102 protein-coding genes, 1 pseudogene and 2 riboswitches (1 of these 105 cut by a window edge) are annotated in these 112954 nt (G+C 64.3%); of the genes and pseudogenes, 53 read left to right on the forward strand and 50 right to left on the reverse strand.

Features of this window, described 5'->3' with window-relative positions; genetic code table 11:
• The first annotated feature begins 45 nt into the window (after window positions 1–45).
• From lon to cmoB, 6 genes are all read left to right on the forward strand, one after another.
• On the forward strand, window positions 46–2451 hold the full coding sequence (gene lon, locus PIN01S_RS14355) for an endopeptidase La (protein WP_084336367.1): 2406 nt from the start codon (window positions 46–48) through the stop codon (window positions 2449–2451).
• A gap of 259 nt (window positions 2452–2710) precedes the next feature.
• Complete coding sequence (locus tag PIN01S_RS14360) at window positions 2711–3112, forward strand: protease inhibitor I42 family protein (protein ID WP_084336368.1); 402 nt, start codon at window positions 2711–2713, stop codon at window positions 3110–3112.
• A 201-nt stretch (window positions 3113–3313) separates the two neighbouring features.
• Complete coding sequence (locus PIN01S_RS14365; protein WP_084336369.1) at window positions 3314–3946, forward strand: lysoplasmalogenase; 633 nt, start codon at window positions 3314–3316, stop codon at window positions 3944–3946.
• A gap of 78 nt (window positions 3947–4024) precedes the next feature.
• Window positions 4025–4597 (forward strand): hypothetical protein, encoded by a 573-nt coding sequence (locus PIN01S_RS14370; RefSeq protein ID WP_084336370.1) that lies wholly within the window; start codon window positions 4025–4027, stop codon window positions 4595–4597.
• Between the two features lie 99 nt (window positions 4598–4696).
• Window positions 4697–5440 (forward strand): carboxy-S-adenosyl-L-methionine synthase CmoA, encoded by a 744-nt coding sequence (gene cmoA / locus PIN01S_RS14375; protein WP_084336371.1) that lies wholly within the window; start codon window positions 4697–4699, stop codon window positions 5438–5440.
• On the forward strand, window positions 5437–6396 hold the full coding sequence (gene cmoB / locus PIN01S_RS14380) for a tRNA 5-methoxyuridine(34)/uridine 5-oxyacetic acid(34) synthase CmoB (RefSeq protein ID WP_084336372.1): 960 nt from the start codon (window positions 5437–5439) through the stop codon (window positions 6394–6396). Before cmoA ends, cmoB begins: the two co-directional genes overlap by 4 nt.
• A 135-nt stretch (window positions 6397–6531) precedes the next feature.
• Here the strand turns inward: cmoB and pdxJ are convergent, their stop codons facing one another.
• The 12 genes from pdxJ to rpoE all read right to left on the reverse strand — a co-directional run bounded on the left by pdxJ (window position 6532) and on the right by rpoE (window position 16994).
• Window positions 6532–7278, reverse strand: a complete 747-nt coding sequence (gene pdxJ, locus PIN01S_RS14385) for a pyridoxine 5'-phosphate synthase (RefSeq protein WP_084336373.1) — start codon at window positions 7276–7278, stop codon at window positions 6532–6534.
• Entirely contained in the window at window positions 7271–7960 is a 690-nt protein-coding gene (gene recO, locus PIN01S_RS14390) for a DNA repair protein RecO (protein ID WP_084336374.1), read from the reverse strand. The genes pdxJ and recO overlap by 8 nt, the downstream gene beginning before the upstream one ends.
• Window positions 7961–8003: 43 nt before the next feature.
• Window positions 8004–8912 (reverse strand): GTPase Era, encoded by a 909-nt coding sequence (gene era, locus PIN01S_RS14395; protein WP_084336375.1) that lies wholly within the window; start codon window positions 8910–8912, stop codon window positions 8004–8006.
• Entirely contained in the window at window positions 8905–9594 is a 690-nt protein-coding gene (gene rnc, locus PIN01S_RS14400) for a ribonuclease III (protein WP_084336376.1), read from the reverse strand. Before rnc ends, era begins: the two co-directional genes overlap by 8 nt.
• Window positions 9591–9968 (reverse strand): DUF4845 domain-containing protein, encoded by a 378-nt coding sequence (locus tag PIN01S_RS14405; protein WP_084336377.1) that lies wholly within the window; start codon window positions 9966–9968, stop codon window positions 9591–9593. Before PIN01S_RS14405 ends, rnc begins: the two co-directional genes overlap by 4 nt.
• A 101-nt stretch (window positions 9969–10069) precedes the next feature.
• On the reverse strand, window positions 10070–10924 hold the full coding sequence (lepB, locus tag PIN01S_RS14410) for a signal peptidase I (protein ID WP_084336378.1): 855 nt from the start codon (window positions 10922–10924) through the stop codon (window positions 10070–10072).
• Window positions 10925–10929: 5 nt separating this feature from the next.
• Window positions 10930–12729, reverse strand: a complete 1800-nt coding sequence (lepA, locus tag PIN01S_RS14415; protein WP_084336483.1) for a translation elongation factor 4 — start codon at window positions 12727–12729, stop codon at window positions 10930–10932.
• A gap of 208 nt (window positions 12730–12937) precedes the next feature.
• The gene (locus PIN01S_RS14420) at window positions 12938–14356 is read right to left on the reverse strand and encodes a DegQ family serine endoprotease (protein ID WP_084336379.1); all 1419 of its coding nucleotides are present in this window, start codon (window positions 14354–14356) and stop codon (window positions 12938–12940) included.
• A 38-nt stretch (window positions 14357–14394) separates the two neighbouring features.
• Complete coding sequence (locus tag PIN01S_RS14425) at window positions 14395–14850, reverse strand: SoxR reducing system RseC family protein (RefSeq protein ID WP_084336380.1); 456 nt, start codon at window positions 14848–14850, stop codon at window positions 14395–14397.
• Window positions 14847–15791 carry a MucB/RseB C-terminal domain-containing protein gene (locus tag PIN01S_RS14430; RefSeq protein ID WP_084336381.1) on the reverse strand — a complete coding sequence of 315 codons (945 nt, stop codon included), beginning with the start codon at window positions 15789–15791 and terminating at the stop codon, window positions 14847–14849. Before PIN01S_RS14430 ends, PIN01S_RS14425 begins: the two co-directional genes overlap by 4 nt.
• Before the next feature lie 5 nt (window positions 15792–15796).
• Window positions 15797–16381, reverse strand: coding sequence for a sigma-E factor negative regulatory protein (locus PIN01S_RS14435; protein ID WP_084336382.1), 585 nt, complete (start codon window positions 16379–16381; stop codon window positions 15797–15799).
• Between the two features lie 31 nt (window positions 16382–16412).
• Complete coding sequence (gene rpoE, locus PIN01S_RS14440) at window positions 16413–16994, reverse strand: RNA polymerase sigma factor RpoE/AlgU (RefSeq protein WP_084336383.1); 582 nt, start codon at window positions 16992–16994, stop codon at window positions 16413–16415.
• A 349-nt stretch (window positions 16995–17343) separates the two neighbouring features.
• Between rpoE and nadB the strand changes: the two genes are divergently transcribed.
• Window positions 17344–18960, forward strand: a complete 1617-nt coding sequence (gene nadB, locus PIN01S_RS14445) for an L-aspartate oxidase (protein ID WP_084336384.1) — start codon at window positions 17344–17346, stop codon at window positions 18958–18960.
• Here nadB and PIN01S_RS14450 read toward each other — a convergent pair.
• Both PIN01S_RS14450 and PIN01S_RS14455 read right to left on the reverse strand, forming a co-directional pair.
• Entirely contained in the window at window positions 18929–19381 is a 453-nt protein-coding gene (locus PIN01S_RS14450) for a protein YgfX (RefSeq protein WP_084336385.1), read from the reverse strand. The two genes, nadB and PIN01S_RS14450, sit on opposite strands and share 32 nt — an antisense overlap.
• Window positions 19365–19619: an FAD assembly factor SdhE gene (locus tag PIN01S_RS14455; protein ID WP_084336386.1), complete on the reverse strand. Its 255-nt coding sequence runs from the start codon at window positions 19617–19619 to the stop codon at window positions 19365–19367. Before PIN01S_RS14455 ends, PIN01S_RS14450 begins: the two co-directional genes overlap by 17 nt.
• Window positions 19620–19736: 117 nt before the next feature.
• Here PIN01S_RS14455 and ygfZ point away from each other — a divergent pair, with 117 nt between their 5' ends.
• The 3 genes from ygfZ to PIN01S_RS14470 all read left to right on the forward strand — a co-directional run bounded on the left by ygfZ (window position 19737) and on the right by PIN01S_RS14470 (window position 22489).
• Window positions 19737–20678 (forward strand): CAF17-like 4Fe-4S cluster assembly/insertion protein YgfZ, encoded by a 942-nt coding sequence (ygfZ, locus tag PIN01S_RS14460; protein WP_084336387.1) that lies wholly within the window; start codon window positions 19737–19739, stop codon window positions 20676–20678.
• Window positions 20679–20754: 76 nt separating this feature from the next.
• Window positions 20755–21591 (forward strand): HDOD domain-containing protein, encoded by an 837-nt coding sequence (locus tag PIN01S_RS14465; protein ID WP_084336388.1) that lies wholly within the window; start codon window positions 20755–20757, stop codon window positions 21589–21591.
• A 145-nt stretch (window positions 21592–21736) separates the two neighbouring features.
• Window positions 21737–22489, forward strand: a complete 753-nt coding sequence (locus tag PIN01S_RS14470) for a substrate-binding periplasmic protein (protein ID WP_084336389.1) — start codon at window positions 21737–21739, stop codon at window positions 22487–22489.
• Between the two features lie 10 nt (window positions 22490–22499).
• On the opposite strand, the gene tctE is transcribed toward PIN01S_RS14470, so the two are convergent.
• Window positions 22500–23891 carry a sensor histidine kinase gene (tctE, locus tag PIN01S_RS14475; protein ID WP_084336390.1) on the reverse strand — a complete coding sequence of 464 codons (1392 nt, stop codon included), beginning with the start codon at window positions 23889–23891 and terminating at the stop codon, window positions 22500–22502.
• Window positions 23884–24555 carry a response regulator gene (gene tctD, locus PIN01S_RS14480; RefSeq protein ID WP_084336391.1) on the reverse strand — a complete coding sequence of 224 codons (672 nt, stop codon included), beginning with the start codon at window positions 24553–24555 and terminating at the stop codon, window positions 23884–23886. Before tctD ends, tctE begins: the two co-directional genes overlap by 8 nt.
• A 226-nt stretch (window positions 24556–24781) precedes the next feature.
• On the opposite strand from tctD, the gene PIN01S_RS14485 reads away from it, so the two are divergent.
• The 6 genes from PIN01S_RS14485 (at window position 24782) to PIN01S_RS14510 (ending at window position 30946) form a co-directional block, all read left to right on the forward strand.
• A complete protein-coding gene (locus tag PIN01S_RS14485) occupies window positions 24782–26047 on the forward strand; it encodes an OprD family porin (RefSeq protein WP_084336392.1) in 1266 nt (421 codons plus the stop codon).
• 34 nt (window positions 26048–26081) lie between these two features.
• The gene (locus PIN01S_RS14490; RefSeq protein WP_084336393.1) at window positions 26082–27059 is read left to right on the forward strand and encodes a Bug family tripartite tricarboxylate transporter substrate binding protein; all 978 of its coding nucleotides are present in this window, start codon (window positions 26082–26084) and stop codon (window positions 27057–27059) included.
• Window positions 27060–27199: 140 nt separating this feature from the next.
• Window positions 27200–27643: a tripartite tricarboxylate transporter TctB family protein gene (locus PIN01S_RS14495; protein WP_084336394.1), complete on the forward strand. Its 444-nt coding sequence runs from the start codon at window positions 27200–27202 to the stop codon at window positions 27641–27643.
• Between the two features lies 1 nt (window position 27644).
• Window positions 27645–29156 carry a tripartite tricarboxylate transporter permease gene (locus PIN01S_RS14500; protein ID WP_084336395.1) on the forward strand — a complete coding sequence of 504 codons (1512 nt, stop codon included), beginning with the start codon at window positions 27645–27647 and terminating at the stop codon, window positions 29154–29156.
• A complete protein-coding gene (locus PIN01S_RS14505; protein ID WP_084336396.1) occupies window positions 29149–30177 on the forward strand; it encodes an AbrB family transcriptional regulator in 1029 nt (342 codons plus the stop codon). The genes PIN01S_RS14500 and PIN01S_RS14505 overlap by 8 nt, the downstream gene beginning before the upstream one ends.
• A 241-nt stretch (window positions 30178–30418) precedes the next feature.
• On the forward strand, window positions 30419–30946 hold the full coding sequence (locus PIN01S_RS14510; RefSeq protein ID WP_084336397.1) for a DUF4142 domain-containing protein: 528 nt from the start codon (window positions 30419–30421) through the stop codon (window positions 30944–30946).
• 39 nt (window positions 30947–30985) lie between these two features.
• Here the strand turns inward: PIN01S_RS14510 and ung are convergent, their stop codons facing one another.
• Window positions 30986–31684 (reverse strand): uracil-DNA glycosylase, encoded by a 699-nt coding sequence (gene ung / locus PIN01S_RS14515; protein ID WP_084336398.1) that lies wholly within the window; start codon window positions 31682–31684, stop codon window positions 30986–30988.
• A gap of 442 nt (window positions 31685–32126) precedes the next feature.
• On the opposite strand from ung, the gene PIN01S_RS14520 reads away from it, so the two are divergent.
• The 4 genes from PIN01S_RS14520 to PIN01S_RS14535 all read left to right on the forward strand — a co-directional run bounded on the left by PIN01S_RS14520 (window position 32127) and on the right by PIN01S_RS14535 (window position 37467).
• Window positions 32127–33497 carry a hypothetical protein gene (locus PIN01S_RS14520; protein ID WP_084336399.1) on the forward strand — a complete coding sequence of 457 codons (1371 nt, stop codon included), beginning with the start codon at window positions 32127–32129 and terminating at the stop codon, window positions 33495–33497.
• Window positions 33498–33507: 10 nt separating this feature from the next.
• Complete coding sequence (locus PIN01S_RS14525) at window positions 33508–35610, forward strand: LodA/GoxA family CTQ-dependent oxidase (RefSeq protein ID WP_084336400.1); 2103 nt, start codon at window positions 33508–33510, stop codon at window positions 35608–35610.
• The gene (locus PIN01S_RS14530) at window positions 35597–36727 is read left to right on the forward strand and encodes a tryptophan 7-halogenase (protein ID WP_084336401.1); all 1131 of its coding nucleotides are present in this window, start codon (window positions 35597–35599) and stop codon (window positions 36725–36727) included. Before PIN01S_RS14525 ends, PIN01S_RS14530 begins: the two co-directional genes overlap by 14 nt.
• 326 nt (window positions 36728–37053) lie before the next feature.
• Window positions 37054–37467 (forward strand): PaaI family thioesterase, encoded by a 414-nt coding sequence (locus PIN01S_RS14535; protein WP_084336402.1) that lies wholly within the window; start codon window positions 37054–37056, stop codon window positions 37465–37467.
• A gap of 8 nt (window positions 37468–37475) precedes the next feature.
• Here the strand turns inward: PIN01S_RS14535 and PIN01S_RS14540 are convergent, their stop codons facing one another.
• The 7 genes from PIN01S_RS14540 to PIN01S_RS14570 form a co-directional block, all read right to left on the reverse strand.
• Entirely contained in the window at window positions 37476–38399 is a 924-nt protein-coding gene (locus PIN01S_RS14540) for a DMT family transporter (RefSeq protein WP_084336403.1), read from the reverse strand.
• Between the two features lie 217 nt (window positions 38400–38616).
• The gene (locus tag PIN01S_RS14545) at window positions 38617–38958 is read right to left on the reverse strand and encodes an FKBP-type peptidyl-prolyl cis-trans isomerase (protein ID WP_084336404.1); all 342 of its coding nucleotides are present in this window, start codon (window positions 38956–38958) and stop codon (window positions 38617–38619) included.
• 80 nt (window positions 38959–39038) lie between these two features.
• Window positions 39039–39635 (reverse strand): cytochrome c3 family protein, encoded by a 597-nt coding sequence (locus PIN01S_RS14550; RefSeq protein WP_084336405.1) that lies wholly within the window; start codon window positions 39633–39635, stop codon window positions 39039–39041.
• 10 nt (window positions 39636–39645) lie between these two features.
• The gene (locus PIN01S_RS14555; protein ID WP_084336406.1) at window positions 39646–40170 is read right to left on the reverse strand and encodes a nitrate reductase cytochrome c-type subunit; all 525 of its coding nucleotides are present in this window, start codon (window positions 40168–40170) and stop codon (window positions 39646–39648) included.
• Between the two features lie 11 nt (window positions 40171–40181).
• Window positions 40182–42686: a nitrate reductase catalytic subunit NapA gene (gene napA / locus PIN01S_RS14560; protein ID WP_084336407.1), complete on the reverse strand. Its 2505-nt coding sequence runs from the start codon at window positions 42684–42686 to the stop codon at window positions 40182–40184.
• Window positions 42683–42943 carry a chaperone NapD gene (locus tag PIN01S_RS14565; RefSeq protein WP_084336408.1) on the reverse strand — a complete coding sequence of 87 codons (261 nt, stop codon included), beginning with the start codon at window positions 42941–42943 and terminating at the stop codon, window positions 42683–42685. The genes napA and PIN01S_RS14565 overlap by 4 nt, the downstream gene beginning before the upstream one ends.
• Before the next feature lie 40 nt (window positions 42944–42983).
• On the reverse strand, window positions 42984–43160 hold the full coding sequence (locus PIN01S_RS14570) for a periplasmic nitrate reductase, NapE protein (protein ID WP_084336409.1): 177 nt from the start codon (window positions 43158–43160) through the stop codon (window positions 42984–42986).
• Window positions 43161–43346: 186 nt separating this feature from the next.
• Here PIN01S_RS14570 and PIN01S_RS14575 point away from each other — a divergent pair, with 186 nt between their 5' ends.
• On the forward strand, window positions 43347–44975 hold the full coding sequence (locus PIN01S_RS14575) for a Na+/H+ antiporter (protein ID WP_084336410.1): 1629 nt from the start codon (window positions 43347–43349) through the stop codon (window positions 44973–44975).
• A gap of 4 nt (window positions 44976–44979) precedes the next feature.
• Here PIN01S_RS14575 and PIN01S_RS14580 read toward each other — a convergent pair whose 3' ends face one another.
• The 3 genes from PIN01S_RS14580 to PIN01S_RS14590 form a co-directional block, all read right to left on the reverse strand.
• On the reverse strand, window positions 44980–46899 hold the full coding sequence (locus tag PIN01S_RS14580; RefSeq protein WP_084336411.1) for a DEAD/DEAH box helicase: 1920 nt from the start codon (window positions 46897–46899) through the stop codon (window positions 44980–44982).
• Window positions 46900–47271: 372 nt separating this feature from the next.
• Window positions 47272–47688, reverse strand: a complete 417-nt coding sequence (locus PIN01S_RS14585) for an MAPEG family protein (RefSeq protein WP_084336412.1) — start codon at window positions 47686–47688, stop codon at window positions 47272–47274.
• 148 nt (window positions 47689–47836) lie between these two features.
• A complete protein-coding gene (locus PIN01S_RS14590; protein ID WP_084336413.1) occupies window positions 47837–48544 on the reverse strand; it encodes a lipoate--protein ligase family protein in 708 nt (235 codons plus the stop codon).
• A gap of 93 nt (window positions 48545–48637) precedes the next feature.
• On the opposite strand from PIN01S_RS14590, the gene PIN01S_RS14595 reads away from it, so the two are divergent.
• The 4 genes from PIN01S_RS14595 (at window position 48638) to PIN01S_RS14610 (ending at window position 51489) form a co-directional block, all read left to right on the forward strand.
• Complete coding sequence (locus PIN01S_RS14595; protein WP_425287685.1) at window positions 48638–49006, forward strand: cupin domain-containing protein; 369 nt, start codon at window positions 48638–48640, stop codon at window positions 49004–49006.
• An 80-nt stretch (window positions 49007–49086) separates the two neighbouring features.
• The gene (locus PIN01S_RS14600; protein ID WP_084336415.1) at window positions 49087–49539 is read left to right on the forward strand and encodes a hypothetical protein; all 453 of its coding nucleotides are present in this window, start codon (window positions 49087–49089) and stop codon (window positions 49537–49539) included.
• A gap of 374 nt (window positions 49540–49913) precedes the next feature.
• Window positions 49914–50618 (forward strand): glutathione S-transferase N-terminal domain-containing protein, encoded by a 705-nt coding sequence (locus PIN01S_RS14605; protein ID WP_084336416.1) that lies wholly within the window; start codon window positions 49914–49916, stop codon window positions 50616–50618.
• Window positions 50619–50754: 136 nt separating this feature from the next.
• A complete protein-coding gene (locus PIN01S_RS14610) occupies window positions 50755–51489 on the forward strand; it encodes a carbon-nitrogen hydrolase family protein (protein WP_084336417.1) in 735 nt (244 codons plus the stop codon).
• Here PIN01S_RS14610 and PIN01S_RS14615 read toward each other — a convergent pair.
• From PIN01S_RS14615 to PIN01S_RS14630, 3 genes and pseudogenes are all read right to left on the reverse strand, one after another.
• Window positions 51481–52986 (reverse strand): flavin-containing monooxygenase, encoded by a 1506-nt coding sequence (locus PIN01S_RS14615; RefSeq protein WP_084336418.1) that lies wholly within the window; start codon window positions 52984–52986, stop codon window positions 51481–51483. The two genes, PIN01S_RS14610 and PIN01S_RS14615, sit on opposite strands and share 9 nt — an antisense overlap.
• A gap of 333 nt (window positions 52987–53319) precedes the next feature.
• Window positions 53320–53505: pseudogene (locus tag PIN01S_RS14620) on the reverse strand (transposase); the annotation flags it as partial.
• A gap of 710 nt (window positions 53506–54215) precedes the next feature.
• The gene (locus PIN01S_RS14630; RefSeq protein ID WP_084336420.1) at window positions 54216–54503 is read right to left on the reverse strand and encodes a YciI family protein; all 288 of its coding nucleotides are present in this window, start codon (window positions 54501–54503) and stop codon (window positions 54216–54218) included.
• A 251-nt stretch (window positions 54504–54754) separates the two neighbouring features.
• On the opposite strand from PIN01S_RS14630, the gene PIN01S_RS14635 reads away from it, so the two are divergent.
• Window positions 54755–55324 carry an isochorismatase family protein gene (locus PIN01S_RS14635; RefSeq protein ID WP_169715833.1) on the forward strand — a complete coding sequence of 190 codons (570 nt, stop codon included), beginning with the start codon at window positions 54755–54757 and terminating at the stop codon, window positions 55322–55324.
• A 120-nt stretch (window positions 55325–55444) separates the two neighbouring features.
• On the opposite strand, the gene PIN01S_RS14640 is transcribed toward PIN01S_RS14635, so the two are convergent.
• From PIN01S_RS14640 to hmgA, 7 genes are all read right to left on the reverse strand, one after another.
• Entirely contained in the window at window positions 55445–56212 is a 768-nt protein-coding gene (locus PIN01S_RS14640; protein ID WP_084336422.1) for a 3-hydroxybutyrate dehydrogenase, read from the reverse strand.
• A gap of 96 nt (window positions 56213–56308) precedes the next feature.
• Window positions 56309–57574, reverse strand: a complete 1266-nt coding sequence (locus PIN01S_RS14645) for an OprD family porin (RefSeq protein WP_084336423.1) — start codon at window positions 57572–57574, stop codon at window positions 56309–56311.
• A 535-nt stretch (window positions 57575–58109) separates the two neighbouring features.
• Complete coding sequence (locus tag PIN01S_RS14650) at window positions 58110–59591, reverse strand: sigma-54 interaction domain-containing protein (RefSeq protein WP_084336424.1); 1482 nt, start codon at window positions 59589–59591, stop codon at window positions 58110–58112.
• 110 nt (window positions 59592–59701) lie between these two features.
• On the reverse strand, window positions 59702–61432 hold the full coding sequence (locus PIN01S_RS14655; RefSeq protein WP_084336425.1) for an extracellular catalytic domain type 1 short-chain-length polyhydroxyalkanoate depolymerase: 1731 nt from the start codon (window positions 61430–61432) through the stop codon (window positions 59702–59704).
• Between the two features lie 571 nt (window positions 61433–62003).
• Entirely contained in the window at window positions 62004–62567 is a 564-nt protein-coding gene (locus tag PIN01S_RS14660; protein ID WP_084336426.1) for a GNAT family N-acetyltransferase, read from the reverse strand.
• Between the two features lie 193 nt (window positions 62568–62760).
• Window positions 62761–64065 carry a fumarylacetoacetase gene (gene fahA / locus PIN01S_RS14665; RefSeq protein WP_084336427.1) on the reverse strand — a complete coding sequence of 435 codons (1305 nt, stop codon included), beginning with the start codon at window positions 64063–64065 and terminating at the stop codon, window positions 62761–62763.
• Between the two features lies 1 nt (window position 64066).
• Window positions 64067–65374 (reverse strand): homogentisate 1,2-dioxygenase, encoded by a 1308-nt coding sequence (hmgA, locus tag PIN01S_RS14670; RefSeq protein ID WP_084336428.1) that lies wholly within the window; start codon window positions 65372–65374, stop codon window positions 64067–64069.
• 105 nt (window positions 65375–65479) lie between these two features.
• Here hmgA and PIN01S_RS14675 point away from each other — a divergent pair, with 105 nt between their 5' ends.
• From PIN01S_RS14675 to bla, 4 genes are all read left to right on the forward strand, one after another.
• Entirely contained in the window at window positions 65480–66262 is a 783-nt protein-coding gene (locus PIN01S_RS14675) for an IclR family transcriptional regulator (protein WP_084336429.1), read from the forward strand.
• Between the two features lie 249 nt (window positions 66263–66511).
• Window positions 66512–67363 (forward strand): hypothetical protein, encoded by an 852-nt coding sequence (locus PIN01S_RS14680; protein WP_084336430.1) that lies wholly within the window; start codon window positions 66512–66514, stop codon window positions 67361–67363.
• A gap of 23 nt (window positions 67364–67386) precedes the next feature.
• Window positions 67387–68211 (forward strand): hypothetical protein, encoded by an 825-nt coding sequence (locus tag PIN01S_RS14685; RefSeq protein WP_084336431.1) that lies wholly within the window; start codon window positions 67387–67389, stop codon window positions 68209–68211.
• Between the two features lie 147 nt (window positions 68212–68358).
• Entirely contained in the window at window positions 68359–69243 is an 885-nt protein-coding gene (gene bla / locus PIN01S_RS14690) for a class A beta-lactamase (RefSeq protein ID WP_084336432.1), read from the forward strand.
• 94 nt (window positions 69244–69337) lie between these two features.
• Here bla and PIN01S_RS14695 read toward each other — a convergent pair whose 3' ends face one another.
• The 3 genes from PIN01S_RS14695 to ccoG all read right to left on the reverse strand — a co-directional run bounded on the left by PIN01S_RS14695 (window position 69338) and on the right by ccoG (window position 75343).
• The gene (locus PIN01S_RS14695; protein WP_212633092.1) at window positions 69338–71710 is read right to left on the reverse strand and encodes a discoidin domain-containing protein; all 2373 of its coding nucleotides are present in this window, start codon (window positions 71708–71710) and stop codon (window positions 69338–69340) included.
• 515 nt (window positions 71711–72225) lie between these two features.
• Window positions 72226–73635, reverse strand: a complete 1410-nt coding sequence (gene mapR / locus PIN01S_RS14700; RefSeq protein WP_084336434.1) for a GntR family transcriptional regulator MpaR — start codon at window positions 73633–73635, stop codon at window positions 72226–72228.
• 298 nt (window positions 73636–73933) lie between these two features.
• Window positions 73934–75343, reverse strand: a complete 1410-nt coding sequence (ccoG, locus tag PIN01S_RS14705) for a cytochrome c oxidase accessory protein CcoG (RefSeq protein WP_084336435.1) — start codon at window positions 75341–75343, stop codon at window positions 73934–73936.
• Between the two features lie 94 nt (window positions 75344–75437).
• On the opposite strand from ccoG, the gene PIN01S_RS26935 reads away from it, so the two are divergent.
• Both PIN01S_RS26935 and PIN01S_RS26405 read left to right on the forward strand, forming a co-directional pair.
• Window positions 75438–76367: a hypothetical protein gene (locus PIN01S_RS26935; RefSeq protein WP_212633093.1), complete on the forward strand. Its 930-nt coding sequence runs from the start codon at window positions 75438–75440 to the stop codon at window positions 76365–76367.
• A 1-nt stretch (window position 76368) separates the two neighbouring features.
• Entirely contained in the window at window positions 76369–76611 is a 243-nt protein-coding gene (locus PIN01S_RS26405; RefSeq protein WP_139198594.1) for a hypothetical protein, read from the forward strand.
• Between the two features lie 623 nt (window positions 76612–77234).
• Here PIN01S_RS26405 and PIN01S_RS14715 read toward each other — a convergent pair.
• Window positions 77235–78133 (reverse strand): IS5 family transposase gene (locus PIN01S_RS14715; RefSeq protein WP_244901451.1). Its coding sequence is split into 2 segments (ribosomal slippage): window positions 77235–77791 and window positions 77791–78133, totalling 900 coding nucleotides; the frame shifts between segments, so codons are not numbered across the junction.
• Window positions 78134–78691: 558 nt separating this feature from the next.
• Window positions 78692–79573 (reverse strand): AraC family transcriptional regulator, encoded by an 882-nt coding sequence (locus PIN01S_RS14720; protein WP_084336485.1) that lies wholly within the window; start codon window positions 79571–79573, stop codon window positions 78692–78694.
• 159 nt (window positions 79574–79732) lie between these two features.
• Here PIN01S_RS14720 and PIN01S_RS14725 point away from each other — a divergent pair, with 159 nt between their 5' ends.
• The 7 genes from PIN01S_RS14725 to mmsB all read left to right on the forward strand — a co-directional run bounded on the left by PIN01S_RS14725 (window position 79733) and on the right by mmsB (window position 87750).
• Complete coding sequence (locus PIN01S_RS14725; protein ID WP_084336436.1) at window positions 79733–81229, forward strand: CoA-acylating methylmalonate-semialdehyde dehydrogenase; 1497 nt, start codon at window positions 79733–79735, stop codon at window positions 81227–81229.
• A gap of 218 nt (window positions 81230–81447) precedes the next feature.
• The gene (locus PIN01S_RS14730) at window positions 81448–82698 is read left to right on the forward strand and encodes an ABC transporter substrate-binding protein (protein WP_084336437.1); all 1251 of its coding nucleotides are present in this window, start codon (window positions 81448–81450) and stop codon (window positions 82696–82698) included.
• A 6-nt stretch (window positions 82699–82704) separates the two neighbouring features.
• Window positions 82705–83868, forward strand: coding sequence for an isobutyryl-CoA dehydrogenase (locus tag PIN01S_RS14735; RefSeq protein WP_084336438.1), 1164 nt, complete (start codon window positions 82705–82707; stop codon window positions 83866–83868).
• Between the two features lie 94 nt (window positions 83869–83962).
• Window positions 83963–84781 (forward strand): enoyl-CoA hydratase, encoded by an 819-nt coding sequence (locus tag PIN01S_RS14740; protein WP_084336439.1) that lies wholly within the window; start codon window positions 83963–83965, stop codon window positions 84779–84781.
• Window positions 84782–84823: 42 nt separating this feature from the next.
• On the forward strand, window positions 84824–85927 hold the full coding sequence (dspII, locus tag PIN01S_RS14745) for an enoyl-CoA hydratase/isomerase DspII (protein ID WP_084336440.1): 1104 nt from the start codon (window positions 84824–84826) through the stop codon (window positions 85925–85927).
• A 38-nt stretch (window positions 85928–85965) separates the two neighbouring features.
• Complete coding sequence (locus PIN01S_RS14750; RefSeq protein WP_084336441.1) at window positions 85966–86805, forward strand: isocitrate lyase/PEP mutase family protein; 840 nt, start codon at window positions 85966–85968, stop codon at window positions 86803–86805.
• Window positions 86806–86859: 54 nt separating this feature from the next.
• Window positions 86860–87750 carry a 3-hydroxyisobutyrate dehydrogenase gene (gene mmsB, locus PIN01S_RS14755; protein WP_084336442.1) on the forward strand — a complete coding sequence of 297 codons (891 nt, stop codon included), beginning with the start codon at window positions 86860–86862 and terminating at the stop codon, window positions 87748–87750.
• A 69-nt stretch (window positions 87751–87819) separates the two neighbouring features.
• Here the strand turns inward: mmsB and PIN01S_RS26410 are convergent, their stop codons facing one another.
• From PIN01S_RS26410 to PIN01S_RS14775, 3 genes are all read right to left on the reverse strand, one after another.
• Window positions 87820–89076 carry a hypothetical protein gene (locus tag PIN01S_RS26410; RefSeq protein WP_139198639.1) on the reverse strand — a complete coding sequence of 419 codons (1257 nt, stop codon included), beginning with the start codon at window positions 89074–89076 and terminating at the stop codon, window positions 87820–87822.
• 31 nt (window positions 89077–89107) lie between these two features.
• Complete coding sequence (locus PIN01S_RS14770; RefSeq protein ID WP_084336445.1) at window positions 89108–89524, reverse strand: CesT family type III secretion system chaperone; 417 nt, start codon at window positions 89522–89524, stop codon at window positions 89108–89110.
• A gap of 123 nt (window positions 89525–89647) precedes the next feature.
• Window positions 89648–91435, reverse strand: coding sequence for an alkyl/aryl-sulfatase (locus PIN01S_RS14775; RefSeq protein ID WP_084336446.1), 1788 nt, complete (start codon window positions 91433–91435; stop codon window positions 89648–89650).
• A gap of 97 nt (window positions 91436–91532) precedes the next feature.
• On the opposite strand from PIN01S_RS14775, the gene PIN01S_RS14780 reads away from it, so the two are divergent.
• Window positions 91533–92447: a LysR family transcriptional regulator gene (locus PIN01S_RS14780; RefSeq protein WP_084336447.1), complete on the forward strand. Its 915-nt coding sequence runs from the start codon at window positions 91533–91535 to the stop codon at window positions 92445–92447.
• Between the two features lie 31 nt (window positions 92448–92478).
• Here PIN01S_RS14780 and PIN01S_RS14785 read toward each other — a convergent pair whose 3' ends face one another.
• From PIN01S_RS14785 to PIN01S_RS26765, 3 genes are all read right to left on the reverse strand, one after another.
• Window positions 92479–92832 (reverse strand): hypothetical protein, encoded by a 354-nt coding sequence (locus tag PIN01S_RS14785; protein WP_084336448.1) that lies wholly within the window; start codon window positions 92830–92832, stop codon window positions 92479–92481.
• A 122-nt stretch (window positions 92833–92954) separates the two neighbouring features.
• On the reverse strand, window positions 92955–93074 hold the full coding sequence (locus tag PIN01S_RS26760; protein WP_244506045.1) for a hypothetical protein: 120 nt from the start codon (window positions 93072–93074) through the stop codon (window positions 92955–92957).
• Window positions 93075–93109: 35 nt separating this feature from the next.
• Window positions 93110–93286, reverse strand: coding sequence for a hypothetical protein (locus PIN01S_RS26765; RefSeq protein WP_168190912.1), 177 nt, complete (start codon window positions 93284–93286; stop codon window positions 93110–93112).
• A gap of 340 nt (window positions 93287–93626) precedes the next feature.
• A riboswitch (guanidine-I (ykkC/yxkD leader) is annotated at window positions 93627–93727 on the forward strand.
• 56 nt (window positions 93728–93783) lie between these two features.
• Between PIN01S_RS26765 and PIN01S_RS14790 the strand changes: the two genes are divergently transcribed.
• The 13 genes from PIN01S_RS14790 (at window position 93784) to PIN01S_RS14850 (ending at window position 109507) form a co-directional block, all read left to right on the forward strand.
• A complete protein-coding gene (locus tag PIN01S_RS14790) occupies window positions 93784–94842 on the forward strand; it encodes a putative urea ABC transporter substrate-binding protein (RefSeq protein ID WP_084336449.1) in 1059 nt (352 codons plus the stop codon).
• A 225-nt stretch (window positions 94843–95067) separates the two neighbouring features.
• Window positions 95068–95170: riboswitch (guanidine-I (ykkC/yxkD leader) on the forward strand.
• A 69-nt stretch (window positions 95171–95239) separates the two neighbouring features.
• Window positions 95240–96307, forward strand: a complete 1068-nt coding sequence (locus tag PIN01S_RS14795; RefSeq protein ID WP_084336450.1) for a putative urea ABC transporter substrate-binding protein — start codon at window positions 95240–95242, stop codon at window positions 96305–96307.
• A gap of 71 nt (window positions 96308–96378) precedes the next feature.
• Complete coding sequence (locus PIN01S_RS14800; RefSeq protein ID WP_084336451.1) at window positions 96379–97194, forward strand: ABC transporter permease; 816 nt, start codon at window positions 96379–96381, stop codon at window positions 97192–97194.
• On the forward strand, window positions 97191–97991 hold the full coding sequence (locus tag PIN01S_RS14805) for an ABC transporter ATP-binding protein (RefSeq protein WP_084336452.1): 801 nt from the start codon (window positions 97191–97193) through the stop codon (window positions 97989–97991). Before PIN01S_RS14800 ends, PIN01S_RS14805 begins: the two co-directional genes overlap by 4 nt.
• A 2-nt stretch (window positions 97992–97993) precedes the next feature.
• On the forward strand, window positions 97994–98722 hold the full coding sequence (locus PIN01S_RS14810; protein WP_084336453.1) for an urea amidolyase associated protein UAAP1: 729 nt from the start codon (window positions 97994–97996) through the stop codon (window positions 98720–98722).
• 11 nt (window positions 98723–98733) lie between these two features.
• The gene (locus PIN01S_RS14815; protein ID WP_084336454.1) at window positions 98734–99369 is read left to right on the forward strand and encodes an urea amidolyase associated protein UAAP2; all 636 of its coding nucleotides are present in this window, start codon (window positions 98734–98736) and stop codon (window positions 99367–99369) included.
• Between the two features lie 153 nt (window positions 99370–99522).
• Complete coding sequence (uca, locus tag PIN01S_RS14820; protein ID WP_084336455.1) at window positions 99523–103131, forward strand: urea carboxylase; 3609 nt, start codon at window positions 99523–99525, stop codon at window positions 103129–103131.
• Between the two features lie 71 nt (window positions 103132–103202).
• On the forward strand, window positions 103203–105005 hold the full coding sequence (gene atzF, locus PIN01S_RS14825) for an allophanate hydrolase (RefSeq protein ID WP_084336456.1): 1803 nt from the start codon (window positions 103203–103205) through the stop codon (window positions 105003–105005).
• 325 nt (window positions 105006–105330) lie between these two features.
• On the forward strand, window positions 105331–106404 hold the full coding sequence (locus PIN01S_RS14830; protein WP_084336457.1) for a DUF2157 domain-containing protein: 1074 nt from the start codon (window positions 105331–105333) through the stop codon (window positions 106402–106404).
• Complete coding sequence (locus PIN01S_RS14835) at window positions 106401–107201, forward strand: DUF4824 family protein (protein WP_084336458.1); 801 nt, start codon at window positions 106401–106403, stop codon at window positions 107199–107201. Before PIN01S_RS14830 ends, PIN01S_RS14835 begins: the two co-directional genes overlap by 4 nt.
• A gap of 71 nt (window positions 107202–107272) precedes the next feature.
• On the forward strand, window positions 107273–107524 hold the full coding sequence (locus PIN01S_RS14840) for a cysteine-rich CWC family protein (protein ID WP_423814516.1): 252 nt from the start codon (window positions 107273–107275) through the stop codon (window positions 107522–107524).
• Window positions 107524–108216 carry a 16S rRNA pseudouridine(516) synthase gene (locus PIN01S_RS14845; protein WP_084336459.1) on the forward strand — a complete coding sequence of 231 codons (693 nt, stop codon included), beginning with the start codon at window positions 107524–107526 and terminating at the stop codon, window positions 108214–108216. The genes PIN01S_RS14840 and PIN01S_RS14845 overlap by 1 nt, the downstream gene beginning before the upstream one ends.
• Window positions 108217–108622: 406 nt before the next feature.
• Window positions 108623–109507 (forward strand): alpha/beta fold hydrolase, encoded by an 885-nt coding sequence (locus PIN01S_RS14850; protein WP_084336460.1) that lies wholly within the window; start codon window positions 108623–108625, stop codon window positions 109505–109507.
• A 67-nt stretch (window positions 109508–109574) separates the two neighbouring features.
• On the opposite strand, the gene PIN01S_RS14855 is transcribed toward PIN01S_RS14850, so the two are convergent.
• On the reverse strand, window positions 109575–111071 hold the full coding sequence (locus PIN01S_RS14855) for a TolC family protein (RefSeq protein WP_084336461.1): 1497 nt from the start codon (window positions 111069–111071) through the stop codon (window positions 109575–109577).
• A 44-nt stretch (window positions 111072–111115) separates the two neighbouring features.
• Window positions 111116–112954 carry the 3' portion of a DUF4347 domain-containing protein gene (locus tag PIN01S_RS14860; RefSeq protein ID WP_084336462.1) on the reverse strand. The gene runs 5301 nt beyond the window's last position, so 1839 of the gene's 7140 nt are visible here — the last part of the coding sequence; its start codon lies off the right edge, out of view — the gene reads right to left on this strand; the stop codon is at window positions 111116–111118.

The raw sequence follows: 112954 nt of genomic DNA on the forward strand, positions 1-112954 counted from the left end.
GGCATACCCCATCTACCCCTGTATCGCGAACGTACAGGGTGCCGCATGAACGACCACAACCCGAACATCGATCCAGACATCATCGAAGAACAGGCGGAGAAGCCCGGCAGCACTGGCCTCGCCCTGCCGGTCCAGTCGCTGCCCGACAAGCTCTACATCATGCCGATCCACAACCGGCCGTTCTTTCCAGCCCAGGTGCTGCCGGTGATCGTCAACCAGAACCTCTGGGACGAGACCCTGCAACGGGTCGCCAACACCGCCCATCACTGCCTGGCGCTGTTCTATGTCGAAAATCCCGCGCCGGATGCCGAAAACTTCGATCCGGACAGCCTGCCCGAGCACGGCACCGTGGTGCGCATCCACCACGCCAGCAAGGATGGCGAAAAACTCCAGTTCGTCGCCCAGGGCATCACCCGGGTGCGCATCCGCGGCTGGCTGAGCCGCAAGCCACCCTACTTGGTGGAAGTAGATTACCCGCAGGCCGCCGCCGACCCACGCGACGAAGTGAAGGCCTATGGCATGGCCCTGATCAACGCAATCAAGGAACTACTGCCGCTCAACCCGCTGTACAGCGAAGAGTTGAAGAACTACCTGAACCGCTTCAGCCCCAACGACCCGGCACCGCTGACCGATTTCGCCGCCGCCCTCACCACGGCACCGGGCCATGAATTGCAGGAAGTGCTGGACACCGTGCCGATCCTCAAGCGCATGGAGAAGGTCCTGCCGCTGCTGCGCAAGGAAGTCGAAGTCGGCCGCCTGCAGAAAGAGCTGTCCGCCGAGGTCAACCGCAAGATCGGCGAGCGCCAGCGCGAGTTCTTCCTCAAGGAGCAGTTGAAGATCATCCAGCAGGAGCTGGGCATCACCAAGGACGATCGCAGCGCCGACATCGATGAGTTCCGCGCCCGCCTGGAGGGCAAGACGGTGCCGCCGGCCGCGCAGAAACGCATCGACGAGGAACTGAACAAGCTGTCGATCCTCGAGACCGGCTCGCCGGAATACGCCGTTACCCGTAACTACCTGGACTGGGCCACCGCCCTGCCCTGGGGCATCTACGGCAAGGACAAGCTCGACCTCAGGCACGCCCGCAAGGTGCTCGACAAGCACCATGCCGGTCTGGACGACATCAAGAACCGTATCCTCGAATTCCTCGCCGTCGGCGCCTTCAAGGGCGAGATCGCCGGCTCCATCGTCCTGTTGGTCGGCCCGCCCGGCGTGGGCAAGACCAGCATCGGCAAGTCCATCGCCGAATCGCTGGGGCGCCCCTTCTACCGCTTCAGCGTCGGCGGCATGCGCGACGAGGCGGAGATCAAGGGCCATCGCCGCACCTATATTGGCGCCCTGCCGGGCAAGCTGGTGCAGGCCCTGAAGGAAGTCGAGGTGATGAACCCGGTGATCATGCTCGACGAAATCGACAAGCTCGGTGCCAGCTACCAGGGCGATCCGGCGTCCGCCTTGCTGGAGACCCTCGACCCCGAGCAGAACGTGGAATTCCTCGACCACTATCTCGACCTGCGCCTGGACCTGTCCAAAGTGTTGTTCGTCTGCACCGCCAACACCCTGGACTCGATCCCCGGGCCGCTGCTCGACCGCATGGAGGTGATCCGCCTCTCCGGCTATATCGCCGAAGAGAAGCTGGCCATCGCCAAACGCCACCTGTGGCCCAAGCAACTGGAAAAGGCCGGCGTGCCGAAACAGCGCCTGTCCATCAGCGACAGCGCCCTGAAACTGCTGATCGAAGGCTACGCCCGCGAGGCGGGCGTGCGGCAACTGGAGAAGCAACTCGGCAAAGTGGTCCGCAAGTCGGTGGTCAAGCTGCTGGACGACCCGGACAGCACGGTGAAGGTCGGTCCGAAGGACCTCGAGGACTACCTGGGCATGCCGGTGTTCCGCACCGAGCAAGTGATGTCCGGCGTGGGCGTCATCACCGGGCTGGCCTGGACCAGCATGGGCGGCGCCACCCTGCCGATCGAGGCCACGCGCATCCACACGCTGAACCGCGGCTTCAAGCTCACCGGCAAGCTCGGCGAGGTGATGAAGGAGTCGGCGGAAATCGCCTACAGCTACATCAGCTCGCACCTGAAGAAGTACAAGGGCGACCCGGCGTTCTTCGACCAGGCCTTCGTCCACCTGCACGTGCCGGAAGGCGCCACGCCCAAGGATGGCCCCAGCGCCGGCATCACCATGGCCAGCGCCCTGCTCTCCCTGGCGCGCAACCAGGCGCCGAAGAAGGGCGTGGCCATGACCGGCGAACTGACCCTGACCGGCCAGGTACTGCCGATCGGCGGAGTGCGTGAGAAGGTCATCGCCGCGCGCCGGCAGAAGATCTTCGAGCTGATCCTGCCGGAAGCCAACCGGGGCGACTTCGCCGAACTGCCGGACTACCTCAAGGAAGGCCTGACCGTGCACTTCGCCAAGCGCTATGCCGATGTGGCCAAGGTGTTGTTCCCGTAAGCCCCGCTTTTCGTAGGAGCCAGCTCTGCTGGCGATGCTTTTGTGTCGCCATCACCAGCAGAGCTGGCTCCTACAAGACGGGACCGGCTGCATTCGCCCAACCCATCCTCGCCGGGCGAATGAATTCGCCCCTACAGCAGACTGAGCTTTCGCTATGCCCCGACCGGGTTGGTTCTGCTCCTGAATTCGTCCACATGCCTTACAGCAAGCGACGACCCAGGTATGCTGGCGCTTTTCCGCCCACCGACAGGAGTTGGAAATGATCGCCCGCCAGCCGCGCCGGTTATTGCCTTTCGCGTTCGCCCTGCTCGCCGCCTGCGCCCAGCAGCCCACCAGCATTACCCTGCAGCAGAACCAGCAGAGCAAATGCCCATTGCGGATGCACCCGGGCCAGACCCTGGTACTGACTCTGCCGAGCAATCCGACCACCGGGTATCGGTGGGAAGTGAAAGACGCCGCGGCAAGCGTGTTGCGCAGCCTCGGCCCGGAGGTCTACAGCAATCCCGAGGATGCCGGCCTGGTCGGCAGCGCCGGCCTTTCCACCTGGCGCTTCCAGGCGACCCAGCCGGGCGACGGCCATCTGCTGCTGGTCTACAAACGGCCCTGGGAAGTGGGCGTGGCGCCGGCCGAGACCTTCGATTGCAAGGTGGCGGTCAAGTGACACCGCTATTCCATGCCAGCCGTCGGGGTACATAGTCCTGGCGGATGTCCGCATGGCTTGGCTCCGTCTGTCTGCCCGACCGCTCGAACAACTCCTCCGTCACAAAGCGGCGCGAAATGCCGCCAGCACTGGCATGTGTCGCCTTGGGTGAAATGGACCAGGCAGGCACAGTCGCGCAAAGCGTGGAAAAGGAGAGAACCGATGCGCTGGCTGATAATCGCGTTGCTCGCGGTATTGCTGTACCTGTACGGGGTAGCGACGGACGAACTGCCGGTCCGTCTGGCGAGCAAGCCGATACCGGTGATCGCCCTGCTGTTCTGGCTGCGCGGATTTCCAGCCAGTGCCTATCGCAACCGGATCGCCCTGGGCCTGGTCTTTTCCCTCGTCGGCGACGTCCTGCTGGCATGGCCGGCCGATCTGTTCGTCTTCGGTCTGGGTGCCTTTCTACTCGCTCACCTGGCCTATCTATCAGCCTACCTGAGCGACAGCCGCCGCCTCGCGCCGCTGGCACTGGCGTTCGCGGCATCGACGGCTGCCGGCATGTTCGGCGTGCTCACCTCGGCCGGCCTGGGGCCCCTGCTGGTTCCAGTAGCGCTCTACGCGCTGACCATCGGTGCCATGCTCTGGCGCGCCCTGGCCCGTATCGGCACAGCCGGCGTGCCGGTCCACTCCGCCCGGCTCGCGGCAGGCGGCGCCGCACTGTTCGTACTCTCCGACAGCCTCATCGGCATCGACCGCTTCGTCATGCCGTTCGAAGCCGCACCCTACGCCATCATCCTCAGTTATTGGGCCGGCCAATGGGCCATCGCCGCCTCGGCCGCCCGTCCCCGATGAGGTGGTGACAATCCGCCAGCAAGTCCTCGGCAAATGGGCTATAGAGAAGGAGGGCGACACTGACTCCAGGAGTACGCAATGGGCGGCTGTGTTGGTCGAGCAAGTGTGATCCTTGCCGTGATCTTGCTGACAGGATGCAGCAGTCTTCTACCCAGCGAGCGTGCGGAAACCCAATCGCCCTTCGCCGATTATCTGGATGCGGAAGGCCGCTTCGCCCAGGCGATTCCGGGCCGCACCACCCGGCCCGAGCTGTTCTCCCTGGGGTTCGATCCACTGATCCAGGGCAACGGCCGCATGCTGTCGTTCATCGACATCCGATTGATGTTCGTCCAGCCGAACATTCCCCTTGCCTACCTCCCGGACGGCCTGGTGCAGTGCCTTGAAGCCAAGGATCGCTGCATCGGCTATGCCTTCGAATTTTCCAAGAGCGACAGTCAGCGGGTGGGTAACTTCTGGGCGGACATTTTCAACTTCCGCAAGAAACGCGAGATCCAGGGCTGGGCGTTCCGCGCCGTGTTCGTCCTGGTGGACGACCGCCTGGTGCACAAGGTCAGCAGCGGCGAGCCGAACATCCGCCGCTACGAAGTGAAACGCAACCCGCTGGGGCCGGTGCAGGGCGCCGGGGAGTTCTTTTCCGATCAGTTGAAGTGAGCCGGACGGCAATACGCCGGACGGACGCGAAGGAGGGTTTGGTCCGTCGCCACTCTTGGCTAAAATGCCGGCCTTTTACGCCAACGCCCCGGAACCGCCGTGACCCAGGACCCCGATCGTCTTTTCGCGCAGCCCCTCGCCCAAGTGCGGGACTTCGTCTTCAACGAAGATGTGGTGCGCGTGTTCCCCGACATGATCAAGCGCTCGGTGCCGGGCTACCCGACCATCGTCGAGAACATCGGCGTGCTCGCCGGCCGTTTCGCCCAGCCACACAGCGTGCTCTACGACCTGGGCAGTTCGCTCGGCGCCGTTACCCAGGCGCTGCGCCGGCACGTGAAAGCCGAGGGCTGCCGGGTCGTCGCGGTGGACAACTCGACGGCCATGGTGGAGCGCTGCCGGGAGTACCTGCATGCCCAGGACTCGATGTTCCAGGAATTGCTGCCGGTCGACGTGATCGAGGCGGACATTCTCGCCCTCGATTTCCAGCCCACATCGCTGGTGGCGTTGAACTTCACCCTGCAATTCATCGATCCCGAGCGCCGGCTCGAATTGCTCGGCCGCATTCGCCAGGCCCTGCTCCCCGGTGGTGCGCTGATCCTGTCGGAAAAGCTGCGCTTCGCCGACGATGAGGAGCAGGCGCTGCTCACCGACCTGCATATCGACTTCAAGCGGGCCAACGGCTACAGCGAGCTGGAAATCGCCCAGAAGCGCAGCGCGCTGGAAAACGTCATGCGGCCCGACAGCCTCGAAGACCATCGCGACCGCCTGCTGGCGGCCGGTTTCCGCAAGGTGGTGCCCTGGTTCCAGTGTCTCAACTTCGCTTCGCTGATCGCCCTGCCATGATCGATCTCACCCCTCTCGTCCGCCGTCTCGCCGGCACTCCCCTGGCAGCCTGGGCCAATGGCCTGCAGGCGCAACTGGACGCCCGGATGGACATCGGGCACGGCGACCTGGAGCGCTGGCAGGGCGCCCTCGATGCTCTGCCGGATCTGAAACCCACCGATGTCGAACTGCGCGAGCGCTTTCGCCTCGATGCGCCCTGCGCGGATGCCACGCGTGCTCAGCTGAGAAAGGCCCTGCTCGGTCTTTCGCCTTGGCGCAAGGGGCCGTTCGATCTGTTCGGTGTGCACATCGACACCGAATGGCGGTCGGACTGGAAGTGGGCGCGGGTCGCCCCCCATCTAGACCTGCACGGCAAGCGCGTGCTCGATGTGGGCTGCGGCAACGGCTATTACCAGTGGCGCATGCTCGGTGCCGGTGCCGACAGCGTGATCGGGATCGACCCCAACTGGTTGTTCTTCTGCCAGTTCCAGGCCATCCAGCGCTACCTGCCGGACCTGCCGGCGTGGCACCTGCCCTTCGCCCTGGAAGACCTGCCGGAGCGCCTGGAAGGTTTCGATACGGTGTTTTCCATGGGCGTGCTCTACCACCGCCGCTCGCCCATCGAGCATCTGCTTGCACTCAAGGATTGCCTGGTCAGAGGCGGCGAACTGGTGCTCGAAACCCTGGTGATCGCCGGCGACGAGCAGAACGTGCTGGTCCCGGAAGACCGCTATGCCCAGATGCGCAACGTCTGGTTCCTGCCCTCGGTACCAGCGCTGGAGCGCTGGCTGCGTCGAGCTGGCTTTACCGATGTGCGCTGCGTCGATGTGAGCATTACCCGCGTCGAAGAACAGCGCAGCACCGAATGGATGCGCTTCCAGTCGCTACCCGACTTCCTCGACCCGCACGACCACTCCCGCACCATCGAGGGCCTGCCGGCGCCGATGCGCGCCGTGGTGCTGGCGCGCAAGCCGTAAGGATCACGGGGAGACCGGGCGAGCGATTCGTCGCCCAGACAAGATTGGGCGATGCCGCGCAGGGCAAATGAATTCGCCCTGCCTGTACGGCCCCTCGCCACACATTAAAGGGGGGCGGCTTTCAGGGAGCGGCTCTTAACCCCGCGCCGCTGCCGCGACGATCAATTGCTTCATCTCCACCACTGCCTGCTTGAACCCCACGAACAGCGCATGGGCGACGATGGCGTGGCCGATGTTCAGCTCATGGACACCGGCAATGGCCGCCACCGGCTCGACGTTGTGGTAGTGCAGGCCATGGCCGGCATTGACGATCAACCCATGCCCCAGGCCGAATGCCACGCCGTCGCGAATCCGCGCCAGCTCGCGGGCGGCCTCGGCGGGTGTCTGGGCATCGGCATAACGGCCCGTGTGCAGCTCGATGGCCGGTGCGCCGATGCGTCGCGCGGCCTCGATCTGCCGTTCTTCGGCGTCGATGAACAACGACACCTCGCAGCCCAGCTTGCTCAGTCGCTCCACCGCCGCACGGATGCGCTCTTCCTGGCCGGCAACGTCCAGGCCGCCTTCAGTGGTCAGTTCCTGGCGGGTTTCCGGCACCAGGCAGATGTGTTCGGGGCGGATGCTTTCGGCGAAGGCCAGCATCGGCTCGGTAACGCCCATCTCGAAATTCATGCGCGTCTGCAACATGTCCTTCATGACCCGGACGTCGCGCTCCTGGATATGCCGGCGATCCTCGCGCAAATGCAGGGTAATGCCATCGGCACCGGCTTCCTCGGCATCCAGGGCGGCCTTGACCGGGTCCGGGTAGCGCGTGCCGCGCGCCTGGCGCAGGGTGGCGACGTGATCGATGTTGACGCCGAGCAGGATGCGGTTGGCTTCAGTCACGGGGAGGCTCCTTGAGATTCATGAACAACTCGCGGCTGACCAGCGGTCGGCCGCCCAGGTGGGGGGCGAGTGCCTGGCGCATCAGCCGTTTGGCGGCTGCCAGGGCGCCGGGTACCGACCAGTCGGCCTCGGCCATGGCCAGCAGCTCTGCGCCGTGGAACAAGCCGGGCTGCAACTGGCTAACGGGTTCCAGGCCGGCATCCGGCTGCAGGCGATAGAGGCCCTCGGTAACGATAGGTTGGCCGGCGATATCCAGGTCCAGGGCGAAACCATAGCCCAGCTCGTCCAGCAGACGCCATTCGAACGCGCGCAGCAAGGGTTCCAGGGGGCGCCCTTCGGCCAAGGCCAGCAAGGTTGCGGCATAGTGCTCGAAGAACGCGGGATGCGGGACTTCGGCCGGCAACAGGCGGATCAATAGTTCGTTGAGATAAAGACCGCTGAACAACGCATCGCCGTTCAACCAATGGGCGATACCGCTGGCTTCCAGGCGGCTGGCGTTCTTCAGTTCGCCACGTCCGCTGAATTCGACCTCCAGCGGAACGAACGGTCGCGCCAAGCTACCCGCCTTGCCCCGCGCCGAACGCAGGACCGCCCGGAGCCGGCCCTGCGGTGTGAAGAAATCCACCAGCGCACTGCTCTCCCGGTACGGACGGCTGTGCAGGACGAAGGCGGATTGAGACATAGGAGGCGTTCAGCCAGTTTGGTGTCGGCTCGAGGCCGGAGGATCAAACGTCCAGGTAGCCGAGCGACCGCAGGGCGCGTTCGTCGTCCGACCAGCCGCCTTTCACTTTCACCCAAAGATTGAGCATGACCTTGGAATCGAACATGGTTTCCATGTCCTTGCGCGCATCCTGGCCAATCCGTTTGATGCGCTCACCCTTGTCGCCGATGATGATCTTCTTCTGCCCCTCGCGCTCGACGAGGATCAGCGCGTGGATGTGCAGGATGCGTCCTTCCTGCTTGAACTCTTCGATTTCCACGGTGATCTGGTAGGGCAATTCCGCCCCGAGCTGGCGCATGATCTTCTCGCGCACCAACTCAGCCGCGAGGAAACGGCTGGAGCGATCGGTGATCTGGTCTTCCGGGAAGAAGTGATCGCCCTCGGGCAAACGCTCGGCTACCAGGCGCTCCAGGGTGTCGAGGTTAATCCCCTGCTGGGCGGAGATCGGCACGATTTCCGCGTTGGGCAACTGCTGGGCCAGCCATTCCAGATGCGGCAGCAGCTCGGCCTTATCCTCGATGCGGTCGGTCTTGTTCACCGCGAGCAACACCGGGCACTGCACGTACTGCACCCGCTCGAGCACCATCTGGTCCTCGTCGGTCCAGCGGGTACGGTCGACCACGAAGACCACCACGTCGACGTCCTTCAACGCCGCCGAAGCGCTCTTGTTCATGTAGCGGTTCAGCGCTTTCTCGCTGTTCTTGTGCAGGCCGGGGGTATCCACGTAGATCGCCTGGACCGCCCCTTCGGTCTTGATGCCCAGCATGTTGTGCCGGGTGGTCTGCGGCTTGCGCGAGGTGATCGCCAGCTTCTGCCCGAGAATGTGGTTGAGCAAGGTCGACTTGCCCACGTTGGGGCGGCCGACAATGGCTACATAGCCACAGCGGGACATGTCTTCGTCGATCTCACTCATTACCGTTCTCCACGCCCAGGGCGATCAGGGCGGCGGCCGCCGCGACCTGTTCGGCGATACGGCGGCTGGCGCCCTGCCCCTGGGTCTTGTCATTCAAAAGGGTTACCTGGCACTCGACGAAGAACGTCCGGCAGTGCGGTTCTCCCTGGATATCCACCACCTCGTAGCGAGGCAGCTCGCAGGCACGCGACTGCAGGTATTCCTGTAGGCGTGTCTTCGGGTCTTTGTTGGTATCCACCAGCGTCAGGCCGTCCAGCTCGTTGGCGAGCCAGTCCAGCACCCGTTCGCGCGCCGCTTCCATGCCCGCATCCAGATAGATGGCACCGATCAGTGCCTCCAGCGCATCGGCAAGGATGGATTCGCGGCGGAAACCACCGCTCTTCAACTCGCCGGAGCCGAGCCGCAGGTATTCCCCCAGCTCGAACCCACGGGCCAGTTGCGCCAGCGTCTCGCCCTTGACCAAGCGCGCGCGCAGACGCGACAGCTGACCCTCGCGGGCCTGGGGAAAGCGGGCGAACAGGGCCTCGCCGGCAACGAAGTTGAGGATGGCATCACCGAGGAATTCCAGGCGCTCGTTATTGCGCCCGGCGAAGCTGCGATGGGTGAGAGCCAGGACCATCAGGTCCTGGTTCTTGAAACTATGACCGAGCTTGCGCTCGAGGCGGCCTAACGTTGAGCTCACGGCATGCGTAACCGAAATTCTTTGTCGAAGCGCACCACGAGATCGAGGTTCTCGATCAGCGGTTCGCGTTTTTCATATTTCAGATGAGCACGGAATTCGTTGTTTTCCATATTCACCTTCAATACTTTCTTCATGTCCAGGTCCCGGATACCGTTGACCTGCATGCCCTTGCTGACATGCTCGTAGAAGTCGCCCACGGTCTGGATATTCAAGGCCTTGTCGGTTTCGACCGAGGAAATGATCTTTTCCATCGACATATAGTCGAGATAATGCGGAATGATCTTGAACGCAGTACTGGCAAGGAATGCAACAACGGCCAGAACGACCAGCCACCCCAGTATCGACAGACCTTTCTGCGAACGCGCAAATGTCATGATTGACCCCAATGTCAGTGTTATTCGATCACCCGAACGGGCAAGGCAAGACTATATATAGCGGCCGGCGCTGTCTTGAACAGCGCCGCACAATTTGGGAATCAGTGAATCAACCCGACTCGCGAAAAGTTGGGCAGATTACGCAGTTTGGGATCGGGCCAGCTCATCCACACCGCAAAGGCTTTGCCGACGATGTTGCGGTCCGGCACCATCCCACGCAATTCCTTTGGAATCTTGGGATCGTTCCAGTAACGGCTGTCGTTGGAGTTGTCGCGGTTGTCGCCCATCATGAAATAGTGGCCTTCCGGCACCACCCACTCACGACCCGGTTCGATGCGATAGCGGCTCATTTCCTTGCGCACCAAGTGCTCCACCGCTCCGAGTTTCTCTTTGTACAGCACGGCACTGCCGAGCGTGCCCGGCTCTTCGCCGACAAGGCTTTCGGTGATCGGCTGTTCATTGATGAACAGGTGCTTGTCGCTGCTGTAGCGCACCACGTCACCCGGCAGGCCGACGACGCGCTTGATGTAATTGATGTTCGGGTCGCTGGGATAGCGGAACACCATCACATCGCCGCGCTGGGGGTTGTCCACCTCGATCACCTTGGTGTCCAGCACCGGCAGGCGGATGCCGTAGGCAAACTTGTTCACCAGGATGAAATCGCCCACTTCTAGGGTCGGTTTCATCGAGCCGGAGGGAATCTGGAACGGCTCGACCAGGAAGGAGCGCAGCACCAGGACGATGGCCAGCACCGGGAAGAAGGACTTGCCATACTCCACCAGCACCGGTTCCCGGCCGAGCTTTTCCAGCACCTCTTCGTCGGGTTCGCCGACGCGCCCCTGATAAGCGGCAATCGCAGCGCGCCGACGTGGAGCCAGCAGAACCAGATCCAGCAGTGCCAAGGCGCCGCATACCGCTACGGCGATGACCAACAACAGAGGGAAATTGATTGACATAGACCCTAGCTATCCACTTTGAGCACGGCGAGGAAGGCTTCCTGAGGAATCTCCACGCTACCGACCTGCTTCATCCGCTTCTTACCGGCCTTCTGCTTTTCCAGCAGCTTGCGCTTACGGCTGACGTCGCCGCCGTAGCACTTGGCCAATACGTTCTTCCTGAGCGCCTTGACCGTGGTCCGGGCGACGACCTGGCCGCCGATGGCCGCCTGGATCGCCACATCGAACATCTGCCGAGGGATCAGCTCCTTCATCTTCTCGGTCAACGAACGGCCCTTCTGGTGGGACCTGTCACGATGCACGATCAGGGCCAGGGCATCGACCTTGTCGCCGTTGATCAGCACGTCGAGCTTGACCAGGTTGGCCGCCTGGAAGCGATCGAAGCTGTAGTCCAGGGACGCATAGCCCCGGCTCACGGATTTCAGACGATCGAAGAAGTCCAGCACCACCTCGTTCATCGGCAGGTCATAGCTGACCTGGACCTGGCTGCTGAGGAACTGCATGTCGCGCTGCACGCCACGTTTTTCGATGCACAGGGTAATGACGTTGCCCAGATGCTCCTGGGGCACCAGGATATTCGCCCGCACGATCGGCTCACGCATCTCGGCGATGGACGCCAGGTCGGGCAGCTTCGAGGGGTTGTCGACGTAGACGGTATCGCCGTTCTTCAGCACGACCTCATAGACCACGGTCGGCGCGGTGGTAATCAGGTCCAGGTCGTATTCGCGCTCCAGGCGCTCCTGGATGATCTCCATGTGCAGCATGCCAAGGAAGCCGATGCGGAAGCCGAAGCCCAAGGCATCGGAGCTTTCCGGCTCGTATTGCAGGGCCGCATCGTTCAGCGTCAGCTTTTGCAGGGCCTCGCGGAAATCCTCGAAATCGTCGGAGCTGACCGGGAACAGGCCGGCATATACCTGCGGTTTAATCCTCTGGAAGCCCGGTAGCATGTCCACGTCGGGCGTGGTGGACAGGGTCAGGGTATCGCCCACCGGGGCGCCATGGATATCCTTGATGCCGGCGATGATGAACCCTACTTCACCGGCCTTCAGGTCCGCCGTCTCGGTATGCTTGGGCGTGAAGACGCCGACGCTGTCCACCTGATGCAATTTGCCGGTGGATTTCACCAGAATCTTGTCGCCTTTCTTCACCCGGCCATGTTTGACGCGTACCAGGGAGACCACGCCGAGGTAGTTGTCGAACCAGGAGTCGATGATCAGTGCCTGCAGCGGCGCTTCGATTTCACCTTCCGGCGCTGGAATCACCTGGATCAGGCGCTCCAGCACATCGGTCACGCCCATGCCGCTCTTGGCGCTACAGGGGACCGCGTCGGTCGCATCGATGCCGATGATGTGTTCGATTTCGTCCTTCACCCGCTCCGGCTCGGCCTGGGGCAGGTCCATCTTGTTCAGCACGGGCATGACTTCCAGGCCCTGCTCGATGGCGGTGTAGCAGTTGGCGACCGACTGGGCCTCGACGCCCTGGCCCGCATCCACCACCAGCAGCGCGCCTTCGCAGGCGGCCAGGGAGCGGCTGACTTCATAGGTGAAGTCGACATGGCCGGGCGTATCGATGAAGTTCAACTGGTAGGTCTTACCGTCCTGCGCCTTGTAGTGCAGGGTGACGCTATGGGCCTTGATGGTGATGCCGCGCTCGCGCTCCAGATCCATGGAATCGAGCACCTGGGCCTCCATCTCGCGATCGGCGAGGCCACCACAGATCTGGATGAAACGGTCCGCCAACGTCGACTTGCCGTGGTCGATATGGGCGATGATGGAGAAATTGCGGATATGACTCAGGTCACTCACGTGATCAACACTCAAAAAGGCCGCGGGCAGGCTGCCCACCGAAAATAGCCCGCGAGTGTACCCGATCGAGCGCCAGGGCGTCACGCCCAGGCGCCAGCCGGAGCCCATGAAAAGGGCGGTCACGCACAACCCCAACGAAAAACGCCGCACAGCATGCGTACGGCGTTTTTTGCGGGGCCGAGACTAGCGCCCTTTTCTCCCCTCGCGATTACTCGGACAGCTTGAACGTGATGAAGCTGGCACGCCCCTGCCGCAGCACGCGCATGGACACGGAGCGGTTCTTCGGCAGGTCCTGGGCGACCTTGGTGAACGTCTTGGCCGAATCGATGGCCTGGTTGTTCAGATGGGTGATGACATCCCCCGGACGCAAGCCGATCAAGGCTGCGGGCCCGCTTTCCAGTACTTCGCTGATCACCACACCGCCTTTCAGGTCGAGGGCCTTCTTCTGCTCGTCGGACAGCTCGGCCACCTTGACACCCAGACGGTTGCTGCTGCGCTCGGCACCCGGCACCTTGCCGACGGCGACCTCATCACCCTCTTCCGGCAACGCGCCGATGGTCAGTTGCAGCTTGCGGCGCTCGCCGTCACGCACCACTTCCAGATCGGCCTTGCTGCCCGGCTTGAGGCCACCCACCAGATGCGGCAGATCGGCGGACATGACGATCGGACGACCATTCAGGCTCAGGATGACATCGCCCACCTGGAGCCCGCCCTTGTCGGCCGGACCACCTTCCAGCACCTGAGCAACCAGCGCACCAGCCGGTTTTTCCAGACCGAAGGATTCAGCCAGGTCCTTGCTGACCTCCTGAATCACAACACCCAGCCAGCCACGGCTGACCTTGCCTTCGGACTTCAACTGGTTGGCCACGTCCATGGCGACGTCGATCGGAATGGCGAAAGACAAGCCCATGAAGCCGCCCGAGCGAGTGAAAATCTGCGAGTTGATGCCGACCACTTCACCGTCCAGATTGAACAGCGGACCGCCCGAGTTGCCCGGGTTGATCGCCACGTCGGTCTGGATGAACGGCACATAGCTCTCGTTCGGCAGGCTACGCCCCTTGGCGCTGACGATACCGGCGGTCACGGAGTGATCGAAGCCGAACGGCGAACCGATGGCCAGCACCCACTCACCGACCTTCAAGGCTTCGGAGTTGCCCAACTTGACCGTGGGCAACCCCTTGCCTTCGACTTTCAGCAAGGCCACGTCGGTACGCGGATCGGCACCGACCAGCTTGGCCTCCAGCTCGCTACGGTCGGACAGACGCACGATGATCTCGTCGGCATCGGCCACCACGTGGTTATTGGTCAGCACATAGCCATCGTCGGAAATGATGAAGCCGGAGCCGAGCGACTGCGCTTCACGCTGGCGGCCGCCCGGATTGCGCGGAACCTGCGGAATGCTGCGCTCGAAGAACTCACGGAAGATCGGCGGCAGCCCTTCGAGATCGGGAATCTGCGCACTGGCGGTGCTGGCCGGCAGCTTCTGCCGGGTACTGATGTTCACGACCGCGGGCGACGCTTCCTGGACCAGCTCGGTGAAATCCGGCAGATCGGCACGCGCCACCAGCGCCTGGCTCAGCATCAGTAACGCAGCCAGGACGGACAGACAGGATTTCCAACTAGGCATTGACATCACAACTCCCCTGCTCAAACAAGCTTGAAATCTCACCGCTGACCGGTAGCCCCGGCGAGCATGGCGCGCAGCACGACCGGCTGCAACGCGGGATCGTCCGCCGCCCGCCGGCTATGCCAGCGAACACCGAACCAGGTCAGGGCGAAACCGCCCAGCCCCGAAAAAATGACTAGAGGTTCGCCCAACGCCAGACGCTCGGCAAGTATCGCGGCCAGGAACAGCCCAAGCAGAGGGAGAAGGTAAATCAGAATGGAACCACGCAGCAGCAGCTCTTCACGAATGCCGATGACTACCGGGTCACCCACATCGAGCTGTAAATCGGAAAGGGCCCGGACGTATCCACGCCGGGCCCCCACTCCTAACTTTTCCATGATGCCTTGACCGCACCCGGCACTTGCCGAACAGGCGGTACAGGTACTCTTTCGCAAGGTCTCGACCCAGACGGCGCCGGGCTCTACTGCAATGACCCGCCCCTGCTCTTCGATCATGGTGTCGCCTGTGTCTCGCCGGAGCGCATGGACAAGGCTATTCGCTCAGCCGTACCGAGCGGAATCTCGCCAACCACCGTGACCATGATGTCACCGTCCGCCGTGCTCATGCGCCGTGAAACCGCGACGGTCGGCCCCAACTGGCTCCGTGCATCCTCGACTGCCGCACCATGCAAGGGTTCGAGGAATACCGAGAAGCGCGCCAGGCCATCGCCATACATCAAGTAGGCCACCGACTCCTTGGATACGGGGCTCGGCGTCTCCAGCGCGCTGGTCAGATTGAAACCGGGCGGCAACCACTCGGAGCGCCAGGCATTGGGAATATCCTTCGCGTCGGCGAGCTGTACCGATTTGCACTCAGCGCCGGGTTGCATCAACTCATCTGGCAGCTTCCCGGAGGTATCCAGGCGGGTGAACTGGAAGCGCTCCAGCAGCTGCCCCTTCTCGTTCAGCAACAGGGACTTCAAGGGCAACCCGGTTTCCCGGTCCAGATGCAGCTCGAATCCGTAGCGATGCTGATCACGGGGCAGGATCGCAAGGACGACGGCCGGTCGACCGGCCACACGCGATTCGCCGACGAGGCGCAGGTCATACCAGGCGGAAAGCTGCTTGGGATCGAGCTTGCGCACGGACCAGGCCTGGCCGTCGGCAACTTCGTCGACCAGGGTTCCGCTCACGCATTGAATCTTGCCGTTGACCCGCACCACTTCCTGCGCAGGGCCATCCAGTTGCTGCAAACGCTCGCGAACGTCGCCCTCTTCCGACCGATGCCAGATGCCATGGGTGGAAAAGCTGCCATTACGCTCGTAGACGAATGTGCCTTGAAAACTCTGTTGCTGTTCGGCCTCGGCTAGGCGAAGCAGCCAGTCCTTGGCATCCGCAGCGTGGGCCGGCAAAGCCAGCCAGCCCCCCAGAAAAAGAGAAATAGAAAAGGTGCGCATATTCCTCAGCGATTTTCCAGACTGGCTGCACGAGCATAGGGTAACGCACTTTCGGTTCCACCCATCGCAGCCTGCTGCGCGTGCTGGCGCAGATAGATCGGCAGACGCTGATCATGCCAGCTTGGCGCCGCCTTGGCATCCGATGCGCTACCCGAGGCCTGTTCGATACCTTGGCTGTAACCAGCCAGAACCGCAGGCCCCTGGACTTGCGGAGCCGAGATGACGGGCTGGGCGCCCTGCTGGGCCATCTGCACCCCGCCGGCGGCCTCGTCCTGATTGTAGAAACGTACCCCGGCAAGCACCGCCAGCGTCACCGACGCCGCTACGGCCACCCGAGCCAGACCACGCCAGCGAGGCGCCATCGGCGCAGGAATCTTCTCATCGGCCAAGGCCGCCGAAACCGCCGCAGCGATGTCAAGACGCGGTTCGATCAGTTCCTGATGCATCACCGCGCGGGCGATCTGGTAGCGAGACCAGGTTGCTCTCAGTTCGGGATCGCTACTGGCAGCCAGCACACGGTGCAGTTCCAGTTCATCCGCTTCGTTATCCATCACCGCGGACAGCGATTCCTGCAGGGGTTCACGATTCATGGCAGTTCCTCATTCGGCTATTGCCGCTGTCTCAGGCGTCCCGCAACAAGGGTTGCAGGGCTTTATCGATGACTTCCCGCGCACGGAATATGCGCGAGCGCACAGTGCCAACCGGACATTGCATGACGCTCGCAATGTCTTCGTAGCTCAATCCATCGAATTCGCGCAGCGTCAACGCCGTGCGCAAGTCCTCAGGCAGTTGCTGGATGGTTCGATGCACAGTGACCTCGATCTCATCCCGCAACAACGCCCCTTCCGGTGACTCGATATCCTTGAGAGCATGATCGCCCTCGTAGAACTCGGCATCCTCGGCCTTTACATCGTTATCCGGAGGACGTCGGCCACGTGCCACCAGATGATTCTTCGCCGTATTGATGGCGATGCGGTACAGCCAGGTATAGAAGGCACTGTCACCGCGAAAATTACCCAGGGCTCGGTAGGCCTTGATGAAGGCTTCTTGCGCGACATCCTGAGCTTCATGGGTGTCATGCACGAAACGTACGATCAATCCGAGGATCTTGTGCTGATACTTGAGCACCAGAAGATCGAAAGCTCGCGTGTCCCCGCGCTGAACCCGCTCAACCAACTGCTGATCCTGCTCTTGAGTTAGCATGTGCGCTCCTCGATTCGGGAGTGCTTTACCAACGAGTGGACCAGCCTACCAAGATAGACACGGGCGATGCACAAAAGTTCTCCCCTCCAAGCACGCTTTCCGCAAAAATTCAAATTACATCTTTACGAAATTGCGCAGCCTTTCACTCACCCAGCTGCGCGGATAATCTTTTTGCAGGGCCAGACAAGCATTTCGAGAACTGGCACTACATCTCTGCACTTATTCCCTATCCGTCTTAGGAACCCGAAAGACTAAGAAAGTTCCAGAGCTCCCCGGTCGGACATAAGCGCGCTATTGTGGCGCCGCCCCCACCTATATACTAGGGGCGCTTCATCAGCGGACCCGGACAATGAGCCAACACTTTCAGCACGACGTACTGGTGATCGGCAGCGGCGCTGCCGGCCTGACCCTCGCCCTTACCCTGCCCTCGCACCTGCGCATCGCCGTGCTGAGCAAAGGCGACCTGGCCAATGGCTCCACCTATTGGGCACAAGGCGGGGTGGCCGCCGTACTGGACGACACGGACACCGTCGAATCCCACGTCGAAGACACCCTGGTCGCCGGCGGCGGACTGTGCAAAGAAGAGGCGGTTCGCTTCACGGTAGAACACAGTCGAGAAGCCATCCAATGGCTCATCGAACAGGGCGTTCCCTTTACCCGGGATGAGAAGCACGGCGGCGAAGACAGCGGCTTCGAGTTTCACCTGACCCGCGAAGGCGGGCACAGCCACCGACGTATCATCCATGCCGCCGATGCCACCGGCGCGGCCATTTTCAATACGCTGCTGGCGCAGGCCCGGCAACGCTCGAACATCGAGCTGCTGGAACAGCACGTGGCAGTGGACCTGATCACCGAGCGCAAGCTCGGCCTGCCCGGGCAGCGCTGCCTCGGCGCGTATGTATTGAATCGCGGCACCGGCCAGGTCGATACCTACGCCGCCCGCTTCACCGCTCTCGCCTCCGGGGGCGCAGCCAAGGTCTACCTCTATACCAGCAACCCGGATGGGGCCTGCGGCGACGGTATCGCCATGGCCTGGCGGGCCGGCTGCCGGGTCGGCAACCTGGAGTTCAACCAGTTCCATCCCACCTGCCTGTATCACCCCCAGGCCAAGAGTTTCCTGGTCACCGAGGCACTGCGCGGCGAAGGTGCCTTGCTCAAGCTGCCCAACGGCGAGCGCTTCATGCCGCGCTTCGATCCACGCGCCGAGCTGGCGCCCCGAGACATCGTCGCACGCGCCATCGATCATGAAATGAAGCGCCTCGGTATCGACTGCGTTTATCTCGACATCAGCCACAAACCGGCGGACTTCATCACCGCGCATTTCCCCACCGTCTACGAGCGCTGCCTGGATTTCGGCATCGACATCACCCGCCAGCCGATTCCGGTGGTGCCGGCGGCCCACTACACCTGTGGCGGTGTGCTGGTCGACCAGCATGGACGCACCGACGTGCCCGGCCTCTATGCCATCGGCGAGACCAGCTTCACCGGCCTGCACGGCGCCAACCGCATGGCCAGCAACTCCCTGCTCGAATGCTTCGTGTACGCACGCTCGGCAGCGGCAGACATCGTCGGTCAGTTGGAGCAGGTGGCGATTCCCACTCACCTGCCGAGCTGGGATGCCAGCCAGGTGACCGACTCCGACGAGGACGTGATCATCGCCCACAACTGGGACGAGCTGCGGCGTTTCATGTGGGACTACGTCGGCATCGTCAGGACCAACAAGCGCCTGCAACGCGCGCAGCACCGCGTGCGCCTGCTGCTCAGCGAGATCGACGAGTTCTACAGCAACTACAAGGTGAGCCGGGACCTGATCGAACTACGCAACCTGGCGCTGGTCGCCGAACTGATGATTCGCTCGGCCATGCTCCGTCATGAAAGCCGGGGCCTGCATTACACCCTTGACTACCCGGAACAGTTGCCCGAAGCGCGCGACACTATCCTGGAGCCGCCCACCTACGCCGGCTGAACTTCAGCCGCACCCGTAACCGGCGATGCGCGTCCGCCGCCAGCGCGTCGCCGGGAATGCACAGGCCGCGCACGCGGCGCTCGCCGCTCAGGCGAAAACGCAATATCACCGCCAGAGGTAGCGCCAGGCTGTCCGGCCGAAGCTGGACACGCTGCCAGCCATCCCGAGCATTCCATAGCTGCCAGCCCTCGGCATCGTGCCGCAGCCCGCGAAAAGCGCGCGGATCGCGCAGCAATACATGCCGCGGCAGCACCCAGCCGGCATGCCCCAGGCAGGCCGCCACGCCAAGCAGGGCGGCCCAGAGCGGAATATCGGCAAGCAGGAATGCGCCCAATGCCAGCGTCAGGGCGATCAGATACAGCACCAGCAGGCGCCGCGAGGCCTGCCAGTGGCACTCGAAGAAATCACTTGGGTTGGACACGGTCCAGAATCATGCGGACCATCCGGCGCAGATCGGGGTCTTCCGGCTCGCCGCGCTGCATGAACCAGCCGAACATATCCTGATCCTCGCAGGCGAGCAGCTTGCGGTAGCGCGCCTGGTCCTCGGCATCGAGGTTCGGATAAACCTCCTTGACGAAGGGCACCAGCAATACATCGAGTTCCAGCATGCCGCGGCGGCTGTGCCAGAACAGTCGGTTCAGTTCGATATCGTCGGCCATGGGCGGCTCCTTGAAAGAGGGCGGCATTATACCGGGCCGGACGTTCACGGGCACCCGCTGACAAGTCGGGGCCCGGCGCCCTATGATGGGCCCCCAACTTTATTCCAGCGACTCTCAATGGCCGACTCCGCTTTTTTCTGCCCGTTGACCCACGAGGGCGTACTTGCCGTCCGCGGCCCCGACGCCAGCAAATTCCTCCAGGGTCAGCTGACCTGCAATCTCAACTACCTGAACGACGAACACGCCGGCCTCGGTGCCCGCTGCACGCCCAAGGGACGGATGCAGTCGAGCTTTCGCATCCTTGGCGAAGGCGACGGTTTCCTGCTCGCCATGGCGATGGAGCTGATCGAACCGCAGATGGCGGACCTGAAGAAGTACGCCGCGTTCTCCAAATCCACCCTGAGCGACGAAAGCGCGACCTGGGTCCGCTTCGGCCTTGCCGGTGGCGACGGCGCCCTGGTCAGCCTCGGCCTCGACCTGCCCCATGACAGCGATCGCGTCGTGCGGGCCAACGGCCTGATCGCCATTCGGCTGAGCGACGGCCGCGCCGAACTCTGGGTCCCGGCTGCCCAGGCCGACACCGTCCAGACGCGCCTGAGCGCGCAGTTGCCGAGCGCCGGGCTGGATGGCTGGCTGCTGGCCCAGGTGAGAGCCGGCATCGGTCAGGTGTTCGGACCGACCCGAGAGCTGTTCATCCCGCAAATGATCAATTTGCAGGCGCTGGGTGGCGTGAGCTTCAAGAAAGGCTGCTATACCGGTCAGGAGATCGTCGCCCGCATGCAGTACCTCGGCAAGCTCAAGCGTCGGCTCTACCGCCTGGAGTTGGAAAGCGGGACGCCTCCGGCCGCCGCGACCGAGCTGTTCTCCCCCGTCCACGGCAGTTCGGTGGGCGAGGTGGTGCTGGCCGCCCCGGCGGAAAGCGGTGTCGAGCTACTCGCCGTACTGCAGGAAGACGCGGCGAACGACGGTCGCGTGCATCTGGGCTCGCTGGAAGGCCCGGCCCTGCGCCTGCTGGAGCTTCCCTATGCGCTGGACCCGGACCGCGAGATCCAGCGCTGAAGCCGTTCGACCGGCAGCGACCGGACAACCGCAGACGCGGCCCATCATCGATAACGAGCAGTAGAAGAGAACCGAGATGAATACGCTTGTCGAGAAAGTCCAGAGGGAATTGATCCAGGCCATCGAGAACGATGACCTGGTCCTGCCGACGCTGCCGGAAGTCGCGCTGAAGGTCCGCGAAGCTGCGGAAGACCCGGACATCAGTATTTCCGCCTTGAGCAAGGTCATCGGCAACGACGCTGCGCTCACCGCGCGCATCATCAAGGTGGTGAACAGCCCGCTGCTGCGTACCGCCAAGGAAATCACCGACCTGCAGATGGCGATCAGCCGGCTCGGCATCAACTACACCTGCAACCTCGCCACCGGCCTGGCGATGGAGCAGATGTTCCAGGCCACGTCCGATGTCGTCGATCGCAAGATGCGCGAAGTCTGGAACAAGAGCACCGAGATCGCCGGTATCTGCCATGTGCTCTGCCGCCACTACACCCGCCTGATGCCGGACCAGGCGACCCTTGCCGGCCTGGTTCACCAGATCGGTATCCTGCCGATCCTCACCTACGCCGAGGAGCACAACGAGCTGCTCTCCGACTCGATCAGCCTCAACCACGTAATCGAAAAGATTCACCCAATCATCGGCGACAAGATTCTGCGCGCCTGGGAATTTCCCGAGCCGATCGCCATCGTTCCCAGCCAGTACCTGGATTTCGAACGCGACTCCGCGAAGGTCGACTACGTGGACATCGTCCAGGTCGCGACGCTGCAAAGCTACCTGGGCACCACCCATCCCTACACCCAACTGGATTGGGGCCGGATTCCCGCATTCGGCAAACTCGGTCTGGACCCGAACGTGGACATGCAGGCCGACGAAGACCTGTCCGCGGCGATGGAAGCGGCCATGAGTATGCTGCAGTAAGCAGCCTGGGTGGTTGGCGCGGAAGAACCTCGCCAGCCGCTATAGGTGCCCGCCGGAGGCAACCGAAGACTGCCGTCAGAACGATGGCAGTTATTTTCGAAACGGCACTAGACTCAAGACGTAGCACAGCCTCAGAAACCTGCCCATGCGCCTGCTCGTCCTGCTGTTCAGCCTATTGCTCGGCAGCCTCGCCGCTGCCGAGGAAATCTACCTGACCAACGGTGAGTGGCCGCCGTATACGGGTGAAAAGCTGCCCCATTACGGCGTGGCGTCGCGCATCGTCACCGAAGCGTTCGCGATTGAAGGCGTCAAGGTGCACTGGGAATTCTATCCCTGGGCGCGAGCCATGCGCCTGGCCAAATCCGGCCAGCGCCCCGGCACGGCAGCCTGGCTGAACAGCCCGGAACGCGAGCAGGCGTTCTTCATTAGCGATCCGCTGATCATGAGCGGCTATGTCCTGTTCCATCGCAAGGACGATCCCTTCAACTGGCAGACGATAGACGACCTGCGCGACCTGCGTATCGGTGCGGTCATCGGCTACGACTATGGCGTGCCCTTCGAGCAAGCCGAACGGGATAAGCGCCTGCAGGTAAAACGGGTCAACACCGATGAACAGGCCTTTCGCCTGCTGCTGGCCGGACGCATCGATATCCTGCCGGTGGATCGGCTCGTCGGCCTCGCACTGCTCCAACACTTCGACCGCGCGGACCGGGAGCGGCTTACCTACCATCGGCTCCCCCTGCGCAAAGACAACCTTCACCTGCTCCTGTCGCGCCAGATCGAGGGCAACGAAGAGTTGATGGAGCGCTTCAACCGGGGCCTGGCCGAACTGGAGCGCAGCGGCAAGCTCGAGCGCTACCGCCTCGAAGCCCAGCAACTACCCGGCTCGGCCCCCTGAAACGGCCCGTTCAGAGCGAATCCCCGGGAAACTCCACCCGCACCCGCAAGCCGCCGGACGCCCCCTCATGCAGGCTGATCGCCGCCAGGTGAGCCCGGCAGATTTCCCCGACGATGGCCAGCCCCAGCCCCGCACCACTACCCTGTTGCTTGCGCCGATAGAAGCGGGCAAAGACCTTCTCCCGATCCTCCGGCGGAATACCCGGCCCGTCGTCTTCCACCTCCAGCACACCGGGCGGCAGCACCCGAAGAATCACGTTGCCGCCCTCGGGCGTATGCGCCAGCGCGTTGTCCAGGAGATTGCACAGCAGCTCGTTGAGCAGCGTCGGCTCGCCCTTCAGCCAGACTGGCTGCTCGGCCTCCAGGGCCAGGGCGACACCCCGCTTGTAGGCCAGCGGCGCCATGGCCAGTCCCAACTCGCGGGCCAACTGGCTGAGATCGAGGCGCTCGGCACCGCCCTCGGCGATGGCTCGCGCGCCGCTCTCGATACGGGCCAGAGAGAGCAACTGGTTGGCTAGGTGGGTCAGTTTGTCGGTGTTTTCCGCCGCGCTCTCCAGAGTGCTGTACCAGACCGCCGGCTCCTTTTCGCGCAACCCCAGCTCGATGCGTGCCTTGAGCGCCGCCAAGGGCGTACGCAGCTCATGGGAGGCATCGGCGATGAATTGCGTCTGCCGCTCGAACTGGGCCCGCAGCCGTTCGGTGAAATGGTTCAGGGCCAGGACCAGGGGCTTCAGCTCGCGCTGCACACTGACCAACGGCAAGGGGCGCAGGTCGTCCGGCTGACGTTCTTCCACCGCCTCGCTGAGCCGCCCCAGGGGACGCAACGCGGCGCTCACCGCCAGCCAGACCAGCAGCAGCGCGCCGATCGCCAGCAAGCCGAGCCGCCACAGGGTGTCGGTCAATAACCCTCGGGCCATGCGCTCGCGCGCGCCCTGGGTCTCGGCCACGCGGATTTCCGCCATGCCGTTCAACTCGGGCTCGCTGATCGGTTGCAGCAGGCTGACCACCCGCACGCCCTGGCCCAGGTACTCGCCGTCGTAGAAACGTGCCAGCGCCGGATAGTCATCGGTCCGCCGCACCTTCGGCGAAGGCGCCGGCAGGTCCTCGTAGCCGGCCACCAACTCGCCCTTGAAGCCGTTCACCTGGTAATAGACGCGCCCGCCGCTGTCGTAGGCGAAGGCATCCAGGGCCACATAAGGCACGCTGACACCCAGGCGACCGCCCCGCGTCGTCAGGCGTTCGGCAATGGCTCGTGCCGACGCCAGCAAGGTGCGGTCGTAAGCCGTGTCGGCGGCAGCGCGACCGTTGATATAGGCGCTCCAGCCACTGACCGCGAGCAGTACCGCGAGCAACGCGGCAAGCCGCCGCAACAGCCGTCCGCGCAGGCTGGACGCTTCACTCACCCTGAGCCTCCAGCAGGTAGCCCAGGCCCCGGAAGGTAACGATGCGCACCCGGCTGCCTTCCAGCTTGCGGCGCAACCGGTGGACGTAGATTTCGATGGCGTCCGGGCTGGCTTCTTCGTCCAGACCGAAGACCTGCGAGGCGAGCTGCTCCTTGCTCATCACCCGGCCGGGCCGGGCGATCAGCGCGGCGAGCACTGCCTGCTCGCGCGAGGTCAGCGAAAGAATCTCGTCCTTGAGCAGGAAGCGCCGGGTATCCAGGTCGTACACCAGGTCGCCGCACCGCTGCTGCCGCTCGCCGCCGAGCAGGCTGCGGCGCAGCAGCGCCTTGACCCGCGCCTCCAGTTCGGAGAGTTCGAAAGGCTTGGCCAGGTAATCGTCCGCACCGAGGTTGAGGCCATGCACCCGGTCCTTCACCTCGCCGCGCGCGGTCAGCATCAGCACCGGCAGCGTCTTGCCGCGCTCGCGCAGACGCGCCAGCACCTGGAAACCGTCCAGCCGCGGCAACCCGATATCGAGGATCGCCAAAGCGTAGTCCTCGCTGGCCAGCGCCAGGTCGGCGGCTACCCCGTCATGCAGCACGTCCACTGTCCAGCCGGCGCCCTTGAGGGCCTGGGCCACGCTTTCCGCCAATTGCGGATGGTCTTCGACCAGCAGAATTCGCACCGCTACCTCCCACCACACCCCGGATCGAGGCGCGCAGTGTAGCGCCACCCGGCGCGCTGTGAATTGCCCCAAATGCCACCGCTCCCGGCGGCGGAAAAAACTGTCGCCCCTGAAAGCCTGGTGAAAGCTTGCCCGCCTAGGATCGCCTCAAGGTGGCTCGATCCACCTGCCTGAGCGGCCTTGCAGTGGTGCATGGCTGCGACAAAAACAATAACGGAGACCACAGATGTACGAAGCCTCACGCCAGGCCCTGCCGCCTGTCCGCCTGCTCTGCCTGGCCATCGCCGCCACCGGCGCCGCCCCCTTCGCCAACGCCGCCTTCATCGAAGACAGCAAGGCTACCCTGACCACGACCAACATCTACCTCAACCGCGATTTTCGTGAAGGCACCGGCCAGAACAAGCGCGAAGAATGGGGCCAGGGCTTCCTGCTCGACATCCAGTCCGGCTACACCGAAGGCACCGTCGGCTTCGGTCTCGATGCCCTGGGAATGCTCGGCGTGAAACTGGATTCGGGCGGCGGCCGCACCGGCACCGACCTGCTGCCGGTGCAGGATGACGGCGGCACCCCGGACGAGTTCAGCCGCCTGGGCCTGACCGCTAAGATGAAATTCTCCGAAACCGAGCTGCGCTACGGCTCCCATGTCCCCGAGCTGCCGGTGGTCAAGGCCAGCGACAGCCGCCTGCTGCCACAGGTGTTCGAAGGCGGCCTGCTGACCTCTTCGGAACTGGAAGGCTTCACCTTCACCGGCGGACGCCTGGACAAGGTGATCGACCGCGCCTCGACCAACTCCGAAGACCTGGTGCTGAACAGCAAGAACCGCCGTTTCGCCGGCGGCGTGACGGCCGATCACCTGGACCTGGCCGGCTTCGACTACCAGTTCGCTCCAGGCCTGACCGGCCGTTACTTCTTCGCCGATCTCGACGACGTCTACCGCCAGCACTTCTTCAATCTGCTGACCAGCCACAAGGTCGGCGCCGGCACCCTGAGCAGCGACCTGCGCCTGATGCTCAGCGACGACAGCGGCGCCGCCAACGCCGGCAAGGTCGATAACCGCGCGCTGAACGCCATGGTCACCTACGGCCTCGGCGCCCACAAATTCGGGCTCGGTTTCCAGGACATGAGCGGCGATACCGGCTATGCCTATATCGACGGCAGCGATCCGTACCTGGTCAACTTCGTGCAGATCAACGACTTCGCCAATGCCGACGAACGCTCCTGGCAGGCCCGCTACGACTACAACTTCGCCAGCGTCGGCGTACCCGGATTGACGTTCATGACCCGCTATGTCCGCGGCAGCGACGCCGAGATCGCCGGTTCGGACGATCGCGGCGGCGAATGGGAGCGCGACATCGAGCTGAAGTACGTGGTGCAGGACGGCCCGCTCAAGGACCTCTATGTACGCCTGCGCAATGCCAGCTTCCGTTCCGACTTCGCCCGCGACGCGGACGAGAACCGCATCATCGTCGGCTACAGCCTGCCGATCTGGTAACCACAACCACAATAAGAGTGCGAGGAATCAACTGATGAAAACCGCCTTTACCCGTGTCGCCCTCGCGGCGTCCTGCCTGATGTTCGCCGGCCAACTGCTCGCGGCCGAACCCAAGCGCCCCGAATGCATCGCCCCGGCCAAGCCGGGCGGCGGCTTCGACCTCACCTGCAAGCTGGCCCAGAGCGGCCTGAAGGACAGCGGCCTGCTCAAGGCTCCGATGCGCGTCACCTACATGCCCGGCGGTGTCGGTGCCGTGGCCTATAACGCCGTGGTCGCCCAGCGAGCCAAGGAGCCGGGTACCATCACCGCCTTCTCCAGTGGTTCCCTGCTGAACCTGGCGCAAGGCAAGTTCGGCCGTTACGACGAAAATGCCGTGCGCTGGCTGGCCGGTATCGGTACCGACTACGGCGCCATCTCCGTCCGCGCCGATTCGCCCTACAAGACCCTCAAGGACCTGGTCGAAGCGGTGAAGAAAGACCCGGGCAGCGTCGTCTTCGGCGCCGGTGCCACCATCGGCGGCCAGGACTGGATGCAGACCGCGCTGATCGCCCGCGCCGCCGGCATCGACGTACAGAAGCTGCGCTATGTCGCCTTCGAAGGCGGCGGCGAAACCCTCACCGCCATGCTCGGCGGCCACGTGCAGGTCACCAGCAGCGGCCTCGGCGAAGTCACCCCGCAACTGGCCGCCGGCAAGATCCGTATCCTCGCCGTGCTCTCCGAAGAGCGCCTGCCGGGCAAGCTGTCCGACCTGCCGACCGCCAAGGAGCAGGGCTACGACATCACCTGGCCGGTGATCCGCGGCTTCTACATGGGCCCGGAAGTCAGCGACGAAGACTTCAACTGGTGGAAGCAGCAGTTCGACACCCTGCTGGCCAGCGAGGACTTCGCCAAGCTGCGCGAACAGCGCGACCTGTTCCCGCTGTCCATGACCGGCGACGAGCTGACCGCCTTCGTCAAGAAGCAGGTGCAGGACTACAAGGCCCTCGCCGGCGAGTTCGGTCTGGTCCAGTAAGCATGCGCCCTCCCGTCCGGGAGGGCATTCGGCGGCCCGGATCGCTCCGGGCCGGGTGAGGGAGCCGGGAGCGACGCTCCGCAGGCTCCGCCCACCCCCGGCCCCTGTCGCAGGGGTGAATCACCACTGAGGTACCCGTTATGTACGTACGCCTGTTCGCCGGGATCTGGCTGCTTCTCTGCGCCGCTCTCGCCGTGGTCGCCTGGGGTTTCCAGGCGCCCTTCGCCTATGACCCGGTCGGCCCTCGCGCCTACCCGCTCCTGCTGCTCTCCCTGATGGGCGCCGGAGCCCTGTGGCTGCTGGTCAAGCCCCATGGCGAGCCGACCCCGCCGATCAACTGGACACTGGTGCGCAAGATCGCCCTGTGCATCGCCACGCTGCTGGCCTATGCCCTGCTCTTCGAGCCGTTGGGGTTCATCGTCAGCACCGCGCTGGCCGGCTTCGTGCTCGGCGTGCTGTTCACCGGACGGCCGCTGGCCTGCGCCATCAGCGGTGTGCTGATGGGCATCCTGCTCTATGGCCTGTTCGATTACCTGCTGGACATTCCGCTGCCGCGCGGCGTGTTGCTGTTCCTGGAGGGCTGAAATGGAAACCTTGAACTTCCTCGCCCAGGGCTTCGATGTCGCCCTGCGCCCCGTCAACCTGCTGGTCGCCCTGTTCGGCGCCTTCGTCGGCACCGTGGTCGGCCTGCTGCCCGGGCTCGGCCCGATCAACGGCGTGGCGATCCTGCTGCCGCTGGCCTTCGCCCTCGGTCTGCCGCCGGAGACCGCACTGATTCTGCTCGCCGCCGTCTACCTCGGCTGCGAATACGGCGGACGCATCTCCGCCATCCTGCTCAACGTGCCGGGCGACGCCGCGGCCATCATGACCACCCTCGACGGCTACCCGCTGGCCCGCCAGGGCAAGGGCGGCATCGCCCTGTCGTTGTCGGCGGTCAGCTCCTTCATCGGCAGCACCGTCGCCACCTGCGGCGTGGTGCTGTTCGCCCCCCTGCTGGCGCAATGGGCGGTAGCCTTCGGCCCGGCGGAGTATTTCGTGCTGATGGTCTTCGCCATTGCCTGCCTGGGCGGCATGGTCGGCGACAAACCGGTCAAGACGCTGATGTCCGCGCTGATCGGCCTGGGCCTCGCCACCGTGGGGGTGGACGCCACCACCGGCGTCTACCGTTTCACCTTCGACAGCGTCAGCCTGTCCGACGGCATCCAGTTCGTCATCGTGGTGATCGGCCTGTTCAGCGTCAGCGAAATCCTCCTGATGCTGGAAAACACCCATCATGGCCAGCAGGCGGTGAAGGCCAGCGGGCGCATGCTGTTCAACTTCAAGGAATTCTGCCTGACCATCTGGACCACCCTACGCAGCGCCGTGGCCGGCTTTGTCATCGGCACCCTGCCGGGCGCCGGCGCGACCATCGCCAGCGCTGTGACCTACATGAGCGAGAAGCGCATGGCCGGTAGCTCGGGTCGTTTCGGCGAAGGCGACCTGCGCGGCGTGGCAGCCCCGGAAGCGGCCAACAACGCCTCGGCCTGCGGCTCGCTGATCCCCATGCTGACCCTCGGCGTACCGGGCTCGGGCACCACCGCGGTGATGATCGGCGCCCTCACCCTGTACAACATCACCCCCGGCCCGTTGCTCTTCGAACAGCAGCCTGATGTGGTCTGGGGTCTGATCGCCTCGCTGTTCATCGGCAACGTCATCCTGCTGGTGATGAACATCCCGCTGGTCGGCCTGTTTGCCCGCATGCTGTCCGTGCCGAACTGGATCCTGGTGCCGGCCATTACCGTGGTCAGCCTGGTCGGCGTCTACGCCGTGCACAGCACCACCTTCGACCTGGTGCTGATGATCGGCCTCGGCGTGTTCGGCTACCTGCTGCGCAAGCTGGACTTCCCGCTCTCCTCGCTGATCCTCGGCTTCGTCCTCGGCGAGATGATGGAAGACAACCTGCGCCGCGCCCTGTCGATCTCCAACGGCGAACTGTCGATCCTCTGGACCAGCCCAATCACCCTCGCCCTCTGGGCGCTGGTGGTACTCATGCTGGCCCTACCGGGCATCCGCTGGCTGCGCGCACGCCAGAAGAAGGCCAAGCTGGCCCATGCCTGATCCACGTCGCCTGCCACACTGGCTGGCCACACCGCTGGTCGGTGCGGCCGGCGGTTACCTGGCCAGCCTCGCCGGCTGGCCGCTGCCCTGGATGGTCGGCTCGCTGCTGGCGGTGATCCTGGTCCGCTGCGGCGGCTGGCTGATCACCGAGGTTCCCCATGGTCGCCAGGCCGGTCAGTGGCTGGTGGCCAGCGGCATCGGCCTGCACTTCACCGCCGAGGTGATGGAGCAGGTGGTCGCCCATTTCGGCGCCATCCTCGCCGGCGCCATCGGCACCCTCCTCCTCAGCCTGATCGGTATCGCGGTGCTGCGGCGCGCCGGCGTGGACCGCGCCACCGCGTTCTTCGCCAGCATGCCGGGCGGCGCCAGCGAGATGGTCAACCTGGCCCTGCGCCACGATGCCCAGCCGGCACGCGTCGCCGCCGCCCATAGCCTGCGCCTGCTGCTGGTGGTGCTGATCGTCCCGGCCGTGTTCACCTGGACCCTGCCCCCCGTGGAAGCGCCAGCCCCGGCGTCGACGGACTGGGCCTGGCTCGCCGTGCTGCTACCCGCCGGCGGACTGCTCGCCCTGCTGTGGAAGAAACTGGGCCAGCCCAACCCCTGGATGCTCGGCCCCTTGGTGGCCTGCGCCTTCGCCAGCGCGACCTTCGACCTGCATGTGGGCCTTCCCCACGGAGCCGGTCCGCTCGGCCAGTGGTTGATCGGCTGCTCGCTGGGCTGCCATTTCGACCGCCCGTTCTTCCGCAGCGCGCCCGGCTTCCTGCTGCGCATCCTGCTGTTCACCCTGCTCGCCATGCTCACCGCCGCCCTGCTGGCGGAAGGGCTCGGCTGGCTGACCACGCTGAACCAGACGTCGCTGATGCTCGGCATGATGCCCGGCGGCATCACCGAACTCTGCCTGACCGCCGAAGCCCTGCAGCTTTCGGTGGCGCTGGTCACCGCCTTGCAGGTGCTCCGATTGTTCCTGGTCATGTTCCTTGCCGAGCCGGTCTTCCGGCTCTGGCGGAAAGCCCACGCTTGACCCGCTTCGGCGGGTTCTTTTTTGTCCGCTCCCCGCCTCGCTGTCCCTGCGTCATTGCACAGCCATCCACCCGCACCGCCTGAACTGCTTGCGCTGCCGTCAGTCACAAAAAATACGGCGGTATCGCCGATATCCGCGCCGTACTTGTGTCGCCGGCAAGGAGCCAGCCGCTCTACGACGGGCCCGGACGGGCCCACACAAGCATGCGGACTCAACGCTGGAAAATGCACAGGAGAATGTCATGAGCCGAACCATCAACGCTTTCTTCGCGGGCTTTTTCGCCCTACTGCTCAGCGCTGCCGCCTCTCTCGCTTACGCCAACGAAGCGACGGATTTCGTCGATGAGGCTTCCGCCAAGGGTGTCGCCGAAATCGAAACGGCCAAGATGGCGCTGGAAAAAGGCACTGCGGCGGATGTGAAGGAATTCGCCCAGATGATGATCGACGACCACACCGCCGCGAACCAGAAACTCCAGGCCCTGGCCCAGGGTAAAAAATGGGAGGTGGCCAGCGAGGCCGACCTGATGAGCAAGGCCAAGGCCATGATCCTCAAGCTGCGCGATGGCGAATCCTTCGACCAGGCCTACGCCAACAACCAGGTCGTTGCCCACGAACAGACCATCGAGCTGTTCCGCAAGCAGGCTCAGGAAGGCCAGGATTCCGACCTCAAGGCGTTCGCCAACGAGACCCTGCCCAAGCTCGAGCAGCACCTGCAACATGCCAAGGAGCTGGCCGCCGCGCACGGCGGCGATGCGGCCAAAAAGGAGTGAGGCAGGCAGCCCGGCGCCGCGTTACGGCGCCGGGCCGTTTCAGGCAACCTCAGGCAAACGCCAGTCGATCGGCTCCAGCCCGTTTTGCGCGAGAAAGGCATTGGTCCGGCTGAAATGGCCGTTGCCGAGGAAGCCGCGATGAGCGGACAGCGGCGACGGATGCGCCGAGCGCAGGACCAGATGCTTGGTGGGATCGATCAGCCGCTGCTTGCTCTGCGCATGGGAGCCCCAGAGCAGAAACACCAGCTTCGGCCGCTGTTCGCTGACCACCTGGATCACCCGGTCGGTGAAGTGCTGCCAACCCTTGTCGGCATGCGAGCCGGCATTGCCCCGCTCCACCGTCAGCGAGGTGTTGAGCAACAACACACCCTGCTCCGCCCAATGCTGCAGATAGCCATGGCGCGGCGGGTCGATGTTCAGGTCGCGCTTGAGTTCCTTGTAGATGTTCTGCAACGACGGCGGCGCCGGCACGCCCGGTTGCACCGAGAAACACAGGCCATGCGCCTGGCCGGGTCCGTGATAGGGGTCCTGGCCGATGATCACCACCTTCACCCGGTCCAGCGGCGTCGAATTGAGTGCGTTGAAGATCAGCGGCCCCGGTGGATAGATTTCCTTGCCCGCCGCCTTCTCGCGGCGCAGGAACTCGCCGAGTTCCTTCATGTAGGGCTTCTCGAATTCATCGAGCAGCACAGCCTTCCAGCTGGGCTCGAGCTTGATGCGGTCTTCTTGGGCAGTCATGGCGGGTCCGTCGGAAACTGACCGCGGCACCGTAGAAAAGCCCACCCGCCTTGTCAATCGAGCAATTCCCAATACGTCCCATGCCGGCCGTCCCCTCCTCGTATTTTTTTGACGGTGGCAACTTGACGCACCCACAAGCAGGGCTAGTTTTCATTGCATGAATGGATGCAGTACTGGGTAAACAGGGATTCCCACCACCCAGCTTCCAAAGGCCGATCCCCACTGCACCGTCGGGCAAACCTGCCCCGGACGTCGTGCACCCGATCGGCGCGTACCCCGGCCCCGCCAGGCAAACGGCCGGCACGGCCCCAAGGACTTGAAAGGAAGGACGGACCCTATGCTCGGCACAGCTCCGGTCACCCCCGAAATCCCCCTCCTCTCGCCTCGACTCCGGCTGCAGGACAAGCCGGCGATACCCACCCCGCCAACAAGGAAGCACCTTATGCGCATTCGCCACACCCTATACCGGGGCCTCCGGCTGTTGCCCCTGCCCTTGCTGCTGAGCGTCGCGGCCCCAGGCTTCGCCGCCGAAAAATCGCCGGTATCCAGCGGTTGCCAGGCATTGAGCGACTGGTTCCCGACCACGCCCTTCCCGGACGGCAACGCCTTTCCGCAGAGCGGAACGCTGAACAACTGCGCGTTCCATCAGTGGGCGTACCAGATGTTCCTCTGGCTCGGCGAACCGTCCTCCAGCGACGCGGACGCCCCGCTGAACTTCGAGACCCTCGCCGCCCCGGACAAGGTGCTGCGCCCCGGCGGCCCGGACAAGCCCTACCCCGGCCGCGCCGCTGGCGAGCAGCCGCGCATCATGGTACGCCTGGCCAAGTCGAAGCAGACCGTCGACGCCAACGACATCTTCCAGGCCGGGCCCGGCGCCCAGGTGCTGGTGGACCAGGCCGGCAACGTCGTTTACTACACCGGGCTGCTGAACCAGGACTTCTGGAATTTCGTCACTGCCAACAAGCTCTACGACCTGAGCGCCCTGACCAGCATCTCGCCGACCCAGGATTTCCCGGTCAACACCCTGGAGCTGAAGCTGTCCTGGCGCGTCGCGGCGATCCTCGACGACCAGGACCAGCCACAGAAGGTATTCATCCCCAACGCCAGCACGCTGTTCCATACCGAGAAGCAGACGGTACCGGTGGTGGAGGTGATCAACGGCAAAGTCACCGACAACACCGGCAAGACGATGCGCGCCGAACTGGCGCTGATCGGCATGCACGTGGTGGGCGTGGTCAAGAACCACCCGGAGTTCATCTGGGCCACCTTCGAGCACAAGGCCAACGCACCGGATTGCAGCGCCGTCCCCACCGGTAGCACCTCGCCGGTCGCCGGGCTGCCCTGGTCGCTGTACACCCCCAACAGCCCGGTGACGGTGCAGAACCAGTTCGATGTGAACAACCCGCTGGCGGTGATCAGCAGTTGCCGCCTGGCGCCCTATGGCGGCGGCAACCAGCAGAACACCGACAACATCCAGAGCCTCAACGCCAGCGTCGCGCCTCACCTCAGCGGCAGCGTCTGGGCCAACTACGAGCTGGTGGGCGCCCAATGGACCGGCGGCAACGACGCGATCCCCGGCCCCAACGGTGCGCCACTGAGCATCCAGATCGGCTCCCTCGACCTGGCCAACACCACCATGGAGACCTTCACCCAGGACACCAACTGCTTCGGCTGCCACAACGGCGGCGTGCACACGGTGACCGTGGGCAACTCCGGCCAGATCGTCCCGGCCAAGCACCTCAACCTGTCGCACTTCATCGTCAACTACCAGGCCTGGCTGCAAGCCATGCAGGCCAAGCAGAACAAACAGTGAGGAGCCGAACATGAGCACCAGCAACTTCCGCATCCACCCGACCATCGGCTTCGCCCGCGTCGGCAACAGCAGCGAGTACTACCTGGAACCGAACACCCAGGCGGCCCTGCCCATCCCCGGCGACACCACGGGCAACGCCACCGGCGGCCTGCCGGTCAAGGCCGGTACCGAGAACGACACCATCACCTCCAGCGATCTGCGCGACGCCAGCGGCGCACTCAAGCGCCAGGCCGCCCGCTTCAAGATCTACGCCTACCCGGCCCAGGCCAGCGAGACCTACCCGATGGGCGTGGAAGGCACGGAAATCCGCATCGGTACCCAGATCGACGGCAAGACCGTGAGCAACATCGTCTGGACCGTGCACTTGGCCAACAAGAAATCCAACTGGTACATCATTCCGGAAGACCTGGGCATCGATAACTATAAGAACGGCGAGACCCCGGCCCTGCGCAACGACGTCGCCCCCTTCTCGTCGGACATCAACGACCCGACCCGCCTGCGCCAACTGATCATCGACCCCGGGCCGCGCACCGTGCAGGGCGCCAGCGCCGCGCCGGTGGCCTTCGACCAGACCACCCCTTCCAGCAGTTGGGTGGACGGCAAGGGCGTGGTGCAGTGGCCGAACTATCCGAAGTCCTTCCCCGGCGACTTCTTCCCGAACATGGATTGCCCGAACGGGCCCATCGACACCCTCGGCGAACTGCAGACCGACCAGTACGGCCGCCTGATCGTCACCGGGGGCTATGGCCGCGCCTGCGGCATGATCGACCCGAACACCAACAAACCCTATGAGCTGAACAGCGACATCGACAACGACGGCTGGTTCGACGACGGCAGCGACGGCCCGGTCTACGCCGTGCTGCAATTCAGCGATGGCAGCACCCAGGAGGTGCAGGGGCATGCCTGGGTCACCGCCACCGACCCGGCCTATGCACCGCAAACCCTCAACACCGTGTCCCTGTGGGATGACATCTACGACATCTGGGTGCGTCACCTGGCCCTGCAACCGTCGCTGTTCGCCAATGGCAAGTTCCAAACCAGCTACCAGCCCTCGTTCAGCGACGAGCTGTTCCCCATCTTCCGCGCCGCCGCGATGCAGATGTGGAACACCAACCTGAGCATCACCGGCACGACCGCCCATGGCGCCGTGGACGAGATCCAGCCGGATACCGACCCTGCCACCACCCTGCTCGGCGGCCTCGGCTTCATCCGCGATCCGAACGATGCCTCGCAACTGCAGAACAGCCGGATGATGCCGCTGTCCCTGGGCGACGCCGGTCAATCCTTCCTCACCCTGCGCAAGACCCAGTATTTCTTCCTGCAGCAGTGGGACCAAAAGCAATACAGCCAGACCGGCACCGTCACCCTCAACGCCGGCGAGTACCTGGACAAGACCATGCTGGTGAACTGCCTGGGCGGGCGCTTCAGCCCCGGCATCGACCTCACCTTCATCGTCCGTGATCCGGCGCTCTACGTGCAGAACTGGCAGACCTCCGGTACCGGCCCGTTCCGCATCCAGCCCAAGCCGCTGGACTACAGCCAGGCGGTCGCCGGCCAGGCGTTCCTCACTGCCGGCTACACGCCGAACATCCAGAACAACCCGCTGGGCGACCAGCAGCCCATCGACACCAACCCCGGCAGCCCCGGCCTGGAACCCGGTGATGCGTCCAAATTCATGGCGTTGCCCTGGCACACCGACTACAACTCCTGCGCCACCCACCAGCCGGACCCGCTGCCTCAGTTCAACAACACCCTCTACTGGTCCTGGCCGGCGCAGCGCCCGGTGGCGGTGTACGTGGCGAAGGACCTGAGCGGCAGCACCAGTCAATTGCCTGCACAGCGCTTCTCGGTGCGAGGCGAGGGGACCGCCACCAACCCGTTCGACCCCGCCCAGGTCGGCCGCTACCAGCAGCGCATCGACATGGTGGACAACTGGCACAAGATCGGCGTGGTGATCCAGGGCAATGCCATCGACGCCAGCGACGGCGGGCCGTTCAGCGCCAAGTACTACCTCGAGGTGCAGAGCCAGTTGGATAACGGCGGCGACCCGGTGGTGCCCTGGCCGAACACGGTATCGCCCTCCACCAACGAAAAGACCGATGGCAAGTCCTGAAACCCACGCCCGGCCCATGCCGGACAGCACCTGCCGGGTCGCCATCGTCGGCGGCGGCCCGGCGGGGTGCGCCGCCGCCCTGGCCCTGTTGCAACGGGGCCTGGACGGCGTGGTGCTGATCGAGGCCGGCGACTATGGCCGGCCGCGTGTCGGCGAAAGCCTGCCGCCGGACACCCGCGAGCTGCTGATGCGTCTCGGGCTATGGGAAGCCTTCCGGCAACAAGGCCATGATCCGTGCTTGGGCAGTTGCTCCGCCTGGGGCGACGACCAGATCGGCTACAACGACTTCATCAGCAACCCGCACGGCAGTGGCTGGCATCTGGATCGCCAGCGCTTCGAGCGTTGGCTCGCCGACGAAGCCGTCGCCCGCGGTGCCCGCCTGCTCGGCGGAACCCGCCTGAATGCCTTGGAACCTACCGCCCAGGGCTATCGCCTGCACCTGCGCGGCCAGGCTCCGCACACCTTGCACGCCGACTACCTGATCGATGCCAGCGGCGGCCACGCACGCGCCGCACGCCTGCTCGGCGCACGCTTCCAGGAGCTGGACCAATTGATCTGCCTCTACGGCTTCTTCACCCGCCCGGCCACCGCCGCCGCCAACCACCTGACCTTGCTCGAAGCGACCGAGTACGGCTGGTGGTACCGCGCCAGCCTGCCCGACGGCCAGCTCTGCATCGCCCTCGCCTGCGACCAGCCGGGCCTGCGCGAACTGGGTGCGAACGACTGGCGCCGCTGGCTCAACCTGCTGGCCGATACCCGGCATGCCGCGGCGAACCTGGAAGGCCATGGCTTCGACCCTTCCCGCATGCTCGCCAGCCCCGCGCCTTCCTGCCGGCTGGACCGGATCACCGGCCACCGCTGGCTCGCCGTGGGCGATGCCGCCAGCCGCTTCGACCCACTGCTGGCCCGGGGCATCCACAAAGCGCTGGAAGACGGCCTCGCCGCCGCCGACGTCATCGCCGGCTGGCTGGCCAACGACGATGAACCGGCGCAGCACTACGAAGAGCAGATCCAGCAGCGCTACCAGGAATTCCGCGACATGCGCCGCTACCTCTACGCCCAGGAACGCCGCTGGCCCGAATCGCCCTTCTGGCAGGCCCGGCATGGCCTGGCCTGAGTCATCGACGGAATTGTCATGGGTACTGCGTAGGGGCGAATTCATACGCCCGACACGATACCCGACAGCCCCACACGGACTGCCCCCTCTCCCTGTTGGGGAGAGGGTTGGTGTGAGGGGACGGAGTTTAGCCGGACGGATTTCCGTCTAGATTTTTCGAGCGCCCGTAGGAGCCAGCTCTGCTGGCGAAGCTTTTTTGCGCGGCCCCAATCGCGAGCGACACTCGCTCCCAAAACTGATAACCCCCCATCACCTCCCTGGATGCAGATTGCCGAAGCCTTGGACACGTCCAAGACTGGAATCCGGCCCGCCAAGGAGACCCACCGATGAACGCCCCCGCCGCCCTCACCCGCGAACGCCTCGAAGAAGCCCTGGAACACTCCCCTTTCGCCCAACTGGTCGGCTTCCAGCTCACCGACTTCGGCCCCGGCCGGGTCGCCATGGAAGTCCTGCCGCGCCGCGAACTCACCCAGCACCACGGCTTCGTGCACGGCGCGGTGGTCGGCTTCATGATCGATAGCGCCTGCGCCTGGGCCGCCGCCTCGCTGGTGGGCGATGTGGTCACGTCGGAATACAAGGTCAACCTGCTGGCCCCCGCCATCGGCGACAAGCTCATCTGCCGCAGCGAAGTGATCAAGGCCGGGCAGCGTCAGGCGGTCAGCCGCGCCGACGTGTTCGCCGTGCGCGACGGCCAGGAGAAAATCATTGCCACCGGCCTGGCCACCATCGCCAGGGTCTGAACCGAAGGCTACGCCGCTCGACGGCCACGCAGCAGGGCCTTGAGCCAACCGTGCCCGCTCACCAGCAGGATGCCGAGCAGGACGAACACGGCGCCCATCAGGAAGCCTCGCTCAATCGCCTCGTCGAGCAGCCAGGCGCCCAGCACCACGCCGAACAGAGGGGTCAGGAAGGAAAACACGCCCAGCCGGGACGCCAGGTAGTGTCGTAGCAACCAGAACCAGGCGAGGAAACTGACGAAGGACACCACCACCGCCTGGAACGCCAGGCTGCTCCAGGCCAGCGGCGTGGGATCGAAGCCCCATTGCCCGAGCGCGACGGCGGCGGGGGTCAGCAACAGGAAGGCCGCCGCCAGTTGATAGAACAACGTCAGGGCCGCCGGCGTGCCTGCCAGGCGTGAGCAGCGGATCACTACCGTGGTCGCGCCCCAGGCGACCCCGCCCAGCAGGCCGAGCAGATCACCGAAAAAGACGTCGCCGGAAAAGCCACCACCATGATCGCCGCCGAAGAACGCCAAGGCGATCCCGGCGAATGCCAACAGGATGCCCATCCACTGCAACGGCACCAGCCGCTCGGATGGCAGCCGCCATTGCAGGCCGAGCGCCGCGAAGATCGGCGCGGTATAGAGAAACACCACCATGTGCGAAGCACTGGTGTAGCGCAGCCCTTCGCCCACCAGCAGGTATTCCAGGGCGAACAGGAAGCCCACCAGCAAGCCGGGGCGCCAGGTGCCGGCCAGCGACAGCCGCTCGCGCCGGACCAGCATCAGCAACCCCACCAGCGCCGCCGCCACACCCGAGCGCAGCGCGATCTGCAACAGTGGAGCGATATCCGGGGCAGCCGCCTTGATCGCCACCTGCTGGAGTCCCCAGACCAGGCACAACACGACCATCAACCCCGCCGCCCGACCATCGAGCGCCTTGCGCATCTCCATCACCCGCTCCTCGCTTCAGTGGAGCGCGCATTATGGGCGTGACGGCTTTACTCGATATAGCGAAAAACGGACAGTCACAGCCGCAGCCCGCCATACCTCCATGTTCCGCCGGCTGATGGGCGTGACGCCCGATGAGTTTCGCCGTGGCATGGCATGAGCTGGCTGCACAGCTAACGCAGACAAAGCCAATTCATTCGGCCCGAACCTGCCTAACCCCTCAATCATCCCGCGTCAGCACTTCCAACAACTCGATCTCGAAAACCAGGTTGGAATGCGGCTTGATATGCGCGCCGATCTGGCGTTCGCCATAGGCCAGGTGAGCGGGGACGAAGAGTTTGCGCTTGCCGCCGACCTTCATACCCATCATCCCCTGGTCCCAGCCCTTGATCACGCGGCCGGTGCCGATCACGCACTGGAACGGCTTGGCGCGGTCGTAGGAGGAATCGAACACGGTGCCATCCTCCAAAGTACCCCGGTACTGGGTAGTGATCAGGGCGCCCTTCACCACGGCCTTGCCGTCGCCCACACGGATATCTTCGATCTGCAATTCGTCGCCCATGTTCGCTCCTGTTCGTTCATGCGCCCCTTGGGCACGGGCGGCGTTTTTCGCAGGATTCGCCGCGCCTGGCAAGCCGGCCATCACCAGCCCGGCACGCCGCGCATGTCGGGGAGGCGGTGGGCAATGCCCTTGTGGCAGTCGATGCAGGTGGCCTCGCCGTTGGCCAGGGCGGTGGAGTGGAACTGCGCGGCGCGTGGGCTCTGGCGGGTGAAGTCCATGTAGTCGAAGGCGTGGCAGTTGCGGCACTCGAGAGAGTCGTTGGCCTTCAGCCGTGCCCATTCGTGCTCGGCCAGCTCGCGGCGCATGGCGAGGAATTTATCGCGGGTGCTGATGGTGCCGAAGATCTTGCCCCACACCTCCTTGGAGGCCTGCATCTTGCGCGCGATCTTGTCGGTCCACTTGTGCGGCACGTGGCAATCGGGGCAGGTGGCGCGCACCCCGGAGCGGTTGCTGTAGTGGATGGTGTCCTTGATCTCCACGTACACGTTGGAACTCATCTCATGGCAGGAGATACAGAACGCCTCGGTGTTGGTGGCCTCCAGCGCGGTGTTGAAGCCGCCCCAGAAGAAGATCCCGGCGATGAACCCGCCCAGGGTCAGGGTGCCCAGGCTGTAGTGCACGCTGGGCCGGCGCAACACCACCCAGTAACGCTTGAGGAAGGCGATGAGGGCTTTCATCCGATCCCCCTCAGCGCTGTTGGTTGCTGCCCGGCGGCAGCTCGTGCTGCAACAGCACGTCGATGTTCTTGAAGCCGTTCTCCACCAGCGGCTTCACGTCCTGCTGCGGCACGTGGCACTGGGTGCAGAAGTAGCGGCGCGGCGCCACCGCCGCCAGGGTCTGGCCCTCGCGGTCGGTGTAGTGGGTGATGCTGATCATCGGCGCCTGGGCCTGCACGCTGGCGGCGCGGCTGTGGCAGGCCAGGCATTTGTTGCCGTTGATATCCACCTGGTAGCCGCGGATGGCGTGGGGGATGGTCGGCGGCTGCTCCGGGTAATTGCGCTCGCGGCGGATGTCCTTGTTCTCCTCGTCATGCAGCGGCGGTGGAGTGAATTCCTGGGTGAGGGTCCCGCCGGGACGACGGCCGGACGGCGCCGGCGCATCGAGGGGATAGTCGGGGGCGGCAGCCACCGGCTTGCCGACCGGTTGCGGATCGGCGGCGATGGCCAGGCCCAAGGTGGCGAACAGCAGGACAGGCAGGTAATGGAGCTTCACGGCGTGTCTCCTCAGGCAAGGCTGACCACTTCGATCTTCACCGCGCACTTCTTGTAATCGGTCTGCTTGGAGATCGGGTCGGTGGCGTCGAGGGTGACCTTGTTGATCAGCTTGTTGGCGTCGAAGAACGGCACGAACACCAGCCCTTGCGGCGGCTTGTTACGGCCGCGGGTCTCTATCCGTGCCTGCATCTCGCCGCGCCTGCTGATCACCTTCACCACGCTGCCGCGTCGGGCGTTGAGCTTGCGCGCGTCCTCCGGGTGCATGTAGACCAGCGCATCGGGCACCGCACGGAAGAGTTCGTCGACCCGCTGGGTCATGCTGCCGGTATGCCAGTGCTCCAGCACGCGGCCGGTGCTGAGCCAAAACGGATATTCCTCGTCCGGCACCTCGGCGGGCACTTCGTAGGGCAAGGCGAAGATGATCGCCTTCTTGTCCGGCTGGCCGTAGAACTGCACGCCGCTGCCCTTGGCCACGTAGGGGTCGTAGCCCTCGCGGTAGCGCCAGCGCGTTTCCTTGCCTTCCACCACCGGCCAGCGCAGCCCGCGCTCCTGGTGGTAGACGTCGAAGTCCGCCAGGTCGTGCCCGTGGCCCCGGCCAAAGGCGGCGTATTCCTCGAACAGGCCCTTCTGGATGTAGAAGCCGAACGCCTCAGCCTCGTGGTTGCGGTAGTCCTTGGCGATCTCGGTCTTCGGAAAACGGTCCACCTGGCCGTTGGCGAACAGCACCTGGTACAGCGTCTGGCCCTTGTACTCCGGCGCCTTGGCCAGCAACTCCGCCGGCCAGACCTCGTCGGTGGTGAAGCGCTTGGAGAATTCCACCAGTTGCCAGAGGTCCGAGCGCGCCTCGCCGGGAGCGTCCACCAACTGGTGCCAGAACTGCGTGCGCCGCTCGGCGTTACCATAGGCGCCCTCCTTCTCCACCCACATGGCGCTGGGCAGGATCAGGTCGGCGGCCTGGGCCGAGACCGTCGGGTACACGTCGGAGACGATGATGAAGTTCTCCGGGTTGCGCCAGCCGGGCAGGATCTCCTGCATGATGTTCGGCCCGGCCTGCATGTTGTTGCAGACCTGCGTCCAATACACCCGCAGAGCACCATCCTTGAGTTGGCGGCTCTGCTCCACCGCATGGAAGCCGGGTTTCTCCTGGATGGTCCCGGCCGGCAGCTTCCAGATTTTCTCGGCGGTCGCGCGGTGCTTGGCGTTGGCCACCAGCATGTCGGCCGGCAGGCGGTGGGAGAAGGTACCCACCTCCCGCGCCGTGCCGCAGGCCGAGGGCTGGCCGGTGAGCGAGAAGGGGCTGTTGCCCGGCTCGCTGATTTTGCCGGTGAGCAGGTGCAGGTTGTAGATCAGGTTGTTGGCCCACACGCCCCGGGTGTGCTGGTTGAAGCCCATGGTCCAGAACGACATGACCTTCACCTTCGGGTCCGCATACAGTTCGGCCAGCGCTTTCAGCCGCTCGGCCGGCACGCCGGTTTCCCTGGCCGCGTGCTCCAGCGTGTAGGGCTTGAGGAATTCCACGTACTGGTCGAAATCGATGTCGCTCCAGGTGTTGGCCACCGCAGCGTTTTCCGCCTTCAGCTCGAGCGGATCGGTGGGACGCAGGCCGTAGCCGATGTTCTGCGCCCCCTTGGCGAAACGGGTGTATTTCTGCACGAAATCGCGGTTCACCGCGCCGCTCTGCACGATGTGGTTGGCGATGTAGTTGAGGATCACCAGGTCCGTCTGCGGCTTGAACACCATGGGGATGTCGGCGAGGTCGAAGCTGCGGTGCTCGAAGGTGGACATCACCGCCACCTTGACGTGGGGCGCGCCCAGGCGCCGGTCGGTGACCCGCGTCCACAGCACCGGGTGCATCTCCGCCATGTTCGAGCCCCAGAGCACAAAGGCATCCGCCGCCTCGATGTCGTCGTAGCAGCCCATGGGCTCGTCCATGCCAAAGGTACGCATGAAGCCGAACGCCGCCGAGGCCATGCAATGCCGGGCGTTGGGATCGATATTGTTGGAGCGGAAACCGGCCTTCATCAGCTTGTTCGCCGCATAGCCTTCCCAGATGGTCCATTGCCCCGAGCCGAACATGCCGATGGCCTGGGGTCCGCCCTGGGCCAGGGCGGCCTTGTACTTCTCCGCCATGATGTCGAAGGCCTGATCCCAGCTCACCGGCTGGAACTCGCCCTGCTTGTCGTAGCGGCCGTCCTTCATCCGCAGCAGCGGCTGGGTCAGGCGGTCCACGCCGTACATGATCTTCGACAGGAAGTAGCCCTTGACGCAGTTGATGCCACGGTTGACCTCCGCCTTCATGTCGCCATGGGTCGCCACCACCCGGTTGTCCCGCGTCGCCACCATCACCCCGCAGCCGGTGCCGCAGAACCGGCAGGGTGCCTTGTCCCACTTGAGGTTGGTGGCGTCCGCCTCGGTGACCAGGTTGCTGGCGCTGGTAACCAGGGGAATGCCGGCCACGCTCGCCGCGATGGCGGCGGCATTGGCCTTGGCGAACTGGCGTCGGGTCAGGCTCATCGGGCTTCTCCTTCTGGGTCGAGGAGTTCGTGATAGACCAGCACGGCATTGAGTACGCCGGGCAGGTTCTGGATCTGGTCGAGCCGTTCGAGAATGCGGCTCTCGTGTTCCGCCTCCAGCACCACCACCAGCTTGCCGGCCGGGCTCTCCTGGTGCAGTTCCAGATCGGGCAACAGGCACAGATTGTCCTTCAGCGCGGCGAGCGCCTCGGGACGGCAGTGAACCAGCAGGCTGGCGATATGCAGGACGTCATCCATGAGGATTTTCCTGGCGGTACGGGGCTTTTGGCGAGGGCGATCAACCCGGCCCGGGCGGGCCGAAGATCAGCATCTGGAAAATCCACACGACGAACCCGTAGGCCGCCACCAGCACGACGCTGAGGATCGGGAACAGGAACACGATGAGGAAAATGAAGAGACGGGTTTCCGCTTGCTTGCTGTCGGGTGCAGGACGGCCTTGGGGGGTCGAATGCATGGTCGAGGCTCGCGCAGGTCCTTTCGGGAAAGCATAGTTGCCCTTCGTGGTACGCAAGTACTTCCTTCCACCAGTTGGACGAACGGTCAGGTTCTGCTCCTTCGCCAGCTACTCTTACGCTCCGATACGGGATTCATTGCGCCAGGTCATGGAGCCCGTTTCGCTCGCCGTCTAGAGTTGCCGCCAATGGATATTCTCAACCTCATCTTCCTGCTCCTGCTCGCCGTCGCCATCAGCCGCATCGTGGCGAACGTCTTCCCCGTACCGCTGCCGATCCTGCAGATTCTCATGGGCTGCGCCATCGCCCTGCCGCCGTTCGGCATGCAGGTGGAATTGCACCCGGAACTCTTCATGCTGCTGTTCATTCCGCCGCTGCTGTTCTACGACGGCTGGCGGATACCCAAGCGCGAGTTCCGCGACCACGGCGGGCAGATCGCCGCCATGTCGCTGCTGCTGGTACTGATCACGGTGGTGGTGGCCGGCTACGTCATCCATTGGCTGCTGCCGTCGATTCCGTTGGCCGCCAGCTTCGCCCTCGCCGCCATCCTCTCGCCCACCGACGCGCTGGCGGTGATCGCCATCGCCCAGGGCCGGCTGCCGCGCCACATGAGCCACCAGCTCGAAGGCGAAGCGATGATGAACGACGCCACCGGCCTGGTGTCGTTCAAGTTCGCCGTCGCCGCCGCGGTGACCGGCAGCTTCTCGCTTTCCTCGGTGGCCGGCGGCTTTCTCCTGGTCGCCGTCGGCGGCCTAGCCATCGGCGCCGGGCTGAGCTGGGCGGTCGGCAAGCTCAAGCAGTGGATGACGTCGCACAAGCTCTACGACCCGTCGAGCTACGTGGTCACCATGCTGCTATTACCCTTCGCCGCCTTCTTCCTCGCCGAGCACGCCGGCATGTCCGGCATCCTCTCGGCAGTGGCCGCCGGCATGGTGCAGAGCCGGGTGGACATGCTGCCGGTGAAGACCAGCACGCGCATCATCAACCGCAGCATCTGGGAAATGCTCGACTTCAGCTTCAACGGCCTGGTGTTCCTGCTCCTCGGCCTGCAATTCCCGCGCATCATCGAGCGCGTCTGGGAGAACGCCAGCGGCGAGAATTACAACCTGCCCCTGCTGATGCTCTATGCCGTGCTGATCATGGCGCTGCTGCTGGTGATCCGCTATGCCTTCGTCTACGCCTACCACCACTGGGAGGCACTGGTCGCCCGCCTGCGCGGCAAGCCCCACGAACCACAGCCGGTGGCCCTGCTCTCCGCGCTCAGCTCGGTGGCCGGCGTGCGTGGCGCCATCACCCTGGCGGGCGTGCTCTCGGTGCCGCTGATGATCGGCGATGCCCCCTTCCCCGGCCGCGACCCGATGATCTTCATTGCCGCCGCGGTGATCATCCTCTCCCTGGCCATCGGCAGCTTCGGCGTGCCCTACTTCCTCCGGTTCCTGCCGATGAACGACCTGGAAGAGCACGAACAGGAACTGCGCAAGGCCCGGCGCGCCGCGGCGCAGGCGGCGATCCGCTGGCTGGAAGGCTGGAAACAGTCGCACCCCAGCGGCGACGCCGACGCGGCGCTACGGGTCAACGAGGTCACCACCGGCGTGATCGAGGCCTACCGCCACAACCTCGAAGTACTGATGGATCGCCACGACATGGCCAACCAGGCCCGCCGCACCAAGGCCCTGGAGACGGAAATCCGCATCAAGGCGATCCAGGCCGAACGCAAGGAGCTGTACCGCCTGCGCAAGCGCCATGTCATCGACGACCAGATGCTGCAGGAGCTGATCCGCGAGCTGGACTATGCCGAGGCGGCGCTGATGGGGTGATGACTCAGCGACTGCGCTGCGCCAATACCTGCGTCGCCCCTTGTGGCTTGGAATAGAACCAGAGCACCCGGCTCACGCCACGGGTGATCGCCACATAGGCCAGGCGCAGCGCCTCGTCGGCCATGGCCTGGTCGTAGCTGTTGCGGAAGAACCCGGAGTGCGCGTAGAGCGCGTTGCGCAGCGGGTGTTTTTCCGGTGGCATGCACTCATCGACGATGATCGCCACCTCGGCCTGCAGGCCCTTGGCGCGGTGGATGGTGTAGCCCTTCACCGGCAGCGTCTTGTCCAGTTGTGCCTGGATCTGCTGCAACGGCTCGTTGCGCCGGCTCAGCACCAGCACCGCCGTGCGCTCGGTCGAACCCTTGGCGGCGACGTGCCCGCACTGTGTCTTGATCTCCGCCAGCAGCTCCGGCAGCCGTGCCTTGAGATCGAAGCGCGGCACCAGCTTCACACCGTGATCGCCCGGCTGCATCGCCTTGAACGCCTTGCTCGTCTTGGCCTGCTTGAACGTCACGCCGTCCAGCACCGCCTCGGCATCGCGGATTACCGGTTCGATGGAGCGGTAGTTGGTTTCCAGCAGCAGCACCGCGCTCTTGCGCTTGCCCTTCGACGGGAAGTGGCGATCGAAGTCCATGAACAGCTCCGGCGAGCTGCCGCGCCAGCCATAGATCGATTGCCAGTCGTCGCCGATGGCCATCAGACTGACCTTCTCCTTCTCGCGGACGAGCCGGCGGTGGACCGCCTGCAACCAGAGGACGATCTGCGGGGAAATGTCCTGGAACTCGTCGATCAGCAGATGGCTGAGCGGCCGCAGGGCCTCGGCCGGAACACGGCCGCCGTCGTCGGCCAGGGAATCGGTGAGCCGTTGGAAAGCGCCGTTGAAGGTCGTCAGGCCCTGCTCCGTCAGTCGCGTTTCGAAGCGCTGCCAGAACAGCGCCAGTGCCTCGACGAAACACCGCTCCCGCGGCGAACAGGACAGCGTTCGGGCGTCGATCCGCCCGGGACGCAGACCGATGCTTTCCATGAACCCCGCCTGCACGTAGAAGGCCTCGAACAACGGCAGTGCGGCGAACTCGCCGGCCAGGGCGAAGCCATCCAGCGGCGCCCTGGGCTTGCCCTTGGTCTCCTCCGGGGGAGGCGGCAGGTCCAGCAGACGGTGCACCCGCTCGCGGAAGGCCGGTTCCTTGGCATAGGTGTCCTGGTAGACCTGCTTCAACAGGCGCTGCTGGGCCGGACGCAGGCGACCGGATAGCAACGGGTTGTCCAGCTCGCCTTCCGCAGCAGGCTCGTCCAGTTGCTCGAACCAGGCCGGATTGCCCAGCACCTCCTTGGCCAACGTGCCCATGGCCGAATGGAAGGTACGCACGCATTTGCGCGCCTGCGCGGCGTCGAACGAGAAGCCCCAGAAGCCGAGCACCTTCAGCAACTGCTCGCGCAGTTGAGTGCAGGAGGCATTGGTGAAGGAAATCACCGTCAACCGCCCCGGATCGATGCCCAGGTGGCAGAGCATGAACACCACCCGCAACACCAGAGTGGTCGACTTCCCCGACCCCGCCCCGGCGAAAATCCGCGTGAGCGGCGCGCGGCCCAGGATCATCGCCCACTGCTCGTCCGATGGCGCACTCACGATCCCCGCCCGCACCGCCTCGGCGACCCGCTCGCGCATCGCCTGCACCTGCGCCGCTTCCACCGGCATCAGCGTCGCCGGGTAGATGCCGGTACTCGCCGGCTTGGGCTTGGCGTCGGTGGTTTTCCTTGCGCGGGGCTTGGCGCTCCTGGCTCCGGCTTTCTTGCTGCGCGAACGCGGCTTCGCCTGCGCAGCCGCCGCCTCGCGCTCGGCCCGCAGATAGGCCGTGGTGCGCGGGAAATAACGGGCCAGCATCCCAGACAGGAGCGCCTTGTAGCGCTCGACAGCAGATGGCATTCGGCTATCTCACAATAGGGCTAAGGCGCGGAATGATAAGGGGTTTTTGTCGGGTGGTGCGGGATGGGTGGGGCGTTTGGTTCGTCTGGTAGGTGGTTGGTCGGCAAGTCTTGGTCAGACCGAGACTCCGCCCCCTCACAACTAGGCGTCCCCCCCAGCCCTCTCCCCAGAGGGGCGAGGGGACGGTATGTGCGAGTTCGATACTTATGTGCAACGGTCGCCACCACCGAAGGTAATGGCAAACGAATAGATTCGCCCATGCTAGAGAGTGACGGTCACGCACGAACTACCCCCTCGCCCCTCTGGGGAGAGGGTTGGGGTGAGGGGGCGGACTCAAGCCGAACGAAATTCGTCAAGTCACGGCACAGCCCCTCACCCCCGCCCACCCACCACAACCACCAGATCGATCCACATGACCAGCACGATCACGCTCGAAACCAAGTAAGCCAGGAATCGATGGAAGGAGTTGTTATAGGTAATGTGGATCGCCGAGTGAACGATCCGCGACACCACGAACGCCCAGCCCAGCGCCAGGAGCAAGGGGCTGTCGATGCCCAGGGCGATCGCCATCACCCCGGCGATGTAAAACAGCATCGGCACTTCAAAGAGGTTGGAGAAATTCCGCCCCAGTTTCTGCACATGCTCCGGTGGCGGCGAACCGCAGAACAGCCGGTAATAGCGGGGGTCGACCTGCCTCCGCTTGACGCTCAGCACCCGCGAAATCCCCAGGCTCAAGCCCACCCCGAACTTCAACAGCACCAGGGCGAACATCGGGTAGATCATTTCCATTGGCCATGTTCCTTGTTGTTGTCGTTGCGGCGCCAGATCCGGCAGCAGACCTGGGCCAGCCGAAGACGCTACTGTCTTGCCCGATGGCTGTCCACAATGGAATCCATGCAGGAAAGCGAGTGTTGAGAGCGGAAGGCGACAGGCCGCCTCAGTCGCGCAGGCCAAGGCCGGCCAGGGTGGTGCGGTAGCGTTGCCAGAGATCGGCGCTGCGCGGCCAGACCTCATCCAGGCATTCATCCAAAGCGATATGGGCGTCCACCCGGCAGCGGTCGTCCAGCCCGCAGCGCTGATAGAACGCATTGACCAGCTCCACCATCGCCTGCCGCTGGTTCTCCATCAGCACTGCGCCATGGGCCAGCACCACATTGCGCCCGTCGCCCGGCCGGCGCCGCCAGCGCTGCGCCGTGCCGACCAGCTTGCGCCCGCGCAGATTGACGTTGTAGCGGCCGTCGCAGAACGCCCCCTCCACCTCGCCCAGCCCCGGCTCCAGGCCGGCCGCACGCAGCCAGTCGCAGAGCGGATCGCACAGGCGCAGGTAGGCGGTCTCCAGGCGGGTCAGTTCGCTTTCCTCGCGCGGCACCGCATAAGCCAGCGCCACGTTCAGCACCGCCGGCGACTGCGGCACCGGCTCGCCGCCGGTATCGCGCAACGCCACCGGCCAGCCGAGTGCCTGGCAATGCGCCTGCGCCGCCTCGAAGCCGGCCAACCGGCTGAGCCGCCTCGGCATCACCAGGGCCTGCTCCTGCGGCTGCCAGAACAACAGCCCGCAGTCCTGCTCGCCACTGTGGATACGGTCCAGCAGGGCACGCTCGGCATCGAGCCCGGCTTCCACGGGATGGCGCTGGATGAACGTCATGGGCAGGCTCCTGGCAGGAAAAGCGCATGATCATACAAGACCGCTCCGCTGTCGCCGTCCAGACTGAATGCCCACCATCAGGAGCCGATGAACATGACCGATTACCGTCCCATCAACCTCGCCGCGAAACTCGGCCTCATCCACGACCACTGGTCACCCCGGGTCGTTGCGGAAATGAACGACTACCAGTTCAAGCTGGTGAAGATCCAGGGCGACTTCATCTGGCACAGCCACGCCGATACCGACGAAACCTTCATCGTGCTGGACGGCCAACTGCGCATCGACTTCCGCGACGGCGCGGTGCACCTGTCGGCGGGCGAACTCTTCATCGTGCCCAAAGGCGTGGAGCACAAACCCTACGCCGAGAGCGAAGTGCAATTGATGCTGATCGAGCCGCGCGGCGTACTCAACACGGGCGAGGAAGGCGGCGAGCGCACGGCGCAGAACGACGTGTGGATTTGAGGGACCGAATCGCGCCGACTGGACAGCCCGGCGCCACCGGCTAGGCTTGCCCCGCCAACAAGAACCAGAAGGAGCCGCCCATGCGTTCACCACAACAGGAAGCCCCACAGCCGCTGACCCACCTCGTCCAGCAGATCGCCGAGTACGGCACGATCCGCGAGCATTTCCACCAGCTCTGCGCGACCTTCAGCGAGTACTGCGCCCACGTCGACATTCCCGGCCTCGCCGGGGAACGCGACGCCAACCGCGACGAGTACCGCATCCGCGTGCTTGACCGCGTAGTGAAGCTGGTGCTCTCCCCCCGTGCCCTGGACAGTGCGCTCTGCGGCCACGTCCAGACCATCGAATGCGTACCCGGCGCCGAGCGCCTGGTGGGCTCGTTCATCCTCGGCACCACCGGCGATCTGACCGACGAGCACGGTGCCGTCCAGTTCACTGTCGGAACGCACTCCAGAGCCGCCCAGCTCACCTTTTTCGGCAACTTCATCTACTCATTCCTGGGCCGTTCCAAACCGATCGCCAAGGGCGAGTGACAGCCTCGAATAGCAAAAGGCTTACACGCGCTGACGGCAATCGACCATTTTCTCTCAGCCAGCCGGCACGTAAGCTTTCCCACATCCTCTGATGCACAGGACGCGCACTCAGGATCAAGGATGATCGACCATGGCCTGGATGGCTCCCGACAGGACGTTGGAATGGTCAGGTAAAAAACCCGCCTCGGCGGGTTTTTTGTTGCCTGCGAAAAAGCGCCCGGCCGATCAACCTGCCAGCACTTGCATCGAAGACACGCGACAGAGGACAGTTGCACGCTTCGGCAGTCATCCGCCCGATCGACGGACAGCCTGAGTCACGACCGGCCCTGCGGATGTCCAATGCCCTGTCCGTCCTGTCATCCCAAGGAGTCCGCATGACCGACCTGTCCGCCTTCCCCATCACCCGCAAATGGCCCGCCAGCCAGCCGGACCGCCTGCAGCTCTACTCCCTGCCCACGCCCAACGGGGTCAAGGTCTCCATCATGCTGGAAGAAACCGGCCTGCCCTACGAGCCGCACCTGGTCAGCTTCGACACCAACGACCAGATGTCCCCGGAGTTCCTCTCCCTCAATCCGAACAACAAGATCCCCGCCATCATCGACCCCAACGGCCCGGATGGCCGCCCGCTGCCGCTGTTCGAGTCCGGCGCGATCCTGATCTACCTCGCCGACAAGACCAGCCAGCTCATCCCGCAGGACGCCGCTGGCCGCTACCAGACCATCCAGTGGCTGATGTTCCAGATGGGTGGCATCGGCCCGATGTTCGGCCAGGTCGGCTTCTTCCACAAATTCGCCGGCCGCGAATACGAAGACAAACGCCCGCTGCAACGCTACATCGACGAAGCCAAGCGCCTGCTCAACGTGCTCGACCGACACCTGGAAGGCCGCGCCTGGATCATGGGCGACACCTACACCATCGCCGACATCGCCACCTTCCCCTGGATACGCAACCTGATCGGCTTCTATGAAGCCGGCGAACTGGTGGAAATCGAGCGCTTCGGCAACGTCACCCGTGTGCTGGACGCCTTCCTCGCCCGCCCGGCAGTGGTGCGGGGGTTGGGGATTCCGAAGCGGGGGTGATTCTCCCCTGCGCTTCGATACCCGCACATCCCGCCCTCTCCCGTATATACGGGAGAGGGCCGCAGCCTCGGCCAGGCATGCATACCGGAACGCCCGAAAGCCAATAGCACGGATACGACCGCAAGGAACCCACACCATGAAACTCTGCGCCGCCCAGCTCGCCTCGGTCTCCGGCGACCTCCGGCAGAACCTCGATAAGCACTGCCGCTTCGTGGAACACGCCGCCCGGCTCGGCGCGGAGTTGATCGTTTTCCCGGAACTCTCGCTAACCCGCTACGAGACCGTCCGGGCCAGGGAGCTGGCGCTGCCCTGGAACAGCCCGCTACTGGACGAACTCCAGCACCTCAGCGATGCCCATCGAATCATCATCGGCGCCGGGCTTCCCACACCGGCGCCGGAGGGCACCCGCATCAGCATGCTGATCGTCCAGCCGCACAAGCCCCGGGAGGTTTATTCCAAACAACTGCTCCCTGACGACGAGCTGCCCTTCTTCGTACCCGGCGATCATCAAGTCGTGATCCGTGCAGGCGATGCCGTGCTGGCACCGGCCATCTGCTACGAGTCCCTGCAACCCGACCACGCCGAACAGGCCGCCCGCCTGGGCGCGAACGTCTACCTGGCCAGCGTGGCCAAGTCCGCCAATGGCGTCGCCAAGGCCCGGGCGCACTACTCCGAGGTGGCAAAACGGCACGGCATGACGGTGCTGCTGGCGAACGGCGTCGGCCCGGTGGATGGCTTCGTCACGGCCGGGCAGTCGGCCGTCTGGGACGACCGGGGCGAACGGCTGGGGCAACTGGGCGAAGAGGAAGAAGGCCTGCTCCTGTTCGATACGCTCAGCGAAGCGCTGAGCATCCACTCACCCTTACGGTGAAATCGAAGGCGTGGGCGCTGCCTCGATTGCATCCGGCCCCGGCGACGCCTCGGAAAACACCAGCGCTTCGTCCTGGATCGGCTGCTCCAGCAGCATCACCCGGTCCCGCTCGTAACTGTGCAGCACCCGCCAGGGCAGATGCCGCCCCTGCCGAGGCAATACCGCCTGCCCGCGCTGGACATAGCCGGAGCGCAGCGAACTCATCACACTCTCCTCCAGCGCCTCGCCCTCCGGCGCCTTCGGGGTGAACACCGCCCGCCCCGCCTCGCGCATGTGGCGGTACAGCCGGCACAGGTAGGCCGCGGCGATATCCGCCTTCAACGTCCAAGAGGCATTGGTATAGCCGAAGATGTAACCGAAGTTGGGCACGTCCTGCACCAGCACGCCCTTATAGGTCAGCCGCTCGTGGATCGGTTGCACCACGCCATCCACGTCCACCGTCACCCCGCCGCACGCCTGCAAGCGCAACCCGGTGGCGGTGATCACGATATCCGCCTCCAGCTCCCGCCCGGACACCAGGCGGATGCCCCGCTCGGTGAAGGTCTCGATGCGATCGGTGACGACCGAGGCTTTTCCCTTGCGCAGCACCTCGAACAGATCGGCATTCGGCACGGCACACAACCGCTCGTCCCACGGGTTGTACGGCGGCGTAAAATGACGCATGTCCACCGCCCCGTCCAACCGCTTGCGCACCCCGGCCAGCAACAGCCGCCGCACCAGCCCCGGCCAGCGCTTCGCCGCCTTGAACATCGTCCGCTGCAAGAAGATGTTGCGCCGGCGCGCCCAGGCATAGACCCATCGATCCGGCAGAAACCGCCGAAGCACCTCCGACAGCTTGTCGTAGGCCGGCACCGAGAACACATAGCTCGGCGACCGCTGCAGCATGGTCACATGGGCAGCCCGCTCCGCCATCGCCGGCACCAGCGTTACCGCCGTCGCGCCGCTGCCGATCACCACCACCCGCTTGCCGCTGTAATCCAAGTCCTCCGGCCACTGCTGCGGGTGGATACGCAGCCCCTGAAAGCGCTCGACACCAGGAAAATCCGGCAGATAGCCGGCGTCGTAGTCGTAATAACCGGTGCAAGCGATCAGCAGCCTGCACGTGAAGGAGCGCGTCTGCCCGCTCGCCTCCTCCAGTGCCGTCACCGTCCACTCGCGCCGCTCGCTGGACCAGGAAAACCGCGTCGCCTTCAGGCCGAAACGAATCTTCTCTTCGACCCCGAACGCCCGCGCCGTCTCCACCACATAACGCCGGATCGACGGCCCATCCGCCAGCACCTTCAGCTCATTCCAGGGGCGGAACGAATAGCCGAAGCTGAACATGTCCGAATCCGACCGCACGCCAGGATAGCGAAACAGATCCCACGTCCCGCCAATCGCCTGCCGCCGCTCGACGATCCCAACCCGCGCCTCCGGCACCTGCATCGCCAACTGACACGCCATCCCAATGCCCGACAACCCGGCACCGATCACCAGCACATCGAAATGATCCTGCATGGCGCGCCTCCCGTTTGGCTTCTAACCTTCGGGATGCACGGCATCCCGACCTTCAGGCGAGGCTAGATCATTTGGCGCGGGAGCGCTGCTGGTCGTTTGGATGGGGGTATTTGGTGAAAGAACGGCGCGGGGAAGGATTGCGTGCGGTTTGATGGGGATGGCGGGTATCGGCCGATTCTGTTGAAAAAGTAGGTTCAGCGGCAGCCGGCCGATCGGATGTGCCTGCTGTCGAAGTGGCTGGAAGCCACTTCAAGTTGCCTTTCGGCGTTTCACGGAGCTTCCTTGCCCAGGTCTGAGGGTTAATTCGAGGGTTTCTGCTCGCCGCAGGCGCGCCTATCCCGTGAGTGGTGGCCCGTGAGGCAGCAGCTTGGCCATACGTCTCAGGTTTTGCACAGTAGCGGCCAAGGTGAATTCGTCAGTCGCACCCGTCAGTCCACGCAGTCGTAAGCGGTCGAGTTTCATGATCCGTTTGAGGTGGGCGAACAGCATCTCCACCTTCTTCCGTTCGCAACGAGAGATGAAAGAGCGTGAACGACGTTGAAATCCGGTGCGTTCAGAAGACGGAACTGCCTTGGTTTTTACGTAGCAGCGTCGAAATCGAGCGTTTTTTGAGCTGTCGATAAGCAACTCTCTCAGAAACCGACTTTTTCAACAGAATTGACCGATAGCTGCCACTCTCAACCGCAAGACCATGACGCGGAGCGTCACAGGATGCATTCCCACGTGGAGCTTGCAAACTCAACCAAGCAAAAGCGATCCTAGCGGCTCAGTCAGGTTGGGCCTCCCCAAGCGGTTTTCCATCCAGCCCTCTCGAGTCGCCTGCTCATGTCATACGAAATAGGTCGTCAATGAACCGAGACATTTACACAACCTTCTTAGGTGCGAAAGGTGTTGCTTTCGCGTGGATTGGTGCGGCCCTGGGTCCCATTTTTCTAGGGTTCAGCAGCAATCAACAGGAGCACTTGGTCTTCGGCATTGGAGCATTGATTCTAGTTGCGCTCTCGTTCGGCGAAGGTATCCGAGCTTTAAAGCATGGGTCGATGAGTGACTTCCTGGTTTACATGATCGTTCCTGCCCTTCTTTTAACTACAAGCTGCAGCTATGTGTTTTTCACTTGAGACGCAGCGCAATATTGGATACCCAGCCAAAACCATCCAAACCATGGCACAGAGCGCCGCGCAGAATTCCCACGCAAAGCGTGGGAACGACCCAGCAACCCAGCCAGGGCTTTAATCCAGCAGGAACTTCAAGCGTTCATCCGCCTTCGCCGCACTGATTTCGAGGATTTGTGCCTCGACCACCTGTTCGGCCACGAAGGGGTCGTCGTTGACGCGGGTTTGCAGGTCGGGCAGCGAGGTGTTGTGGGCGATGACGCAGCCGCCGCGCTTGGGTTGGAGGCTGCCGACGAGCAGGAACACGCCGTCGTCGAAGCCGCGCTTGATCCAGGCGTTGTGGCCTTCCATGAATTGGCTGGCCTTGTCTTTGTGGGTTGAGAACGTGAGCAGTACGACGAACATCGGGCCTATTCTCCTGATGGTTGTTAGGTGCATTCCGTTATGGGCGGTATCGCTGGCGCGTACCGGCCCTAAGGTATAGCCCGGTTGTTTCAGGCTGGCTAGCCGGGGGCGCCGGGGAAGTGACGCGGGGCCTCATGGGCTGCGTTCCCACGCGGAGCGTGGGAACGATCCAGTCCGGCATCTTCCCGGATTGCGCTGACGCTTTTCTGGGCTACGTTCACTCTTTGGCCCTTCGACAAGGAATCCTCGCCATGTCCATTCGTTCCGGTTCCAATGCGGCCTTGGTCGTCGTCGATGTCCAGGTCGACGTCGTGGCCAATGCCTGGGAGCGCGACCGCATCGTCGCGAACGTAGCGCTCGCCGTTCGGCGTGCTCGCGATGCGGGTGTGGTTGTCGTCTGGGTCCAGCATGACGATGCCGAACTCAAGTACGACACCTCGGGCTGGGCGTGGGTGCCAGAGCTTTCGCCACTGCCAACGGAGCCGCTCGTTCGCAAGCACTTCAATTCCGCCTTTGAAGGCACCGAGCTTGACTCGCTGCTGGACGGGCTCGGTGTCGCACACGTTTTCCTGGCCGGGGCGGCGACGAACTGGTGCATTCGTGCAACGGCCTATGCCGCACTGGAGCGAGGGTTCGACGTTACCTTGCTCAGCGACGCGCATACGACCGAAGACATGGTGCTTTCGTCTGGGCGGGTGATCGAGGCGCAAAGCGTGGTCGACGACCTCAACATCGCCCTGCGCTGGCTTGCCTACCCTGGACGCGCCAATGCGGCCGCGCCGACTGCGGAGGTCGAATTCGGGAGTCGCACAGAAGGGTGACGCGGAGCGTCACGGGCTGCATTCCCACGCGGAGCGTGGGAACGATCGATGCTCCGCCGGGCGAATAAATTCGCCCCTACCCACGAGCGGAGCGCGGGAACGCTCCATCCACGCGCCCGTTCACTGCGCCAGCCAACCGCCATCCATGTTCCAGGCTGCGCCACGTACCTGCTCGGCTGCCGGGCTGCAGAGAAACAGCGCCAGATCGCCCAGTTGCTGCGGGGTCACGAAGGCCTGGGAAGGCTGTTTTTCCGCGAGCAGTGCCGTGCGTGCGCTGTCGAGCGACTCGCCCACGGCGACACGCGCATCGATCTGCTGCTGCACGAGCGGGGTGAGCACCCAGCCGGGGCAGATGGCATTGCAGGTCACGCCGCTCAAGGCGGTTTCCAACGCCACCACCTTGGTCAGCCCGAGCACACCATGCTTGGCCGCGACGTAGGCCGCCTTGCCGATGGAGCCGACGCTGCCATGCACCGAGGCGACGTTGATGATGCGTCCCCAGTTCTGCTCTCGCATGTCGGGCAAGGCCAGTTGCGTGCAGTGAAAGACCGCCGTGAGGTTGAGCGCGATCACCGCGTCCCAGCGCTCCATGGGGAAGCTCTCCACGGGCGAGACGTGCTGTATCCCGGCGTTGTTGACCAAGATGTCGACACGGCCGAAATCGCGGCGGGCGTAGTCGAACAGATCCTCGATCTGCGCGCGGTCGCCAAGGTCGGCGCCGTTGTAGCCAACCCGCCCGCCGAAGCGGGAAAGCTGATCGGCCGCCGCCTGCCAATCGCCGAAGCCATTGAGGATGACGTTGGCGCCGCTGCGGGCAAGCACCTCGGCAATTCCCAGGCCGATGCCGCTGGTCGAGCCGGTGACCAGGGCGGTTTTTCCACTGAGCATAACGGGGCCTCCTAATCGGGGGTTCACAGTAACGAGAAAAGACCGGGCCACCGGGGCCCGGCAAGCTTTACACCAGAGAGCAAGCGAAAGACGGCCTCACCAGAGCGGAATGCTGTAGCTGACGATGACGCGGTTCTCGTCCAGATCGCTGCCGAAGTTGCTGCGGGTGGTGGCGTTACGCAGGCGCAGGCCCAGGTTCTTCAACGGGCCGTCCTGGAAGACATAGGCGATGTCGGTGTTGCGCTCCCAGGTCTTGCCCTCGCTCAGGCCGGCACCGCGCTCGACGTTGTCGCCGGACAGGTAGCGGGTCATGAAGGTCAGCCCCGGAATCCCGAGCGCGGCGAAGTCGAAGTCGTAGCGCAGTTGCCAGGAGCGTTCGTCCTGGTTGCCGAAGTCGTTGATCTGCACCAAGTGGGCCAGCGCATTGTCGGAGCCGGCGATGTAGGCGAAACCGGTGTCGCCGCTCAAGTATTGGTAACTGGCGGTGAAGCTCTGGGGTCCCAGGCGGTAGGTGAACAGCGCACCGAAGGCGTCGTTGTCGACGTTGCTACCGCCGTCGTCGCGGGAGCGGGCGAAGCGGATATCCGACTTCAGGCTCTGCGTCTCGCCCAGCGGCAGTTGGTACACCAGGTTGACCAGGTGCTGCTTGTAGATGCCGTCGAGACCGCCGTAGTAGTAGCTGGTGGACAGCGCCGGGGTCCACTGGTAACGACCGCCGGCGAACAGGAACTCGTCGCTGGTCTTGGCGCTGCCCAGCACGATGTTGCGCTTGCCGCCGTTGAAGACGGTCATTTCCTCGTTGTCCGAGGAGTCGCGCTGGTTGACCCGGTCGATGCGGCCGAGATCCAGGCTCAAGCCCTCCACCTCGTTGCTGGTGAGCCAGGCGCCGCGGAACGTCTGTGGCAGCAGGCGGCTGTCGTTGCGCATCAGTGGCGGCAGCGAAGGCTGGAGGGTACCGAGTTTGAGGGTGCTGTTGGAGGCGCGCAGCTTGGCGGTCAGCCCGGTCTCGCCGTACTCGTCCTGGGCGCGTTTGGGCGCCTCCCGGTCGCTCTTGAGGAGGCCGGTGCCGATCCGGTCCGGGCTGGAGTCGAGCTTGATCCCGAGCAGGCCGATGGCGTCGAAGCCGACGCCGACGGAGCCTTCGGTGTAGCCGGACTCGAAGCGCAACATGAAGCCCTGTGCCCACTCCTCCGCCTTGGACTGGGCGGCGCCGCGCTGGCGGAAGTCGCGGTTCATGTAGAAGTTGCGGGCATCCAGCACCGCCTTGCTGTCCTCGACGAAGGCAGCGGAAACCGGGGCGGACAGCCCCAGGGAAAGGCTCGCAGCCAGCAGTGGGCAGGTGAATGTCGGCGTGTGTCGCATGGGTATTTCCTCTTGTCGTTATTGTCGCTACGGCTTTTTGGCCCACAGCCGTCCTGGCAGCGACTGCCGGGGCAGCGCCGTGGGTTGGGTGAACGGAAAAGTTCGGGTCCCAGGAGAGGACCCGCACGCAGACTTACAGGGCTTCGCGCAGCCTCGGGCTCGCGACGTGGAACCGTCGCGCCTCCAGCCGTCTCGATTGCACGATGAGTGATGCGGGGGGCAGCGGAATACCTGAGAGAGCCATGGGAGCGATTCCTTTTGTTGTTGTTTTCTCGTGCGCTCTGGGGGCACGTCGACTTCCGACGTCGAGTCCGACGCGTACTGGCTTTCCTAAGAGCGAAAGGCATGCCAGCTCGGCCGAGGTCGTTACGAAAAGACCACGGATCAGCAGCAGGCCAGAAACTATGCGGCTTGCGCCGCCCCAACCCAGGACGTCGGCCGGGTTTGGCGGCGTAAGCACGGTGTACGGGAATCTGGACATGTTCAATATGGCGACTGCCGGTGCGGCGCTTGTCCAGTTTTCTGGACGCGCCGTTCAGCGCAGGTTCAGGCCATGCTGCTGCAACTTGCTGTACAGACTGGCGCGGGAGATGCCTAGCTCACTGGCGGCACGCCGACGGTTGCCGCCGCAGGCGGCCAGGGCCAACTGAAGAGCACGGCGCTCGGCGGCGGCGACGCTTTGCGCCAGGGGTTGCAGGGGCTCGTCGGTAAGCGGCATGGTTTGCTCGGGCGGGCTGGCCGGGGCGGCCGGCGGCATGGGTATGTCGGGCGCAGTCAGCAGCGGCTGCAACTGTGCGACGTCCAGCAACGGGCCCTCGGCATCCAGCAGCGCCCGCTCCAGCAGGTTGCGCAACTCACGCACATTGCCTTTCCAGGCTTGCCGGCCGAGCAGGGCCAAAGCTCTCTGGCTCAGCTCCATGGGCGCCTGGCCCGAGCGGTTGGCGATGTCGTCGAGCAGGTGCTCGACCAAGGTGGGAATGTCCTCGCGGCGCTCGCGCAGAGGCGGCACGTTCAAGACCAGCACGTTGAGGCGGTAGTAGAGGTCGTCGCGGAACTGACCGGCGGCCACTTTGGCCTCCAGATCGATGTGGGTGGCGGCGATCACCCGCACGTTGAGCGACTTGACCTGATTGGAGCCGAGCGGCTCGACCTCCTGCTCCTGCAACACGCGCAGCAGCTTAGCCTGCAGTTGCAGCGGCAGGTCGCCAATCTCGTCGAGGAACAGAGTGCCGCCGTTGGCCACCTCGAACTTGCCGATGCGCGCCTTGCGGTCGGCGCCGGTGAAGGCACCGGGGCTGGTGCCGAACAGCTCGGCCTCGACCAGGGTTTCCGGGATGGCAGCGACGTTGACCGCGACGAAGGGGCCGTTGGCCCGTGGCGACAGGTTGTGAATACCCTGGGCCAGCAGCTCCTTGCCGGTGCCGGTTTCACCGCGCAGCAGCACGGTGGCGTCGAGCTGGGCGGCGCGGCGGGCCAAGCGCTTGACCTCGCTGGCGGCGGCGCTGGCGCCGATGAAGCCGGCGATGGTGTAGCGAGCGCGGCGCGCCTTGGCCAGCTCGTTCTGGGTCGCCAGCAGTTGGCTCTGCAAGGCGTTGTACTTGCCCATCAGCGGCTTGAGATGGCGGGCACGGTCGAACAGGACGAAGCCCAGCGCCCCGACCAGCGTACCGTCCTCGTCGCGCAGGGGAATGCGAGTGACCACGAAGTGCTCGTCGCCAAAGGCCATCAGGTCGAGCATGCTCGGCTGGCCGCTCTCCACCACTTCGCGCAAGCGGCTGGCCGGCAACACGTCCTCGACGGCCTTGCCGAGAGCGCTACGCGGGTCGCGGATACCCACCTTCTCGGCGTACTTGTCGTTGATCCAGACGATGCGCGCCTCACGATTGACCGCGATGGTGCCCTCGCACTGGGCATTGAGATGATCGAACAACAGCGGCATGGCCATGGCGCGAAAACGCTCGGGCGACACGCCGATGATCAGGCCGTGTTGGTCGAGATCGTCGCGGGAAATGGCCATACAGCAAGGGTTCCACAGAAGGTTAGGGATTATGGGGAGCGGTCTTGCCGCACGGACAAGGCGCGCCCCGGTTGGGCAGGCGCGCCTTTTACCTCATAGGCACGAGTGCCTCAGTTGCTGCATCGCCCGGCTTCGAAATGGCCGCTTGCGGTTTGCTTCACCCAGGTGTTCACCCCGGAGAGGCTGCCCAGGTAATCGTTGCCGCCGACGGTGTAGTAGCCGTAATAGGCGCGCCCGGCCATGACGTGGCTGAGGTTGGTGGCGTTCCAATCCTGGCAGGTGCCGCTAACGGGGCCACCGCTGCAAGCCGCGGGACGCTGGGAGTACCAGATTCCCGCCTTGCCCTCGTACAGGACGACGCTGCTCCAGGTATCGAACGAGCCACCAATATCCACCTTATCTCCATTGGCATAGGCACGCAGGTTGGAGACACCACCGGCATAGGCCCGGCCGGCGCCGATATGCGCGCTGGGCGAGGCGGTGATCTGCTGACAGGTTTCCACCGGGGCGCTGGGATCATTGACCACCACGGTGCGTGTTGCAGTGCCGGTGTTGTTGTCGCTGTCGGTGGCCGAATAACGGCAGCTGTAGCTTCCAACCGCCGAGGTATTCACCGCACTGCAGTCAGCGGACACCGCCAGGGTGCCGTCTTCCCGGTCGCTGGCCGTAGCACCGGGGTCGGTAAAAGCGCTGTTGAGGGCCAGGGTGAGGGGATTGTCGCCAAGCAGCGTGATGACTGGATGCCCCTGCGGCTGGCTGCCATCGCGGCTGTGACGGCTGAAGAAGTCCCAGACGATATCCGGATAGCTGGGGCCGACCTGCACCGACCACTTACCGTTGTTACCCTCGGTCCCGCCGGCCCAGTAATGGCCGTGATCGGTGTCCTGGGTATTGGGCGTGGCCAAGGGGCCATCGTAAAAGACGGTCTCCACCAACGAACGGGTGGCGGTGGTGCCGTCCTGCGTGTAGGTAATGCGCTGGCAGCCGTAGTTGTTCTGGTAGTACGGCGAGCAGACGGTGTCGGACGCCTTTGTCGCCGCGGCGGTCTTGAAGTTGACGGGGCCGAATACCTGCAAATGGACATCGCGGATGTTGTTGGCCGCCGTGAGCAGCACGGTGCAGTCCTTCCGGTTCTGCAGAACCATCAAGGGAATCGGGTAAGCGTCGTCCGCTTCGCCCGCCATATCGGCCGCCACCTGGCTGACACTGTGGAAGGTCGCCGAGCCAGGGCATTGGCCGGACAGCGAGACCGACGCGGCATCCTCACTGTAGGGAAGCCCGGCCGCCGGTGCTGCCGCGGCCCAGTACTCGTTGTGCGCCACGGCGGCGGCCACGGCCATCGCCCCGCCGGACGAGAGGCCGGTAATGAAGCGCCGGTTGGGATCGATCGGGAAGTTGGACTCCACCTGCAAGGCGATCTGGTGCAGGTCCTCGACCTCCCCTCCTCCTTCGTGAATGTGCTGCTCGAACCAGAAACCCCAGCAGTTCTGGTTACGCAAGCCGTCGTAAGTGGTGATGAAGGGGGCAACCAGAATGAAGCCATAGCGATCTGCCGCCGCCTTCATCCCCCAATCGTTGAGCACGTCGTCGTGGGTCTGCTTGCAGCCATGGAGCGCCATGACCATGGGCGCCGGGGTGGTGATGCCAGTGGGAACGTAGACTTTGTAATTGCGCTCCCGGGAGCCGCTATACGCCTGCTGCGGGGAGGTATAGGCGTGGGTTTGTCCCGACAGGGCATGGGTGGGCAATAGCAGGGTTATCAGCAACGCGAACAGGGAGGCAGTGAGGGACCGGCAAGAGCGGTGATCCGCCCCGCCTTGTGGCAAGGATCGGTTTCGCATGGGCTTACTCCATTCTTGACTTTATTTTCTGGAGGTTTGGTCTGCCCACCAAACAGCCATCGAGGCAGGCAAACGCCAGCCGAGCGAATGGAATATCCGTGCCAACGGAATATTCTCATGGATATCAGTTAGTTAGCCTTCATTAGCAGATCAGCATCGGGCCGGTTTCCAGGATTTCGGACGGTTTCGCCCATGGACGCCGGAATTGGGAAGGATTGTGTCCAGTAATCGAGAAACAGATGTCCAGAAATTGAGACAGGAGAAATTTCGTAGATCCTATGTTCCTGCACATCCGGATTGCCTCATTGTCACCTTGAGGCTTGGCCTTGCGCTGGCTTGTCTGCCGCTGTGACGCGGAGCGTCACGGGAGGCATTCCCACGCGGAGCGTGGGAACGATCGGCAATTCGCCCCTACACAGTACCTGCGGGCCTGCACGAACTATCCTCTCTACCCTTGAGGGAGAGGCTCGGAGAGACACCCAGTTATGAGAGGGTGGAGCTAAGCCAAGCGCAGCTCCCCGCCCTCGAGCCATCGAACAGGCCCTAACTCCCCGGGTCGAACCCAGCCCCCTTACAACTGCAGGTTGTGAATCACCAGGCTCGAGTCGTTCGGGTCGCGTTCAGCACGGAAGCCGAGCTGGGCGCTGAGGTCGCGGATGCGGCGGTCGTCCATCAGGTCGACGGAGACCATTTTCTCGAAGCCGTTCTGCCGGGCTTCTTCGATGAGGTGGTTCATCAGCGCGGCGGAGAGGCCCCGGCCGTGCCAATCGTCAGCCACGGCGACGGCGCATTCGCACTGCTTGTCGGCTTCGGTGGCGGCGTAGCGGCTGATGCCGACTTCCACCAATTTGCCGTCTTCATGGGTCAGGGCGACGAAGGCCATGCGGTCCTGGTAGTCCACATCCATGAGCTGGTCGAGCAGTTGCGGGCTGACGTCCTTGACCGTGCCGAGGAAGCGGAAACGCCGGGCTTCCGGAGACAGGCGCTGGATGAATTCGCGTTCGCGCTCGCGGTCTTCGGGGCGCAGCGGGCGGATCAGCACGTGGGTGCCGTCGGCAAGGGACTCGACCCAGTAGGCGCTGGGGGCTTGCGGTACAGGTTGGGGGAAGTCGAGGACTCTGGCGGTGTTGGACATGGTGGGTAGGCTCCATTCGAAAATCTACCGTCATTCAAACGCCGCCAAAGGTCAGGCGATTTGACCGGAGTCAACTAAAGCCCCGGCCCCGCCCGGCGGGCCTGGGGCACAGTGTCGCAGGAGCTTTTTTCCCACCGAAAAAGGGCGGGCCGGGGACTTCCGTCGCCCGGCCCGGGATGTTGCGGTGTAGCGATCAAGCAGCCGGCAGAACCCTGCCCCGGCACTCGCCGAAACCAATGGACGGGTAGCCGTCTCGGCGGCAGCGGGCCTTGAGGATGATCTCGTCGCCGTCTTCGAGGAAGGTGCGGGTTTCTCCGCTCGGCAGGTGCAGCGGCTGTTTGCCGCCTTGGGTGAGTTCCAGGAGGCTGCCGAAGCTTTCCGGGCGCTCGCCGGAGAGGGTACCGGAGCCGAACAGGTCGCCGGGTTGCAGGCTGCAGCCGTTGACGCTGTGGTGGGCGACCATCTGGGCGACGGTCCAGTACATGTTCAGCGTGTTGCTGAGGGCGATGCGCTGCGGCGCCAGGCCCTGCTCGCGCATGGCGTCGGTGAGCAGCAGCACTTCCAGTTCGATGTCCAGGGCGCCGGCCTGCTGGTCGCGCTCGTCCCACAGGTAGGGCAGCGGGCGCGGATCGCCTTCGGGGCGCGGCGGTTGGGCGCAGCGGAAGGGTTCCAGGGCCTCGGCGGTAACGACCCAGGGCGACACGCTGGTGGCGAAGCTCTTGGAGAGGAACGGGCCGAGGGGCTGGTATTCCCAGGCCTGGACGTCGCGCGCGGACCAGTCGTTGAGCAGGCAGAAGCCGGCGACGTGGCTGCCCGCCTCGGCAATCGGGATGGCTTCGCCACGGGCGTTGCCTTCACCGATCCAGATGCCCAGTTCCAGTTCGTAGTCGAGGCGCTTGCTCGGGCCGAAGCTCGGTTCGCTGGCACCCGGCGCCAGAGTCTGGCCGTTGGGGCGCTTCACCGCCGCGCCGGAGACGTCGATGGTGGAGGCGCGGCCGTGGTAGCCGATGGGCACATATTTGTAGTTGGGCAGCAGTGGGTTGTCCGGGCGGAACAGCTTGCCGACGTTGGTGGCGTGGTGGATGCCGACGTAGAAGTCCGTGTAGTCGCCGATCCGCGCCGGTAGGTGCAGCCGGCAGGCAGCCATGGGCTGCAGTAGGGTTTCGCCGAGGGCCTGGAGGCGCTCGCGCTGCAGGCTGTCCGCATCCAGTAGGCCTTGCAGGGCCTCGCGCAGGGCACGCCGCGCCGGGGCGCCGAGGGCGAAGAAGGCGTTGAGGCTGTCGCCGCTGGCGGCTTCGGCGGCCTGGCGGGCGGTGCCGTCGAACAGGCCGGCATCCAGCGCGGCCTTGAGGTCGAGGATGCGGTCGCCGATGGCGACACCGCCGCGCGGGGTCAGGCCAGGGCGGCTGAATATGCCCAGGGGCAGGTTGGCGAGGGAAAAGTCGGGGTGGCCGTTGGCCGAGTCCACCCAGCTACGCCGTTCGTTGTGTGCGGTCATGTCATTTCCCGTTCTGGTCGAATGTCTTGGTCAGGCCGGCCCAGCAGGCGTCGTAGTCCTGTTGCAGTTGCGGGCATTCCAGGGCGTGGCGGGTCGGCCGCAGGACCTGGCCGGTCTCGAACATGAAGGCCATGGTGTTCTCGATCTTGTGCGGCTTCAACTCGGCGTTGATGGCCTGTTCGGTTGAAACGTGGTCCGGGCCGTGGGCGCTCATGCAATTGTGCAGCGAGGCGCCGCCCGGCACGAAGCCGCCGGCCTTGGCATCGTAGGCGCCTTGGATCAGGCCCATGAATTCGTTCATCAGGTTGCGGTGGAACCACGGCGGACGGAAGGTGTTCTCCGCCACCATCCAGCGCGGCGGGAAGATCACAAAGTCGATGTTGGCCATGCCGTGAATCGCGCTGGGCGAGGTGAGCACGGTGAAGATGGACGGGTCCGGGTGGTCGTAGCTGACCGTGCCGATGGTGTTGAAGCGGCGCAGGTCGTACTTGTAGGGCACGTTATTGCCGTGCCAGGCGACCACATCCAGCGGCGAGTGACCGAGGTCGGTGGCCCAGAGTTCGCCGAGGAATTTCTGCACCAGCCGCACCGGCTCGTCGCGCTCTTCGTAGTGCGCTACCGGGGCGAGGAAGTCGCGCGGGTTGGCCAGGCCGTTGCTGCCGATGGGGCCGAGGTCGGGCAGGCGCAAGGCGCAGCCGTGGTTTTCGCAGACGTAGCCGCGGGCGTTGCCCTCCGGCAGTTCGACGCGGAATTTCATGCCGCGCGGGATCACCGCGATTTCCAGCGGTTCCACCTCGAGCACACCGAGTTCGGTGACGAGGCGCAGCCGGCCGCTTTCCGGCACCAGCAGCAGTTCGCCGTCGGCATCGAAGAACACCCGTTCCATGGAGGCGCTGGCGGCGTAGCGGTAGATGCTCGCGCCGTTGGGCTGCTCGCCTTCGCCGTTGGCGGCGATGCGCACTAGGCCGTCGATGAAGTCGGTGCCCGCCGGCGGCATCTCCAGCGGGTCCCAACGCAGGCGGTTGGGGGTGACCGGGCCGAGTTCGCGACCGGCGATCTGGCGTTCGAGGCGCTGATACTGGCCGTGTCTGGCGGAGGGACGGATGCGGTACATCCAGGTGCGCCGCGCCTCGCTGCGCGGCACGGTGAAGGCGGTTCCGGAGAGCAGTTCGGCATACAGCCCGTAGGGCACCTTCTGCGGGGAGTTCTGCCCTTCCGGCAGGGCGCCGGGCAGCGCTTCGCTGGCGAATTCGTTGCCGAAGCCCGACTGGTAGGAAAGGGCTGCAGCGGATTGTTCTTGTGTGTGCATGGCCTTCTCTCGCATTTTGCGTAAACGATTTACGCAAAAAGTAATTTGATTGACCCAGAGCGTCAAGCTATAAAACCGCCTTCCCTCGCAGGCAGTTGAAGATTCATGACAAGCGATATTGCAGAGACAGCGCCCAGGCGGCAGAAGGTCCAGGCTGCGGAAGTCGGCACGGACATCCTCAAGGGGCTGGCGGAATTGGCGCCGGCCACCTCGCTGTCGCGGTTGGCGGAGCACGTCGGCATGCCGGCGAGCAAGGTACACCGCTACTTGCAGGCGCTGATCGCCAGCGGCTTCGCCGAGCAGGACCCAGCCACCAATCACTATGGCCTGGGCCAGGCGGCGCTGTTCGTCGGCCTGGCCGCGCTGGGCCGGCTGGATGTGGTGAAGGTGGCCACGCCCTGTCTGGCGGAGCTGCGCGACGAACTGAACGAGACCTGCTTCCTCGCCGTGTGGGGCAATCGCGGGCCGACGGTGGTGCATGTGGAGCAGGCGGTGCGGGCGATCACCCTGGTCACCCAGGTGGGTTCGGTGCTACCGCTGCTGGGGTCGTCCACCGGGCTGGTGTTCAACGCCTTTCTGCCCGATCTGGAAACCGCTCCCTTGCGCGAAAAGGAATTGAAGGCAGCGGGTGCGCCCTCGCCCACGACGCTGCAAGAGACCGTCGAGGCGATCCGCACGACGCATCTGCAATCGGTGCACGGTTTGCTGATGGCCGGGGTGAATGCGCTCTCGGCGCCGCTGTTCGCGGCGGGTGGGCGGTTGGTGGGGGTGATCACGGTGGTCGGTGCCGAGCCAGGGTTCAAGGCGGAACCGGATGGAGCGGCGGCGCGGCGGTTGTTGGAGGGCGCGCGGTTGATCAGTGCGCGGATGGGGGGAGAGGTTTTGTAGGGTCTGTTTGTGTTACGGGATACATTTTCTGTGACCTTCACTCCGCCCCCTCACCCCGCCCTCTCCCCAATGGGGCGAGGGGGCAGTATGTGCGGGCTCGCAGTTTTTGCGCTCGGCGACTCCGCTGGGCTTGCGACGCAGCTGTAGGAACGAATTCATTCGCCCAACGGCACCCTTTCCCGGGAATTTGACTCTGCCGTAACCCCTGCTATATCTCCTCCATCGCCGGATTGCGCAGAGGTGTCAGGGATGTTCTGCACTCAACAGGGATGTGGCAAAAGCTGGAACGCGGGCGAGCAATTTCCCCTCTGCATCACCAACCCGTGCCCCTTGCGGCAGTACCGCGACTCCCAGGTCCAGGCGCCGCGCTTCAATGCCAAGACGCAGATCGACGTGAAGTTCGGCGAGAAGAGCGCCGGCGTGGTCGCCTCCATCGACAAAATCCGCAGCGACATCACGCAACCCTTGCAGCCCTACGCCATGCAGGGCGAGGAAAAGGCGACCACCACCGTCACCCTGCCGAGCGGCCTGACGGAACGCTACAGCACCGACACCAATATGCATTCGGAAATGCGCGCGCTGCAGGCCATGCTGCAGCGCGGTTACTGGGTGCTGCGGTACGGCCGGGTTTTCCTCGCCAACGGCCAGTCGGTGCCCGCCACGCACTTCGTCACCGACCAGCCGCACTGCGGGTTCTGCACCATCGTCCTGGCGGCGCTGGGCCTGCCGTTGACCAGCCCGACCTCGGGCAACCACAAGTACGGCTGCAATGCGATCTACCCGCTCCCGCTGCAACTGCGCCGCGACGTGATGTTCATCATCCGCCTGATCAACCGCGGCAGCATGGAGTACACGGCACTGAAGCGGCTGCTCAACGTCTTCGTCAACGCGCCCGCCGCCAGTTGGCTGTTGCAGATCAACGATTTCCTGCTGGTGTCGGATACCGTCAGTTGCACCTTCGACAACCTGCCCAAGGGCTTCGACCCACGCGAGCACCGCATCCTGCACCTGAACGATTTCCTGGATAACGAGGAGAAGCTGAACCTGCTCTGGAAGTTCATCCTGATGAAGTTCTACGAGTCGAATAAGTCGACGAAGTGAAACGCCAACCCCAGGAAAACACGATGCTCACCCACCAATCCACCGTCGTCGCCACCCGCGCCTTGCTCACCGCCCAGGGAGGCAGCCCGGACGACTTCGGCACCACCTCGCCCCCGGTCAATTTCATCGCCCCCACTTTCACGATCCATTGTGTGCCAGTGAACGTGAATGCCTGGTCGGCCTCCGTCCAGCTCACCCAGCCCGCCCATGAGGGCGACAACCAGGCCTTCCACCTAGGGCCGGGGCTGCACTCGACGAATCTCATGTTCTGGAATGGCTCACTGACGAATTTCGTCGCCGGGCCGGGAAACCGGCGCATCTACGTCGAAGTGTCCCAGGCGATTGCCACCGACTCGCAGCATGCGGAGGAAGAACATTGCCGGGACATCCTTCGCGCCTATGACATTACCTTGCGGGCGGTGCAGAACGCCGTGCAGGCTGCCGTCACCGGCGGTCCCTACGTGGCCGCCAGCCAGGCCGGTGCGATCCAGGCGGCCAAGCAGGCGATCGTCAACGGGCTGCATCCGCGCCTCCAGGCAGTGTTCCAACAGGCCAGTCTGCCCAACGGCTACAACATGGCGCTGCTGGGTCAGGGTCTGGGTAGGCTCTATCTCGACATCTGCGACCTGAGCCAGGGGCGAGACGCACAGGGCTGGCATTACTTCGAGCCGGATCGGACAGGCGAGTCCTGGAGCGTCTGGTCCTGGACCGAATACGCGGGGGCAAAGGTGTTGCCGGGCTGGGCCCACCAGGGTGTCTTCGGCGAAGTGAAGGACATCCGCAAGCTGGTACGCGGCCCTCACTTTTCGGTGAATACCACGCCCAGCAACGCCATCATCGTGCTGTGATCAGACCTCCTCTCCTGCCGCCAGCCCCCCTTCGCTGAACGCCCGCATCGACTGTGCCTTCCGCCCAAACCCGTCGAATCGGTCAACAATCGTTTGCCCGATTCGCCTGGCTGGCCGATAGTCACCGTCCCACAAGGAGGACATCGGATGCTCGATAGACGCACGTTCACAGGGGTTTTGCTGGCCGGCTCCCTCGCTGGCCTCATGGGTATCAGGCCCGCCATGGCGGGAGACCGTGCAGGCACCGAAGCCTTCGAGCGGCGGTTGGCCCGGATCGAAGACGACATTGGCGGCCGCCTCGGGGTGGCGCTGCTGGACCTCGGCACCGGCCTGCGGGCCGGCTGGCGCCAGGACGAACGCTTCCCGATGTGCAGCACTTTCAAGTTCCTTGCCGCCGCGGCGATTCTCGCCCGCCAGGACCAGGGGCTGGACAGCCTGGAGCGCCGCGTGAAGTTCGCGGCAGCCGATCTCGTCGAGTATTCGCCGGCCACCGGTCCGCGCGCCGACGGCGAAGGTATGACCCTGGCCGAGCTGTGCGAAGCGGCCGTCACCCTGAGCGATAACACCGCCGGTAACCTGATGCTGAACAGCCTGGGCGGGCCGGAAGGGCTCACCGCCTTCGCCCGTAGCCTGGGCGACGACATCACTCGGCTCGACCGCTACGAGACTGCCCTGAACGAGGCCCTTCCCGGCGACCCACGCGACACCACCACGCCCGCCGCGATGCTCGCCGACATGCGCGAACTGCTGCTGGGCACAGCGTTGTCGCCGGCCTCCCGCGAGCGCCTGCTGGGTTGGCTGGTCGCCAACAAGACCGGCGACGCCCGACTCCGCGCTGGCCTGCCGAAGGACTGGCGCGTCGGCGACAAGACCGGCTCCGGCGATCGCGGCACCGCCAACGACATCGCCATTCTCTGGCCGCCCCGGCGCGAGCCGATGCTGGTGACGGTCTACCTCACCGGCAGCGACGCGGACATGAACCGGCGCAACGCAGCCATCGCCGAGGTTGGCAGGCTGGTGGCAGGGCTCTGATTTCGTCGGAAGGCAGGACTCACAGATCAGGTCGGATGCCTGAGCACGTACAACGCGCCCAGGTTATCCGCCTGCTTCAATCGACATTGGTTAACTACGGCTTGGCAGCGAACAGCCCGAATTCGCCGAGCGCTATGAAGGCGCCATCGCCATTGTTGGCTGTGATGTTGAGCCGGTAGTAGCGATAGGGGGCAGGACTTGCGACCTCGTAGTGCTTCATATCGTAGCGCCAGGTGAACGTCTGGTTGCTTTGCGTGTCGAGCGTCGCCCAGGTGACGCCATCGTTGGAGCCTTGGAATTGCCAGTCCTTCGGATCGCGCGGGGCCTTGTCGAAGGAACTGGCGACCGTATAGCGCTGGACGATTTCCGTGCGGCCGAGGTCATACTGCAGCCAGCCACTCGTGCCTCCGTAGAACCATTCTGTCAGCGAATTCTGGTCGAAGACGCTCCGGGCGTTAGTCGTGTTGTTCGCACTGTCGTTGGCAGTGCCGCCGGTAGCGACGTACACCAGCGGGCGAATCGGTGTGGCAGTGTCCTCGGGAGAGTCATCGCTGGTGCCGGCGGAGTTGGTCGCCGTGACGCGGTAGTAGTAGGTCGTGCCATTGGTCACCGACGTGTCCGTGTAGCTGCTGCCCTTGATGCCCGACGCGATGGTCGAGTACGAGCCGCCCCGGGAGGTGGAGCGCTTGACCGTATAACTGGTAGCCCCGAAGGACGACTGCCAGCGCAGCGGAACGGCGCCATCTCCCGGCGAGGCCAAAAGGGCGGCGGGCGCGGCGGGGGTGAAGATCGGCGCGCCACCGTCGCCGTCGGTGATGTGTACGTTGCTGAAGGTGGCACTATTCAGCGTTCCGTTATCGGCCGAGGAGACCACCAGGCCGACATAGATCGTATCGGGCACGGGGGCGTTGATGCGACCGACATTGGTGGCCGCCCAGTTGGTGCCATCCGGAGAAACGTAGCCGGTAATGATGTTGCCAATGCGCTCCAGCTTCACCCAGTACGATGGCAAGGATCGGGCGAGGACCTTGTTCCCGTAGTTGGTCCCACCATATACGGCGAGGTTCGGCATGTTCTGCTCGAGATTGCCCCCACCGGTGATGGCCATCCAGGCACGGGGAGCCCCCACATCGAGACTCGTGCGCATCATCACACCCGCTTTGGCGGATAGGCTGGAGGTTTGCACCGACTCGACCTTCGCAATGATGGCACTGTTGCCGGTGATGGCCTTGTAAGCGAAGTGACCACTGTCGCCTGCTTTCCAGATATCGAAGCCCCCTCCCTCCACGGTCCATTTGCCCAGGCCATCGTAGTAAGTGGCCTTGCCGGCCGGGGTGGCACCGCCGATATCGATGCCGCTGAATCCCGAGGTGATCGAAGCGGTCGAAGGGATCGGGAGCGCAGGTCCGGGCGCCGCCCTCGAGGTGTCGGAGTCCTTGAGGAACATGAAGCTGGAGCCGTCCGTCGGCATCCAGACGCGACGCTGAGAGATAAAGGGTGCCTGCAGGCCCTTGCGCAGGACGTAGGCGCCGTAGATCTGGTTGAGCACTATGTTCCCGCCGAAGCCCCCGCCCCAGCCGCGGTTGGTGTTGTCGGCCAGGTAATAGGCGTCGGTGGTGCCGAAAGGAAGGGCCGTCGTCGGCACCAGCTCGTTCACCCGGGCGAAGTATTCGCCCGCCGCCAGCAGGCGGTCGTCAAGATCGGAATAGATGTCGATGCCCTGCTTCCAGAGCGCCTCGGCGAGCATGACCAAGGACTTGAGTTGCCCATGGGCGTGCCCCTGGTCGCGCAGGTAGTCGCCGAGCATGCCGATGTCGTTGGAGCTGCGCAGACCGATATGGGCGAGCGTACGGGTCTGATACACGACCCGGTTCAGCGTTTCGATATCGTCGTTGTAGATCGCCAGCAAACCGAGGGAAACGAGGGCCAGTGCGCCCTTGTTGGCGGCCCCGAACTGGCTCTCGCCATAGGGGTTCGACGCGGGCATCAGGACTTCTTTGAAGTACTTCTTGACCACCGCCGTGTCGGCTTCGCTCCAGCCCGACCAGGTGCCGCGCAGGATATCGGCGCCACCCACCAACATGTAGGCGTAATCGCCCAAATCGAGCATCGACTCGCGACCCGCGAACTCGGTGTGGGTGGTGGCCCAGGCGAGCAGCACCTCACGGGCCTTGATCGCGTATTTGTCGTCCTGGGTGAAATACCACATCCGCGACAGATTCCAGATCGCCATCATGTCGACGCGCCACGGCCATAGGTTCTCGTCGGGGGCGCGGCTCACCTTCGCGAACGGGCCTGCCATGCCATAGGTGGCCTGGGCCCTGCCGTCCTTCGCCAACAGGTTATAGGCCGACTTCCAGGGCTCCCGGCCTTCTTCGATGTACGCCTTGAGGGTCTCGAGGTCCGAGAGGGTGAGTGGAGCGCCTGGATGCGTGAGAACGCGGACCTCGGGACGTTCTGGTTCCACGACAACGGGTGGCTCAGGCTCGCTTGGATCCGGGACAGCAGGGACCTCGGGGTCGCCTGGGTCCGTGACGTCAGGGACCGATGGGTCTTCGGGTTCCGTGACAATCGGAACCTCGGAGTTGGCTACCGTCCTGGTATTCCCCCCTCCTTTTTCCAGACAACCCACGAGTACGACTGAGCTCAACAAGAGCAGTACGGCAGCAGAGCTGATCCTATCGAGCATGTAGGATTTCCCATCAACAAGGCGGAAGGTTTATAGAGACGTGGCAATGACTGAGCGTCATCTGCCCGACCGTTCGGTCAGTCGGTGTTTGGTAACGGGTAACTACCGTTTTATCAATGCGACGTTCCAGACTTTGCGGACAGGATCATCACCATGGTGTGACTTACCGCCTGATTATGGTGATACGCACCACCGCTCTGCCGCTGGCGAGAGAAGGGATATGGGAAGGTTTGCTGGACAGCGGGTCGATGATTCCGATCATGCGTGGCAGATGGTTGAGGCCGTGAATCCTCTCAGAACGAACGGATCATCCGCCCCAATAACTCCATCGCCCGCTCGCTGCGGGCATCCCACGGATGCCCGTGGTTGAGCCGGGCGCAATTGCGAAAGCGCTGGGTCGCCGAAAAGATCGGTCCCGGTGCCAGGCTGATGCCCTGGGCCAGGGCCAGTTGCAGCAGTTGCAGCGAATCCACCTGCTCGGGGAATTCGAACCAGAGGAAATAGCCGCCGCTGGGCCGGGTCACCCGCGTGCTGGCCGGGAAGTGCCGGGCCGCCGAGGCGAGCATGGCGGCCTGCTGCATCTCCAGCGCGTGGCGCAGCTTGCGCAGGTGGCGGTCGTAGCCGCCGTGTTGCAGGTAGTCGGCGATGGCCGCCTGGGCCGGCACCGACGGGGAAATGGTGGTCATCAACTTGAGCCGGCTGATCTGCTCGGCGAAGCGCCCGCCAGCCACCCAGCCGATGCGGTAGCCGGGCGCCAGGCTCTTGGAGAAGGAGCCGCAGTGCATCACCAGCCCGTCGCGGTCGAAGCTCTTCACCGGCTTCGGCGGATCCTTGGTGAAGTACAGCTCGGCGTAGACGTCATCCTCGATCAGCGGCACCTGATGCTGCTGGAGCAAGGCGTACAGCGCCTGTTTCTTCTCCGTCCCCATGCTCGCCCCCAATGGGTTCTGCAGGCTGCTCATGAACCAGCAGGCCTTGATCGGCAGGCGCGCCAAGCTGTCGGTCAACACATCCAGGTCGATGCCCTCGCGCGGGTGGACGGGGATTTCCACCGCCTTCAGCTTCAGCCGCTCCAACACCTGCAGCGTCGCGTAGAACGCCGGCGACTCGATGGCCACCAGATCGCCCGGCGTGGTGACGACCTGCAGGCAAAGGTTGAGCGCCTCCATCGCCCCACTGGTGATCACCAGCTCCTCCATCGGCAGCATCACGCCGCTGACCATATAGCGCAGGGCGATCTGCCGGCGCAGGTCGGGGTTGCCGGCGGTCATCTCGGCAATCACCTCGCGCGCCGGCATGTCGCGCACGCTCTGTGCCATGGAGCGCGCCAGGCGGGCCATGGGAAACAGTTCCGGGCTGGGGAAGGCCGAGCCGAAAGGCACGGTCTCCGGGTCGCGCAGCGAGGCGAGCACGGAGAACACCAGCTCGCTGACGCCGACATCGGTGGTCTCCGCCGCCCGCGTGCCGATATCCGGCTCGTGCAACGGCCGCTTGGCGTGCTCGCGGACGAAGTAGCCGGAGCGCGCCCGCGCCTGGATCAGGCCACGGTCTTCCAGCAAGTAATAGGCCTGGAACACCGTGGACGGGCTGACCCCATAGGTGCGGCTGGCATGACGCACCGAGGGCACCCGCTCCCCCGGCGCGAGCACGCCGGTACGGATCAGCTCGGCGATTTCGTCGGCGAATTTCTCGTAGCGCTTCATCCTGTCCTGGCTCAGCGAGGGCGATGGGTCCGAGTCTAAGAACTTGTTTACGATCTCGCGAGCTAGAGCCATGCAAGGCCTCGGCGGCCCCATGAAAACAGGCCGGGCCGCGCAGGCGAGGAAGCGGCTGGGGTCGCATTCGACTTTACGAGTTGTAAATGAGCATTCCGACCGGGCTGGCGATCCAGCCTACGCGGCCCGACCTGCGCGGCCCGACCTGTTTTCAACGCAGCAGGGCCGACGCGCAGCAGACCGTAAACAGGTTCTAAAGGCGCCGGCAGCCACATGGCAGCCTCCCTCAACGAACGGGCGCGACGAAGGTGCTCTCAGTGCCCACCCGACTCGTCGGGTCCGCCAGGTCGACGACTTCGAAGCGCAGGGTCCGCGCCGTGACGCGGGCCGTTTCATCGACCAGCGCCACGCTCACCGGCAGGTCGAGGATTTCCCCCGGCTCCAGGCTCAGCCGGCGCTGGCCGTGGAGTTCGAACGGTCCGGCGGCGAGCGACACGGCGTACTGGCGAGTCTGCTGGGTCTTGTTGATCACCTTGAGCCTGTACGCGTTCTCGATCTGCCCGGCGGCATTCTCGCGGAACAACGTGCGGTCCTTGGTCACGTCCAGGGAAATCAGCGGACGCACCTGCAAGGCCCAGACGAACGCGCCGATCATCACCACCATCGCCACGGCGTACCCCACCAGGCGCGGGCGCAAGTAGCGAGTCCGGCCCCCTTGCAAGGCGCGCTCGGAGGTGTAGCGGATCAGCCCGCGGGCATAGCCCATCTTGTCCATCACGCTGTCGCAGGCATCGACACAGGCGCCGCAGCTGATGCAATCCAGTTGCAGGCCGTCGCGGATGTCGATGCCGGTCGGACAGACCTGGACGCAGACGGTGCAGTCGATGCAATCGCCCAGACCCTGGGCGCGCGGGTCGCTGCCGATCTTACGGGCGCCCCGGCTTTCGCCACGCGCCGCGTCATAGGAAACGATCAGGGTGTCGCGATCGAACATCACACTCTGGAAGCGCGAATACGGGCACATGTGCAGGCACACCTTCTCCCGCAGCCAACCGGCGTTCACGTAGGTGGCGGCAGTGAAAAAGAACACCCAGAAACCGGTGGCCGCATCGAGCTGGAGCGTGAACAGATCGCGGACCAACTCGCGCACCGGGGTGAAATAGCCGACGAAGGCCAGCGCCGTGACCAGGCTGACCGCCAGCCAGAGGGCATGCTTGGTGGTGCGGCGCAACAGCTTGCCGGCCGACCAGGGCGCGGCGTCGAGCTTGATGCGCTGGTGCCGGTCGCCCTCGGTGATCTTTTCCGCCCACATGAAAACCCAGGTCCAGGTGCTCTGCGGACAGGCATACCCACACCAGACCCGCCCGGCCAGCACCGTGATGAAGAACAGACCGAACGCGGCAATGATCAACAATGCCGAGAGCAGAATGAAATCCTGCGGCCAGAAGGTCGCACCGAAGATGTGGAACTGCTGCTTGCCCAGGTCCCAGAGCACCGCCTGGCGACCGTCCCAGTCCAGCCAGGCGGTACCGAAGAACAACAGGAACAGCAACCCACCGCCCACCAGGCGCCAGTTGCGAAAACGCCCGCTGAAACTGCGGGTATGAATGGGCCCACCGCTTTGTGCGGGCGTAAGGCGAATCGGCTTGCCGGCATCGACGGTCTCGATGATCCGGGCGGGAATACGTTGGGTCATGGCGACGCCCCGTCAGGCTATTTCAGGCGAGGTGATCATCGGGCGAGCGCTGTTTTCATAACAGACTCAGGTGAGGCGGGAAAATACGGATCAGATGGATGCATTGGCATTTGGATACGCCTGCTTTGCGGGTCCCGCCCTCCCCTCACGTCATCAAGAAATTTTGTCGTTGGGCGGTTACGTGGCACCTGTCCATGGGCCGCTCAATGAAGATGTTCCGCTTATGAATTTCGCCACTGGCGAGGTGTTGGACAGGCCTTACCCGCGCAGATCACAGGCTAGATCGGCTCTCGACTTCTATGACGATTACTCCATTGTCCCGCGAGTGTCTCCCAATGGTGACTTGATCCATGATCTTTTGGCAGGGGCGAGCAATGTCGGTAACATTCCCCTGAACCTGGGTGGTGCATTGATTGGGTCGTTTGCTGAGGTGATGCATTCGACTGGGGCGGATAAGCTGCTTGATCCTTTAATGGCGTTGCCTGGCTTTGGTGTAGGTGCAGGTGCGACTAGAGGGATATTGTCGGGCATAACTGCACTGGCTGCTGCGAGGGCTGAGGCTAGGTTTGCGGGGGTTTTGGTTCCAAACAATACGCATTTAGGCGCGAGGGGTGCATATAGTGGTCGTGAATTTGACCCTGACCTAGCGGGCGGACCTCTACGTGATCTCTACAATGACAAAATTAAGTTTACTGATCGCGGTATTGATGTAGTTGAAAAGCATACTGCTCGATTTGGTCCAGATGAAGCCAACCAGTATATGATTGACCGCTTGCGTAAAATCGCAAGCGGTGAAATTGAACCAACCCAGGTTGATCGTAATTTTTACTCTCATGAGCTGCGAGAGTATGTGCGCTATAGGCGTCTAGGTTGGGAGACCGGGCAGCCTGTTGACCTAATGCAGCAGCGAAATCTGTGGAATAACACGCATACAGCGACGCTTGAGGAGTATCGAATACCTGGACCAAATACAGATCCCTATCTGTATCATCCAGAAGCAATCAAGTTGATGGAGGGCTTCTAAAATGGAAACGAAGATACTCATATTGAAAATGATTGCAAAACATGATGGAAAGTGGACCTGGTATCAAATTGAAAGGGGTTTAAATGCCAAAGGATTGGGAGGTGTAGTGAATTCTACGGAAGTATTGCAAGCACTGATCGACGAAGGTTTTATAACAACGAAATCTGATCCTCGTTATCCATCACCCCTTTACAGCATTACGGAGTTGGGCAGAGCAATTTTGTTAAAGGAAGCTGAAGAGTAAGTTCGTGGACAAACCCTTGATAAGATTGCCTTATCGAGGGTTGTTCCAAACAACAATGTGAGGTTCAGCGGTGGTGCGAACCGTAACACAACACCATTAACAAGTGGTCAGCAGCAAGATGTCTTAGATTGTGCAAAAGTGCTTGGTACTGACGCTGACAATATTCGATTCCATAGCTACGACGCGCCGTCAAACTATAGTGATCTGTTGGATACTGTTTTCGTTGGACCCGATATCTATCCTGGAACTGGTGTGACATCTTCTGTCGTAGATCGATTTTCTATGAGGACTACCTTGGCCCATGAAGTAGTAGGCCATAGGTATTCAACGTTGGCGGGAAGAGATTTTGCTCCCGGGTCATATTTGGATGAGTTTCAAGCGAGCTATCGAGCAGCAAAATTGGCTCCAGATCTAACGAGTACCGAGCGATATCAACTATTGAAAGAACAGTGTAAGGCGTTTGCACTCTGAGAACATAACAGTTAAGCAGTTCAAGGCGTCAGATGACTTCACTAGTGGCCTGTGCGGTTAATTTGTTAACTCAAGTTCGGATGACTGAGGTTCTGAGGCAAGGCGCCGCGACGAGTCATAGCAGGGCTATGGCGAGGAGCGGCAACGCAGTATCAGGGCCTCAGGCGCCGAAATTGACTAACTGAATTAACCAAACAGGCCACTAGGTTCTGTACGTACTGCCGTAGACAGCGCAACATGCAAGCCAACGTGACCATCGCGGCAAAACTTCTTGCCAGCTTGTCGTAACGAGTGCCGATCCTGCGACTCTCCTTCAACCAGCCGAACATCCGCTCGATGATGTTGCGCTGCCGATATTTCGGTCGATCGAACAGTCTTGGCAGCCCCGGTTTGGGCTTGCACTTCATGGTTCGCAGCGGAATCACAGGCTGCATCCGGTAACGGTCGCAGTACTGGCGCAAGTGCTCGGCATCGTAGCCCTTGTCTGCCAGCAACCAGCGGCAGCGCTTGCGAGGCCGGCCTTGCTTGCCGGGGATGCGCACCTGATCCAACAGTGCCTGAGCATTCGATATATCGCTGGCCTGACCCGGCGACAGCAAAAAGCGCAGAGGCACGCCGTTGGCATCGCAAACCATATGGATCTTGGTGGTCAGGCCACCTCTGCTGCGTCCCAAGGCATGATCTAACGGCTCTTCTGGCCCCCCTTTTTCCCGGCGCCAGAAGAGGCTCGGGTTGCTCGCACCGCTGTGGAATCAATCATCCAAGTATCCAGATCGATCAACCCCTCCTGATTCAGGCGAACGTGCAGACGCTCAAGAACCTGGTCGAACGTGCCGTCATCCCGCCAGTCACGAAACCGCTGATACACCGTCGACCATGGGCCGAACCGTTCGGGCAGGTCGCGCCAAGCTGCTCCTGAGCACAGAAGCCAGAAGATGCCATTGAGCATCAGTCGGTCATCACTGCGGGGTCGCCCCATTTTCTGTTCGGGGGAAACCAGATCAACGATCAGCTCCCAAGCTGCATCCGGGAGTTCGTAACGCTTTGCCATGCGGGCCTCCAGCCTGTCATGGCGCCGATTCTACCCGCTTAGACTTTTCGTACAGAACCTAATACGGCATATGTCCAAGAATTGCAGGCGGAGCTTAGCGTTCGTTTGCCGGAAGACTTTGCTAAATCGCTTGAATTTTTCGACGGTAGCGGGTTTGCAGTACTTTTCTTTGCATGCAATAGCGGAACGGCCCGCCACTAACGTTTTGAATGAAACAAAAAGGCTTCGACGTGTAATCGGGTTGCCAAGCCAATTCTTGTGCTTGGAGAGCCGCCGGAAAGCTTGATAGTCATGGACTGCGATAAAGGCGGGCAGGTTTTGTGGTGCAATGCTATAGATGTGCCTCGGATTGGAAAAGAGAATTTGAGCCGAGAGCCGCAGGCATGGGACTCCTTCGGAGAGTTCTTCGCGTATTTTCTTGAAGAGGAAGAAGGTGATCGCGAGTAGTTTCAAACACTTCAGGCGCCATCGGTCGCATGGCCGAATTGGGGTTGGAGATTAAAAATTAGAGAATGTTCATGTGAATATCGAAATCTGTAAGGCTTAATTTGTCCTCCTTCACCCCCTATGCAACGCCCGATAATGCGCTGGCGCCATGCCCACGACTTTTCTGAACAGCCGGGAAAAGTAGTAGACGTCCTCGTATCCCAGTTGCTCGGCCACCTGGCGGATGCTCTGGGCGCCTTCGTCGAGGAGGCGGCAGGCGTGGGCCATTTTGAGTTGGATGAAGTCCTGGATCGGTGCGTGGCCGGTCAGGGCGCGGTAGGTCTTGGCGAAGTGGAAGCGTGACAGTTTGAACTGCGCGGCGAGTTGGTCGAGGTTGAGGGTGCCGTGCAGGTGGGCGCGCATTACCGTGTGGACCGCGTCCACGTCGAGGACGCGGCCTGACTTGAGCTGGGCCCGCGCCGGCAGGACCGCGAGCGATGCCAGCAGGGATTGGAGCTGGTGGGCGGCGTGGATGAAGTGCGGCAGCGACAGGCCCTGGCGGCGCACGCCGAGCAGGGCGTCGAACTCGGCCAGCAGGCGCGGTTGTACGCCGATGCGCAACACCGGCCCCTTGCCCAGCGGCCGCAGGAAGGCTTCCGCCAGTTCGCCTTCGAAGTGCACCCAGTAGAGTGTCCAGGGTCGCGCGGCATCGGCGCCGTAGGCATGCGCCACGCCCTTCGGCAGCAGCAGCAGATCGCCACCACCCACCTCGAATCGTCCATCCCCGCTTTCCAGCCAGCCCTGTCCGGCACGGCAGTAGATCAGCAGGTGGTCGTCCGGCTGGGTGCGCTCCATACGATGCCCGGAAGCCTCCGGGTAGAACCCGAGGGCCAGCGGGTAGCAACCCGCCGCCAGCGGATGGCGCGCCAGCAGGCGACGCAGGCGGGGCGGTGTGATGAAGCGAACGCCATTGGCCGGCAACGGCCAGTTGGAGGTTTCGACGCTGCGGCTCATATCGTTCTTGTCCTTGTCGCGTTCGAAGCGGAGCCTGCCCGAGGCGGTTCCGGGCAATTCAATCCCAAGATCGTCCATCCATAGACCAATATCGTCAATCCACAGGGGCTCCGACTGCGGCTATAAAGGCTGAAAAAAACCATCCCGACGGAGGATGCGATGGCCAAGACGATTCCCCAGTTGATCGATGGCGAGTGGCGCGAGAGCCGTTCGCGTGAGCTGATCGAAGTGACCGACCCGGCGACCCAGCGCGTGCTGGCCCTCGCCCCGAAGGCCACCCATGAAGAGATCGAGGCGGCCATCGCCAGTGCCAAGGCGGCCTTCCTCACGTGGCGCGAAGTGCCGGTGCCGGAGCGGGCGCGGCTCATGCTGCGCTACCAGCATCTGCTCAAGGAGCATCACGACGAGCTGGCGGAAATCCTCGCCGAGGAGACCGGCAAGACCTTCGCCGATGCCAAGGGCGATGTCTGGCGCGGCATCGAAGTGGCCGAGCACGCAGCCAACATCGCCAGCCTGATGATGGGCGAGACGGTGGAGAACGTCGCCCGCGAGATCGACACCGCCAGTTGGATGCAGCCGCTGGGCGTATGCGCCGGCATCACCCCGTTCAACTTCCCGGCGATGATTCCGCTGTGGATGTTTCCGTTGGCCATCGCCTGCGGCAACACCTTCGTCCTCAAGCCCTCCGAGCAGGACCCGCTGACACCCAACCGCCTCGCCGAGCTGTTCCTCGAAGCCGGCGCACCCAAGGGTGTGCTGCAGGTGATCCACGGCGGTCGCGAGCAGGTCGACGCCCTCCTCACTCATCCTGATATCCGCGCCATTTCCTTCGTCGGCTCGGTGCCGGTCGGCCAGCACGTCTACCGCACCGGCACTGCGCATCTGAAGCGCGTGCAAGCGTTCGCCGGGGCGAAGAACCACATGGTGATCCTCCCGGATGCGCACAAGGACCAGGTGATCAGCAACCTGATCGGCGCCAGTTGCGGTGCCGCCGGCCAGCGCTGCATGGCGATCAGCACGGCGGTGTTCGTCGGCGCGGCGCGCGAGTGGATTCCGGAGCTGGCCGCGCAGATGGCCGAGCTGCGTCCCGGCCACTGGAAAGACGCCCACGCCGCCTATGGCCCGCTGATCAGCCAGCAGGCCAAGCAGCGCGTGCAGCGGCTGATCGCCGAAGGCAAGGCGGAAGGCGCCGAGTGCCTGGTGGACGGCTCGCAATGCACGGTGGAAGGCTTCCCCGACGGCAACTGGCTCGGCCCGACCCTGTTCCGCGGCGTGACGCCGAAGATGAGCATCTACCGCGAGGAAATCTTCGGCCCGGTGCTGATCTGCCTGGAAGTGGACACGCTCGAAGACGCCATCGAGCTGATCAATGCCAACCCCTATGGCAACGGCACCTCGATCTTCACCCGCTCAGGCGGTGCGGCGCGGCACTTCCAGCATGCCGTGGAGGTAGGCCAGGTGGGCATCAATGTACCGATCCCGGTGCCCCTGCCGTTCTTCTCCTTCACCGGTTGGCGCGGCTCGTTCTATGGCGACCTGCACGCCTACGGCAAGCAGGCGGTGCGCTTCTTCACCGAGACCAAGACCGTGACCAGCCGCTGGTTCGACGACGAGCCGGTGGTGGCCGGGCCGAACATGACCATTCATTTGAAGTGAGCAGGCGATGCGCCACCGGATGTCATGCCATTTTCCGCAGACGGACATGATTCCCACACCGTCCGAATGGGCTTTATGCGGCATCCGGGTACGCTCGTGCGTTTTTCACAACGACAAGTTGCAATGGGTCGCAGCACCATCACAAATGAGATGCAGTGAACAGCGAATACGGCGTACAAATTCTCCTCGATTGAACAACAACAACAGGGAGAATTTCCATGAAGACAAAAACCCTTGCCGCATTGATCTGTTGGGCAGGGCTGAGCGCCAGCGCGCAGGCCGCCGAACCCATTACTCTCGGGCTCAGCTACCCCCGCACTGGAACCTACAAGGAAGAAGGATTGGCACAGATGCGTGGCGCCTTGCTTGCCATCGATGAACTGAACGCCGAAGGTGGCGTGCTCGGCCGGCCGCTGCGGATCTCCAGCCGGGACGACGCTTCGCGCCCGACCAAGGCCGTACGCAATGTCGACAAGCTCGCCGACGAAGGCGCGGCGATGCTGTTCGGCGGTTCCTCCAGCGCCGTGGCCATCGCCGCCAGCAAGCGTGCCAAGGAACGCGGGCTGATCTACTTCGGCACCCTCACCTATTCCAACGACACCACCGGCAAGGATGGTCATCGCTACATGTTCCGCGAGTGCAACAACGCCTGGATGAGCGCCCGCGTTCTCGGCGACTACCTGCACAAGACCATCCCGAACAAGCGCTACTTCTACATCACCTCGAACTACACCTGGGGCCTGACCACCGAGGAATCCCTGCGCAAGACTACCGACAGCACCGACGAAGCCCGCCATCCCAGCGTCAAGGTGCCCTTCCCCGGCGCACGCCTGTCCGACTACCAGGACGCGCTGACCCAGGCGGCCGAAAGCGATGCCGAGGTGCTCGCCCTGGTGCTGTTCGGCGACGAGATGGTCCGCGCCATGCGCATCGCCCATGAACTGGGCCTGACCAAGCGCATGCAGATCGTGGTGCCCAACCTCACCCAGAGCATGGTGGAAGACGCCGGCCCCGGCCTGATGGAAGGCGTGGTCGGTACCGAACCCTGGACCTGGCGCGTACCCGAGCTGGAAAAATCCGAAGCCGGCATGGCCTTCGTGAAGAACTTCAGCGAACGCTACCAGATGTACCCATCCAGCTCGGCAGCCTCCGCCTACAGCATCGTCCGCCAGTGGGCCGACGCGGCAGAGCGCGCCCGCAGCCTGAACAGCGAGGCCATCATCCAGGCGTTGGAAGGCTATCGCTACAGCCTCCTGAAGGATCAGCAGGAATGGCGTGCCTTCGATCACCAGAACGTGCAGACCGTCTACGCCGTGAAGGTCAAGCCGCGGGAAGAGGTGATGCAGGATCAGTTCAAGCAGGACTACTTCGAGATCGTCAACCGCATGAGCGGCGACCGAGCCGCCCCCACCCTCACCGAGTGGCAGGCCGAGCGGAAAGCCGCCGGACAGCCCATCACCTTGCAATAAGAGCCTATGGAATTCGAACTCAGCGATGAACAACGTCTCCTGGTCGACAGCGCACGTGCCTTCGCTACCCGCGAACTGGCGCCGCATGCCGCCGACTGGGACCGCGAGCACCACTTTCCGACGGAAGTGATCCGCCGCGCCGCCGAACAGGGCTACCTGGCCCTGTACATCGGCGAAGACGACGGCGGACTGGGCCTGTCCCGGCTGTCCGCCTCGCTGATCTTCGAACAACTCGCCGCCGGCTGCGTGGCCACCACGGCGTACATGACCATCCACACCATGGCGACCTGGATGCTCGCCAGCTTCGCCGACCAGGCGTTGAAGGACGCCTGGCTGCCGGGGCTGGTCAGCGGCGAGCTGCTCGCTTCCTATTGCCTGACCGAGCCGGATGCCGGGTCCGATGCCGCCCACCTGCGCACCCGTGCCCGCCGCGACGGCGAGCACTATGTGCTGGACGGCAGCAAGTGCTTCATCTCCGGCGCCGGCGCCACCGACGTGCTGATCGTCATGGCGCGCACCGGCGAAGACGGCGCCAAGGGCATCTCCTGCTTCCTGGTCCCGGCGGATGCCGAAGGTGTCCGCTATGGCCGCAACGAATTGAAGATGGGCTGGTGCGCCCAGCCGACCCGCACCATCACCTTCGAAAACGTCCGCATTCCCGCCGGCAACCGCATCGGTCCGGAAGGCCAGGGCTTCGTCTATGCCATGAAGGGGCTCGACGGCGGACGCATCAACATCGCCAGTTGCTCGCTGGGCGCGGCCCAGGGCGCACTGGAGCAGTCGCTGCGCTATGTCGAGGAGCGCCGCCAGTTCGGCAAGCCGTTGGCGGAATTCCAGTCGCTGCAATTCAAGCTGGCGGACATGCTCACCGACCTCACCGCCAGCCGGCAGATGGTCCGATTGGCCGCGCACAAGCTGGACAACCGCCACCCGGAAGCCAGCCTCTACTGCGCCATGGCCAAGCGCTTCGCCACCGATCACTGTTTCGAACTCTGCAACCAGGCCCTGCAACTTCACGGCGGCTATGGTTATCTCAACGATTACCCGCTCGAGCGCTGGGTCCGCGATGCCCGCGTGCACCAGATTCTCGAGGGGACCAACGAGATCATGCGGGTCATCGTCGCGCGCCGCCTGCTCGACCAAGGCGGCATGCTCGATCGCCTGCTGTAGCAGTTGCCATCCCGGTGCCTGGCGCCCGGGTCGGCCGTTCGGCCTTACCGGAGCAGCTCCGAGCTGCCCTCCGATCTACGTTAGGAAGAGATCTATGAGCACCGCAGTAGAACCCTACAACCCCGGTCTGTTCGACCTGACCCACAAGCTGACGGTGGAGAAGCACGGCCACACCGCGCTGATCACCATCAACCACCCGCCGGCCAACACCTGGGACCGCGACTCGCTGATCGGCCTCCGGCAGCTCGTCCAGCATCTCAACCGCGACGACGACATCTACGCCCTGGTGATCACTGGCCAGGGCCAGAAATTCTTCAGCGCGGGCGCCGACCTCAATCTGTTCGCCGACGGCGACAAGGCCCGCGCCCGGGAAATGGCCCGGCGCTTCGGCGAGGCCTTCGAGGCACTGCGCGATTTCCGTGGCGTGTCCATCGCCGCGATCAACGGCTACGCCATGGGCGGCGGCCTGGAGTGCGCCCTGGCCTGCGATATCCGCATCGCCGAGCGTCAGGCCCAGTTGGCCCTGCCGGAAGCGGCGGTGGGCCTGTTGCCCTGCGCGGGCGGGACCCAGGTGCTGCCCTGGCTGGTCGGCGAGGGCTGGGCCAAGCGCATGATCCTCTGCGGCGAGCGCATCGACGCGGAGACCGCGCTACGCATCGGCCTGGTCGAGCAGGTGGTGGACAGCGGCGAGGCCCGCGGTCATGCGCTGCTGCTGGCGGCCAAGGTGGCACGGCAGAGCCCGGTGGCGGTGCGCACCATCAAGCCACTGATCCAGGGCGCCCGCGAGCGCGGCCCGAACACCTGGCTGCCGGAAGAGCGCGAGCGCTTCGTCGACCTGTTCGATGCCGACGACACCCGCGAAGGCGTCAACGCCTTCCTGGAGAAACGCGACCCGCAATGGCGCAATCGCTAGCGGTTGCGCCGCCAATCGAGGCCAAACGCCACAGGATTTGCCATGAACGTTTCATTCGAAGAAAAGCTCGGCCTGCACGGCGCCCGCATCGGCATCGCCAGCCTGGATGCGGAAGCCAGCCTGAATGCCCTCACCCTGCCGATGATCGAAGCGCTGGACGCCAAGCTGCGCGAATGGGCGGACGAGCCGGAGATCGTCTGTGTGCTGCTTCGCGGCAACGGTCCCCGCGCCTTCTGCGCAGGCGGCGACGTGCGCAAGCTGGTGGACGCCTGCCGCCAGCACCCCGGCGAGGTGCCCCCTTTGGCGGCACGCTTCTTCGCCGACGAATACCGCCTCGACCACCGCATCCACCGCTACCCCAAGCCGCTGATCTGCTGGGGCCACGGCCACGTGCTGGGCGGCGGCATGGGGCTGCTGCAAGGCGCCTCGATCCGCGTGGTCACCCCCACCAGCCGGCTGGCGATGCCGGAAATCAGCATCGGTCTCTACCCGGACGTCGGTGGCAGTTGGTTCCTCGCCCGCCTGCCCGGCAAGCTCGGTCTGTTCCTCGGGCTCACCGGCAGCCCGATCAATGCGCGCGATGCCCTCGACCTGGACCTGGCCGACCGCTTCCTGCTCGACGAGCAACAGAACGAACTGATCGAGCGCCTGATCCAGCTCAACTGGCAGGATCAGGTCCCGCTGCAACTGAACAGCCTGTTCCAAGCCCTGGAACACGAGGCCCGGGAAAAGATGCCCGCCGCCCAATGGCTGCCGCGCCGTGCGCACATTGACGCGTTGCTCGACGTCCCCGACCTGCCCAGCGCCTGGCACGCCGTGACCGGCCTGAAGGACGATGGCGATACCTTGCTGGCACGCGCCGCCAAGACCCTGGCCGAGGGCTGCCCGCTCACCGCCCACCTGGTCTGGGAGCAGATCGCCCGGGCGCGCTATCTGTCGCTGGCCGAAGTGTTCCGCATGGAATACACCATGAGCCTGAACTGCTGCCGCCACCCGGAATTCCCCGAAGGAGTGCGTGCCCGGCTGATCGACAAGGACAACGCGCCGCGCTGGCATTGGCCGGATGTCGCCGCGATCCCTGCCACGGTGATCGACGCGCATTTCGAACCGACCTGGGAAGGGCCGCATCCGCTGGCCGATCTCTGAACCACCGCAAGGACAACCACCCGCAGAAGGATTTCGCCATGACCGACCGCCAGCACGAGCGCGCCCTCGCCTTCCAGGCACTGCACCGGCGCGACGGGTTGTTCGTCATTCCCAATCCCTGGGACGCCGGTTCGGCGAAAATCCTCGCCACCCTTGGCTTCGAAGCCCTGGCGACCACCAGCGCCGGCCTGGCCTTCTCCCTCGGCCGGCCCGACGGCGAAGGGCTGATCAGCCGCGAGGAAACCCTGGTCAACGCCCGTGCCATTGTCGAGGCGACCCCGCTGCCGGTGGCGGCCGACCTGGAAAACGGCTTCTCCGACGATCCGCAGGGCTGCGCGGAGACCCTGCTCCAGGCCGCCGCGGCTGGGCTGGTAGGCGGCTCCATCGAAGATGCCAGCGGGCGAGCGGACGCGCCCATCTACCCGATCGAACTGGCCGTCGAACGCATCCGCGCCTCCGTCGCCGCAGTGCGCAGCCTGCCCTTTCCCTTCACCCTCTGCGCCCGCGCGGAGAACTTCCTGCATGGCCGCGAAGACCAGGCCGACACCCTGCGCCGCCTGGAAGCCTACGCCGACGCCGGTGCGGACGTGCTCTACGCACCGGGCCTGACCTCCCGCGAGCAGATCGACGCCGTGGTGCGCGCAGTCGCACCGAAGCCGGTGAACGTGCTGATGGGCCTCTCCGCCTGCCCGCTGACGCTGGATGAACTGGCCGACCTCGGCGTTCGCCGGGTCAGCGTCGGCTCCTGCCTGGCGCGCGCCGCGTTCGGTGGCTTCCTGCGTGCCGCCCGCGAACTGCGCGAGCGCGGTAGTTTCGCTTTCGTCGCCGAGGCGGCGCCCTTCGCCGAACTCAACGCACTGTTCAAGCCAGGCACCTGAACTCACCCGCTCCGGCGTCGGAGCCGCACAGACAACAAGAAAGGAGATGCGAGGATGAAACAGATCGCTTTTATCGGCCTCGGCCACATGGGCCTGCCGATGGCCCGCAACCTGCTCAAGGCCGGTTTCCAGTTGAGCGTCTTCGACCTGGTGCAGAGCGCGGTCGACCAGCTCGCCGGCGAAGGTGCGCGCGCCGCTGCGAGTGCCACCGAGGCGTCGGAGAACGCTGAGGTGATCGTCAGCATGCTGCCGGCCAGCCGCCATGTGGAAGGCCTCTACCTGGGCGACGACGGCCTGCTGAGCCGGATTCCCGCCGGCCGGCTGGTGCTGGAGTGCTCCACCATCGCCCCCGAGTCGGCTAAGAAGGTCCACCAGGCCGCCCGCGAGCGCGGCATCGACCTGCTCGACGCACCGGTATCCGGCGGCACCGCCGGCGCCGCGGCGGGCACCCTGACTTTTATGGTCGGCGGCGACGCGGCGGCATTGGAGAAAGCCCAGCCGGTGTTCGCCGCCATGGGCAAGAACATCTTCCACGCCGGCCCGGACGGCGCCGGGCAGATCGCCAAGGTCTGCAACAACCAGTTGCTCGCGGTGCAGATGATCGGCACCGCCGAATCCATGGCCATGGGCGTGGCTAACGGCCTCGATCCCAAGGTACTGGCCGAGATCATGCGCCAGAGCTCAGGCGGAAACTGGGTGCTGGAGCGCTACAACCCCTGGCCCGGCGTGATGGAAAACGCCCCGGCATCCAAGGGCTACGGCGGCGGCTTCATGGCCGAGCTGATGGCCAAGGACCTCGGCCTGGCCCAGGAGACCGCCCAGGTCAGCGCCAGCAGCACACCGATGGGCGCCCTGGCGCTGCAGCTCTATCGCCTGCTACTCAAACAGGGCAAGGGCAAGCAGGATTTCTCGGTGGTGCAGCAGTTGTTTCGCGACGAGCGTTGAGCAGGAAGCGGGGCTGCCCATCGGCCCCGCTTCATAGCTGCAAAAGGCCCCAGTATCGCCAAGCCATCACTACTGCTCCTTCAATACAGGCTGCCAGTACATCTTTACGTCTTCGCGAACGGCCTTGAGCGCATCCTTCTGGCCATCCTTATCGAAACCGAAAAAGGCGGCATTGAATACGTCACCCATACGCTCCTGGCAAGCTCTTGCCTGTTCCGCCATTCGCTGGCGATCTTCTACGGAAATATCACCGAGGAATGCGGCCGGGAGATAAGGCTTACTATAAGTACTGGGAATTTCCACCTTGTTCGCCTCCAAGGCTCCCACATAACACTCGGCCAACTCTTGGGTACCCCGTAGCTCAGTCACAATACCAATGCTATTCCAGACCTGACTCGAATAGGCCTTGGGGTAAATGCTTGCAGCAGCGGATGACACATCGCTTATCGCTTTTCTGTCACCACTGAACACAGCTTTGAGCAATGTTTCCTCACCGATCTTCTGCTCGATTTCGCCAGCAGCTTCAGTCCAAGTTTTACCGTTACTCAGCTTAAGGTTGTGATAGTCAGATTGGTCCTTATCCAACGGCCACATATTATGAGGCATTTTGTCGGTTATATATTCCGTCACACCTTCTATAAGCTCTTTGTTCTCTTCGTGCTTTTTCTTATTGAGAAAGTCAGCATGGCTATAGCAATGCACGAACTCGTGACGCGCATGATGATTGGGATGGGAACCAAAATGATGATAGGCCGCTACTTTGACTTTGTTATTGTCCAGGTCAAACTGTCCGGCAAGACCAGGTGGCAAGTCGAAGACAACCTCCGCGTTGGCCTTATAGCAAGTACTGCTGTCAGGAATATATTTGCCGAAATGACTCAACACCGTGGAGTTAGCGTGAGAAAGCGTATTGGCATCCGCTCTCTGGCTCAGGGTAAGAGCCCCCAGGATGGCTTGACCAGGATGTTCAACGAAGTCCATTGGATTTCGCATGCCACGGTAAGCGGCGGAAGCGGCGATAATGCCGGTAAACACTTTAGCGAAAATGGCGGCAACACTTGAGAACAGATCCTCATTCGTTACCGCACCAGGCCGTTGCCGTGCAACTGCGTTCTCAGCAGTGTTGGCAGCCGATGTCCGAGATGATTCTGCCCGTTGTGCCACCGGCCGCTGCCGAAGCGTCATGGCCACCGGTGTTTCGCTCTCCATGGCCGGCTGCGACGATTGACCGGAGACTGAGGGAGGCATAGTCATTGGCCTCCTTTCATCACGTCCCTCAACGGGATTGAGATGAGGCACGCTGCCGGTACGAATGCTATCGACCATGTTCAATCCTTTAAATACGCACGTTTGCTATTCAGTGCAGACGCAGTTCAGCGGCCTTGCGACGGAAATACAATACAGTTTGGGACAGGTTGCCGATCACGTTTTCCATCGTTATCGGGGTGAGATCATTCAGTTTTCTTTCATAACTGAACACCAGACTATTACTGGCTTCATTGATTAGCAGAGCGCCGCCGCGAGTGCGATAGCCAGGAAAACTGTGCATCAGCAGAGCGCGAATCATCATGTCGTCGCGAGGCGAAGGTGTCAGGGAAACGATATCCGCCAGAAACAGCAGGCTGTCGGCCTGTTCCCCCAGATAGAGTGTGATCGTGACGTCAGGATCGACCGTCACCACAGCCGCTCCCTGCTCGTTGAACTCGATATTGGGTTTGCTGGTCTGGCGGCTGTATTCCCGCAGCAATTGGCGGGTCAGTTCCTGGGCTCTCATGGTATTACCGCTTTCTCACTCGGTGAGGGATGGTTGCGTGACTTATAAGTGAGGGAAAGGAGAGGTCGGTTCCATGTTGGCCGGTTATCTTCGGCGCGCCCGTTTTGGTGCAGGCGCCCATTCTCAACGCAAAGTCAGGCCGAACGCTTCATCGCTGAAATCGAAGCAGGCGAGGAACCGGCGGATTTCCAGCAGGTTGCCGTCGACCTTCACATCCCCCAGCAACGCCCCCTTGAGCAAGCCGTTCTCGCCGGTCAGCAGGGTTTCCATGAAGCGCTTGTCCATGCTCAACCTGAGTACGGTGCCTTCGGGAATGCCCTTGTGCAGTTGCGCCACACCTTTGCGCACCTCCAAGGCCCATTCCTCGCCCACGTCCGGGAAACTGAAACCGAGGGTAAGCTCGACGTCGCCGGCCTTGTCCGGATCGATGCGGGTGATCCAGTTCTGCAAGAAGATTCGCGGAGTGAAGCTGCGCGCCATGTCCTGCGAGAGGAACACCTTGCGCATTTCCACGGAGCGCTCGCGGATGGCCTCGCCGTCCAGGTTGCCCTCCAGTTCCATGGCGCTCATCAGGTACCAGTTGCGCCAGTTGATGTTCATGCTGGCGTAGCCCAGCCGACGGAAGCTGCGCGCCTTGATATCACGCGCCAACCGGTCCTCCCGATCCACGCGGATGGCGTAGCCGGCCAGCTCGGCTGCCCATTGGTAGTCGCCCTTGAGATAGGCGTTGCCCGCCTCGAGCAGCACCTTGTCCCGCCCGCCCATCAGGGCCATCAGGCGCTGCGCCTTTTCCTTCGGCGGGGTCGGGTCGAGGTCCACCGGGTCGCCCTGGAACCAGCCCAGGTAGCCGTTGTAGATCTGTCGCACGCTGTGCTTGACCGTCCCGTAGTACTCGCGCAGGTAGGGGGTGTATCCGGCCAGGTGCGGTGGCAGCTTGACCTTTTCCACCAGCTCGTCCGGCGTCAGGCCCTTGTTCATCCAGCGCACGGTCTGGTCGTGGATGTAGGCGATGCCGTCGCGGGTCATGCGCAGCACCTCTTCCACCTGGTCGCGACCGCTCACCGGCCGACCGTGCAACGGCACCATGTGGTCGGCGCGCAACGAGCGCAACAGGTCGAGGCTGGCCACCCACTGCACCGGGTCACGGAACTTGGTGCCACGCAACGTATGGATGTTCGGCAAGGTCGGTCCCTGGTCGACTTCCGCGCTGATCAGCACGCGGTTGTCCGGCAGGTAGAGAACGATCTCGTCCGGCGCCTCGCTGGGTGCGTGCAGCAACTGCACATCCAGCCCCGCGATGCGGGTATCGAGGCGTTCGCCGAAGGTGACGGTCGGCGCGATGAAGGTGGACGGCTCGGGCTTGGCCAGCGGTCCGATGCCGCCGTTCATGCCCTTCTGGTCCGCCGCCGGCAGGAAGGAACCGAAGCTGTAGGCCGAACGCACGCCCAGGATCGGCCCGACCAGGGCGCCCTGGGTCACCACGTTCTGCAGCAGCGATTCGTGCGCATAGATCTGCACTTCGCCGCGCTCCACCTGCTCGCGACTGACGAACGCCTGTACGCCGTTGATGTGGTCCGGATGGAAATGGGTATAGACGACGGCCTTGACCGGCTTGTCGCTGACCTTGCGGAACTCGGCCATGATCTTGCGCGATTCGCTGACCGACTCGCCGGTGTCGACGATGATCAGCCCCTCCGGCGCTTCGATCATCGCCACATTGCCCAACTGCCAGCCGACTGCCGAGTAGACGTTGCCTGCGATGCGATAGAGCTTCTGCTCGAACACCTTGGTATGGGCGGCCAGTTCGGGATCGATGCTCGGTTCGATCCGTTCCTCGGGCAATTCGGCGAAGGCGCCGAGCGGCAGGACAGCGGCCAGCAACAGGCCACTCCAGCGGACAGGTAGTCTCATGCGGGTCAACTCATTGTCATTATCGATGCTGGCAGCCTCGCAAAGCCTGCGCGATACTTCCAATGCATTCTTATACAGGTATCGATGCGCCACACGCATGAACGATCTACGCCAGCTTCGTCACTTCGTCGCCCTGGCCGAGCATGGCCACTTCGCCCGTGCCGCGGAAGCGGTACATCTCAGCCAGCCGGCGCTGACGCGCAGCATCCAGGCCCTGGAAAATCATCTGGATTGCATCTTGGTAAATCGCCACAGCCGTGGCATCAGCCTCACCGCCCACGGCCAACTGGTGCTGGAACACGCCCGGCGACTGCTGGCCGGCAGCCGCGCGCTGGACAACGCCGTCAGCCAATTGAGCAACCTGGAGGCCGGCGAACTGCGCCTGGGTGCCGGCCCCTACCCTGCCGCGCGCTTGGTGCCGCAGGCAGTCGGCCGCCTGCTGCAGCGTTACCCGAAGGTTCGGGTCAGGCTGGACATCGCCAACTGGCTGGAACTGCGCGACGCCCTGCTGGATACGACCATCGAGCTGTTCGTCGCCGACATACGCGAGTTGCAGGGCGAGCCGCAGTTGCACATCGAACCGCTGCACAGCCATGCCGGCGTCCTGTTCTGCCGCCCCGGCCACCCGCTGCTGGAGCGCCGCGATCTGCAACTGGCCAATCTGCTCGACTTCCCCCTTGCCGGGACTCAGTTGCCGCAGGAGGTGGCACGCAGCCTGAGCGCCGCCAGTGGCCGCGAGCAGCCGCTGAGCATTCAATGCGATAACTTTTTGGTCCTGAAGCGACTGGTAGCCGATAGCGACGTGCTGAGCATGGCACCTTGGGACGTGATCGCCGACGAGGTGGCCGCCGGTCAATTGAGCCTGTTGCCGCTGGCCCCGAAGAGCCTGCAACAGCGGTCGGCCTACGGCCTGGTCAGCCGCGCCGGGCACAGCCTGTCGCCGGCGGCGCAGGCGGTGGTGGAAGAGATTCGGCAGGTGGATCGCCAGTTACCACCGCCACCGTCCCGCTGAATACACAGAAGCACGAGGCGGCCGTCCGCCCTTACCGCCGATGGCCCTCATGGCGCCACTCGCGTCGAGGCCGTTCGTAGGCATCACGCCAGCGGCGATCATCGCGCCACTCGCGACGGTGATGCTCATGCCGGTACGGCAGATAGCGGGGTGGCGGTGCGATGAAGCGCGGGGCGGCGTAGTAGCGCGGAGGGTTGTAGTAGCGAGGTGCGGAGTAGCTCCGGTAGTGGAGCCGGTAGCCATCGTCGTAGCGGTAGCGGGGGGAATCCCACCCGGCCACATAGATCGACTGGCGCGGATAGGCGTAATAGGGCCGGTCGTCGTAGACCACACAACCACCCAGACCCAGACAGAGCAGCGCAAGCAGGAAACGTTGACAGGACATGGCCGCCTCCCGAGAGGTCAGGTGTGACGAAAACGGTCCGTTTCCGCCCAACCCGCGAAAAGAAGCCGGCGCAGAGGCCGGCTTCTCAGGAAAACTTCAATGGCTGCGCAAGCCCTCCCGGCTCAGCAGTTGCCCTTCTTCGCCTGTCCCGGCGGGCAGTGTCCCGGTCCGCCGCCGCCATCGCCGATATCGATCCCGATACCCGGCAGGCGAAGACTACAGGCCGGCAAGGTCACGGCCATCACGCCAACGAGTAGCAAACCCATCAATGTCTTCATCAGCAGCTACCTTTCATCCGATGGCCCGGCGGACAGAAATGGCCACCGCCGCCGCCACCCACATCGACACGGACGGCATCCCCGCCACCCAGCTCGGCGCGAACGCCCGGAGCGCTGAAGCTGCAACCACCCAGCGCCAGCAACATCCCCATCAGCACCACAGACAAACTACGCATGTGTACTTCCTCGAATGGAGTCTTCTTATCGGGCAGGCTTCACAATGCCTGCGTGATGTCAGACTGCAACGAAACGGTAAAAGTTCCCCCGACTGATGGCACATGGCCCCGGCATGGATAGCCACTTCCAAGGGCGTGCAGCGCTCTTTCGCCCCATGACCCGCACCAACCCGGAGCAAGCAACGCCCCATCTGGAACCACGGCCCGCCAGGATGCCGCTCGTCATACGACATAGATCACAAAAAAAGAACCGTAGAAATACCCTGGCACGCCATTCGCTTTGCATCCCTCCACATACAGGAAGGTCATGCCCACAGAGGCTGGCCGCCGAACGATCATCGCAATGGCCGACTAGGGTTCCGGTCCGTCGACGACGGATGTCTGGTCCGAGAGTGGGCAACCTCGTTCGAGGTCACACGGAGGGACAAAAGCCCGGGAGAGCACGCGGCACGGCGGCCGCCATCCTGTCCCGTCATTTGTCCACTGCCGAGGTACCGATGTTCATCCGCCTGCTGTCCTGTCTTCTGCTCGCGCTGCTGCTCAGCCAATCCGCTTCCGCCGCTCCGCAAAACCGCCCCTTCAAGGTCTGCTGGTCGATCTATGCCGGTTGGATGCTGTGGGGCTACATAGCCGAAGAAGGCATCATCGACAAGTGGGCGAAGAAGTACGGCATCGAGATCCAGGTCCGGCAGGTGCCGGACTACGTCGCCTCCATCGAGCAGTACACCGCCGGCCAATACGATGCCTGTGCCATGACCAACATGGACGCGCTGACCATCCCCGCCGCCGGTGGGGTCGACTCCACCGCGCTGATCGTCGGCGACTTCTCCTCCGGCGCCGACGGTATCCTCATCCGTGGCAACAACAAGAACCTGACGTCCCTCAAGGGCAAGACCATCCTGCTGGTGGAGAACTCGGTCTCCCATTACCTGCTCGCCCGCGCCCTGGAATCGGTGGGCATGAAACTGAGCGACGTGAAGGTCGAGAACGTCTCGGACGCGAACCTGGCCGAGGTCTGGCGCAGCGGGCGCGGCGACGCGGTGGTGACCTGGAACCCGATCCTCTCGGAACTGCGCCGGAGCGGCGGCAGCGTCCAGGCTTTCAGCTCCCATCGAATCCCCGGCGAGATCCTCGACCTGCTGGTGATCAACAGCCAGACCCTGGCCGCCCACCCGGAACTGGGCCGTGCGCTGACCGGCGCCTGGTACGAGGGCATGCGCCTGATCGCCCTGCCGAACGAGGCAGGCAAGGCGGCACGGGCCAAACTGGCCGCTGCGGCGGACACCACGCCGGAGGATTTCGACGCGCAGTTGCGGACCATCCGCTCCTTCTTCGTGCCACGCTCGGCGGCGTCTTTCACCCGCGGCGAAAGAATGCCGATCCTGATGCAACGAGTGGCCAGCTTCGCCAACAACCAGAAACTGCTCGGCGAAGGCAACGGCCTGCAACGGCTGGGCATCGGCTTCAGCGACAACCGGGTGCTGGGCAATCCGTCGCAGGTCCTGTTGCGCTTCAACCCGGCGTACATGCAGTTGGCCGCCGACGGCAAGCTGTAAGCCCCCGCCGACAGCCTGCTGCGCGTCGGCCCTGCCGCTGCGTTTGAAGCAGGCCAAAGCACCAAGAGCGAACATCGCGCACCAACTCCGTGCAGGAGAAAGTCCCAAACGCCCCTGCGGAAAACCCGCACGACCTCTCGGACGGGGCTTTGCGCAGGCTGGCACGATGTTCGCTTCGCTCCCGCCATGCAGAAGCACCCCACAAGGGGCGCGGCACTACAACTTGCAATGGCCGACTAGGGTTCCGGCGCGCCTCGCAGGCGTGCGACTGGTCCGAGAGTTGGCGACCTCGTTCGGGGTTACACGGCGGGACAAAAGCCCGGGAGAACGCGCCACCTGGCCAACCAGGTAAGTGCCGCGCCGCTCCTGCCGTATCCCTAGAACTGGAGGTCTACCCATGCGCACGTCCTTGCTGTCCTCGCTGATCGCCGCCGGCCTCTCCGCCGCCCTGAGCCTCTCCGCCCACGCAGCCCCCAAGACCGACTTCAGCGTCTGCTGGACCATCTACGCCGGCTGGATGCCGTGGGAATACGGCGCCGCCCAGGGCATCGTCGACAAATGGGCGAAGAAGTACGACATCAACATCGACGTGGTGCAGATCAACGATTACGTCGAGTCCATCAACCAGTACACCGCCGGCCAGTTCGATGGCTGCACCATGACCAACATGGACGCCCTGACCATTCCCGCCGCCGGTGGCGTGGACTCCACCGCGCTGATCGTCGGCGATTTCTCCAACGGTAACGACGGCGTGGTGGTCAAGGGCAGCGGCAAGACCCTGGCCGATCTCAAGGGCCAGCCGATCAACCTGGTCGAACTGTCGGTCTCCCACTATCTGCTCGCCCGAGCCTTGGAAAGCGCCGGGCTGAGCGAGAAGGACGTGCAGGTGGTGAACACCTCGGACGCCGACCTGGTGGCGGCCTTCCATTCCGCCGAAGTGAAGGCGGTGACCACCTGGAACCCGCTGCTGGCGGAAGTCGTCGCGGTGCCGGACACCAGCAAGCTGTTCGACTCCAGCCAGATTCCCGGCGAAATCATCGACCTGATGGTGGTCAACAGCGACACCCTCAAGGACAACCCCGCCTTCGGCAAGGCACTGGTCGGCGCCTGGTACGAAATCATGGCCACCATGAACGCCGACAGCACCGCCGGCAAGGCCGCCCGCGAGCACATGGCCAAGGCCTCCGGCACCGATCTGCCCGGCTACGAGGCGCAACTGGCGGCGACCAAGATGTTCTATTCGGCGAAGGACGCGCTGGCCTTCTACAACAGCCCGAAGCTGCCTGAAACCATGGACAAGGTGGCCGGCTTCAGCTTCGACCACGGCATCCTCGGCGAAGGCGCGAAGAGCGCGGACGCCATCGGCATGGCCTTCGCCAACGATCTGGTCACTGGCGACAAGGGCAACGTCAAGCTGCGCTTCGACCCGACTTATACCCGCATGGCGGCCGACGGCACGCTGTAACGCCGCCCTCGCAGGGGTTCACGCCCGGCACGGATGAATCCCTGCGGACCAGCCCTGATGGAGCCAAACCGATGCGCCTGATCAACCGCCATCCGGACCGGACGGGTCGTCTGGCCCTGGCGATCCTGCCGTTCGCCCTGCTGCTGTTCGCCTATTTCTCGGGCTCGATGGCACGTCTGGCGGACAACCCCAACGACAAGCTGCTGCCGAGTGCCACGCAGATGGCCGATGCGGTCGATCGCCTGGCCCTCCAGCCCGACAAGCGCAGCGGCGACTACCTGTTCTGGCGCGACACCGCCTCCAGCCTGCAACGCCTCGGTCTCGGCCTGGGCATCGCCGCCCTCGCCGGCCTCTGCCTCGGCATCGCCGCCGGCACCCTGCCGCTGTTCGGCGCGCCGCTGTCGCCGCTGCTCACGGTGCTGTCGATGGTGCCGCCCCTGGCGATCCTGCCGATCCTGTTCATCGTCTTCGGCCTCGGCGAGCTGGCCAAGGTCATGCTGATCGTCATCGGCATCACTCCGGTGCTGGCCCGCGACCTCGAACAGCGCGCCCGGGAAATCCCCCAGGAACTGCTGATCAAGGCGCAGACCCTGGGGGCGAACACCTGGACGCTGATCCTCCGCGTGGTGCTGCCGCAACTGCTGCCGCGCCTGCTGATCGCCCTGCGCCTGGTACTCGGCTCGGCCTGGCTGTTCCTCATCGCCGCCGAAGCCATCGCCTCCACCGACGGCCTCGGCTACCGCATCTTCCTGGTCCGCCGCTACATGGCAATGGATGTGATCCTGCCTTACGTGGCCTGGATCACCCTGCTCGCCTGGGCCATGGACCATGGCCTGCGCTGCCTCGCGCAGGGCTGTTTCCCCTGGTACGAGGGGGCCAAGGCATGAGCTTCATCCAGGTTGAAAACGTCTGGCAGGAATACGGCGACCAGGTCGTACTGGAACGCCTGAACCTGTCGGTGGCCGAAGGCGAGTTCTGCACCCTGGTCGGCGCCTCCGGTTGCGGCAAATCGACCTTCCTGCGCCTGCTGCTCGGCCAGGAGCGCCCCAGCCGCGGCCGCATCCTGCTGGACGGCGCGCCCCTGGCGGACGAACCGGACGCCAGCCGGGGCGTGGTGTTCCAGCGCTACTCGGTGTTCCCGCATCTGTCGGTGCTGGACAACGTAACCCTCGGCCTGGAATTGCCGCGCGCCCCGTTGCTCGGCCGGCTGTTCGGCCAGGCCAGGCGCGAGGCGCGCGATCAGGCGGCGGCGATCCTCGAACGGGTCGGTCTCGGCCACGCCCTGGACAAGTACCCCAGCGCGCTCTCGGGCGGCATGCAGCAGCGCCTGGCCATCGCCCAGGCGCTGGTGATGAAACCGCGCGTGCTGCTGCTCGACGAGCCCTTCGGCGCCCTCGACCCCGGTATCCGCAAGGACATGCATGCGCTGCTGCTGGAACTCTGGCAGGAAACCCGGTTGACGGTGTTCATGGTCACCCACGACCTGTCGGAAGGCTTCACCCTCGGCACCCGCATCCTGGTCTTCGACAAGACCCGCCTCGACCTGCAGGCACCCAACGCCTATGGCGCGCGGGTCACCTACGACATTCCGCTGAACCGCGACCGCCGCGCCGCGCGCATTGCCGTCGACACCCCGCCGGCCGCCGTCGCCGGCTTGCTGCAACCCCATTACCAAGGAGCCTGACCATGAGCGCATCCCTCGCCCTGCGCCCGACCCTGTACGAAGAAGTCGTACCCGGCGGCGGCCATACCTCGTTCGTTCTCAAGCGCGGCCAACTGCTGCGTCTCACCGACATCGAAGGCGGCGCCAACGTCAGCCTGCTGCTGCTCAACGCCCATGAAAAAAGTGAACGACTGAACCTGCCGGACACCCTCAAGTGCCAGCACACCGCCAAGCTCACCGCCGGGCACTGCCTGTACTCGGACATGGGTCGCGTTCTCGCCGCCATCACCGCCGACACCTGCGGCTGGCACGACAGCTTCGGCGGCGTGCTGAACGCCGAGGAAGTCCGCGAGAAATACGGCCAGGGCCGCTATCAGGAATTGCGCAACGGCTTCTTCCGCAACGGCATGGACAACCTGCTGGTGGAACTGGGCAAGTGGAACCTCAACCTGCAGGACCTGCTGATGTGCCTGAACCTGTTCAGCAAGGTCAGCGTGGACGCCGACGGCTGCTTCCGGTTCGAGCCGGGCAACGCCAAGGCCGGCGACTACGTCGAGCTGTACGCGCCGATGGATACCCTCGTGGTGCTCACCGCATTGCAGCACCCCATGGACCCGAATCCGCAGTACGCCCCCAAGCCCATCCGCCTGACCTGGAGCAAGGTGGAGAGCGACGGCATCAGCGTGCTCTGCCGCACCTCGCGCCCGGAGAACGGCCGCGGCTTCCACAACACCGAACGTCTCTACCTCTGAGGGCCGCCACCATGACCCTGACCCACAGCGACAAGCACCCCGAAGCCGCCCTGCGCCGCGACATGATCGCCGCCGGCGAGCCGTACCTGACCGAAGTGAAGGCCGGCCAGACCGTGCGCATCCTCGACCTCGAAGGCAACCAGGCGGTGGACACGCTGTTCTACAGCGCCCGCAACCCGCGCGAGCGCTACGACGTGCAGCGCACGCTGCGCAAGCAGAACCGCGTCTACCTCACCACCGGCACGGTGCTCTGGTCGAACCTCGGCAACCCCATGCTGACCCTCGTCGCCGACACCTGCGGCCGCCACGACACCCTCGGCGGCGCCTGCGCCCAGGAAAGCAACACCGTGCGCTACGCCCTGGAAAAGCGCTACATGCACAGCTGCCGCGACAACTTCCTGCGCGCCAGCCTGCACGACGGCCGCCTGGAGAAACGCGACATCGGCGCCAACATCAACTTCTTCATGAACGTACCGGTGACACCGGAAGGCGGCCTGACCTTCGAAGACGGCATCTCCGCCGCCGGCAAGTACGTCGAGCTGATCGCGCACATGGACGTCATCCTCCTGATCTCCAACTGCCCGCAGCTGAACAATCCGTGCAATGCCTACAACCCGACGCCGGCGGAAGTCCTGATTTGGGAATAAGAGCAGCGGAAAGCTCCAAGCGCACAGAGGGGTTGTCCGTGCAGGACCTCTTGCAGCTTGAGGCTTGAAGCTTGCCGCTCGCTCTTCAACCACGGACGACCGTGGTGCAGATGACTATCGGCGGGACGGCCCGCCACCTTCGAGATGCCTCGAATGTTCGACACACTGTTGATCGCCAACCGCGGCGCCATCGCCTGCCGCATCCTGCGGACCCTGCGCGCCCTGGACGTAAAAGGCGTCGCCGTCTACTCCGAAGCGGACGCTGCCAGCCTGCACATCCAGCAGGCCGATGAAGCCCACAGCCTGGGCGAAGGCCCGGCCGCCGCCACCTACCTGGTGGTGGACAAGATTCTCGACGCCGCTCGCCGCAGCGGCGCCCAAGCCATCCACCCCGGCTACGGCTTCCTCTCCGAGAACGCCGCCTTCGCCGAAGCCTGCGAAGCGGCCGGCATCGCCTTCGTCGGCCCGACGCCCGAGCAATTGCGCGTGTTCGGCCTCAAGCACACCGCCCGCGCCCTGGCCAGGGAACGCGGCATCCCGCTGCTGGAAGGTACCGACCTACTGGACAGCCTGGACGCCGCCCTCGCCGCCGCCGAACGGGTCGGCTACCCGGTGATGCTCAAAAGCACCGCCGGCGGTGGCGGTATCGGCATGCGCGTCTGCCGCCGCGCGGAGGAGCTGCGCGACGCCTTCGACGCGGTGAAGCGCCTCGGCCAGAACAACTTCAGCGACGCCGGCGTGTTCATCGAACAGTACATCGAGCGCGCCCGTCACCTGGAAGTGCAGGTGTTCGGCGACGGCCAGGGCGAAGTGATCGCCCTCGGCGTGCGCGACTGCTCGGTGCAACGACGCAACCAGAAAGTGCTGGAAGAAACCCCTGCGCCCAACCTGCCAGCCGGCATGACCGAGGCGCTCTGTGCCGCCGCGGTCGAGCTGGCCAGGGCGGTGAACTACCGCAGCGCCGGCACCGTCGAGTTCGTCTACGACAGCGAGGCCGAGCGCTTCTACTTCCTCGAAGTGAACACTCGCCTGCAGGTCGAGCACGGCGTCACCGAGCAGGTCTGGGGCGTCGATCTGGTGCGCTGGATGATCGAACTGGCGGCCGGCGACCTGCCGCCGCTGGTCGAATTGGCGGCCACGCTGAAACCCAGCGGCCACGCCATCCAGGCGCGCCTTTACGCGGAAGACCCGGGCCGCGACTTCCAGCCCAGCCCCGGCCTGCTCACCGCGGTGCAGTTCCCGGCAGCCGACGGCAACGCCCTGCGCATCGATACCTGGGTCGAAGCCGGCTGCGAGATTCCGCCCTACTTCGACCCGATGATCGCCAAGCTGATCGCCTGGGCTCCCGACCGCGACCAGGCCCGCGCCACGCTGGACCGGGCGCTGGACGGCACCCTGCTCTACGGGGTGGAAAGCAACCGCGACTACCTGCGGCAGATCCTTGCCGACGTCCCCTTCGCCAGCGGCTCGCCCTGGACCCGCTGCCTGGAGGGCCTGGTCTATCGCGCCAACACCTTCGAGGTCCTCTCCGCCGGCACCCAGACCACCGTGCAGGACTACCCCGGCCGGCTCGGCTACTGGGCCGTCGGCGTACCGCCGTCGGGGCCGATGGACGACCGTGCCCTGCGCCTGGGCAACCGCCTGCTGGACAACCCGGAAGGCGCCGCCGCCCTGGAAATCACCATGAGCGGGCCGACCCTGCGCTTCAACACCGACGCCGTGGTGGCGGTGACCGGCGCCGAGATTCCCCTGACCCTGGATGGCGAGCCGCAACCCATGCACACCGCGCTGTTCGTGCCGGCCGGCGCCACCCTCGCCCTCGGCACCCTGGCCGGCGCCGGGGCCCGCAGCTACCTGTGCCTGCGCGGCGGCCTGCAGGTGCCGGACTACCTCGGCTCGAAAAGCACCTTCACCCTCGGCCAGTTCGGCGGCCATGCCGGCCGTGCCCTGCGCGCCGGCGACGTGCTGCATCTGCCGCCGCTGACGAACCGCAGCGTGGGCGACAGCCTGTCCCCGGCGCTGCGCCCCACGCTGCCGGCCGTCCGTGACATCCGAGTGATCTACGGGCCGCACGGGGCGCCGGAATATTTCACCGACGCCTACATCCGTACCTTCTTCGCCACCGCCTGGGAGGTGCACTTCAACTCCAGCCGCACCGGCGTGCGCCTGATCGGCCCCAAGCCGGAATGGGTGCGCGAGAGCGGCGGCGAAGCCGGCCTGCATCCGTCGAACATCCATGACAATCCCTACGCCATCGGCGCGGTGGACTTCACCGGCGACATGCCGGTGATCCTCGGCCCGGACGGGCCGAGCCTGGGCGGCTTCGTCTGCCCGGTCACGGTGATCGAGGCCGATCTCTGGCAACTCGGCCAGCTCAAGGCCGGCGACAAGGTGCGCTTCGTCCCGGTGGACATCGCCACGGCGAGGAAACTGGCTAAGGCGCGACGGGAAGAACTCTGCGTAGGGGCGAATTCATTCGCCCAATCGGGCACGACAGACGCATTCGTCCCGTCGTCCCCCATTGTCCTGGACATCGGCCAGGACGACACCCGCCTGGTCGCCCGCCTCGCCGGCGATACCCACCTGCTGCTGGAAATCGGCCAGCCCGAGCTGGACCTGGTGCTGCGCTTCCGTGGCCACGCGCTGATGCAGGCACTGGAGGCCGAGCGGCTCGACGGCGTGGCGGACCTGACGCCTGGCATCCGCTCGCTGCAAGTGCACTACCAGCCGGAAACCCTGCCCCTCGAACGCCTGCTGGCGGTGGTCGCCGGACTCTGGGATGGCGTCTGCGCCGCCCGTGACCTCAAAGTGCCCTCGCGCATCGTTCACTTGCCGCTGTCCTGGGACGATCCGGCCTGCCGCCTGGCTATCGAGAAATACATGACCACGGTGCGCAAGGACGCCCCCTGGTGCCCGAGCAACCTCGAGTTCATCCGTCGCATCAACGACCTGCCCGGTCTCGACGACGTGCATCGCACCGTCTTCGACGCCAGCTACTTGGTGATGGGCCTCGGTGACGTTTACCTCGGCGCACCGGTGGCCACGCCGCTGGACCCGCGCCACCGGCTGGTCACCACCAAGTACAACCCGGCACGCACCTGGACCGCCGAGAACTCGGTGGGCATCGGCGGGGCTTACCTCTGCGTGTACGGCATGGAAGGGCCCGGTGGCTACCAGTTCGTCGGCCGCACCCTGCAGATGTGGAACCGCTACCGCGACGTCGCCGCGTTCGACGGCAAGCCCTGGTTGCTGCGCTTCTTCGACCAGATCCGCTTCTACCCGGTCTCGGCCGAGGAACTGTTGCGTATCCGCCGCGACTTCCCCCTTGGGCGCTACCCGTTGCGCATCGAGCACAGCGAACTGCACCTCGCCGACTACCAGGCCTTCCTGGCTCGGGAAGCCGAAAGCATCGCTGCGTTCCGCAGCCAGCAGCGCGTAGCCTTCGACGCCGAACGCCAGCGCTGGATCGACAGCGGCCAGGCCCATTTCGAGAGCGAGGAAGTCGCCGCCGACCTCGGCGAAGACAGCCCGCTCGGCGCCGGGCAGCACGCCATCGAAAGCCATATCGCCGGCAACCTCTGGCAGGTGCAGGTGGACGTCGGCAGCGAGGTCAAGGCCGGTGACATTCTGGTCATCCTCGAGTCGATGAAGATGGAAATCCCCCTCACCGCCCCGCGCGACGGCGTGATCAAGGAAGTCCGCGTACAGCCCGGCTCACCGGTACGCGCCGGACAAAGGGTGGTAGTGATGGAAGAGGCATAGCCCGCACAGCGGTGGTTGGACGAAGCCGAACCGACGCCACGACAACACGGCCCCCCCCAAAGGACGCCAACATGACCCACGAATTCGACCTGCGCCTCGACACCCTGCGAGCCGCCTACCGCACCGGCACCGCCAACCCGCGCCAACTGATCGCCGACCTGCGCGAAAAGGCCGCCGCCCTGAACCCGGAGTTCAACCTGTTCATCCACCTGCTGAGCCCGGACGAACTCGAACCCTACCTCGCCGCCCTCGACGGCAAGTCGCCCGACGACCTGCCGCTGTACGGCGTGCCCTTCGCCATCAAGGACAACATCGACCTGGCCGGCGTCCCTACCACCGCCGCCTGCCCGGCGTTCGCCTACACCCCCGAACGCTCGGCCACGCTGGTGGACCAGTTGATCGCCCTCGGCGCGATTCCCCTGGGCAAGACCAACCTCGACCAGTTCGCCACCGGCCTCAACGGCACGCGCTCGCCCTACGGCAAATGCCGCAACAGCGTGCACCCTGGCTACCCCGCCGGCGGCTCCAGTGCCGGCTCCGCCCTGGCGGTGGCCCTGGGCGTGGCCAGCTTCGCCCTGGGCACCGATACCGCCGGCTCCGGCCGGGTGCCGGCGGCGCTGAACAACCTGCTCGGTCTGAAACCCAGCAAGGGGCTGCTCTCCACCGCCGGCGTGGTGCCGGCCTGCCGTACCCTGGACTGCGTTTCCTACTTCACCGCCAGCGCCCCCGAAGCCAGTCGACTGCTGGCCCTGACCGCCCGCGTCGATCCACACGACGGCTACAGCCGCGCCAATCCGCTGTGGAACGACGCCAGCGCCTTCGGTGTACCGCGCCCCTTCCGTTTCGGCGTGCCGAAGCAGTTGGAATTCCTCGGCTGCACGGAAAGCCCGGCACTGTTCGCCGCCACCGTCGAACACTTGAAAGCCCTGGGTGGCACACCGGTGGAGATCGACTTCGCCCCCTTCCTCGAGGCCGCCAAGCTGCTCTACGAAGGTCCTTGGGTGGCCGAGCGCTACAGCGTGGCCGGCGAGCTGATCGAACGTCAGCCCGACGCCGTGCTGCCGGTGATCCGGGCGGTACTGGCCAAGGCACCCGGCACCACCGCGGTGGATGCCTTCCGCGCCCAATACCGCCTGCAAGCCCTCAAGACCGAATGCGATCGCCTCATGGCCGAGGTGGATTGTGTGCTGACTCCGGCCTACCCACGCCCGGTCACCCTGGCCGAGCTGCACGCCGAACCGGTGGCACGCAACTCGGACCTGGGCTGGTACACCAATTTCATGAACATGCTCGACTATGCCGCCGTGGCGGTGCCGGCCGGCTTCATGCAGAACGGCCTGCCCTGGGGCGTGACCCTGTTCGGCCGCGTTTTCACCGACCAGTACGTGCTGAGCCTCGCCGACGCCCTGCAACGCCAGACCGGCCTGCCGTTGGCCGGCGGACGGGCGCCGCAACTCGCCACGCCGAGCGGCACCGCCCGCCACGACCGCGCCCGGGTGGTGGTCTGCGGCGCGCACCTCGATGGCCTGCCGCTCAACTGGCAACTCCGCCAGCGTGGCGGTCAATTGCAGGACGCGACGTGCAGCTCGCCGGATTACAAGCTCTATGCCCTGGCCGGCGGCCCACCCTTCCGGCCGGGCATGGTGCGGGTCGCCGAAGGCGGTGTGGCCATCGAAGTGGAAGTCTGGGACCTGCCCAGCGCGGAGCTGGGCTCGTTCCTCACCGGCATCCCGGCACCGCTCGGGCTCGGCAAGGTGCAACTGGCCGACGGCCGCTGGGAAACCGGCTTCATCTGCGAACCCTATGGCCTGGAAGGCGCCGAGGACATCACCCACTTCGGCGGCTGGCGCGCCTATCTGCGCAGCAAAGGCTGAGCGGGGCATGAGGATTCTTGTACCAACGGCGGGCGAATAAATTCGCCCCTACACCACCAGCCCACGCGCTTTCGTAGGAGCCAGCTCTGCTGGCGAAGCGTCCCAACAACCCCATCGCGAGCGGAGCTCTCTCCTACACAAGTGCAAAAGCCAACGTCGCCCGGATAAAGCCCCAACGCAATCCGGGTCCACTGTCGGGAATCGGAAGCAGCCTGCAAAAGGTGAAACAGCACGCAAAACCGCCCTTGGTGGCATCCTGCTTTGACGCTAGAGTTCCGCCATAACGACGCCAAGCCCAAGGGCCGCGCTACCGAAAGGATTCGCCATGACGCTCACCCGCGACCAGGCCCAGCAACGGGCCGACGACATCCAGGCCTTCTACCGCGAGGTCGAACGCCTGCATCGCGAACGCGCCCTGCTGCTGGAACCCGAGCAGTTGGACCGCCTCGCCGAGCACCACCAGGGCCTGCTCGGCGAATACCGCAAGGCCTACGACATCGACCAGGACAACCAGGCCAAGCGCCTGTCCCTGGGCATGCGCATCACCTCGCTGCTCGGCGCCCTGGCGTTGGCGGCCAGCCTGCTGTTCCTGTTCTACCAGTTCTGGGGGCTGTTCAGCGAAACCGCCCAGGTGGCCATTCTCGTCGGTGCGTCCCTGGGCAGCCTGCTGGCCACCTTCTGGGTCCGCAGCCGCGACGACTCCGGCTATTTCACCAAGTTGGCCGCCATGCTGGCCTTCGCCTGCTTCGTGCTGAACCTGGTCATGCTCGGGCAGATCTTCAACATCACGCCGTCGGACAAGGCCCTGCTGGCCTGGGCCGCACTGGGCCTGCTGCTGGCCTACAGTTGCGATGCGCGCCTGCTGCTGGCCGCCGGGCTGATCGCCCTGCTCGCCTTCATCGCCGCACGGGTCGGCACCTGGGGCGGGCTCTACTGGCTGGACATGGGCGAGCGCCCCGAACACTTCCTGCCCGCCGGCCTGCTGATCTTCAGCGTGCCTCTGCTGGTCTCGCAGCAGCGCTACAGTGGCTTCGCCACGATCTACCGGGTGTTCGGCCTGCTCGCCCTGTTCCTGCCGATCCTGGTCCTGGCCAACTGGGGACGCGCCAGCTACCTGCGGCTCGACAGCAACGTCATCGAAGGCGGCTATCAGGTGCTCGGCTTCTTGCTCGCCGCCATCGCCATCTGGCTCGGCAACCGCCGCGACTGGCCGGACGTGGTGAACACCGGGCTGACCTTCTTCGTCATCTTTCTCTACACCAAGCTGTTCGACTGGTGGTGGGAGAGCATGCCGAAGTACTTGTTCTTCCTCGTCCTCGGGCTGACCGCCGTGCTGCTTCTGCTGATTCTGCGGCGCCTGCGCCTGAACCATGGCCGCAACGGAGGGCAGCCGGCATGAAGGGACCGAATCGCACCTGGGGCCTCTTGGCTTGTCTCGGACTGGTTCTGGCGGCCAACGCCGTCGCGCTCGGCGGAGTCTGGTACAACCGCTCGGTCGAACCGGACAGCCGCCTGAACCTGAGCGAACGCGAGTTGCGCCCGGCCTATTCGTTCGCCCGGGAGAACAGCGGCATCGCCCTGAACCTCAACTGGCGCCGGCCGAGCACGCCGGACAGCCCGCACGGTTACGATCGGGCGTCGTTGAGCGAAGAGCAGATGCTCGCCCTGGGCTTCAGCGCGGATGACTACGCCAGGGATTCGCGACAGCTATCGCGGGAGGTGCTGGTGGTGCTGGAGCTGGACGGCCCGGCCTATCAGGAGGAACTGCGCCGCCAGCAACAGCGACTGGAGCGGGCGCAAGCCCTTCTCAAGACCCGCCCGAAGGATGCCGAACTGGAAAGACAACTGGAGTTCGCCCGCACCTCCGTGGAACAGGAGCGGACCAGCGCGAGCCGCCTGTTCGCCATCGACGTCGGCCTGGACCCGGACGCACTTCGCCAGCGCTACCCGGACCGGCGCCGCTACGCCATCGTGCGTGCCCTGGTCCATCCCTGGTTCGAAGGCAATCCCCTACGCCTGACCGGTCAGGTCAGCCGCCTCAGTGTCGAGGAAATCCACGTGCCCTACGCCTGGCGCGAGCGCTTCCGCCAGCAGTTGGCGAAGGACGGCCGTCATGCCTATCAGGTCGAGGTCGCCATCGGTCGGCGCATGGAGCCTTGGATCACCGCGGTGCGCCATCGGAACGATGCGGATTGACCAGGGCCCTCGGGCGAATGAATTCGCTCCCACAGAATTGCATATTTGAATCGGCCGGACAGGCCACTACCATGGCGATCTCTTCCCGGCTCGCCTTGCACATGAACGACACCTCCCGGCATTGCCCGCTCTGCGGTCAACCCAACGACTGCGCCCTGGTCGACGATGCATCCGGCCAGACGAGATGCTGGTGCTTCGATACCCGCGTCGATCCCGCCGCCCTGGAGCGGCTCCCCGCCGAAAGCCGTGGCAAGGTGTGCCTCTGTCCACGCTGCGCCCAAGGCAAGGCCAGCACCTCACCGGACGACGAGCAGGACAGCTGATGCGCCTGGATCGCTTCCTCGGCAACCTTCCCGACGTCAGCCGCCAGGATGCCCGCCGTCTGTTGGTCGAGCGCCGGGTACGGGTGGATGGCGAAGCCATCGTCGATGGCCGGCATGAGGTGCGAGTGTTCAACCGCATCGAGGTCGACGGCGCAGTACTGCAAGCCGGCAAGCCCGCGCGCTACTTCATGTTGCACAAGCCGGCCGGCTGGGTCAGCGCGACCCGGCATCCCGAGCATCCGACCGTGCTTGATCTGCTGGACGAAGCGGACAAGGACGACCTGCACCTCGGCGGCCGGCTCGACCTGACCACCACCGGACTGCTGCTGATCACCAACGACGGGCTCTGGTCGCGCCGCCTGACCCAGCCGAAGACGCGTCTGCCGAAGGTTTACTACGTGGAGACCGAAGACCCGATCGCGCCGGAGTATGCCGAAACCTTCGCCAGGGGTCTGTACTTCGCCTACGAAGACCTCACCACCCTGCCCGCCGAGCTGATCGTGCTCGACCGCCGCGCGGCGCGCCTGACGCTCTACGAGGGGCGTTACCACCAGGTGAAGCGGATGTTCGGCCACTTCCGCAACAAGGTGACGCGCCTGCACCGCGAACGCATGGGGCCGCTGGTGCTCGACCCTGGCCTGGCTCCGGGCCAGTACAGGGCCTTGAGCCCCGACGAAATCATGGCCATTTGACCCGCGGGCGCCTGAGACGACCGCCCAGCCGAAAAGTCACGAACATTTCACAGAAAAGGCTTGCAGGTTACATCCCGTCCTGCTTGAATCAACTCGTCGGTCCGAACGTGACCGAGTAGTCACCAAAATATTCAGAAGTACCGCTCTCGCACTGCAGTTGGCGCCTCTGGCGTCTTATCGGGACTGCCCAACCTGACGATGCGAACGCCACGTTCGATGGCGACTGCAACGTTTGGTTTCCCATCCGCGAGAACGTCCAACCAATAACAAAAACGCTGCGTCGATCCTCTTCGTACAGGACCGTCCAGAGCCTCGCTTTGCCAAGGCATTTGCCTACCTGCCATTGACTCGTGCGACACGCCCTGTGCCGCACACGGACCAGACTGCTCGTCAGGAGTGATGTGCTATGAGGCCAGAAATCGCCGTGCTGGATATCCAGGGGCAACATCGGGTTTACACGGAGTTCTATCGCAGCGAAACCGCGGAGAAGACCATCGTTCTGGTCAACGGTTCGCTGGCTACGACAGCCTCTTTCGCACAGACGGTGCGTTATCTCCATCCGCATTTCAACGTGGTGCTGTATGACCAGCCCTATGCGGGGCAATCGAAACCGCACAACCTCAACCACCACCCGATCCGCAAGGAAGACGAGGCCGCGATCCTGCTGGAATTGATCGAGCATTTCGCCGCCGAACACGTGCTGTCGTTCTCCTGGGGCGGCGCGGCGACCCTGCTGGCGCTGGCCCAGCGTCCGCGGCGCATCGAGAAGGCGATCCTCAGCTCGTTCTCCCCGTTGGTCAACGCAGCGATGCGCGACTACCTGGAGCGCGGCGTCCAGGTCCTGGGAGCCTGCGACCGCCCTGGCGTGGGCCACCTGATCAACAGCACCATCGGCAAGTACCTGCCGTCGCTGTTCAAGCGCTACAACTTCCGCCACGTGAGCAGCCTGGCCGAGCACGAATACGCGCAGATGCACTTCCACATCAGCGAGGTGCTGGAACTGATCAACGCCCAGTACTACACCCGCTGCGCCGACGCGATCGACATTCCGATGCTGTTCGTCAACGGCGAATGGGACGAGTACACCACGCCCGAAGATGCCCGGCTGTTCGGTACGCATCTGTGCAAGGCGCAGTTCCGCACCATCGACAACGCCGGCCACTTCCTCGACATGGAACACAAGAGCGCCTTGCAGCAGACCCGCGATGCCTTGCTCGGCTTCCTCCAATCCACCCCGAGCCTGGCCAGGCCCCGGACCCTGGCCGTGGAAAGCCACGCGCTGGCCAGTTGATTCCAACGTTGCTCCAGACACGAAAAAGGGGAGCCTTGCTCCCCTGTCTCGTTATCCCACCTCTCGATCACTGCGGTCGGATGTCTCCTTGCTCCCAGCGCGCCTCCCGAGCGGCCAGGGCCGAGGCGATGTCTTCCAGTCGATCCGACTGAACCTGGCTCGGCAACGGGTCCAGACCGACACTGGCGAACACCTGACCATAGGCATTGCGCAGCTCGGCGTAGGCCAGGTCGCGCCGCAAGCGGGCCTGCAGCGTGTTCAATTCGCCCTGGATCAACTCCAGCTCGCCGATACCATTGGCTTGGTAGCGATTGCGCAGTTGCTCGCCGATGCGCTCGTCGAGCCCGGCCAGTTGCTGGCTGGTCTGGAACTGGCGCAGCGCTTCCTGGTAATTCGCGTTGGCCACGTAGAGCTGTGCCAGCACCGCCATGGACATCGCCTGGCGGCGCGCGCTGGCCACTTGCTCGCCCGCCTTGGCGACATCGATGGCAGCCGGCGCGGACATCACGTTGAACAGGTTCCAGGTGATCTTCACACCGTAATCGGCCCAGCTCTGGTTCACCAGGAACGAGTTGCTGTCGTAATGCCCGCCGGCGGAGAACTCCAGCCCCGGCAGCAGCCGCAGCATGGCCTTGCGGGTCTCCGCCGCGCTGATGCGCGCCTGGTAATCCTGCTCGCGCAGCTCCGGCCGGCTGGCCAGCGCTTCCTGTTCCAGGGTGGGGAGGTCGATCTTCAGCTCCGGCACCGGATAGTCGCCCTGCGCCTCGGCCAGTTGGACCTCGGTGCCCAGCGGCAGATTGATCAGGGTCGCCAGTTCGGTTTTTGCCAGGGACAGCGCACGGCGCTGCTCCTCCAACTGACGGGTCGCCTCGATCAGGGCGCGCTGGTAGCTGAGCGCCTGCACCGGATCGCCGATGCGCTGCTCGCTCATCCGCTCGCTGTTGGCCCGCGCCTCGTCCACCCGCGCCATCAGCGTGTCGATCTGGGTCAGCAGGCGCTCGGCAGCCAGTGCGCGCCAGTAGGCCGAACGTACGTCCTGGATGATGGTGTGTAGCACCTTGCGCCGCCGCTCCTGGACGATCAGGCGCTGGTCGGCCTGCTGCTTGGCGCTGACATAGGCGACCCCGAAGTCCAGCACGTTCCAGACCATGGTCAGGTCCGCCACCTCACGGTCGCGATCCTGCGAGGTCGACGGCTCCAGGGACTGGGTGCCGGTCCTCACGCTGCGGCTGCTGGAAGCACTGACGTTGTTGCGACCGGCATAGCCAGCCTCGGCGGCGATGCGCGGCAACATGTCGAAGCGGGCGAGGTCCAGTTGGCGCTGGGCCACTGCCTCCTCCATCACCTTGAGGCGAGCCTCCAGGTTGTACTTCACCGCGCGAGCCATGGCCTCGTGCAAGGTCAGCGGCCCGCTCAGGGGTTCCTGATCCTTGAACATCGCCGCCAGGTCCGCCTTGGCCCGCTGCTCGCTTTCGCTGCGCTCGATCGGCTGGCTGGTAACCGCGCAGCCGCTGATGGCGAGGGCCAGCAGGCTGACCTTCAATGTGTTCCCAATCTGTCTCATCCTTGGCCGCCCCCTAGATACGGCTTTTTTCTGTCTTATTCCGCTCAGGCCTGCTGCTCGGCTTCACCAACCTGCCCCAACGCCCAGGCCAGATCGGTGATCCGGCGCTGCTCCTGGTCATTCAGTTCCTGCAATTGCTGTCCGAGGCTGGGTGCTCCGAAAACGCCCCGCACACCGTCATCGATGTCGCTTCCCCCACGCCACTGCTTGCCGTCGAACACACGCAACAGGCTGCCTTCCTGCGGCACGTCGCGGTCGAATACCATCGACAGGGTGCTGCTGGTGAAAATGCCGGCATCCCCACCACCGAAGCCCAGGAAGCCCTTGCCGCCGCCATCGCCGAAGCCTTCGCTGCTGAATACCTGGGCGAAGAAGCTGGGCGCAATCGCACTGCCACCGGTGAAGACATTACCTAGCGTCGGCACATCGCTGCCCAGCGTAGGAATCTCGAACAGCGGCGGCGGCATGGTGACACCCGGCACCACCGGCTTCGGCACCAGAGGTACCTCGATCGGCGGCGGCGATGGCTGGATACGGAATTCCGGATCGCCGCCATCCGGCAATACCGGCGCGTTCACCTGGATTCCCGCGGTCGAGGGCAGGCTGCCCAACGCCAGGTTCGCCGCATTACCGATGCTGTCGCTGAGCCCCCCGCCGTTCGCATCGATGGCATTGCCCAGGGTGATACCCGTCTGGTCCACCTGGCCGAAGTCCACTTGGTAGCGGAAGGTCAGCACATTACCGCCGGAGCCCGAAACGTAGTTCGCATAGACGGTTCCACCGGTATCCAGGTGAATGACGATACGCGGCACGCCGCCCGACGTATCCACCGTCACGGCGTCATCGAAGGCGACGGTGAACTCCAGCACCTGCCCCTGTGTGTAGACCGCATTGGCCGGCAAGCCCACCGATGAAACGGCCGGCCCGGTGTTATCCAGCACATAGACTTCGCCGGTCAGCCCGGCCGCCACGTCGTTACCCGCCTGGTCGACGATGCCGGTGCCGGAACCGTTCAGGTTCAGCCCCAGGCTGCCGTCGCCGCTCAGGTTGCCGACGGTGATCTGGTAGGTCTGCGCGTCCACCTGCACGATGGACTGGATCACCCCGCTGGCCGTGCCGGTGGTGACCAGGCTGAAGTCGCCAAGGTCCACCCCGCTCACGCCTTCGCTGAAGGTCAGGGTGAAGCGCACGCTGTCCGCCGTGGTCGGCGTCGCGTCCACTCGCACCAGGCCGGTCGCTGTCGGGGCGGTGGTGTCGATGGTCACGCCGCTGGTCGGCGCCACGTTGTTCAGGGTCAGGTCGGCACCGTTGCCTGCCGCGTCGCGCAGCGTGCCGCCGTTGGTCTCCAGACCGGTAACGGCGATGCCGTCGGCGTCGGTGTCGCCGGCCTGCACGTTGTACTGGAACACCAGCGCCCCCGTGCCCGAACCGGACACGTAGGTCGCATAGCGGGTCACCCCACCGATATCCAGCGCCAGCCGTGGCGTGCCGCCGGCGGTGTTCACCACCACCGGCTCGCTGGCATTGACCGTGAAGGACAGCACGTCGCCCGCGTTGTATGCACCGTTGGCCGGCACGTTCACCGAAGCCACCACCGGAACCACCGCATCCACCAGCACCCCGCTGGTCGAGCCCACGCTGTTCAGCGTGGTGGTCGCATCGTTACCCACGGCGTCACGCAGCGTGCCGCCGTTGGCCTGGATGCTCCCGCCCAGGGTGATGCCGTTGCTATCCAGTTGCCCACTGGCCACCGTCAAGCGGAACACCAGGGCCGAGCTGCCGGAACCGGCGACGTATTCGGCGAACACCGTGCCTCCGGTGTCCAGGGTCACTGCGATGCGCGGCGTACCGCCGCTGGTATCGACGATGATCGTCTCGCTGAA

The organism is Pseudomonas indica NBRC 103045 (assembly GCF_002091635.1).
Taxonomy (GTDB): Bacteria; Pseudomonadota; Gammaproteobacteria; order Pseudomonadales; family Pseudomonadaceae; genus Pseudomonas_M; species Pseudomonas_M indica.

Excerpts from the sequence above, each read along its gene's own strand:
- PIN01S_RS14805 (WP_084336452.1), top strand. The coding sequence starts at position 97,191 with ATGAGCTTCATCCAGGTTGAAAACGTCTGGCAGGAATACGGCGACCAG.
- PIN01S_RS14645 (WP_084336423.1), bottom strand. The coding sequence starts at position 57,574 with ATGCGACACACGCCGACATTCACCTGCCCACTGCTGGCTGCGAGCCTT.
- PIN01S_RS14510 (WP_084336397.1), top strand. The coding sequence starts at position 30,419 with ATGAGCCGAACCATCAACGCTTTCTTCGCGGGCTTTTTCGCCCTACTG.
- PIN01S_RS26410 (WP_139198639.1), bottom strand. The coding sequence starts at position 89,076 with ATGGTCGATAGCATTCGTACCGGCAGCGTGCCTCATCTCAATCCCGTT.
- PIN01S_RS14800 (WP_084336451.1), top strand. The coding sequence starts at position 96,379 with ATGCGCCTGATCAACCGCCATCCGGACCGGACGGGTCGTCTGGCCCTG.
- cmoB (WP_084336372.1), top strand. The coding sequence starts at position 5,437 with ATGATCGATCTCACCCCTCTCGTCCGCCGTCTCGCCGGCACTCCCCTG.
- PIN01S_RS14660 (WP_084336426.1), bottom strand. The coding sequence starts at position 62,567 with ATGTCCAACACCGCCAGAGTCCTCGACTTCCCCCAACCTGTACCGCAA.
- PIN01S_RS14830 (WP_084336457.1), top strand. The coding sequence starts at position 105,331 with ATGACGCTCACCCGCGACCAGGCCCAGCAACGGGCCGACGACATCCAG.
- PIN01S_RS14430 (WP_084336381.1), bottom strand. The coding sequence starts at position 15,791 with ATGCGCACCTTTTCTATTTCTCTTTTTCTGGGGGGCTGGCTGGCTTTG.
- PIN01S_RS14640 (WP_084336422.1), bottom strand. The coding sequence starts at position 56,212 with ATGCTCAGTGGAAAAACCGCCCTGGTCACCGGCTCGACCAGCGGCATC.
- PIN01S_RS14490 (WP_084336393.1), top strand. The coding sequence starts at position 26,082 with ATGAAAACCGCCTTTACCCGTGTCGCCCTCGCGGCGTCCTGCCTGATG.
- PIN01S_RS14675 (WP_084336429.1), top strand. The coding sequence starts at position 65,480 with ATGACAAGCGATATTGCAGAGACAGCGCCCAGGCGGCAGAAGGTCCAG.
- PIN01S_RS14570 (WP_084336409.1), bottom strand. The coding sequence starts at position 43,160 with ATGCATTCGACCCCCCAAGGCCGTCCTGCACCCGACAGCAAGCAAGCG.
- PIN01S_RS14535 (WP_084336402.1), top strand. The coding sequence starts at position 37,054 with ATGAACGCCCCCGCCGCCCTCACCCGCGAACGCCTCGAAGAAGCCCTG.
- recO (WP_084336374.1), bottom strand. The coding sequence starts at position 7,960 with ATGTCTCAATCCGCCTTCGTCCTGCACAGCCGTCCGTACCGGGAGAGC.
- uca (WP_084336455.1), top strand. The coding sequence starts at position 99,523 with ATGTTCGACACACTGTTGATCGCCAACCGCGGCGCCATCGCCTGCCGC.
- PIN01S_RS14435 (WP_084336382.1), bottom strand. The coding sequence starts at position 16,381 with ATGAATCGTGAACCCCTGCAGGAATCGCTGTCCGCGGTGATGGATAAC.
- PIN01S_RS14495 (WP_084336394.1), top strand. The coding sequence starts at position 27,200 with ATGTACGTACGCCTGTTCGCCGGGATCTGGCTGCTTCTCTGCGCCGCT.
- PIN01S_RS14580 (WP_084336411.1), bottom strand. The coding sequence starts at position 46,899 with ATGCCATCTGCTGTCGAGCGCTACAAGGCGCTCCTGTCTGGGATGCTG.
- PIN01S_RS14565 (WP_084336408.1), bottom strand. The coding sequence starts at position 42,943 with ATGGATGACGTCCTGCATATCGCCAGCCTGCTGGTTCACTGCCGTCCC.
- PIN01S_RS14465 (WP_084336388.1), top strand. The coding sequence starts at position 20,755 with ATGAATACGCTTGTCGAGAAAGTCCAGAGGGAATTGATCCAGGCCATC.
- PIN01S_RS14650 (WP_084336424.1), bottom strand. The coding sequence starts at position 59,591 with ATGGCCATTTCCCGCGACGATCTCGACCAACACGGCCTGATCATCGGC.
- PIN01S_RS14685 (WP_084336431.1), top strand. The coding sequence starts at position 67,387 with ATGCTCACCCACCAATCCACCGTCGTCGCCACCCGCGCCTTGCTCACC.
- bla (WP_084336432.1), top strand. The coding sequence starts at position 68,359 with ATGCTCGATAGACGCACGTTCACAGGGGTTTTGCTGGCCGGCTCCCTC.
- PIN01S_RS14590 (WP_084336413.1), bottom strand. The coding sequence starts at position 48,544 with ATGACGTTCATCCAGCGCCATCCCGTGGAAGCCGGGCTCGATGCCGAG.
- PIN01S_RS14775 (WP_084336446.1), bottom strand. The coding sequence starts at position 91,435 with ATGAGACTACCTGTCCGCTGGAGTGGCCTGTTGCTGGCCGCTGTCCTG.
- PIN01S_RS14770 (WP_084336445.1), bottom strand. The coding sequence starts at position 89,524 with ATGAGAGCCCAGGAACTGACCCGCCAATTGCTGCGGGAATACAGCCGC.
- PIN01S_RS14575 (WP_084336410.1), top strand. The coding sequence starts at position 43,347 with ATGGATATTCTCAACCTCATCTTCCTGCTCCTGCTCGCCGTCGCCATC.
- PIN01S_RS14530 (WP_084336401.1), top strand. The coding sequence starts at position 35,597 with ATGGCAAGTCCTGAAACCCACGCCCGGCCCATGCCGGACAGCACCTGC.
- mapR (WP_084336434.1), bottom strand. The coding sequence starts at position 73,635 with ATGAAGCGCTACGAGAAATTCGCCGACGAAATCGCCGAGCTGATCCGT.
- PIN01S_RS14470 (WP_084336389.1), top strand. The coding sequence starts at position 21,737 with ATGCGCCTGCTCGTCCTGCTGTTCAGCCTATTGCTCGGCAGCCTCGCC.
- PIN01S_RS14730 (WP_084336437.1), top strand. The coding sequence starts at position 81,448 with ATGAAGACAAAAACCCTTGCCGCATTGATCTGTTGGGCAGGGCTGAGC.
- lon (WP_084336367.1), top strand. The coding sequence starts at position 46 with ATGAACGACCACAACCCGAACATCGATCCAGACATCATCGAAGAACAG.
- nadB (WP_084336384.1), top strand. The coding sequence starts at position 17,344 with ATGAGCCAACACTTTCAGCACGACGTACTGGTGATCGGCAGCGGCGCT.
- PIN01S_RS26935 (WP_212633093.1), top strand. The coding sequence starts at position 75,438 with ATGGATGCATTGGCATTTGGATACGCCTGCTTTGCGGGTCCCGCCCTC.
- era (WP_084336375.1), bottom strand. The coding sequence starts at position 8,912 with ATGAGTGAGATCGACGAAGACATGTCCCGCTGTGGCTATGTAGCCATT.
- PIN01S_RS14545 (WP_084336404.1), bottom strand. The coding sequence starts at position 38,958 with ATGGGCGACGAATTGCAGATCGAAGATATCCGTGTGGGCGACGGCAAG.
- PIN01S_RS14485 (WP_084336392.1), top strand. The coding sequence starts at position 24,782 with ATGTACGAAGCCTCACGCCAGGCCCTGCCGCCTGTCCGCCTGCTCTGC.
- PIN01S_RS14855 (WP_084336461.1), bottom strand. The coding sequence starts at position 111,071 with ATGAGACAGATTGGGAACACATTGAAGGTCAGCCTGCTGGCCCTCGCC.
- PIN01S_RS14655 (WP_084336425.1), bottom strand. The coding sequence starts at position 61,432 with ATGCGAAACCGATCCTTGCCACAAGGCGGGGCGGATCACCGCTCTTGC.
- PIN01S_RS14425 (WP_084336380.1), bottom strand. The coding sequence starts at position 14,850 with ATGATCGAAGAGCAGGGGCGGGTCATTGCAGTAGAGCCCGGCGCCGTC.
- PIN01S_RS14785 (WP_084336448.1), bottom strand. The coding sequence starts at position 92,832 with ATGTCCTGTCAACGTTTCCTGCTTGCGCTGCTCTGTCTGGGTCTGGGT.
- PIN01S_RS14585 (WP_084336412.1), bottom strand. The coding sequence starts at position 47,688 with ATGGAAATGATCTACCCGATGTTCGCCCTGGTGCTGTTGAAGTTCGGG.
- PIN01S_RS14370 (WP_084336370.1), top strand. The coding sequence starts at position 4,025 with ATGGGCGGCTGTGTTGGTCGAGCAAGTGTGATCCTTGCCGTGATCTTG.
- PIN01S_RS14635 (WP_169715833.1), top strand. The coding sequence starts at position 54,755 with ATGTCCATTCGTTCCGGTTCCAATGCGGCCTTGGTCGTCGTCGATGTC.
- PIN01S_RS14595 (WP_425287685.1), top strand. The coding sequence starts at position 48,638 with ATGACCGATTACCGTCCCATCAACCTCGCCGCGAAACTCGGCCTCATC.
- PIN01S_RS14500 (WP_084336395.1), top strand. The coding sequence starts at position 27,645 with ATGGAAACCTTGAACTTCCTCGCCCAGGGCTTCGATGTCGCCCTGCGC.
- PIN01S_RS14505 (WP_084336396.1), top strand. The coding sequence starts at position 29,149 with ATGCCTGATCCACGTCGCCTGCCACACTGGCTGGCCACACCGCTGGTC.
- PIN01S_RS14360 (WP_084336368.1), top strand. The coding sequence starts at position 2,711 with ATGATCGCCCGCCAGCCGCGCCGGTTATTGCCTTTCGCGTTCGCCCTG.
- PIN01S_RS14600 (WP_084336415.1), top strand. The coding sequence starts at position 49,087 with ATGCGTTCACCACAACAGGAAGCCCCACAGCCGCTGACCCACCTCGTC.
- fahA (WP_084336427.1), bottom strand. The coding sequence starts at position 64,065 with ATGACCGCACACAACGAACGGCGTAGCTGGGTGGACTCGGCCAACGGC.
- dspII (WP_084336440.1), top strand. The coding sequence starts at position 84,824 with ATGAACGTTTCATTCGAAGAAAAGCTCGGCCTGCACGGCGCCCGCATC.
- PIN01S_RS14720 (WP_084336485.1), bottom strand. The coding sequence starts at position 79,573 with ATGAGCCGCAGCGTCGAAACCTCCAACTGGCCGTTGCCGGCCAATGGC.
- PIN01S_RS26760 (WP_244506045.1), bottom strand. The coding sequence starts at position 93,074 with ATGGCCGTGACCTTGCCGGCCTGTAGTCTTCGCCTGCCGGGTATCGGG.
- PIN01S_RS14840 (WP_423814516.1), top strand. The coding sequence starts at position 107,273 with ATGGCGATCTCTTCCCGGCTCGCCTTGCACATGAACGACACCTCCCGG.
- ygfZ (WP_084336387.1), top strand. The coding sequence starts at position 19,737 with ATGGCCGACTCCGCTTTTTTCTGCCCGTTGACCCACGAGGGCGTACTT.
- PIN01S_RS14850 (WP_084336460.1), top strand. The coding sequence starts at position 108,623 with ATGAGGCCAGAAATCGCCGTGCTGGATATCCAGGGGCAACATCGGGTT.
- PIN01S_RS14790 (WP_084336449.1), top strand. The coding sequence starts at position 93,784 with ATGTTCATCCGCCTGCTGTCCTGTCTTCTGCTCGCGCTGCTGCTCAGC.
- PIN01S_RS14605 (WP_084336416.1), top strand. The coding sequence starts at position 49,914 with ATGACCGACCTGTCCGCCTTCCCCATCACCCGCAAATGGCCCGCCAGC.
- PIN01S_RS14735 (WP_084336438.1), top strand. The coding sequence starts at position 82,705 with ATGGAATTCGAACTCAGCGATGAACAACGTCTCCTGGTCGACAGCGCA.
- PIN01S_RS14780 (WP_084336447.1), top strand. The coding sequence starts at position 91,533 with ATGAACGATCTACGCCAGCTTCGTCACTTCGTCGCCCTGGCCGAGCAT.
- PIN01S_RS14405 (WP_084336377.1), bottom strand. The coding sequence starts at position 9,968 with ATGACATTTGCGCGTTCGCAGAAAGGTCTGTCGATACTGGGGTGGCTG.
- PIN01S_RS14835 (WP_084336458.1), top strand. The coding sequence starts at position 106,401 with ATGAAGGGACCGAATCGCACCTGGGGCCTCTTGGCTTGTCTCGGACTG.
- PIN01S_RS14680 (WP_084336430.1), top strand. The coding sequence starts at position 66,512 with ATGTTCTGCACTCAACAGGGATGTGGCAAAAGCTGGAACGCGGGCGAG.
- hmgA (WP_084336428.1), bottom strand. The coding sequence starts at position 65,374 with ATGCACACACAAGAACAATCCGCTGCAGCCCTTTCCTACCAGTCGGGC.
- PIN01S_RS14725 (WP_084336436.1), top strand. The coding sequence starts at position 79,733 with ATGGCCAAGACGATTCCCCAGTTGATCGATGGCGAGTGGCGCGAGAGC.
- PIN01S_RS14610 (WP_084336417.1), top strand. The coding sequence starts at position 50,755 with ATGAAACTCTGCGCCGCCCAGCTCGCCTCGGTCTCCGGCGACCTCCGG.
- PIN01S_RS14550 (WP_084336405.1), bottom strand. The coding sequence starts at position 39,635 with ATGAAAGCCCTCATCGCCTTCCTCAAGCGTTACTGGGTGGTGTTGCGC.
- PIN01S_RS14540 (WP_084336403.1), bottom strand. The coding sequence starts at position 38,399 with ATGGAGATGCGCAAGGCGCTCGATGGTCGGGCGGCGGGGTTGATGGTC.
- PIN01S_RS14525 (WP_084336400.1), top strand. The coding sequence starts at position 33,508 with ATGAGCACCAGCAACTTCCGCATCCACCCGACCATCGGCTTCGCCCGC.
- PIN01S_RS14815 (WP_084336454.1), top strand. The coding sequence starts at position 98,734 with ATGACCCTGACCCACAGCGACAAGCACCCCGAAGCCGCCCTGCGCCGC.
- PIN01S_RS14420 (WP_084336379.1), bottom strand. The coding sequence starts at position 14,356 with ATGCCTAGTTGGAAATCCTGTCTGTCCGTCCTGGCTGCGTTACTGATG.
- PIN01S_RS14795 (WP_084336450.1), top strand. The coding sequence starts at position 95,240 with ATGCGCACGTCCTTGCTGTCCTCGCTGATCGCCGCCGGCCTCTCCGCC.
- ung (WP_084336398.1), bottom strand. The coding sequence starts at position 31,684 with ATGACTGCCCAAGAAGACCGCATCAAGCTCGAGCCCAGCTGGAAGGCT.
- mmsB (WP_084336442.1), top strand. The coding sequence starts at position 86,860 with ATGAAACAGATCGCTTTTATCGGCCTCGGCCACATGGGCCTGCCGATG.
- ccoG (WP_084336435.1), bottom strand. The coding sequence starts at position 75,343 with ATGACCCAACGTATTCCCGCCCGGATCATCGAGACCGTCGATGCCGGC.
- PIN01S_RS14615 (WP_084336418.1), bottom strand. The coding sequence starts at position 52,986 with ATGCAGGATCATTTCGATGTGCTGGTGATCGGTGCCGGGTTGTCGGGC.
- rpoE (WP_084336383.1), bottom strand. The coding sequence starts at position 16,994 with ATGCTAACTCAAGAGCAGGATCAGCAGTTGGTTGAGCGGGTTCAGCGC.
- PIN01S_RS26765 (WP_168190912.1), bottom strand. The coding sequence starts at position 93,286 with ATGCGTAGTTTGTCTGTGGTGCTGATGGGGATGTTGCTGGCGCTGGGT.
- PIN01S_RS14630 (WP_084336420.1), bottom strand. The coding sequence starts at position 54,503 with ATGTTCGTCGTACTGCTCACGTTCTCAACCCACAAAGACAAGGCCAGC.
- PIN01S_RS14810 (WP_084336453.1), top strand. The coding sequence starts at position 97,994 with ATGAGCGCATCCCTCGCCCTGCGCCCGACCCTGTACGAAGAAGTCGTA.
- PIN01S_RS14365 (WP_084336369.1), top strand. The coding sequence starts at position 3,314 with ATGCGCTGGCTGATAATCGCGTTGCTCGCGGTATTGCTGTACCTGTAC.
- PIN01S_RS14455 (WP_084336386.1), bottom strand. The coding sequence starts at position 19,619 with ATGGCCGACGATATCGAACTGAACCGACTGTTCTGGCACAGCCGCCGC.
- lepB (WP_084336378.1), bottom strand. The coding sequence starts at position 10,924 with ATGTCAATCAATTTCCCTCTGTTGTTGGTCATCGCCGTAGCGGTATGC.
- PIN01S_RS26405 (WP_139198594.1), top strand. The coding sequence starts at position 76,369 with ATGGAAACGAAGATACTCATATTGAAAATGATTGCAAAACATGATGGA.
- napA (WP_084336407.1), bottom strand. The coding sequence starts at position 42,686 with ATGAGCCTGACCCGACGCCAGTTCGCCAAGGCCAATGCCGCCGCCATC.
- PIN01S_RS14750 (WP_084336441.1), top strand. The coding sequence starts at position 85,966 with ATGACCGACCGCCAGCACGAGCGCGCCCTCGCCTTCCAGGCACTGCAC.
- PIN01S_RS14740 (WP_084336439.1), top strand. The coding sequence starts at position 83,963 with ATGAGCACCGCAGTAGAACCCTACAACCCCGGTCTGTTCGACCTGACC.
- PIN01S_RS14845 (WP_084336459.1), top strand. The coding sequence starts at position 107,524 with ATGCGCCTGGATCGCTTCCTCGGCAACCTTCCCGACGTCAGCCGCCAG.
- PIN01S_RS14520 (WP_084336399.1), top strand. The coding sequence starts at position 32,127 with ATGCGCATTCGCCACACCCTATACCGGGGCCTCCGGCTGTTGCCCCTG.
- atzF (WP_084336456.1), top strand. The coding sequence starts at position 103,203 with ATGACCCACGAATTCGACCTGCGCCTCGACACCCTGCGAGCCGCCTAC.